Source organism: Paraburkholderia nemoris (assembly GCF_905221015.1).
GTDB lineage: Bacteria > Pseudomonadota > Gammaproteobacteria > Burkholderiales > Burkholderiaceae > Paraburkholderia > Paraburkholderia nemoris.
Genome location: NZ_CAJNBO010000001.1, coordinates 401887 through 517229, shown reverse-complemented (window position 1 = coordinate 517229; position 115343 = coordinate 401887). Strand labels below are relative to the sequence as shown.

Sequence of the window (115343 nt, the reverse complement as noted above, 5' to 3'; positions counted from 1 at the left end):
AGGCGGCGATCGAGCAAAAGATCGAGACCGTGCAGGAGAAAACCGTCGGCCGGGCCGATTCGCTGATGAGCCGTGCCGCCGCTACACTGCAACGCGTCGCGCCGACCAAGCCGAGCCCGCCGCGCCTTACCGGACGTGCAGCGCGCAACGCACCCGCTGTGCCGACGCCCGTCGAAGTGCACGAGCCGTCGCCCACGCCGATGCAACTCGCTCAACGCGCGTTGTCACCGGCCATCGCGCCGATCGAGACCACCTTCATCGTGCTGGTCGTCACAATCTTCATCCTGCTGCAGCGCGAAGATCTGCGCGACCGTTTGATCAGTCTTTTCGGTTCGCGCGACCTGCACCGCACCACCACCGCGATCAACGATGCCGCCGGGCGGCTGAGCCGCTATTTCGTCGCGCAACTGGGCGTGAATCTCAGCGCGGGCGGGATCATCGCTATTGGCCTCGCGATCATCGGCGTGCCAGGTGCGCTGCTGTTCGGCGTGATTGCCGCGTTGCTGCGCTTCGTGCCGTACATCGGCATCTGGATCGCCGCGATTCTGGCGGTGTTTCTCGCTGCCGCCATCCAGCCTCAATGGACCATGGCGGTCTATACGCTGATCCTGTTTATCGTCGTCGATGTAGTAGCTGGGCAGATTGCCGAGCCGCTGCTGTACGGTCATCGCTCGGGGCTGTCGCCGCTGGCCGTGGTCGTGGCGGCGATTTTCTGGAGCTGGCTGTGGGGGCCGATCGGCCTCGTTCTGTCCACGCCGCTCACGCTATGTGTGGTCACGCTGGGCCGCTACGCGGATCGTCTGAACTTTCTCACGGTGCTGCTGGGCGACCAGCCTGCTCTCACGCCTGCGCAGAACTTCTATCAGCGGCTTCTGGCGGACGATCCGCATGAAGCCATCGTGCAGGCCGAGCGCCTGCTGCGCGAGATGTCGCTGATCGATTACTACGACAATGTCGCGCTGGAAGGCCTCAAGCTTGCGCGCAACGATGCGATGCGCGGGGTGCTGATGGCTGAGCAACTGGCGCGAATCAATGACGCACTGGTCGATATCGTCGAAAACCTGGAAATTTCCGACGGCCTGCCGGATCGTTTGTCGCGCACGGAACCGGCTGACTCCGCTGGGGCAATCTCGGCATCCGCGACAGCCGACCTTTCGGAGCGGCACGACAGCCACATTTCGGCCCATCCGCCTATGCACCATGAAACCGACAAGACGTCGGTGCTGTGCGTGCCGGGACGCGGCGCATTCGATGAGGTCACCGCCGCGATCGCCGTGCAATTGCTCGGCCGCCAGGGTCTCGCGCCGATGATGGCCACGCACTCGGGCTATCGCAGCGCGCATGCCGACGAACCGAGCTTCAAGGACGCGCCGATCATCTGCATCATCTCGCTCGACGCGCCGGAATCGCCGCCGTATTTGCGCAATATGCTGCGGCGCACTCGGGAATGGCGGCCGAGAGCGACGCTGGTGGTAGGCGTGGGTGGCGCACCTGAAAGCGGGCCGGAGATGGGCGCGACCGGCGCTTCGCACGCGGCGCCGACGTTCCGCGCGATGATCGAGGAATGCCAGGTAGGAGCGAGCCTCCAGCACTCGCGCCAGACTTCGCATCTGGCCGGGGCCGATTAGGCAAGTCCGCGCGGTCTGCATTGCATTGCAAGAATCAGAAGGGCCGCAGGGGCGTGAGCGGCCTGCGGCCTTTTCTATCGCCGGAACGCCCAGTCCTTGTACCCAAAATGAGGACAGCCACGCGCTACCCCTCCTTCATACTTCACCAATCGATTCGCACCGCCTCCAGAGAGCACTCAAGCCGCGGCGGGCAATCCATCGGCAACGAAGATCCAGGAGACACGCATGAGCCGCAGTTTCAAACCCTATCCGTTCACGCCGCGTTCCTATGCGGGCTTGGTGCCGCCGCTTGTCGACGGGTGCGACCCTCAGCGGCGCGCCGTAGCGATTGCCGGGGGCGGTCCGGTCGGCATGACGCTGGCGCTTGCGCTGGCTCGCCAGGGCGTACGCTCGGTGCTGATCGAAGCCGATGACGGCGTATGCACCGGCAGCCGTGCGATCTGCATTTCACGCCGCAGCCTGGAGATTTTCAAACGCCTCGGCGCCGTGCACGGTTTCCTGAAAAAAGGCTTGCCGTGGACGGGCGGCCGCAGCTTCTACCGCGATGCCGAAGTGTTCCGCTTCGCCATGCATCAGGACGACGAGCAATCGCTGCCGCCGATGATCAACATCGCGCAATACCAGATCGAACAGTTGCTGCTCGACGAAGTGGAACAGCATGCCGATCTGATCGACATCCGCTGGCAAACCCGCGTGACCGGTATTGAACAACACACCGGCAACGGCGCCACTGGTGCAACGCTTGGCCTCAGCACCGGCGATACCGCCTGGAAAATGCGCACGGATTGGGTCGTCGCCTGCGACGGCGGCCGCAGCACGATTCGCGAAGCGCTCGGCCTCAAGCTCACCGGCACCACGTACGAGGGACGCTACGTGATTGTCGATATCGAACTGGAGAGCGAACGCGCCACCGAGCGTCTCGCCTATTTCGATCCGCCCTCCAATCCCGGCTCGACGGTACTGGTGCACAAGCAGCCCGACAACGTCTGGCGCATCGACTACCAGCTTCGCGACGATGAAGATCCCGAGGCTGCGGTCAAACCTGAAAACGTGATGCCACGCGTGCAGAGCGTGCTCGACTCGATGGGCGAAACGGGTGAATGGTCGCCGATCTGGATTACGGTCTACAAGGCCAACGCGTTGACGCTCGAACGGTACCGTCACGGCTCGGTGCTGTTCGCGGGCGATGCTGCGCATCTCGTGCCGATTTTCGGCGTGCGCGGCGCGAATTCCGGCATCGACGACGCCGACAATCTCGGCTGGAAACTTGGTTGCGTGGTCAACGGCATTGCGTCTGACCGCCTGCTCGACAGCTACAGCGACGAGCGCGTGTTCGCGGCGCGTGAAAATCTGAGCTACGGCATGAAGAGCACCGAATTCATGGCGCCGCCCTCGTTCGCGTTCGACCTGATGCGCCAGGCAGTTCTCGGACTTGCCGTTCATCATCCGGCCGTGCGGCCGCTGATCAATCCGCGGCAGACGCATGCTATTGCGTATGCCGAGTCGCCGCTCAATCGGGTCGCAGCTGTTGCATCCGGCGCATTCGCCAAGGGTCCGGCGCCGGGCACCGTACTGCCGGAGTGCCGACTTCAACGCACGTGCGACGGCATACCACTCGATATCCATCTCACCGATCTGCTTGGGCCGTGCTTCACCGCACTTCGCTTCGGCGCGGACACGGCGCAAGACGAAGCATGGCAGCAATTGCACCATGCGCTCGGCGAACATCGCATTCCGTTCAAAGCGATCACGCTGGTCACAGGCGATGCCCTGCGCGTCACCAGCCCGCATGTGGTCGATCCGGCGGGACGCTTGCACGAGATGCTCGATGCCACGCCGGGCACGGTCTATCTGATCAGGCCGGACGGTCATGTGCTCGCCCGCTGGCGCAACGGCAACGCGACGGACGTGCAAAGCGCCGTGACGGCCAGTCTGACGAATTGATGCAAGAGGAACCCACACCATGACCGATAGCGAACTCGACCTCGTCTACACGACGCTCTGCAAGACACTGACCACCGAAGGCGAAGCGCAAGCGCCTTTATATCTGGCTCGTCTTGCGCTGCTGTGCATGACGGAACTCGGCGATACGCAGCGAGCGCTGTCGCTGATTGAAGCGGCAAAGCTGCCGGCCTCTTCGGCCGTGACTGCGTGATGCGGAAAGCCCTCTAAAAAAAACGCGAAACGTAAGACGAAAAAAAACCGCCCCGTAGATCATGCGGGGCGGCTTCTTTTCGGAGGTCGTCGCAACCTTCACTGCCGGGGATACAACCCCAACGTACTCGCATGCAGGCGCGCGAGGCCGAGCAAAGCGTCCGTGTTGGGCGTTGGCACACCGGTAAGCTGCCCCAGTTCACGCACCGCAGCCACCAGCGCGTCGAGTTCGACCGCCTTGCCGGCTTGTACATCCTGCAGCATCGAGGTTTTCATCGCGCCCAGTTTGAGCGTGACCTCGTGACGATCCGCCGGCGCCTGTTCGATCGGAATACCGAAGCGTGCACCGATCTCCTTCGCTTCCAGCATGATGCTCGTGACGAAGTTGCGCACCAGTTCGTCGCTGAGAATCCGGTCGGTGGTCGCGCCGGTGATGGCGCTGATCGGATTCATCGTCATGTTGCCCCACAGCTTGTACCAGACGTCGCGCTGAATCTGCTCCGACATCGACGCATTGAAACCCGCTGCGGCCAGCGTGGCGGTGAGCGTTTTGACGCGTTCACTCGCTTGCCCCGACGCCTCGCCGACGATCAGCCCATTGCCCTGGTGATGCCTGATGACGCCCGGCGACTCGATCAGACAACTGGCATGCACCACGCAGCCCACGGTCTGCGCGGTCGGAATCGCCGCGGCGATCGCGCCGTCAGGATCGATTGACTTCAGCCGCTTGCCGGCGAAATCACGGCCGAGCCCGTCGCAGAACCACCATGGCACACCGTTCATGGCTGTCAGCACAATCGTCTGCGGGTTCAGCAGCGGCGCAATATGCGCGGCCACCGACGCCATCGCCGGACCCTTGACCGCCGCCACGACGAGGTCCTCCACGCCGAGATCCGCCGGCTGTTCACTTGCCGTCACCTTCACCGCGTGCGTCACACCGCCTTCGATCAGACGCAAGCCGTGCTGCTGCAACGCGCTGAGTGTCGCGCCGCGCGCCACCACGCTCACGTCGTGGCCGGCCTGCGCGAGCTTCACCCCCATCCAGCCGCCGATCGCGCCGGCACCGTAGATACCTACTTTCATTGCTTCAATCCTTGCGTTAAGCCTCGGGGCAATCCTTGCCTCAATTTCCGCGTTAATCCTTGTAGCTCGCATCGATGCGATCCACGCGCCGCACCAGCGCGTCGAACACGTCCTGCCCCGCACCATGACGTGGATCGAATTGCAAAGAGTCGCGCGAGCAACGGATCGCGACTTCTTCCGGCACCGGCCGCGCGCGGCCCATCGAAAACGTGGCCATCTGGATTTCGCACGCGCGGTTGAGCGTCCACAGAATAGCGAAAGTCTGCGGCAAGGTGTGGCCCCATGCCAGCAGGCCATGATTGCGCAGGATCACTGCTTGCCTTTTGCCGATATGTTCGAGCAGACGCGGCCCTTCCTCCGCATGCACCGTGATGCCTTCGAAGTCGTGATACGCGATGCGGTCATGCAACTGCGCGCTATAAAAGTTGGTTTGCTCCAGGCCGTTTTCGAGGCAGGCCACCGCGACGCCGGCCGTGGTGTGCGTGTGCATCACGCAGTGCGCATCGGCCAGGCCTTCGTGAATCGCCGCATGCACGACGAAACCCGCAGGGTTCACCGGATACGGCGAGTTGTCGAGCACGCGACCTTGCGCGTCGATCTTCACGAGATTGCTCGCCGTCACCTCGCTGTAGTGCAGGCCGAACGGATTGATCAGGAAATGCCGCTCGCCGCCGCTCACGCTCGCCGGCACGCGCAACGTGATGTGGTTGTAGATCATCTCGGTCCAGCCGAGCATGTCGAAGATGCGATAGCACGCGGCCAGTTGCACGCGCGCCTGCCATTCGTCGGGGTGCATCGCGGCGGCCTTCGCAGGGCTCGCCGCCGGCATTTCAAGAGTCGTCATCCGGGTCTCCGTGTTTATCCTTCGTTGTCGTCAGGCCGTTGCGAGTAGCAGCCGTTATGCACCCGCCACTACCGCCGCGATCGACGACGCCACATAGCCGGCGTTGCGCGCATTCAATCCGGCAACGCACATGCGTCCCGAACGCAGTACGTACACGGCGTATTCGCTGCGCAAACGCTCGACCTGGGCTTCGCTCAAACCCGTGTACGTGAACATGCCGCGCTGCGCGACGTAACGCGCGCGCATCACTTCATCGACACGGCCCGCGAGGCCTTCGTGAATCGTGCCGCGCATGGCGAGAATCCGTTCGCGCATGGTGGCGAGTTCCGCTTCCCACGAGGCACGCAAGGATGCGTCGGACAGCACGTTGGCGACGAGGCGCGCGCCATGCGTCGGCGGATTGCTGTAGTTGGCGCGCACCGTCGACATCAATTGACCGAGCACGCGAGCTGCTTCCTCCTTGCTCTTGCACACCACGCTCAACGCACCGCAGCGCTCGCCATACAGCGAGAAGTTCTTCGAGAACGAATTCGCGGCGATCAAGGGCACGCCCGCATCGGCGAGCAGGCGCACGCAGGCGGCGTCCTCTTCAAGACCTGCGCCGAAACCCTGATACGCCATGTCGACAAACGCAATCAGTTGGCGGCGCTGCAATACCGGCACCAATTCTGCCCATTGCGCCGGACTCAGATCGACGCCGGTCGGGTTGTGGCAGCACGCATGCAGCAGCACGACGCTCTGTTCCGGCAAGCGGCCGATCGTGTCGAGCATGTCAGCGAAACGCAAGCCGCCGGTGTGTTCGTCGTAATACGGATACGTGTTGACCGTGAGGCCCGCGCCTTCGAATACCACGCGATGGTTTTCCCAACTCGGATCGCTAATCCAGATCTGCGAGGCCGGGAAATAACGCTTCAGAAAATCCGCGCCGACTTTCAGCGCGCCCGAACCGCCGATGGTCTGCAAGGTCGCGATCCGACCTGCGGCGCGCGCTTCGTGGTCCGCGCCGAACACCAGCGCCTGTGCTGCGTCGCGGTAGAGCGGCAGGCCCGCCATCGGCAGATAGGAGCGTGGGCCGATCGAATCGAGCAACGCGGTTTCAGCGCGCCGCACAGCGTCCATCACCGGCAGCTTGCCGGCGTCGTCGAAATAGATGCCGATGCTCAGGTTGACCTTGTTGGGTCGCGGATCGAGTTGGAAATCCTCGTTCAGGCTCAGAATCGGGTCGCCCGGATAGGCGGGAATATGGTCGAACATGGCAATTCCTTGAGTGGAGCCCTGCATGCGGCTTGATTGCGGCCTGCGTATACCCTGAGTGCGAACTGTTGCAGGCTAGCCGTAGCAGCGTGGGCGAGACGGAAGTCTAAGCGGGATTCCAGCTTCGCGTCGATGAGGGCAAGTGTCGATCAATGGCACGCTATCTACAATCAATCGATTTTTCACGATTCGTAAGTTTTTCTTTAGAATCGCCTGATGCCACTCACACGCGTCACCATCCGTCAGTTCGAAGCCTTTCTCGCCATCGTCGATTTGCACAGCATCGGCGCGGCGGCGGAACGGCTCGGGCTGACCTCGTCAGCGGTCAGTCAGTTGCTGGCTGAACTGGAAACGGAACTGGGCTTTCGCCTCTTCGACCGGACGACGCGACGCGTCAATCTGTCGAGTGCGGGGCAGGACTTTCTGTCGTCGGCCGAATCCGTGTTGCGCTATGTGCGCGCCGCCGCCCAGTCCGCCGACGACATCCGCAATCGCGCGGCCGGGATCGTGCGAGTCGGCGCGCCGCTGGTGCTCGCGGCGACTGCGCTGCCGGCGGCCATCGCCGAATATGCGCGCGACAAACCGAAGGTGGTCGTGCGCATTTGCGACACCGTGGTCGAACAGTTGGTGGAGCGTGTGGAAAGCGGCGACGTAGATCTCGCGATCGGCCCGGATCGTCAGAGCGGCACGCGGGTGCGTTGCGATCCGGCCTTCGCGAGCCCGTGGGTGATGTGGTGCGCGCCAACGCATCCATTGAACGCGCGGCGCCGGGTGCAGTGGCAGCACCTGCGCGGCGTGCCCATTGTTGCCACCGGCCGCGACCACGAGCGCGCTGTCGAACAGATGCTGGCTAATCTGCCGGCGGAGGCGCGCATCATTCCCGTGGACGTGGTGGACAACGTTACGACAGCGTTCGGTCTGGCGTCGCAAGGGCTCGCCGTGACGCTCGCGCCCGCCTATGTGGCGCCGCTCGCACGAACCTTTGGGTTGGTGATGAAGCGGATCGTCGATCCTGAAACGATCCGTGAAGTGTGCGTGTATCGTTCGACCGAACGTGCGCTGTCACCGCCCGCGGATGGATTCGCGGAATTCATCATGCCGTGGCTGAAGCGTTGGGATCGTGAGACGCAGGTGGATGCGCGGGCAAAGCGCGGGTGACTTCTTGATGCGAGTTCCACGGCACTTCGGCGGTTCTTCTTCGGCCGCCTCGCGGTTAATCTGCGGCTTCGATGCGCCTGCTCAAGACCGCTCAGTCTGCAGACATAGCGCGAACAACTGGCGCTGGCTCGAGATCCCCAGCCGCGCGTAAGCGCGCTTCTGATACGTAATCACGCTGGTGGCTTTGACGCCCATTTGCTCGGCGATCTCGGCGGCACTCGCGCCTTCGAGCGTACCGCGCAGCACGTCGATCTCGCGCGGCGTCAGCGCCGGGCAGGCACGTCTCACGCGTGCCAGCATCGCGGCTGCCGTGCCTTGCTGATGCTGCCCATTGAGCGCGTAGTGGCTTTTTGCAGCATGCGCGAACAGATGCGCCATGCTTTCAACATGTTCCAGTTCACCTGGCTGAAACATGCCGTACGCGCTGTCACGATACAGATTGATCGACAGCCAGACGCTTTCCATGGGTTGCAAAAGCAGCGACAGCCGGTCGGACACGTTGGGCTGCGCATAACAAGCGGCGCGGTAGGCTTCGTTTTCGATTTCTTCGCTTTGCTGCTGGTGCAGCACTAGCGCCTCGCGCGCCTGCTTCGTTTGCGGGCGGCCGACGATGGCGCGGTTTCCATCGAGCGCATAGAAGTGTGTGGTGTAGCGATCAGCGACATCGCGGAGGAAGCGCCCGCCGCGATGGTCGGCGGCGGAGACGGTGCGCGGTCTCGCGTCGAATTCGTACGCGAAAATCGTACACTGCGACACGGGAAGCGTGTCGCCTATCGTCTTCAGAATGCTTGCAGCAAGCGCGTCCGGGTCGTCATGCGAGATCGACATGACGAGGTCGGTAACACGCGAGGTGTTGATGTGCCCGCTGCGGGCCGGTGTGGATATGCGCCAGGAACGCATGATGATGGCGAGGTCACGCTACGTGGAGTTGGTCAGGCAAGCGTAGCACAATGAAGCATTGCACCTGATGCTGCGCTGCCTTCACGGCGAAATCCGCGCACGCCGCCGAACCCTCGCAACCCCTTCCGCGGGCGATAAATCTACAACGCCCCCAACTTGACAGCAAGGAAATCGACCAGCAGCCGTGTCCGCTGTGGCAGCCGCCGCGTCCTTGTCCACATCGCATGCAAGGGCAAAGGTGTCAGCGGAAAATCCGTCAGCAATACCTCAACCTTGCCTGCTTCGATCCACTCCTGAATCTGCCAGAAGGCAGCGATCCCAACCCCCATGCCACCCAGTACGCCCGCATTCACCGCGGCCACCTGATTGCTGTCAAAGCGGCCCGCCACGTTCACCGCAATCTCGTTGCCCTCGGGCGACGTAAACACCCACCGCACGGGATGCCGCGCGCCCGTTCGAACGACACAATCGTGTTTCGCCAGATCCCGTGGATGTGATGGTCTGCCGCGTTCGGCAAGATAAGCCGGCGCTGCGAACACCACCCGCCGAAGCGTGCCGATCCGTCGCGCGACCAGCCGCGAATCAGGTATTTCGCCAATGCGGATCGTCACGTCCGCGCCGGTCTCTGCCGGATCGCGATACTCGTCGCTCAGATCGAGCGACAACGCCAGTTGCGGATGACGCTGCAAAAATTCCGCGGCAAGCGGCGCGACGAATTTTGGTCCGAACAGCGTGGGCGCATTGATGCGCAAACGCCCGGTCAGCCTGTGCAATTCCTCCGCGAGTTCGGTACGCGCCAGTTCGAGTTCCGTCAACGCGCCTTTGACGCGCTCGTAAAAACGCATGCCAGCTTCGCTCGGCTGCGACGTTCGGGTGGTTCTCACGATCAGGGTCGATCCGTGCGCACGTTCGAGCACCTGAAGCGACCGGCTGACAGCCTGCAACGACCGGCCAAGCCGGCGCGCGGCGTTCGTCAGACTGCCCTCCTCGACGACTGCCACCAAAGTTTCCAGATCGCGCAATGCATCCATCGGCGATTCTCCCGTTTATCGTGAGGATGTATCCAGTTCAGTGCGAATTGTGTTTGTCTGACGTGAGAGTAGCATCGATTCACTTCGACTCTACGGGTAGCCCGCCGATGGACTCATCCACGATTCAATGCCCGACGGCCGCCCAAACGGCTACGCCGCCGGCACAGAGCGTTCCGACCGCGCGCTTCGCCGCGATGGTCGCGGTCGCCGTGCTGCCCCTGTATGCGTCACAAACGTTGATCGGCCCGCTCGACGTCTCGCTGCATCTCGGCGCTTGGACCACGCTCGTCACCGCATTGACGCTGTTCGGCTACGCGGTCGGCCTCGTGGGGCTCGTCCCGTTGATCGACCGCCTGCCTAATCGGCCATTGATTGCGGCGACGTTGTTCGCGCAGATCGCGTGTCTTGCGCTGGCCGCCATCGCGCCGCTCGCGCCGGTGTTTCTGGCGGCATCGTTTGCCGTCGGCGTGACGTCGAGTGTCGTGCAGATGCTGGTGCCCGCAGCGGCGTCGCTCGCGCCGCCGGCTTCGCGGGGCAAAGTCGTCGGCAATGTGATGAGCGGTTTGATGCTCGGCATTCTGTTGTCGCGCCCGCTTGCCAGTGTGATTGGCGGTGCACTCGGCTGGCGCGCGTTTTACGCAGCCGATGCTCTGCTGCTCGCCGCTGTCACGCTTGCCGTGGTGCCGCGGTTGCCGGATAGCCGCCCTGTCGGCGCGCCGCCTTATGCCGCGTTATTGGCGTCGATGGTGCGACTGGTGGCGCATGAACCGGTGTTGCGCCGCCGGGCCCTGTATCAAGGGCTGCTCATGGCCGGCTTCAATGCGTTCTGGAGCAGCGTTGCCATTGTCCTGACGCGTGCGCCGCTGGGGTTGAACAGCACCTCCGTCGCGCTGTTCGCGTTAGCCGGTGGCGGTAGCGTGTTCATCGCGCCGTTGGCGGGCCGTGCCGGCGACAGGGGTTGGTCGAGGCCCGCCACGCTGCTCGCTCATGCAGTCGTCATCGTGGCCGCGCTGCTGGCGGCATTGGCATTGACTTCGGGTGTGTCGCGCATTGCATCGATCACCATGCTGGCTGTGGCCGCATTCTTTATCGACGGTGGCGTGATTGCCGATCAGGCGCTTGGCCGGCGCGCAATCAATCTGCTCGCGCCCGAATCGCGTGGCCGGGTGAATGGGCTCTACACGGGGCTCTTTTTCGTCGGCAGCGCAGTAGGCGCCACCATCGCCGGGCCGGCGCTCGCACATTGGGGCTGGCCGGGTGTATGTGTCGCCGCGCTAGGTTTTTTCGCGGCGGCAGCGGGGCTGCATCTGCGCGACAGTTCGCGTGGGTGAGGAAGTTTTGGGAGCGAGCCCGGTTACTCAGCACGCAAACAAACTGGCCGGTTCGCCCCGGCCAGTTCTGCCTGATCAACCCGATTGCTTGACCCTTGCCCCTTGATGCGGCTACGCCGGCACCGTCTCCGCCTGTGCGGCACGCGACCACACGCGATGCTGTTCAGCCACCTTGATGAAGGTCTTCAGCACCTCGGCAGCCTGCTTGTCGTCGCCGGTTGCCACGCCATCGGCATTGGCTGGCAAGTGCGCCGCTGTCAGCACGTCACGCCCCGCGCCGATGGCCGCAATCGCCTTGAGATGCTTGAACGCTTCGAGCACGAAATGCCGCGCGTCACCGGATTGCGCCAGCTTCTTCGCGCCCGCGTCACCACCCACCACGATCACCGCGTCGAACATGATCGACGGTAAGCCGGCAATCGTTGCGTCCGGCGCCATGCCGTCGATGGCGGCAAGGGTCGGTGCGATCAACATCGGCGCCGCGCCCTCGCCTTGCAGCGCCTGTTGCAGCTTTTTGATCGCCGCACCATCGGAACCCGGCGCAGCCAGCAACGCGATCTTGCAGGTCTTGATGCCGGGCTTCACGCGATTGAGCAGACTCAGTGCGGCCGACGCTTTAGTCCCCTTGAGCTTCGCCGTGCCCTTCTTCGGCGCCGGCAAACCGAGACCTTCAGCCACCTTCGCGGCAAGCCCCGCATCGAAATTGGCCAAAATCTCGTTGACCACGCGTGCGCGAATCTCCGGCTTGGTGACCTTGCCGAGTTCGAACTGGTAAGCCGCGGCGATATGGTCTTTCTCCGGCTCCGACATGCTGTTGTAGAACATCGCGGCCTGCGAGAAATGATCGGCGAACGACTCGCTACGCACACGAATCTTGTTGCCTTCCACGCGCTCCGGATAGCTTTCGAAGCCACCGCCCGACGGCGCCGGGTCGGTCTCCTTCGGCCAGCCGCCACTCACCGAATTCGGCTCGTACGAGGCCTGCCCGACGTTGATCGTCTGGCGGTGCATCGCATCGCGCTGATTGTTATGGAACGGACATACCGGCCGGTTGATCGGAATCTCGTGGAAATTCGGTCCGCCGAGGCGACTGATCTGCGTGTCGGTGTACGAGAACAAACGCCCTTGTAATAGCGGATCGTTCGAGAAGTCCAGACCCGGCACGATGTGGCCCGGATGGAACGCAACCTGCTCGGTTTCGGCGAAGAAATTGTCCGGATTGCGATTGAGCGTCATCTTGCCGATGATCTTCACCGGCACCAGTTCTTCCGGAATCAGCTTGGTCGGATCGAGCAGGTCGAAGTCGAACTTGTGCTCATCCTTTTCCTCGACGATCTGCACGCCGAGCTCGAACTCGGGGAAGTCGCCTCTTTCAATCGATTCCCACAAGTCGCGCCTGTGGAAATCCGGATCCTTGCCGGCGAGCTTCTGCGCTTCGTCCCACAGCAGCGAATACGAGCCCAGCACCGGGCGCCAGTGGAATTTGACGAAACGCCCCTTGCCTTGTGCATTCACGAAGCGGAACGTGTGAATGCCGAAGCCTTCCATGGTGCGAAGGCTGCGCGGAATCGCGCGGTCCGACATGGTCCACAGCACCATATGCGCGGACTCAGGTACGAGCGAGACGAAGTCCCAGAAGGTATCGTGCGCCGAGCCGCCAGTCGGCATTTCATTCGGCGCCTCTGGTTTTACCGCGTGCACGAAGTCCGGAAACTTGATGGCGTCCTGAATGAAGAAGACCGGCATGTTGTTGCCGACCAGATCGTAATTACCTTCCTGTGTGTAGAACTTCACCGCGAAGCCGCGTACGTCTCGCACGGTATCGGCCGAACCGCGCGGGCCCTGCACCGTCGAGAAACGCACATAGACCGGCGTCTGCTCGTTCGGGTTCTGCAGGAATGCAGCCTTGGTGAACTCGCTCATCGACTCGTACACCTGGAACACACCATGGGCTGCCGAGCCTCGCGCATGGACGATGCGCTCGGGGATACGTTCGTGGTCGAAGTGCGTGATCTTCTCACGCATGATGAAATCTTCAAGCAGCGAGGGGCCGCGCGGACCGGCGCGCAAGGTGTTCTGATTGTCGGCGATCTTTACGCCCTGATTGGTTCGCAGCGCCTCACCTTCGGGACTGACGCGAAACTGTTCGAGATCCTTCGACTTCGGATCGTTGGCGTGTCCGGGCTTCGCTGCGGGCTTCTGCGTGTTCGTCTTTCCTGCCATGAGATCTGCTCCTTGCGTTCGGGCGCGCCGGGGAATGTCCGGTTTAACGCACCCGAAGAAGGCAGCAAGCGATGTACCCGCGAGCACTCGATGGCGGATTGGATTTGCTGCTGGACCAGACTGATGACTGATGGACGAAAGAAGCGGCGCGCCGGAATCGCGCGCCTGCGTCCATACAGTTAAATAGAGAACCGCTGCATCAGAAGCGATAGTTGATGGAGATGTCGGCTACGCCGGTGGCCCTGGTATGCGTAATCGGACTATTGCCCGCGCTGCCGACCAGTTGTTCGAATGCGCCGTCGGCGGTGGCAAACCAGTGCTTGTCGAACAGCCACACCGCGCTAATGCCGAAACCCACCGACTTGAAACCCGCACTCGCGTGATACTGCGAGTATTGCGAATGCGCCGCCTGGTTCTGATTCACGCCGTACCAGCTGTTCATGTAGGTGGAGTCCGCGAGCGTCACGTTCGGCCCGGCGAACCAGAAGAATTTTTTGGTGCTGCCAGGCATCGGCATGTAGGCGCCCAGATCGCCGATCCAGCCGTTCGAGCCGCCGAAATAGCGTCGAACGTCGGCGCGCAGCACGAGCGGGAAATCCTTCGACACGACATATTCGCCGGAAAGTTTGACGCCCGGTGCCGGATTGATGTTGCCGAGGCCATTCAACTCCTGAGGATCATCGTGCGCACGGCGTCCGAGATCGTAGACGGCCGCGAGACTCGCGCGCCAGTTCTGCCCCTGGGCGAAGTTAACCCCGAGACCTTCGCCGCTCGAAAAGAAGAACAGGTCCTTATAGCGCACGTCGACGCTCGGACCGCCCATCACGTGATATCGGTCGGAGCCCTCGTAACGCGGCTGGAACGACGTTGCCGCGCCGACACGCAGCTGCCAGTCCGGAATCTCGGGCTGCCACATCTTCTGCAGCGGAATGCCCACGGAGTACTGCCATTCGCCCAATGGCGAAGGGGTTTGGGCCAAGGCCGAACCCGGCAGAATACCAATACCGCCGAGGGTCACGGCGAACAGAGATGTTGCCGCGATGCTTGTTGGTTTATTGCGAATCTTGCCGATCCGCTTTCTACGGCTGATCAACACCAGAAGCCTCCGTTTTTCGCGTATCGCGAAGAGGTTTATGTTCTCGCCCGAAGTCCACGACGGATTACACACCATTCGGGCAACGGCCGTATTGCTACGTACGGCATGTAATTTTTTCAGCGAACGACACAGATTGCCCGGCAAAACGCACCATTCGGTCCTGATGCGGCCCCGTCAATGGGGCAATTGTATGAACAGATACGTGCGAAAGATTCGCCGACGCACGCTGCTGTGCAAAATGCGGGCCTGGTCGCTGGGGAGTCGACTCTGATCGGAGAAACGGAAGGACAGACCGACGGACGCTAGCAAGCGTGCCGTGGTAACGATGACAGGCAGAATACAACCACAAAAAAGAGTGGCCGGCGCCGCGCGATGCGGCGCCGACAAGTTCAGCGAGGGAAGATAGCCGCCGGCGTGGCGCTCGCCCTGTTACTGCGCCGCTTCGACCAGCACTGCCTTGTCGCGATAGAGATTCGGAAACAGACGCTTCAGATTGGCGACCTTCGGCATGTCGTTGATGGCGATATACGCCGAGTTTGGATGCAAGGTCAGGTAGTTCTGATGGTAGGACTCGGCGGGATAGAAGCCTTTGAACGGTTCGGTTTTCGTGACGATCGGCGCCGGGAAGGCATGCGCCTTCTCGAGTTGCGCGATGTAGCTTTGCGCGACGTGCCGCTGCGTGTCATTCAACGGGAACACGGCCGAGCGGTATTGCGTGCCGCTGTCCGGCCCCTGGCGATTCAACTCGGTCGGGTCCTGAATCACCGAGAAGTAGACCTGCAGCAACTGTCCATAGGTGACCTTGGTGGGGTCGAACGTGACCTGCACGGATTCCGCGTGGCCGGTTTCGCCGCCACTGACCGTCTCATACTGTGCGGTGTCGCGCTGGCCGCCCGAATAACCCGATACCGCCTTTGTGACGCCTCGCACGTGCTGGAACACGCCCTGCACGCCCCAGAAGCAGCCGCCTGCAAACACGGCGGTTTCTTCGTGCGCGGTCGTGGCGGAGATCGGTTCGTCGACGGCGGGCGGCGCAATGACGACCCCCGCTTCCGACGAGAATGCCATGCGCTGCGCCAGCAGCAGCGCCAGCGCGCCGAGCCCGACCGAAAGCGCGATGGCCGCCCCGCGCGAGCGGGCCGGTTTGCCGGTGATGCGTTTCTCGATGTTCATGATGTCCATCCTGATTCGATCAACTCGTGGCGCGCGCGGCCGGCGTGAAAGTCAACGCGAGGCCGTTCATGCAATAGCGCAGGCCGGTCGGTTTGGGGCCGTCATCGAACACGTGACCCAGATGGCCGCCGCAGCGCCGGCATAGTACTTCGTCGCGCGTCATGCCGAACGACTTGTCGGTATGCGTGATGACCGCGTGATCCATCGGCTGCCAGAAACTGGGCCAGCCGGTGCCGCTATCGAACTTCGTCTTCGACGAAAACAGCGGCAGTGCGCAACCGGCGCACGCGAATGTGCCGACGCGGTGCTCGTCGTTCAGCGGGCTGCTGAATGGGCGCTCCGTGCCCGCTTCGCGCAACACGCGGAATTGCGCGTCCGTGAGCAGCTTGTGCCACTCGGCATCGCTGTGCGCGACCTCGTAGGCAGCCGCTGTGCCCAACTCCGCCGCGCCGGCCGTGCGCCATGCCGCGGTGCTGCCGGCGAGCGACGCCGCGCCGATTAACCTGAAGAATGTCCGTCTGTTGCAAGCCATGATGATCGCCCCGGAAAGTCCGTACCGTCCACCCGTTCAGGCGCTAAGCGCGCCGCCCACGAGTGGTCCCGACACTTAGTCGTCCAGCAAGGGGATTTATGACAGCATGCGCGTCTTTTTGCTGGGCAGCAGCGACTACAGCGGAAATTTGGTGGTCGACAGAATTTCCTTGAGCACCATGAACGAGCGGATTTGCCGGACGCCGGGCAAATAAAGCAACTGTTCCGCGTGCAGACGATTGAAGCTGTCGCTATCGCGCGTGCGGATCGTCATGAAATAGTCGAATTCGCCGGTCACGACGTGGCATTCCATGCAGCCCGCCACCTTCTGCGCCGCTTTCTCGAACTCGGCAAACGACTCCGGCGTAGACCGATCCAGCACCACGCCGATGATGACCAGCATGCCCGCGCCGGCCGCCTTCGGGTCGATCAACGCGACGACACCGCGAATCAGCCCCGACTCCTTCAACCGCTCGACGCGCCGCAGACACGCCGGCGCACTCAGTTTGACTTTGGCCGCGAGCGCGACGTTCGAGATCGACGCATCGGTTTGCAGTTGACGCAGGATCGCCCGGTCGATGCGATCGAGCGCGTGAAGCGGATCGGCTTCGGCAGATGAGGCGGCGGCAACTGCGGCGGCAGTCATAGATGCTCTACGAACTTTTGTTGCACTCATGGGTTCCTGTCCGGATTTTTATTAGGTGATGTTTGATTGCACAGTTTTAAAAGTATGCGGAACGGAATTTATTTGCAAGCTCATTTCTAGCGCTTTTCCCTACCATTTGTTGTAACGCGACTGCTTGCTGCTCGCGTCAAACCTACAAATTCGGAGCTGCCATGAACCTGCAACGTTTCCCTCGCTACCCGCTGACTTTCGGGCCCACGCCGATCCAACCGCTGAAGCGTTTGAGCGTCCACCTGGGCGGCAAGGTGCACCTATATGCGAAGCGCGAAGACTGCAACAGCGGCTTTGCCTTCGGCGGCAACAAGACACGCAAGCTGGAGTATCTGATTCCCGAGGCGTTGGCGCAGGGTTGCGACACGCTGGTGTCGATTGGCGGCATCCAGTCGAACCAGACCCGCCAGGTGGCGGCGGTGGCGGCGCATCTGGGAATGAAGTGCGTGCTGGTGCAGGAGAACTGGGTCAACTATTCGGACGCCGTGTACGACCGGGTTGGCAACATCCAGATGTCGCGCATTCTGGGCGCGGACGTCCGCCTGGTTGCTGACGGCTTCGACATTGGCTTTCGCAAGAGCTGGGAGGATGCACTGGAGAGCGTGCGCGCTGCGGGCGGCAAGCCGTATCCGATCCCGGCCGGCTGTTCCGACCATCCGCTGGGCGGCCTCGGCTTCGTCGGCTTTGCCGAAGAGGTACGCCAACAGGAAGCCGAACTGGGCTTCAAATTCGACTACGTCGTGGTGTGTTCCGTGACGGGCAGCACCCAGGCCGGCATGGTAGTGGGCTTCGCCGCCGACGGCCGCGCCGAGCGCGTAATCGGCATCGACGCATCCGCAAAACCGGCACAGACGCGCGAGCAGATCACCCGAATCGCGAAGCAGACCGCCGAAAAAGTCGGCCTGGAGCGCGACATCACGAGCAAGGACGTGGTCCTGGACGAACGCTACGCCGGCCCCGAATACGGCTTGCCGAACGAAGGAACCCTGGAAGCGATCCGCCTATGTGCGCGCCTCGAGGGCGTGCTGACTGACCCCGTGTACGAGGGCAAATCGATGCACGGCATGATCGACATGGTCCGAAACGGCGAATTCCCGGAAGGCTCACGGGTGCTGTACGCGCACTTGGGCGGCGTGCCGGCGTTGAACGGTTACAGCTTCATTTTCCGGAACGGCTAAGCGGCAATAGGCCCGCGAGCGGCGGCCGGTGGCCGGTGGCCGGTGGCCGGTGGCCGGTGGCCGGTGGTTAGTCTGCCGCGACAAAGTCCGCCGCCGCCCGCTCCGCGAAATATCGCTGGGCGAACGGAACCGAAGCCTGAAACGCAGCGATCGGTTTTATGAATTACTCTTCGGCGCGCGCGGCGCCGCCGGAAGTATGACGCCCTTGTCACTGACGCTTGAACGTGCACGGACACAGATTCCAGATGCACCACTACCCGCAGCAGACCACGGTGCCCACTTAGCATGAGTGGTTTGAGCCGCTTTCTCTTGCTTACTTCTCTTTGCGGCGGCAAAGAGAAGTAAGTGCCGCCCCGCACAGGGGCAACGCCAATAGACCACTAACAAATCAAGGAAAGGCCAACACCCTAAGAACACAGATAACCAAGCGCCGCACAGGCAAAAACATCAACCCATCAACCTCTTCCTCAACCTCTCCCGCAAAAACTCAACAAAAACCCGAATACTGACAGAGCTCTGCCGATGCTGCGGATAAACAGCATAAACAGTCGCTGCCGAAGGCAAAAACTCCTCCAGAACAGTCACAAGCAACCCACTCCCAACGGCATCAGCCACAATAAAATCAGGAAGCCGAACAATCCCCAACCCCGCCACAGCCGCATCGCGAATCAATTCGCCATTATTAGCCCGAAGCGGCCCATTCACCTCAACCCCTTTAGAAACCCCATCAACAACAAAATCCCAACTCACAACCCCACCATGCCCATACAACAGACATGAATGCCGCGCAAGGTCAGCAGGCACAACTGGCGCCCCCCGCCTCCGCACATACCCAGGACTACAGCACACCACCATCCTGACATCCACAAGCTTCTGCGCAATCAAAGTGGAATCCGGCAACGCACCAATCCGAATCGCCATATCGAACCCCTCGCCGACCACATCGACAGTACGATCGCTCAACTCCATATCGAAGCGCACATCTGCATGCTCGCGCAGGAAGCTCGCCACCAATGGCGACAGATGCATCATCCCAAACGACATCGGCGCACTAACCCGCAAGAGCCCCCGCGGCCCGGCGCGCCGCAACGACATCGCCTGCTCGGCGTCTTCCACCTCCCCGAGAATGCGCCGCGCACGCTCATAAAACTCCTGACCGAGTTCGGTCACAGCCAACTTGCGCGTATTGCGAATCAACAGTTGCACGCCGAGCGCCTCTTCCAGCGCCATAACGCGCCGGCTGACGAACTGCTTCGACAGCGCCAGCCGCTTTGCCGCGGCGGTGAAGTTATGGGCGTCGACCGTGGCGACAAAGATCCGCATATCATCGAGTTGCATCGTATTGTCCACCTTACGGAGACAGTGTTTCATATATGCATACGATTATAACCATCCTGATTGACCTAAACTGTCATTCATGGATCGCGGCCAAACATCCGGCCGGATCGCACAACCGGAAACAAGGAGAAATACGATGCTCGAAATCAGACACGCCAATCAACGCGGCCGCGCGGAGCACGGCTGGCTTAGCTCGCGTCATACGTTTTCCTTCGCGAACTATCACGATCCGAAGCAGAACGGCTTTTCCGACCTGCTCGTGATCAACGACGATCGTGTCGCGCCAGCGCAAGGTTTCGGCAAGCACCCGCACCGCGACATGGAGATCTTTTCGTACGTGCTGGAAGGCGCGCTGGAACATAAGGACACCATGGGCACCGGCTCGGTGATCGTGCCCGGCGACATCCAGTTGATGAGCGCGGGAACCGGCGTCGCGCATAGCGAATACAACCATTCGAAGACCGACCCGGTGCACTTCATGCAGATCTGGATTGCGCCGGCGCAGAAAGGCACCACGCCGCGCTATCAGCAACGGCGCTTTGGCGCGGACGAGAAGCGTGGAGTGCTGCGCCTCGTGATGTCACCGGACGGTGCGAACGACTCGCTGGTGCTGCAACAGGACGCGCGGGTCTATGCCGGTCTTTTCGACGGTGACGAAACTGCGCGCCTCGAACTGGCCAGCAATCGCTATGCTTATATTCACGTGGCGCGCGGCAGCGTCACGGTGAACGGCGTCGAGCTTGGCGAAGGCGACGGCGCGCGGGTCCGCGGCGAAGAAGCCCTGACTTTCACGCAAGGTCACGACGCGGAGGTGTTGGTGTTCGATCTGCGTAACATTGAAGTATCGGAGTTGTGGGCTTAAGCGGCTCAATCCTGTCGTTAGATCTGGCCGGCTCAAGCGTGGCTCGCCGCGAAGTTTGCGGCGAACCGCACCGTCCCTTACCTACAGAGAAAAATCATGCGCTATACGCTATTTGAAAACCAGAAAGACACGGTCCTTCTCATCGCCCGCATCCTGTTGATGGTGCTGTTCGTGATGTTCGGCTGGTCGAAGCTGACCGGTTTTTCCGGCACCGTCGCTTATATGACGTCGACCGGCGCGCCTGCGCCTGAGTTGTCGGCGGCCATCGCCGTCGTGATGGAACTAGTGGTGGGCATCGCGCTGCTGGTGGGCTTCTATACGCGGCCGCTTGCGCTGCTGTTGGCGCTCTATACGCTCGGCACGGCGATCATCGGCCACCACTACTGGAACATGACGGGCGCGGTGCAATACGACAACATGATCCACTTCTACAAGAACATCAGCATCATGGGTGGACTGCTGTTGTTGTGTGTGACCGGCGCCGGCAAGTACTCGATCGACCGGCGTTAAAGCCACGCTGCCGCAGTTCGATAAACTCGATAAAAAAAGCCGCCCGGCACTGCCCGGGCGGCTTTTTCTTTGCATGAAGCAATCCACGTTAACCGGCAAACTGCGCCAGCACGCGCTCACGAATGGCCGGCCGGATATTCGACTGCGCCATGTTGCCTTGATAATGCGCGACCACACGCGGGTTCATCACGCGGAACCACAGTGGCGGCACGTACGCGAGCATGATCATCGTCGCGTAACCGGAAGGCAATTGCGGTGCGCCATCGAAATGACGCAGCGCCTGGTACGAGCGCGTCGGATTCGCATGATGATCGGCATGACGCTGCAGCTGATACAGAAACAGATTCGTCACGATACGATTGCTGTTCCATGAGTGCTGCGGCTGGCAGCGCTCGTAACGGCCACTCGCGAGTTGCTTGCGGCCGAGCCCGTAGTGCTCAAGATAGTTGACCACTTCGAGCAGCGAGGCCCCGTACGCAGCCTGGATCAGCAGAAACGGAACCACCGTTTTGCCGAACAGCGCAATCATCGCGCCCCACAGAACGACGGTCATCGCCCACGAGTGCAGGACTTCATTGCGCCATGTCCAGGGCGATTTGTCGAGGCGTTCGAGCCGATGCTTCTCGAGGCGCCACGCCGACGCGATACTTCCGAATACCGTGCGCGGCAGAAACCGCCAGAACGATTCGCCATAGCGCGCGCTCGCCGGATCGGGCGGCGTAGCGACGCGCACGTGGTGTCCACGATTATGTTCGACGAAGAAATGGCCGTAGGCGACCGGCGCCAGTGTGATCTTGGCGAGCCATCGTTCGAAACCATCCGTCTTGTGACCGAGTTCGTGCGCGGTATTGATCGATACGCCAGTCGCCGCGCCCAGCGAGAGCGCAAAACCCAGGTAGTCGTACCACGTCAGAGCGTGCGTGCCGACAATCCATAACGCGCCGAAAAACGACACGTATTCGATGAAGGTCGCGAGATAGACGACGCGACGGTAATAGCGCTCCCGTTCGAGCGTGGGGACGACTTCCTCGGGCGGATTGCTCGGATCGTCACCGATCAGATAGTCAAGCACGGGGATAATGCCGAACACGAAAATCGGCCCGAACCACCAGAAAATATGCCAGCCGGTCTGCAACGCCAGATTGGCCGCATGCAGCGGCAAGGTGATGGTGAGTGCGCCCAGAAGCCACAGATAGCGCTTGCTGTCGACCCACCGAGCGGGGGCCGCCTGCGATGTTGCCATTGTCTCCCTCCTTGTTTTATGTCGCCCGGTCGGCAAGCTGTGCGCTTGCGAGCCAGTGCGCGTGTCGGCGGGACCGTGCCCGACTTCCAGATTTATATGGCCTGAGGGGTGGGATAGCCAAGGAATTTGCCTAGGTGGGAGGCTTCAAACAAGGGGGGCGTGGGTGCGGCGTTCGGGGTGGGCGTCGAGCGGGTGAATGAAACGAGTGTTTGGGTGCGGCAAACGCTGCCTGCGAGTTGCAGCCCGGCGTGGGCCTCCACCTGCTGCAGTGCGTCGCGCCCTCGGCCGCTTGACCGCGGCTGGTCAAATTCATATAGTCAAACCTCAAAACTACGTACGAGCGGGTGTGAAAAACGTAGTGCCGCCCGGGTCACCGGGTTCCACCTGGAGTGGAAATTTCACCGCAAGGTGAATAGAGAGTCCCGCATGCGACGGCTGCCGAAAGGCAGCCGTTGGTTTTTGTGGCTTGCCATCGCATCGTCACAACCAAATCCCGCAGCAGTTTCTTCGACAACTCATAGCGGACCGGATCAAGAACTCGCTGCTCACGACCGTCGTCATAGATCTCGACGCTCGGAATTTCAGCGCGCACTCGTCCATCCCGAGCAAAGCTGCGGGAAAAGCAATGACACGAGAACATCACGAGCACGGTTATCGCGCAACCCAGACCAAGGTCGCATTTGAAGGCAAAAGAATCGAGGTGACTCAGGTCCCACGTCGTCCCAAGGTGAACAACGGGTTGAAAGCAGTGAGTGGCATATTCGGGCGATTCAAACACTTGTACTTCAATCTTCGGCATAGACAATCGACGGCTTTGGATCGGTCAATATTCTACGTCTGTCGAAGTCGTTCGTTTTCCGAAATAACACTGTCAAATGGCATAGGAATCTGAGCTTTTTCAAAGCACACTCAAGACCTCTGAGAAAAGCGATTCCTCCGCAGGGCGGCGGTCAGATTATCCTGACAGACTGCCGTCCCATCCTTCGCTTAGCCAAAAACAAATCCCGCTCAAAAGCGGTCCTGATCTAACCACAAACAAAAACGGCGGCCCGCAGGCCGCCGTCCACTACGCACACAACACCATCAAGCTGTCGCTTCAGTTTCCGCTTCGCTCACCACTTCATCCACATCGCTGCTGCGGATCAAATGATCGAATGCGGAGAGCGATGCCTTCGCGCCCTCGCCCACTGCAATCACGATCTGTTTGAACGGAACGGTGGTTACGTCGCCTGCAGCAAACACGCCCGGCACCGACGTTGCGCCACGTGCATCGACAACGATCTCGCCGTGCTTCGACAACTCAACCGTGCCCTTCAGCCATTCGGTATTCGGCACGAGACCGATCTGCACGAAGACGCCTTCGAGTTCGATGTTCTTCGTTTCGCCCGAACGCAGGTCCTTGTAGACCAGACCGTTGACCTTTTTGCCGTCGCCGGTGATTTCCGTGGTCTGCGCCTGCGTGACGATCGTCACGTTGGCAAGGCTGCGCAACTTGCGTTGCAGCACTTCGTCGGCACGCAATTGCGCGCCGAATTCAAACAACGTCACTTGACGAACGATACCCGCGAGATCGATCGCCGCTTCGACGCCCGAATTACCGCCGCCGATCACCGCAACGCGCTTGCCCTTGAACAACGGACCATCGCAGTGCGGGCAGTAAGCCACGCCGTGGTTACGATACTCGCGCTCGCCCGGCACGTTGATTTCGCGCCAACGGGCACCCGTCGCCAGAATGATCGTCTTCGCCTTCAGCACTGCGCCGTTCGCCAGACGCACTTCGTTGATGCGGCCCGGGATCAGCGCTTCAGCGCGCTGCACGTCCATGATGTCGACTTCGTAGCTCTTCACGTGCTGTTCGAGCGCCGTCGCGAACTTCGGTCCTTCCGTTTCCGTCACGGAGACGAAGTTCTCGATCGCCAGCGTATCGAGCACCTGACCGCCGAAGCGTTCCGCCACGACACCCGTCGCAATACCCTTGCGCGCCGAGTAAATCGCCGCGGCCGCGCCCGCCGGGCCACCGCCCACGATCAGCGTATCGAACACCGGCTTCTTTTCCAGTTCCTTCGCCGCACGCGCACCGGCATTGGTGTCGAGCTTCGCGAGAATTTCCTTCACACCGCTGCGGCCCTGGCCGAACACTTCGCCGTTCATGAACATGGTCGGTACCGCCATGATCTGGCGCGCTTCGACTTCGTTCTGGAACAATGCGCCGTCGATCGCCACGTGGCGGATGCGCGGGTTGATCAGCGCCATCACGTTCAGTGCCTGGACGACTTCCGGGCAGTTCTGGCATGACAGCGAAAAATACGTTTCGAACTGATAGTCGCCGTCGAGACTGCGGATCTGTTCGATCACTGCGTCTTCGAGTTTGACCGGATGGCCGCCGACCTGCAAAAGCGCGAGGACGAGCGACGTGAATTCATGCCCCATCGGAATGCCAGCGAAACGGATACCCGTTTCCTTACCCGGCTCGCCGATCGAAAACGACGGCTTGCGTTCGCTGTCGCCGCGACGTTCGACCACGGTGACGCGCTCCGACAACGTCGCGATATCGCTCAGCAATGCCAGCAGCTCTTGCGATTTCGCGCTGTCGTCGAGCGAGGCGACGATCTCGATAGGCCTGCTAACCTTTTCGAGGTAGGATTTCAACTGAGTCTTGAGATTGGCGTCCAGCATGGCTATTCGATTCCGTGACGAGGGGTGTTGGATCCCGGGCCCCGCACGCATCCGGGTAGGAGGCGTGCAGTCCGGGGACGTGCGAACCGCTGTATCAAGCGGTTCGCACGGCGATGCGCCGTGAAGCGCGTACTGCGAGAGGCTTTTAGACCTTAGATCTTGCCGATCAGGTCGAGCGACGGCGTCAGCGTTTCAGCGCCCGGCGTCCACTTGGCGGGGCAAACTTCACCCGGGTGAGCCGCGATGTATTGCGCAGCTTGCACTTTGCGCAGCAGTTCGCCAGCGTCACGGCCAATGCCGTTGTCGTGAATTTCGGCCAGCTTGATCTCGCCTTCCGGGTTGATCACGAACGTGCCGCGCAGTGCCAGACCTTCTTCTTCGATCAGCACGTCGAAGTTGCGCGAAATTGCCAGGGTCGGGTCAGCGATCATCGGGTACTTGATCTTCTGGATCGTGTCCGACGTGTCGTGCCATGCCTTGTGCGTGAAGTGCGTATCGGTCGAAACGCTGTAGATTTCGACGCCGAGCTTCTTGAATTCAGCGTAACGGTCTGCCAGGTCGCCCAGTTCGGTCGGGCAAACGAACGTGAAGTCAGCCGGGTAGAAAACGAAAACCGACCACTTGCCCTTCAGGCTCTCTTCCGTGACGGTCTGGAAGTCGCCATTGTGATAAGCCTGCGCCTTGAACGGTTTGACTTGACTGTTGATGATCGGCATTTACTGAGTCCTCTTTCGGAGTGGTTGGAAAGTGGAGTCAGTATGTCAGACGTCGCTTAATAGGTAAAGCGGTGTGTTTAAATTATTTCGATAGTTTATTACTATTTGACCGGCTACCCGCGACTATTGCGACGCACCAATCCTGGGATCAGTCTCTCATGAGCCGCCAGAGGGTCGTGCGGCCGATTCCCAGCGCCCGGCTTGCTGCAGCGCGATTGCCACCAGCCTGTTCAAGGGCGCGAAAGACATCTTCGCGGGTGGGTGAGCGACGGGCCGAGGGGTCGCCGGCGGCGTGGGCAGGAGTCACGGCTCCATGCGCGTCCGAGGCTGTCTGCCGCATGCGCCCGAATTCCGGAAACACTGCCTGCAGATCCTGCCAGCCCTCGCCGGCCGAATCGCTCAGATAAATCGCAGCGCGCGCCAGCAAATTTTCCAGCTCCCGGACATTGCCGGGCCACGCATAGTGCTCGAACAACGGTGTGAGGAACGCCAGAACCCGATCGAGCGAGGCGCCCGACAGCCCATATTGGAGCGCGCTGCGGTTCAACAAATGCCGCGCCAGTTGCGCGACATCGCCGCGTCTCTCGCGCAGCGGCGGCAATTCTATCTGAAGCAGATTCAGCCGAAAATACAGGTCCGCGCGGAACGCACCCTGCTCGACCAGCGCGTGCAGATCACGATGGGTGGCGGCAATCACCCGCACGTCGACGGGGGTCGCACGCCCGGAGCCGAGCTTCATGACTTCGCGCTCCTGCAACACCCGCAGCAGCCGGCTTTGCAGCGCCGCCGGCATCTCGCCGATTTCGTCGAGGAAGATCGTCCCGGTGTGGGCGATCTCGAAAAGGCCCGGCTTGCCGCCCCGGCGCGCGCCGGTGAACGCGCCTTCCTCGTGACCGAACAGCTCGCTCTCGATCAGCCCTTCAGGAAGCGCCGCGCAATTGAAGGCGACAAACGGATTGCCGCGCCGCCGGCTGGCATTGTGGATGCCTTGCGCGACCAGCTCCTTGCCGGTGCCGCTTTCGCCGCTCAGCAGCACGGTGGCGTCGTGAGCCGCGCCCGCGCGCGCGAGCCGCCGCACCCGCTCGAGCGCCACTGAACTGCCGATCAGATCGTCCAGATGGTGCCGCGCGACCAGATGCTTCGGCCGCTGGCTGGTACGCAGCGAGCGGTCGATCCGCTGGGCGACCAGCGCATCCTGCACCGTGACCACCGAGCCCGAACACACGCCTTGCTCGAGGATCGGCACACAGTTGACGATCAGCGCACGGCCGCCGATCTGCTCGATTCGCTCCTCGACCGGCATGCCATGCTCAAGCGTCTCGCGCAGTAACGGGCCGACAGCACGCGTCAATTGCGCCGGAAGGTCCTGTTCGCGGTCGAGGCCGAGCAGATCGAGCATGGCCGGATTGACGGCTTCGAGCTGACCAGCATCGTCGAAAGCGGCCACGCCGTCGCGCAGATGGGCGACGATCGTGTTCAGGCGCACCCGCTTCGATTCCTTCTGGCGGCTCACACGCGCCAGCTCGACCGAGCGCTCGAACGCTTCTTCGACCGCGCCGAGCGAATACAGGAAGACGCTCTCAAGACCGGCTTGCTGGGCAAAATCGCAGGCCATGCCGGGGCCGATGATGACGCTGCAGCCCTCTGCTGCGAGGCCCGCAACCGCGAGCCGCACTTCATCGATTGACCGGTAGGCGCGCTGTTTCAGGCCGACATTCAGCCATGCGCTCAGGTCCGCGAGTTCGTGCGAGATGGTTTCGTGCAGGACAAGGCCGATCTTTGCGCCGGGCCAGGTCGTCGTGGCGCGGGTGATCGCGCTCAGCACGTCGAAGCCGTTCACCTTGACCATCACCACCGGCACGCTCAGGTTGTCGCGCAGGTATGCGCCGTTCGATCCGGCTGCCAGCACGACATCGACCGAACCCGCGTCCACATAGGCTTGCAGGGCCGTGACGGCGGCGCCATAACCTTCCCGGACCGAAAAAAATCTGGCCCGCCCGGTATAGCGCGGCGCGACCGTCTCGCAAAGCGATTGCAACCGGCTGATACTGACCAGGGCGACGCCCGGGCGGCCGGAATTGGAATTGGCAAGGGACGACGTGAACGTGGACACTGCGACACTCCGCTCGTAGCTGAAACGTTCCATGAAACGTTTCACGGAACATATCGGCTATTCTGCCACGAACGGCGGCACGCCCCCTTTCCGCCTAAGCTTTTGATTGTCCGGCACAAATCGTGAAACGCGGCAAATGGCATGCTTCCTGCGAATTGCATCTCAGCGTTCTATCACCCACTTCCCATCTGGAGACACACCGTCATGAGCACATCCGCTAATCGCCGCGCCGCGTTCCGCGCCAAAGTCAACCAACGCCAGGGCCTGCTCGTGCCGGGCGCCTTCAATGCGATGAGTGCGCGCGTGATTGAAGACGCCGGCTTCGAAGCGATCTACATCACGGGCGCGGGCGTCACGAATATGTCGCTCGGGCTGCCCGATCTTGGCTTCATCGGTCTCGCCGAAGTCGCCGAGCATTGCGCGCGGATTCGCGACGCGGTCGCGCTGCCGCTGATCGTCGACGCCGACACCGGCTTCGGCAATGCACTGAACGTGCGTCAGACCGTGCGCGTGCTCGAGCGCAGCGGCGCCGACGTGATCCAGTTCGAAGACCAGATCATGCCGAAGAAATGTGGCCACTTCTCCGGCAAGGAAGTCGTCAGCACGAGTGAGATGGTCGGCAAGATCCGCGCCGCCGTCGACGCCCGCGAAGACGGCAATCTGCAGATCATGGCGCGTACCGATGCGGCCGCCGTCCACGGCATCGAAGACGCGATCGAGCGCGGCCATCGTTTCATCGAGGCCGGCGCGGACATTCTGTTTATCGAAGCGACTGAATCGCTCGCCGACATCGAGCGTTTGCCGGCCCTGTTCGACAAGCCGCAATTGATCAACATCGTGATCGGCGGCAAGACGCCGGTGCAATCGCGAGAAGCGCTCGGCAAGCTCGGCTACGGCATCGTGCTGTATGCGAACGCGGCGCTGCAAGGCGCGGTGCTCGGCATGCAGCGCGCGCTCGGCACGTTGCAGAGCAATGGGCGCCTCGATGAAGACGCGACGCTGGTCGCGCCGTTCAGCGAACGCCAGCGCCTTGTCAACAAGCCGCTGTACGACAAGCTCGATCGCGAATACGCCGCGAAGGACTGAGCGGCAAGAGCGCTGTGTTTCCGGCACGGTCTTCGCCATGTTGGCGTGGACCGCCGCTGTCTGCAGCGGCTTGTTGCGTTACGATGCAGAGCTGGCTGACGCCAGACAGGCCGCGACCTCGTTGCCCGTCCATCGAGGAATGCCGGAAACACGTTTTCAAAAGGTTGTCGCAAGAACATGAAGTCAACTCAATCGCGCGGGACACGCCAGCACGCTAAAGACGCCAAAGGCGTCATCGAATCCACCCGCAACGGCAAGGTGTCGAGGACAGCGGCATGACCGGCGACACACGTAATTCACATGTCGGCTGGCTGCCGTACATCGTCGCGGCCACCTTCTTCATGGAGTATCTCGACACCACGGTGATCGCCACTGCCTTGCCGCAGATGGCGCACTCGTTCGGCGTCGGGCCGAACAGCCTGAGCCTCGGCATGACGGCCTACATGCTGGCGCTGGCGATTTTCATCCCGGTGAGCGGCTGGGTCGCCGACCGCTGCGGCTCGCGCACGGTGTTCTTCAGCGCGATCGGCGTCTTCACGCTGGCTTCGGTATTGTGCGGCTTGTCGCAGAACGTGACCGAATTTACGGCCGCGCGGCTGCTGCAAGGCATGGGTGGCGCGATGATGGTGCCGGTGGGCCGTTTGATCGTGGTCCGCAGCACCGAAAAGAGCCGGATGATGCAAGCGATCTCGACCATCACCTGGCCGGCCATTGCAGCTCCCGTCGTCGGACCGCCGGTCGGCGGCTTCATAACCACCTATGCATCCTGGCGCTGGATCTTCCTGCTGAATGTACCCTTCGGTCTGGCAGCGATGGCCGTTGCGCTCGCGCTGGTGCCGAACCTGCGTGGCACCGAGCGCAAGCCGCTCGACGTGGTTGGCCTCGTGCTGAGCGCCACGACGCTGACGGCAATTCTGTATGGCGCTGAACTGGCGAGCCAGCCCGGCGAGAATCCCTGGGTGGCGGGTGCGTTCATCGTCGGCGGATTGCTGGCGGGCGTTGTGGCGTTCCAGCACGCGAAGCGTCATCCGCATCCGCTGATCGACGTCTCCACGCTGAAAATCCCGACCTTCTCCGTGACCGTGGTCACCGGCTCGTTCACCCGGATCGGCATTGGCGCGGTGCCATATCTGATGCCGCTGCTGTTCCAGATTGGTTTCGGGTTGTCGGCGTTCAAGTCGGGCCTGTTGTTGCTCGCGAGCGCGCTCGGCAATCTCGGCATGAAGGCGCTGACCACGCGCATTCTGCAACGCTACGGCTTCCGCATGGTGTCGATTATCGACGTGGTGGTGGCCGGCGTTTTCATCATTGCCTGCGGGCTGTTGACGCCGAACGTGCCGCTCGCGCTGGTGCTGTTCGTCGTGTTCATCTACGGCGTAGCGCGCTCGATGCAATTTTCGACGCTTGCCACCCTCGCCTACGCCGACGTCGCACAGCCGCAGATGAGCGCGGCAAGCACGCTATGGAGCGCCGCCGCGCAGATGACGATCGGTTTGGGCATCGCCTTCGGCGCCGTCTCGCTGCGCGCGGCAGCGTTCTTCAACGGCGAGACGACCGGCCGTGTATTCACCCTGGACGATTTCCGCCTCGCGTTCCTGTTTGCCGGCGTGCTGACGCTGGTGTCCGTGACCGGCTACCTGGGCCTCGCGCGCGACGCCGGACAGAGTATTGGCGGCGGTTCGCGCGGCACCGAAGATCCAGCGAAGGGCTGAGCTCGCAGTGGGCCGGAAGGATGGAAAGGTTTGAAGCGGAGTTGAAGCAGCGGCGCAGTGCCCAACCGGTGCCGCATCCTTTGATTGCTTGATCAGAACCAGCGGGGACGCGCAGTGCAAGCGAACGATTTGACGATTTCGAGCAACAAGGCCGACCTCGACATAGAAATGGTCTACGCGTTTCTATCGCAGGAAACGGCTTGGGCGAAGGGCATGCCGCGCGAGACGTTCGACCGGGCAATGGCGGGGTCCCTATGTTTCGGCGCGTATATCGAAGGCAGGCAGATCGCGTTTGCCCGCCTGATCACGGACCAGGCGACATTCGCCTACCTGTGCGATGTATTCGTGCTGCCGGCGTACCGTGGCAAGGGATACGCGTCGGCGTTGATGAAGCATGTATTCGGCAGCCCGTCGCTGACCGGTTTGCGCAGAATCGTGCTGGTGACGAGCGACGCTCACCACGTCTACGAACCGCACGGCTTCAAGGGGCTGGCGACGCCGGAGCGTTATATGGAAGTGCACAACCCGGATGTGTACAAGACGGCTTAAGCGAAGCACGGGCGGCTGATGACGGAGCCGCCTGTTAGCGCAGCACGTGCAGGCCGGGCGCCCTGTTCGCCTACGTCCGGGCGGACGAACTGCTCCTGATCGCCGGCAGCCGTTGCGGCACTGTCATCTGCGCGCCACGTTCGACGGGTACTTTTCTGCGACAACATAACCCGTCCCGACCCGATGCCACAGCCTTCCGTGCGCGACAGCGATAGCGACAGCCGCACCACTCAAGGCGGCCGCTTTGCTTAAAGCCGCCTCCACCAGTGCGCTGCTCAACGCCTTTCTCATGGCGCTGCAGATTGCCATCGGCCTGACGGCGCATTCGGACGGGCTGGTCGCGGACGGCGTCCACACCTTGAGCGACCTGGCCGCCGACGGCGTCGTGCTCATCGTGCTGTATCTCAGTTCGAAACACCTGAATGCAACGCCGCGCGAAGGGGACGGCAGCACCACGCAAGCCCTGGGATCCCTCTTCATCGCCGCCCTGCTGATTGTTACGGCAGCCCAAATGCTCTGGCACAGCATCGGCCAAACCGCCACGTTGAGCGGCAACACGACGATGCAAGTCGGCGCGCTCGCCGTTAGCGGCTTCGTCACGATCGCCAAGGAAGCGTTGTTCCGTTACCTGCGCGCGGAAGGCCAGCGCACCGGCTCGGCGATTCTGCTGGCAAGTGCCTGGCACGCGCGAATGGATGCAGTGTCGGCGCTGGTTGCGACCTTAGGGGTAGCCGGCAGCATCGCGGGCATGCCGATGCTCGATCACGTGGCAGGCGCGGCGATCGGCCTGATGATCATGCGGATGGGCTGCGTCGGCGCGCGCAGCGCATTGAAGCAACTGTCAGCCGGTGCTCCGGGGAAAACCGCCGCACCGCACGCGGCCGAATAGCGCGCGCCTCAGCCGTACGCGCGTTCGCGCATCCACTTCGTCATGATCCATTTGTCGCCGCCAAGCACCGGCGCGCCGCCGTGCAAGGTCAGAGGATCGAGTTGACGCTGGCCGTTCATATAGCGGAAATACACCGCGCCACCTTTGACCGCCGCGACTGACATGCCCGCATCCGGGAAGATCGTCTCGCCGCCGTCGGGCACGTCGTTCAGATAGATCACCAGAGTCGACACGCGCTGCCCGCCCTGGGCGGTATGCACCGCGCTGCCGGGCTGATCGGGCGGGAAATAATCGAAGTGCGGGCGATATTCGCCGGTCGTGCCGTAATGCAGAATCTGCAGTCCCTCGCCGTTTTCAACCGGCCAGTTCATCAAGCTCGAGATGCGGCGGTCCATCTTTTCGATGAACGCGTCTTCCCCGCGCTGGTACCAGATGCCTTCGCTGGTGCGGTTGCGAATCACGTCTTCCTTGCCGGTGGCGGGATTGACCGTGGTCGAGCGTTTCAGTCGATGACGCGAGCGCTCGATCATCTCGTCGCATTCGTCAGGCGAAAGCACATCGCCGAACACGATCACCTGGGGCCGCTCGCAGCGCATCAACACGCGGACGTCGCGATCCTGCGCCCGGATCACATTGCCGCGCGCAACCGGCGACTCGTCGTATTGGTAGGTTTGCGGCGCGGTTTTGACGAGGGCAGCCTCGGTCGCTACGGCCGCCGGGGCCGCTCCCGCGTCCGCCGGGTTCATGCCGAACGCTTTGCGCACTTCCGCGCGCGCGGCTTCCGTGGCGAAGCCGGCCTGCACCATCGCGTCGATCATCGAGTCGATGCTGCAACCGCGCGCTACGTTACTGCTCAGCCACGCTTCCCATGACGCATCCACTACCGGCATAGAACTCCCCGCTTGTCGATATCACGAAATACTGCATCAACTGGCCGGTTCATAGCAAGACTGGGGGAATGCGCCGGGCCAACCCGGGGCTGACTCCGGGTTGGCCCCGGGCTCAGCCGTTAAGCGCGGCGCTGCCGGCGTCGATAGAGGTCGAGGCCTTTTCTCGCCTGCGCCCTGATCGCGCCCTGCACGAACGGTGTCCAGCCGAGCAGCAGGCCCTTGAACCCCAAAGCCTGACGGGCCCAACGCCAAAGGTCGAAGGTATCGCGGTGTTCGACGATGCGACCGTCGCGAAACACGAAGCGGGCATCGATGCTATTCACTACCGTGCGGCCCGTCTGGCTGAATGTGTAACGGGCGACCCAGTGGGCGCGGCCGTTGAGCGCATCCGCTTCGACGCCGTCGAACGTCAGCGAGAAGTCCTGCGCGCGCGACACCAGCATGCGCCACATGTCGCGGGCCTCTTCGCCGCGCAACTCGCCAAAGGCCGGATCGCTGAAAACTACGTCGTCGGCATAGCAGGCAGCCATCGTTTCGGCGTCGCGCTGCTGGAACGCGGTGTAAAAACGCGCGATCAGTTCGGTGTTGGGATGGCTCATTTTCTTGTGCTTATGCGTTACCCGGTCGACCTGTCGTGGAAACGGCCCGGAAAGGAGCGTGCGCCTGAGCGCGCACGCAGCACACGATATCGGAAAATGGGGCCGCCGTGGTCCAGGTGGTGGCTTCTAAGGTGCAGCGTCAGTCGGCGAACGTCAGAGCGCCGCCAGCAATGAATCGATCAAGCGGACGGCAAGACTGCTCTGCTACCCGTTCGCTGCAATCCCACGGACCCGTGCAGTTTCACCTCTGCGGCCCAGCAGCCAGATCCCCGCCGCAATTGACGCCGCCGCCGCGCCAGCCAGATAGAGCGCCGCGGCAAAACCACTGGCAAAGCTCGCGTGCGCGGCCGACACCACCGTGGCCCCGAGAGCCGGCGGCAGATGCGCGGTGGCCTGCGCCATATCTCCCGCCAGCAGGCGCGACATGAAACCCGCGTCGAGCGCCGCGCGGATATCAGATGTAATTGGCGTGCCCGCCACGAACACCGCGTGAGTGCGGGCCGCGAGTACCGCGCCCAGCACACCCACCGACGTGACGATGGCCGTGAAGCGCGTCGTCGTGCTGATACCGGACGCCATGCCGGTTCGATCCGGCGGCACGCACGCCATGATGGCCTTCTGCGTATCGCCATTCATGATCCCCGCGCCGAGCCCGGTTACGACCATGCCGAACGCCACCAGCGCATAGCGTGCGTCGCCGGCGACCAGCGCCGTCAGCAGATTTCCGGCTGCAATCAGCAACAGCCCGGTCGACAGCAAAGCCATGCCCGACAAGCGCTTCGCGAGCGCCGCGCCGATGTACGGCCCGAGCACCATCGCCAGCGCGAACGGCAACATGCCGACGCCCGCCCTCACCGCTGACAGGCCGAATGCGTTCTGCAGATACAACGGCAAAAACGTCATCATCACCTGAGCACAGGCAGCGTAGCCGAACATCGCGAGCACGGCGGCGACAAAGCGCGGCTGGCGAAACAGCGCAAGATCGACCATCGCATGCGCCCGCGAGCGTTGTACCTGAACGAACGCGCCAAACAGCAGCACGCATGCCACGAGCCTGGCGCCGGTTGTCCAGCTCACAAGCCCGTCGGCCGGCACCTCGATCAACGCCCAGATACCGAGCGCGAGCGCAAGGCCGAACAGGATGCTGCCGGCGGCGTCGAGCGGACCGGGCTCGGGATTGCTCGACTCGCGAATCGAGCGCGACGCGCACCACGCGAGTACGGCGCATACGGGCAGATTGAGCAGGAAGATCCAGCGCCAGCCGAGCCATTGGGTAATGACGCCGCCGACGAGCGGCGCCACCGTCGTGGCAAGGCCCATGCAGGTGCCCCACACGGCCCACGCCCGCACGCGCGCGGGTCCTTCGTGGAAGGTGTTCGCGATCACGGCGAGCGCCGCGGTGAGCAGCATCGCGGCGCCGACACCCTTAACCGCGCGCGCCACGTTCAGCATGGCCGCCGATGGCGCCGCCCCGCAACCGAGCGACGCCAGAAAGAACAGCGCGAGCCCGAGCAGCAGCATCCGCTTTCGGCCGACGCGGTCGGCCAGACCACCCGCGGGCAGCAGACATGACGCGAAAGCGACCATATACGCGCTGACCACCCATTCCACATCGGCAAAATTCGCGTGAAACGAGCGTGCAATCGACGGCAACGAGACGGCGACGACGTTGGTATCGAGCACGATCAGCGCACAGGTTGCCGACGCGGTGGCCAGCACGAACGCGGGGTTGACGGATGTTGAGTCTTTGGAGTCTGACGACTGCGCTGGCAGCGAGGGACTAGTGGACGTGGATGACATACAGGCTGGTGGCGTCGAATCGAAGTCATACGATGGTAGCGACGCTTCTATTGCCTGTCATTGGCATAGAATCACAGAATAATTAGCTCTGATGGAAATACTGAAAACCATGAGAAAGCTCGAGCTCCGTCATATTCACGCATTCGTTTGTGTCGCGAAGCATCTTCACTTCTCCCGCGCCGCGGATGAATTGGGCATCGCCGCCCCAACGCTAACCAAGCTGATCCAGGAAGCGGAACGGTTGCTCGGCGTGCGGCTCTTTCATCGCACCAAGCGCTCGGTGACATTGAGCGCAGCCGGCAGCGCCTACCTCGCCGAAGCGCTCAGCGCGCTTGACCACCTCGCGCGCGGCGAAGAGCGCGCGATTCTCGCCGAGCGCGGCGAGTTGGGCAGGATCGAAGTCGGCTACGTCGCTTCGGCCGCCTACGCGGGCGTATTGCAACGGGCGGTCGGCGGCTTTCGCGCCAGGTACCCGGGCGTCGATGTCTCCATTCGCGAGGTACCGATGGACGGCGCGGCTGAGATGCTGCGCGACGGCCTGCTCGACGCAGCCTATGTGCGCCCGCCGATGCCGCTCGTCGACGGTATTCAGGCAAGCACCGTGCACCGCGATACGTTCGTCCTCGCGCTGCCGGAAAGTTGCGCACTCGCCCATTTACCGGACATCAAACCGGCGCAACTGCACGATCAGTGTTTCGTACTGCCGGAACAGGAAGCCGGTACCTTCGAAGTCGCACGGCGCGGGCGTTTTTCGCCGCGGCTCGGGTCACGTCCCGGCACACTCGCTGCGGTGCTGGCCTGCGTATCGCTAGGCGGCAATGTGGCAGTCGTTCCGCATACCCTCGCGGATTGCATCGCGTTGCCGGGCGTCGTCTACCGATCCATCGCCGGCAAACCAATCGCCTCGGAAATTGCCATTGCCTATCGAAAATTCGAACGGACGCCGGCTGTGCGGGCATTTCTCGAGTTCGCGCAGGGCAGCTAAAACTGCCTGCCGCTACCCTCACGCCGCCTTTCGTTATATTCTGTCGAATATCACGGTATGCTTTTGCGCAGCGCAGCGCAGCGACCCGCCCGCCAATCGCGTACGACCAAGCGAAACAAGCAAGCAGGAGCCAGCAGCAGTGCCTAGTCGATCCCCATCGCGACCCACATTGCGATCCCCGTCGTCCGACCCGGCGGGACGTCGCCCGAAAGGACTTCCGTCGACCATCGTCGCGCTGAAATCGGCGTCCGAACGTGGCCGCGCGGAACTGATCCGCGACGTCGTCGATGCTTACCGGCGCCTTTACGGCAGCGTGCAGCGCTTCGTGCTGATGCTGGCGGGCGACCAGTTGAACTTCGCTTCGGTGGGCACGTCGGGTTCGCACTCCTTGAACCAGTTGCTGTCGATCCTGGCCGAACAGGCCAAGGCGGCTGCTTTTGCCCGTCTGCGCGATCTGAAAGCATCGATCGAAGAAGCGCGCTCGGCCGAGCAACTTCGCGACGCGATCTTTTCGGATGCGCTCAGCAACGACCTGGCCGCGTTACGCAAGGTGGTAGCGGAACTCGAACGGCTCGATACCGCGTTTATCGGCCTGTGCGTTGGGCATGTTCTGGATCAGCATGCACGGGCAGCCGGCGGCGCAGCGCCGGCCGTCACCCGTCGCGTCGCGGGCCGCACTACCGCGGCAGTTCCCGCTACCGGTGCCGCCACTGCTTCTGTCACCGCTTCAGCCACGATCACGCAGCGCAAATCACGCGCAGAGCGGACGCTCGTCCACCCGAACGACTAATTCGTCATTGCCGCATATGAACGTTTTCTTTTGCCCATCGCTATATCTTTTCGAATATATCGCCAGCAGCGCCTGCATGGCGCGGTTGTCCAGCAAGCACGTTCAGTCAGCCTGACGCCAGATCCGGATACGAGGTCCTCATGCACACGCCGCCGTTTCGTCTCGCCCAGCCTTCGCGCCTCAAACTGTCCGGCGACGAGCTTGCCGGCACTGGCTTGCGCGTGGCCGATCCGTGCTGCACGCCCGCCAAGGAGTCGTTCTCGAACCCCAAACGGCGCGCGCGGCTCGCAGAGCTCAATGGCCAGTTGCATTGCTCGATCATCGGCACCTGTCTCAGCACGCATGAACTGCGCAAGCTGGTGCCTAAATTCACCGGCCTTGATCGCCGAGACGCGAGCGATCTGGAAATTCATCACTCGGCAGTCGAACTCGCGATCGATGGCGGCGCGGGCGCCAAAGCCCTGCACAAGTTGCTCGACGAGCACTATGCGGCGGCGATCCGCCGCTTCGACAAAGCCGCCGACGATGTCGAGCTGCTGAAGCTCTGGGACGAAGCGCTGAAAAGCGGCGAGATCCCGCCTGCTTACTGGGCTTTGGTGACGCATCCGTGCGCGACCCTGCATGTGCGCCAGAAAGCGTTCGGCGAATTGCACATGCTGTCGCATCTGGTCGGCGCGGCGAATCGCGCGGACATCCGCAGACTGGTTGCGCTCGAAGCGGAAAACGCCGAGTTGAAAGAGAAAGTCGAGCGGCAGCAAAGCCGCTTGCAGGAACTCAGCACGCAGCGCGACGCGGCCATCGCCGCGCTCAACGAGCAGATCGCGCAACTCACCGCTCTCGCCACACGTCAGACGCCGACGGATCCTTTCGATCTCGAAGCGGAAATATCGAAGCTGCGCGACAAGCTCGCCGACAGCGACCAGCGGGTGGCGCTGCATACGAGCCGCCGTGAGGTCGCCGAACAGCGCGCGCTGCAGGAGCAAGGCGCGGCACTTGCATTGCGCAGGAGCCGCGATGAGGCATTGGCGCAGCTCCTGTTGGTGCAGAACGAATGCGACGCGCTGGAACGCGCGACGGTGAATTCAGTGGAAGGCAGCCATGGCGCGCAGACGCGGCAAGCCAGCCTCGACAGTGTGCGCGGCAAGCGGATTGTCTACGTGGGCGGCCGCCCCGGCTCGAACGCCGCGCTCAAGCGGCTGGTGGAGGCCGCCGGTGGCGATTTCGTGGTGCACGACGGCGGCGTGGAAGATCGCAAAGGTCTGCTTGCAGCCGCGCTGCCGGGTGCGGATATCGTCGTGTTTCCGGTCGACTGCGTCGATCATGATTCGATGAATACGCTCAAGCGCGTGTGCGAGCGTCATCAGATCGACTATCACCCGTTGCGCACGGCAAGCGTGGCGAGCTTTGTCGAATTGGTGGACCGGCTGCGCCCGGAGCATCTTGCCCAGTTGGGCAATCCGCCGCCCTCGGCGTTTTGCCTGCGTCACGGTTGAACGGCGAGTGCGAGGAGGCGCACTCAGGCTCAGGAACGAATCAGCCGGGTCAACTCGGCGATCTGTTTCGCGCAGCTTCGCTGGGCCTCGTCTTCGACATCGCGGTACAGATGAATGATGCGTTCGCCGACCGGCGTCAGTGTACAACCGCCGCCGCTTTGACCGCCCTGCTCCGAGTGCGTGGCCGGCGTTTTGAGCGAGCGGTTCAGCTCGTCGATCAGTAACCAGGCACGCCGGTACGACATGCCGAGGCTGCGCGCCGCAGCCGAGATCGAGCCGTATTCGCGCACGGCTTCCAGCAGTTCGACTTTGCCCGGTCCGAGCGCAACAGCGTCGCCGCTGCGGATGCGCATTCTGAAGCGCACTTCGGGGCGTGGTTTCGCGGATTTTGTCGCGGGGCTTGGTTTGGTTTTCGCGGTATCAGCCATGCGCGAAAGCATACACGAACCGTCTCGCGCTGCCATCCTGGCTGAATGGCCTTCAGGGGTGGTCGGGAAAGCAATGTCCGTAGTCTTCGCAGCCCGGACAACCGGGTGCCGGGCCGGGTTGAAGCCCTAAGGAAAGCGCGCGTTGCTGGGCGAGGAATTTCTTCCAGCGCAGATTCTCGACATTCAGCAGCACGAGCGTCGGGAAATAGCGCGTCAGCATCCATGTGACTTCTTCCCGGCCCGCAAGCCCGAGGTCACGCCACAGGTGATCCGGCCGCAAGCACGCGTGAGCGATGATTGAGGCGAGACAGCGAGCGTCGTTCGTGTCGACGGCGGTACTGGCGTAAGTTAGCAGCAGTGCGTTCAGCGTTTCGACGAATGCTGCGTGTTCGCTGGTGTCGACAAGTGGCAATGCGGGCAAGGACGCAAACATGGGCGCAGGTGCGTGCCCAAAGTGTCGCTCCAATAGCGCGCGCCACGCCGGCTGCGGCAGCCCAAGCAACACAAGTTCGTCGCGGACATCGCGCGCGGCGATCAGCTTGGCGAACAATCCAGTATCGGGCGACGCGGGGTCCGTGGCCACATCTAGCCACTTCGCCGTGCGCTCGGCAACCCGCGCATCGAGGGACGCGAACAGCGATTCAGGGCTGGGCGCAGCAGGTTCCGCAACAGGCGAAAGTGGTTCGTCAGACATGACGGCGGCACGATGAAGAACATCGAACCATATTACGCCCGTCATTCGAATCACCTACGCCAGAGGCTTCAAGACATGCGCCTCGATACGCGCGAGCCGTTTGACGTGGCGTGGCGCGGGCAGAATGTCCGAACCGGAAAACAGAATCGGCGCACCGTCTTCAGCATCGAGCGCGCGGCCATCGCATTCATACGCAACCAGCACGTTCTCGCCGATCGGCGTGTTGAACAGTTCGTGCCACGAGAATGTCACAACGTAGCCATCGTGCCCCACCGCCACGAACACCGTCCGCTTGAACTCGCCCGGCACCTCGTTCGGCAAACCCGCTTCCGAGATCAAGGTCGTCAGACGCACCCCGCGGTAAGGCTCAACGCTGCGGATGAAACGATTTGTCGTGTAGCAACGCAGATCGAATGGTCTGGCTAGCACGCTTTCGTAACTCTTGAGCCGCTCGAGGTCGAAAGACAGCGTCCGCTGGAACCGTCCGCTCAGGACGAGCGCGCTTTCGACGGCAGGCGCGGTAATCACATTCACACTATCCATACGCGGTTATCCCCAGCATTGAAGCCTGACCGGCCTGTTCACTCGTTATTTCCGTGTGTATATTACGCTGCGATGGCCGCCTCGGTGCAAAAGCGTATCGATACGCAATATATCGCCAGGCATATCGGCCACTGCGCCGACGGTGTCCACATCCATAGACCACACAGAGCGCGCAGCATCCCACACCGCAATGCGATGGCGTCGTAATATAGCGCTCTTAATAACGCATCGGGGTTAATCGCATGATTCGCAAGCTGCTTGCATCTTTCGTGGTTGTCGCCGGCGTGGTGACGGCTGTGCCCGCCCTCGCGCAGGACGACACGGTCAACGTGCTGTACGCCGGTTCGCTCGTCAACCTGATGGAGCGCAGTGTGGGGCCGGCCTTCGAAAAGGCCACCGGCCAGCACTTCCGCGGCTACGCGGCGGGCTCGAACAAGATCGCCAACGAGATCAAGGGCAAGCTGCGCCGCGGCGACGTGTTCATCAGCGCGAGCCCGAAGGTGAACACCAGCCTGATGGGCGAGGCGAATGGCGATCACGTCACGTGGTATGTGAACTTCGCCGAATCGCCGTTGATGATCGGCTATAACCCGCAAAGCAAATTCGCAGCGGACTTCAAGAGCAAGCGCTGGGATCAGGTGTTGCAGGAGCCGGGCATCCGCATCGGCCGCACCGATCCGAAGCTCGATCCGAAGGGCGCATTCACCGTCGAGATGATGACGAAGGCTGCGGAGCTTTACCATCAGCCGGACCTCGTCGAGAAGACATTGGGCGACGCGGAAAATCCGGCGCAGGTTTTGCCTGAAGAAACGCTGGTGGGCCGTTTGCAATCCGGCCAGCTCGATGCCGGCTTCTTCTATTCGACCGAAACGTCCGACCTGAAAATTCCCGCGCTCCGTCCGGCGCCCGAATTGCAGGCCAAAGCGAGCTACACGTTGACAATTCTCAGCGACGCACCGAACCGTGCGGGCGCGAGCAGCTTCGTTGACTTCCTGCTGAGCGCACAAGGCCGCGCGTTGCTCAAGCAACACGGCGTGGACGTCATCAAACCGACCATTACCGGCAATGTGCAAACCATGCCGCCTTCGGTGCAAGCCGTGATCGACGCCGCCGCGCAATAAGGCGATGGAACAGGCTGTAGAACAGGCGATGAAGCGATCGGCCGCGCGGCCGCTGCTGTGGCTGGCCGCGCTGCTTGCCGTCTATTTGTGCGCGCCGTTTATCGCGAGCGTGCCGCAACTCGGCGCGGCCGATTGGCCGAATGTCGATTGGCGCGCGGTGTGGTCGGCGGTCGGCATCTCGGCGGCGAGCGCCAGCGTGGCCTCGTTCGTGATTCTGCTCGGCGGCGTGCCGCTCGGCTATTTTCTGGCGCGCTCGAACTCCCGCAAGATGGCGCTGCTCGGCTTCGTCGTGCAGTTGCCGCTCGCCTTGCCGCCACTCACGAGCGGCGTGCTGCTGCTGTTTCTGCTTGGGCCCTATAGCTGGGTCGGCCGCTTCACCAACGGGGCGCTGACGGATTCGTTTGCCGGCATCGTGCTCGCGGAAATCTTCGTGGCCGCGCCTTTCCTGATCATCGCCGCGAAATCGGCGTTCGCCGCCGTCGACCCCGTGCTCGACGACGTGGCCGCGACGCTCGGCCATCATGCAGGCAGCCGATTCTTCCGTGTGATGTTGCCGGTTGCGTGGCCGGCGATTCGCGCGGGACTCGCGCTGGCGTGGTTGCGTGCCTTCGGCGAATTCGGCGCGACGGTGATGGTGGCCTATCACCCGTATTCGCTGCCGGTGTACACGTACGTCGTATTCGGTGGGCAGGGCCTGCCGGCGATGATGCCATTATTGCTGCCGACGCTTGCGATTGCCATTGTCTGCGCGGCATTGTCGATATATAGCCTTCGGCAGAAGGCTTCACTCGAACAAACCGAAAACGGCGACGACGCGCTGGAACCCGGCACGGATCTGACGGCGAGCCGGGGCGAGACTTCCGACCTTCGCCTCGCCTTTCATTTGCAGCGGCGACTGGGCGCGTTCGAACTCGACATCGCTTGGGCGCCGGCCACGCGGCGGCTTGCGATCATCGGCCCTTCGGGCTCCGGCAAATCCCTCGCATTGCGTCTGATTGCAGGGCTTGAATCCAACGCAGCCTGTTCCGTTCGGCTCGGCACCACTGACTTGAGTACACTGCCGCCCGAGCGCCGCCAGATCGGCTACATGCCGCAAGACTACGGCCTGTTCCCGCATATGACGGTGGCACAGCAGCTCGCGTTTCCCGTTGACGCCGACGCCGCCAGCGCGCGTTACTGGCTCGATCATCTCGGCCTCGCGCAGCTGGTTGCGCGCTTGCCGCATCAATTGTCGTTCGGTCAGCGGCAACGCGTGGCGTTGGCGCGAGCGCTCACGCGTCACAGCGAATTGCTGCTGTTCGATGAGCCGTTCGCGGCGCTCGACACGCCCCGGCGACGGCGTTTGCAGCAGTCGCTGCGCGCGTTGCAGCGCGAAATTGCGGCGGTGACCATCATCGTCACACACGATCCGGACGAAGCCGCTCTGCTTGCCGACGAGGTGCTGGTTGTCGAACAGGGGCGCGTGCTGCAGGCGGGTTCCATCGATAAGGTATTCGAACGGCCGGCTTCGATGCGGGTTGCCGAACTGCTCGGCTTGCACAACGTCGGCGAAGGTTTGATGACTGCGCCCGGGCGAGTCGAGATTGGCAATGGGTTGACGATCGCGACCGGCGATAGCGGTTTTGCGATTCCCGCCGGGCAAGGGGTGATGTGGCGTATCTCGTCCCACGCCGTGCTTATTTCACCCGGCGGCGCCTACGCCGGCATGGTCGACGCGGTCGAGTTACGGCGCGGCGAGCGGTATGTCCGCCTGAATATCGCGGGGGTGCGCTTCGACATCGCGAACGAAGATGCCCGCTTGCGCGAAGGCAGCCCTTGCCGGGTTGACGTTGACGCCAGCGGCGTGTCGGTCTGGCATGTGAGCTGACATGCTGGGCCAAACAGCCGGCTAACCCTCAGCCGCGTGAGCCCTCTTCCTGATTTCAGAAAACGTCGCGTCGACGAGCAATTTTCCAGAATCGAAAACCGTGACGAGCGCCTCGTCCCAATCCCCTTCAACCGTGCGGTCATCCCACGCCAACGGCAGCGTCACTGTCCGATACTCGCCTGTGTGACGATTCACCAGCAACGTAAGCCTCCCTTTCATCGAGCGCTTGCCGGCATCCGTGACTGGGTCCTTGCGTACGTCGTGCCATTCATCGTCGAGCCGGATGGCCGAACACTTCATGGCGAAGCGCTGTGTATCGCGGTTGATCTGCTGCAACAACGCGCCGCCCATGCCAAAAACGATGTTGTCGGCCGCAAAGCCGGCCTCATCCATGGCCGCAAGGATCGCTTCGATCGAATCCGGATTCACGCCGTCGCCCTGAATCACGCGCACGTTGTTGAGCACGCGCCGCCCCTTGCCGTTCACCGTCGAGCCGAACGACGCCTCGAGCGCCCGCATGGTCTGCAAGACGATCGTCAGCGGATCGCCGGAATCCGGCCGGATCACCAGTGTGCCGCCGGAGTCGAGCACCGCCTGCTTCAACGTCGTGCCCCATACCTCGAGCGCGGCGAACAGGTCGTAGGAATCGGACACCACTGAAACGATTGCACCAGGCTTGCCGAACTTCGCGATCATGTTGCGGAATGCGTCGGTTTCACGCTCGCGTCCCCATGACGTGATCGTGCTGTGCTCCGCGGCCGGCACGGAAAACGCCGCCATCGGTTCGTTGTAGTAGTGGTTTGCCGCAACCACACCGAGCACCGTATCCGAGCCCATGAAACTGACCAGATGCGCCGAGCCGCCAATCGCCGCCGACTCCGCACTCGACACGCCGCGCGCGCCGAAATCGTGCAGTTTGAATGGCAATTGCGTGAGGTCGTCGCTACTCTTCTCCAGATAAGCGCGGATCGTATTGCGCAGATGCCAGCTTTGCGTCGCGACTGTAATCGGATACCACACCCGCATCAGCATCGTTTCCAGATACGAGGCCAGCCAGAACACCTGGGGATCGTCACATTCGACCGTGACCAGCACGTTGTGCGTGGGCACGACCGAGCCTTCCGGCACCGCGCGAACCCGCACGGGCAGATAGCCCTCATAGTGCTCCACGATGTAGCGCCAGCCGGCTTCGTTGAACGGCTCACCGTGCGCCGTGAAAAATGCCTTCGCCTGGTCGATCATGGCTGGCGTAATGGGCCGGCACAGATACTCCTTGATCAGCATCTGCAGGCCGAAAAACAGCGTACGGTCGTAGCGCCCGCCGCGCGACTCGATATATGAAAACATCGCCGACGCTTCCGGCGGATATTGCAGGTAGTGCGACGCCTTGTACGAATCCGTGTTGAGAATCGGATTGGACAGAATAGACGCCATGTCGTGGAACGGGGTTGTATCGCTTTGCATGGATGATGTGGCGCTCGTGCGCATCTATCAAAGGTAGCCAGGCGGGTTGGGGGTTTGCTGTTTAGCGCCGCTAATTGCAGCTCATTGCAGCTCATTGCGGGTTGCACCGCAAGAAAACTACACGATACACCGTCAAAACACGCCCGGAATCACCCGAAACCGCACCTTACCCCTGTACGTCCGATATCGCTCATCGTCGGACAGGAGCCGCTCCTCCCGCACAATGCGTCCAACCTGCAGCGCAAACTGGCATCCGTAGACAATCACGTTCTGAATCCCGAAGTTCGCCAGCAAAAACCCGACGTCCGTCACGAAATACCCCAGGTACATGGGATGACGCACGAACCGGTAAGCCCCGCGGGAAACAACCCCGCGATTGGCGGGCAAAATGCCGAACGACCTGCGCAGCGACACCTTCGCGAACAGTTGCCAGAAAATCCCCAGCAGTTGCAGCGACGCGCCGGCCGCCTCCGGAATAAGTTGGGTGCCGGGCGAAAGCCGCACAGCAAGAAAATAGAACGTGCCGCCCACCGAGCAGATGAACGCGAAAGGCGTCCAGTCGCGGTGGATGGGTACCCGCGCAAACAGCGACAACCCCAGGGTCATGAACGCGCTCACCACGAGCAGCAGCAAGGTTATCCGTGTGGGCGCGGCGAGCCATTGCTTGACCGCGGCGTATGTGAAGATGCTCAACATGAGCGCTGCGGCGACGCGCGCGAGGATTTCGGTCAACGCCTCGCGCATGCCGCCGGCCGGCATAACCCCGTCTCCACCATCGGCGCGAGGCGCTGCGCTTGCCGGGTCCACAATCGTGGCATCCTCGAGACGGCCCTCATCATCGAATTCCGGCGAAGGTGCGGTCTTTGTCATTGCACACTCGTTTCGATATGCGAATTATTATTCAAGCCTGCCCCATGAAGGCTTCCGGTCCGTCAGCGTCGCAGCGTAGCAGTCACACCGGACGAATGTCCATATCATGCCACGCCCGCCTGAATTCGATTCTGGCGTGCGAGTCTCAGCGATCGGGTGGGTTCAGCGGCTGCACTTGAGTTGCGGCAGCGCATTCGGCCGCCTGGCAAACAGGCGGCCGAGCATGCCTTTGTGAGGCGCGGCGACAACCGGACTGAAGCCATCCGGCCGTCAAGGCCACGTCAACCGCAGTCGCCATTCAGATGTAGTCGTCGGGTCCGGCCGGGTCGACGTCCGCACCGCGCTCGTAGCCTCGTTCGGGCGACGGCGGCATCTCGTGGATCGCGTCGCGCAGCGCCTCGCGCTGAATCTCGGGCTGAGCCTTGCGTTTCATCGCCTCGGCGATCACCAGCGTGAACAGATCGGCCGGCGGCGCGGCGAACAGGCTGCGCGGCCCTGCGACAAGACGCTGATAGGAGAGAACGGCGCCGTGCGCCGTGGTGTGGTGGCCCAGTTGCATTGCGGCCAGCTTGCTGATCGTTTTCATGACAACCCCCGAATCGTGAGCCATTTCAAGGCCGCATCCAGGTAAGCCGTGCCCGCGTAATCGCGCCGGCACGGCGCCCGGTCCAACTCGTAAAGCGTGTCCCTCTATGGAGACTAAGGCCATCCCTCCCCGCATCGTCGCGCCGGCTGGTCCTGACCGTGCGCTGCCCCGCCCCTGTTCTGTGCTGTGCGTCGCGTGCCCGCAATGTGCTCGAGCACGGTACCTGTCGCTATTGCGATCGATTTAATTTCGGCCATCAACGCCAGGTCCGTCCAGTCAGACGGAAAAAATGGCGAGGTCAGCGCTTTACGTCGTCCGGTGAAGAATGACCGATGCGCCGCATCGACCATTCAGCCCACTTTTTTGACGTCCGTTTTTCAGTGGCCCCGCCACACCCTCGTAAGACACATTGGCTTCCCCGGCCGCGCTTACGAAGACGATGTTCACCGCCGGGCTCCGGCTGCTTTCCCCGAGCTACCGGAGCGGGCGGCAATGCATTCGCTTGTAAAGCTCCTATTGCAATGGCTGTGCCATGCGCTCTCAACCCCTTGATGCACGGTGAATTTCGCTGCCGCGCACCGCGCCAGACCATGCCTCTCGGCACGCGTTGATTCGGATTTGACACGCGCTGGGTTCATCCTCCAACGCGTTGCAGAAGGATCTACCTGTCGGCGGGCGTAGACGCGCGCTTCGTCGGCCCCGGCCCGGTCACGCTTTGCGGCGTGCCCCGGTCAAATGTGCCGATGCTTCGGGCCACGAAACAGCTCTCGCAGCCCTTGCCCAAAATGTCGCAAGCTTGAGACACGGTAATTCGACGGCGCGGCAGCCGTTGCACGATGAGAGGCATGCTAATTGCGGCGCTATGTGGGATTTCGCACATAGCCGCGGTTGACCGACCATTTTTGAACCGTAAAAAGGCACGTCAAAGCGGGAAAACGTTTCTGAATCCAGATTTGTTTGTATGGCGCTCGAAAGCACTTTCGCTTATCGTTAAGCAATGCGCCACATAGAGCGCGTCTGCCAGACCACGGAGGTAGAAAACGGCTTGTGATTCGGGGATGAAATAGTCAGGCGGTCTCACCGTTAAATGCTGTCCTGCTATCTGTCCGACGTGCGGCACCTCGCGGTTCATGCCGCCGCTCTATGTCCCCGCCATTGCCGCTACCGTGAATTTGTCATTGCCGGTCTGTCCAGTTCGTCGAAGAGCAGTTCTGAGAGCAGCAACAATCCGGGGGTCACATGAACACGACTTGCACGCCTGTCGACACCGAACGCACCGTTCTATACGTGTCGAACTCGCCCGATCAGGATCTGGCCAGCTTCCTGGCCGCATCCGGCTGGCAAGCTGTGCACGCCAAAAGCACGGCAATCGCCGAACGCATGATCGAGCGCGACAATATCAAGGTCGGCCTCGTCGAATTGCCAGGTAACTGCACGTCCCAGCATTTGTCCGCTCTCGCCTCCTGCATGCGCCGCGTCGAAACCAATTGGGTCGCGCAGATCGCGCCGGGCCAGTCGGACGACGAACTGGTCAGCCGCTTCATCCTCGATTATTGCTTCGATTTCGTAACCCGGCCCTGGCTGAACGAGCGGCTGGTATTCGCGCTCGGCCACGCGCACGGGCTGTCGAGCCTGCGGCACGCGCCGGCCGCCCCCGAGCCTTCGCTCGGTCGGCACGGCATGGTTGGGCAATGCGAGGCGATGCAGCAGCTATACCGGCGCATCGACAAATGCGGCGTGACCGACGCGCCGGTGTTCGTCGCCGGCGAATCGGGCACCGGCAAGGAACTGACCGCCCGTGCGATTCATGAGCGCTCGCCGCGCGCCGGCCGGGCCTTCGTCGCGATCAATTGCGCGGCCATTCCGCCGAGCCTGCTGCAAGCCGAATTGTTCGGCCACGAGCGCGGCGCCTTTACCGGCGCGTTGCAACGCAAGATCGGCCGGATCGAAAGTGCCAACGAAGGCACCCTGTTTCTGGATGAAATCGGCGACATGCCGCACGAATGCCAGGCGGTGCTGCTGCGCTTCCTGCAGGAAGGCACCATCGAACGGCTGGGCGGCAATGGGCCGATCAACGTCGACGTACGGGTGATTTCAGCGACCCACGTCGATCTGGACAAAGCCGTCGAAGACGGCCGCTTCCGCTCCGACCTGTATCACCGCCTGTGCGTGCTGCGGCTTGTCGAGCCGCCGTTGCGCGAACGCGGCGGCGACATCAAGCTGCTCGCCAATTATGCGCTCAGCATGTACCGGCAGGATGGCGCGCGTAAATTGCGCGGGCTGTCGAGCGACGCGATCGTCGCCATGTCGAACTATCCGTGGCCGGGCAATGTGCGCGAGCTGATCAACTGCGTGCGCCGGGCCGTGGTGATGAGCGAGGGCCGCTTTATCACGGCAAGCGACCTCGGCCTGCCGCAAACCGACAACGGGCCGGCCGTGACGCTGGCGGAGATCCGCAGCAAGGCCGAAAAGGACGCCATCGAGCACGCTTTGCAGCGGCACGGCTATAAATTGTCCGAGGCCGCGGCCGAGCTCGGCATTTCGCGAGCCACGCTGTATCGCCTGATGCATGCGAGCCGGCTGCATCAGGACCCGGCGGCTGGACGCGCGTCGAACGCCAACGGCGCTGCGGATGCCGACGACGAGGCGGAGCGGCAGGCGCCTTCGCTGGTTTGACCTCGCTGGTTTGACCTAAGACCGCCCGAACGGGCAACCGTCCGCAAATAGTGCCGCGACCGCGCCGCCTGGCTCGGTCGGCCAGGCGCCGTAACTGGCTATCGGTTCTCCCTTGGCGTTGCTATGCTGAAAGCCGTTCATCCACCCTGGAGTGGACGTGGCCGATCAGCACGCCCCGGCGCTCGCGCGCCGCCCTTCCTCCACGCTCCCCGCCCAGGCGAGCCCGTGCGACGCGCTCGCCATCCACGCTCAGCCCCTCAGCTTCGATCACCCATGCCGGCGCAAAAAGCTCGCACTCGCCGCAACCATCCTGGGTTCGAGCATGGCGTTCATCGACGGCTCCGTGGTCAATGTCGCGCTGCCGTCGATCCAGACCGAGTTGGGCGCGAGCGTCGCGGCGATCCAATGGGTGGTCAATGCGTATCTGCTGTTTCTCGGCGCGCTGGTGCTGGTGGGCGGTTCGCTCGGCGACAAGCTCGGCCGGCGCACCGTGTTCATCGCGGGAATCGGCTTGTTCACGCTGGCCTCGATCGGCTGCGGCCTCGCGCCTGGCGTCGGCGCCCTGATCGCGGCGCGCGCCGTGCAAGGCATCGGCGCGGCGTTGCTGGTGCCGAGCAGTCTCTCCATCATCGGCTCGGTATTCGACGACAAGGAACGCGGCAAAGCGATCGGCACTTGGGCCGCCGTCGGCGCGATCACGTCGGCGGTCGGGCCGGTGGCGGGTGGCTGGCTCGTTGATGCGTTTTCCTGGCGAGCGATTTTCTTTCTGAACGTACCGATTGCGTGCGCAACCATCGCGCTGGCGGTCGTCGCCGTGCCGGACAGCCGGCAGGAAGGTGATCCATCAGATCCGGACCCCGTGCACAAAGGGCAAGCGCTGCCGAGGCTCGACTTGCCGGGCGCCGTCACGGCGGCCGCCGGGCTCGCCGCGCTGACCTACGGCCTGACCATCGCCTCGGCGCGCGGCTTCGGCGACCGCTGGGTGCTGGCGTTGATCCTCGGCGGCCTCGTCGTGCTGTCCGGCTTCGTCGTGCTCGAAGCAAAGACCCGCAATCCGATGATGCCGCTCGACGTGTTCCGTTCGCGTGATTTCGTCGGCGCGAATCTCGTCACGCTGCTGCTCTATTTCGGGCTGGGCGGCGCGCTGTTCTTCCTGCCGTTCACGCTGATCCGCGCGTATGGCTATAGCGCGACCGAGGCAGGCGCCGCTCTGCTGCCGGTGCCGGTCACGATCGGCCTGTTGTCGCGTTTCACCGGCGGCCTGACGAGCCGTTACGGCGCACGGGCCCTGCTGGGCATCGGGCCGGTGATCGCGGCGATCGGCTTTGCGATGCTCGCGCTGCCGTGGGTCCGCGGCGACTATTGGCGCGGCTTCTTTCCGGCGCTCGTCGTGCTCGGGCTTGGGATGACGATCACCGTCGCACCGTTGACGACGACGGTGATGACGTCCGTATCCGCCGCCCGCACGGGGGTCGCCTCGGGCATCAATAATGCCGTCGCCCGGGTGGCGAGTCTGTTGGCGATCGCGGTGCTCGGGATCGTATTTGTGTGGTCGCACGACGCAGCACTCGACGCGCGGCTCGATGCGTCGAACGTGCCGCAAGCGGCGCGTGCGTCGGCACGGTTGACACAGGACACGATGAGTACGAGTTCGGCGGCGCCAGGTGCAACGGACGCCGCGACTCGAGCCGAAGTGGCGCGCGCGCAAGCCGAGGCACTCGGGGCGGCCTTGCGAGCGGTGGCGCTGGTGTCGGCGATGTGCGCACTGGCCGGCGCGACGCTCGCGGTGTTGACGATCCACGAGGCTAGTGGAAAAACAGCTGCGCCAAGTTAAGGGGTAGGTCCCGGGACACGGCGCCGCTTGCGATCTGCGCGGGCCTTGATACCGCCATTGAACGCCGCCATTAAATGCCGCCGGCCCGCTCAACGACAGTTCAGAACGCAGTGAAACGTCGCAGTCGAGCAGTCTTCATACTGATACTCACCTGCTTCAAACCACCCCCACCTGATCGGGAGCTTGCACATGACGATTACCTGCTTCATCCGCTATCAGATCGACCCGTTCCAACGCGAAGCCTTCAACGACTACGCTCGCAACTGGGGCCGCATTATTCCGCGCTGCGGCGGTCATCTGATCGGCTACTTTCTGCCGCACGAAGGGACTAACGACGTCGCCTGGGGATTGATCGCGTTCGACAGCCTCGCCGCGTACGAAACGTATCGGGCACGGCTGCGCTCCGACGCCGAAGCACGGGAAAATTTCCTGTTTGCGCAGACGAAGCGCTTCATTCTGCGCGAGGAGCGCACCTTCACCGAAGTGGTTGAGGGCACGCTCGGGGTGGCTGCGACGGATTCGGTGGAAGCAACAGAATAGGCATTGCCGGGCCTGAGCGCCCCTATCGTACGGAGCCCAACGGGCTTTCGCGCCAGCCCTTTTGCCGATGCAGCCCCGCGCGTGGCTGCGTCGGCGCATGGCCGCCTGTCACGCTGCGCCTGCCGCCTCAGTGGATCTCAAGCCGCGCGATCTTACGCGCTACGCCGTGGACGGCGCCTCTACCAGACAAGCTTTCTGCCACCTGACGTTACAATTCGGACCAACTGGCCGAACCTCCGCGTGAACGCCGATAGCCGCCGCGGATGGAACTTGTACGACTAAACACGTGTCGGTCCAAGGTCACGCCGCCGAATCGACCCTTGCGTCGACCCACGCGTCCCGGCACCGCCGTCCGCACCTGGTACCCCGCCTTACACCCTATGCGCAAAAAACTCCACGCCTGGCTTGTCATTTTTCTCCTCCTGAGCGCCTCGCCGGTCTTTGCCGCCGTGGCGCAACCCGCCGCCTCCGCGGCATCCGGCGCCGCGCCCACCCTGACGCCCGAGCAGGCCCGCCAGGCCCTCAGCGTCCTCAATGACCCCACCCGCCGCGCACAAGTCAGCGACACGCTACAGGCGATCGCCGCAGCGGGCGCACTCAGCGCTCCGCATGCCTCGTCGGCCTCGGCGGCCGCGGCTGCGTCGGCGCCCGCCGCGGCCAGCAGCGCCAGCGCGCTCGTCCCAGCCGCCTTCCAGTCCAATGGCCTCGCCTCGCAACTGGCGCGTCAAGGCGCGCATTGGGCCGTGCATCTCGGCAAGTCATTGCGCGGTTCGGTCGCCGCGCTGCTCGACGTCGCTTCGGTACGTGCCTGGTGGCATTGGCAATCGACCAACCCGCAAGCGCGCGGCGTGCTCGGCCAGGTCGCATGGTCGCTGCTGGCGGCCCTGCTGCCCGCGCTCGCGCTCGAATGGCTCGCGCGCCGCCTGCTGCGCCGCGCGTACACGGCCCTCGCCGCGCGCCGCGAACGTGACGATGAAGACAGTGCAGCGCAAGCCGACCTGCCCGTTGACGTCCAGCCGCAACCGGCCGATACGCCGAATGCCGCGCCGCCGCTGCCGGTTTCCCCGGTTTCGTCCGATGCAACGGCCCCGGCAGCAAAGCCCGGCGCCTCCATAACAACGGCCACGTCCACCACCGGCAAAACCACCGAGGCCAAAGGCGAGCAGAAGGCCGTGCATCACCTGACGCTGCTGCAGCGCCTGCCGCGCGCGCTCCTGACGATGGTGCTGCGCCTGTTGCCGCTGGCGGTGTTCGTCGGCGCGGCGAGCGCGCTGATGTCGATCTTCACCGAAGACGGCACGCCGCAAGACCGCGCGCTCGATTCGCTGATCGACATCTACGTGCTATGCCGCCTGATTGTGATCGTCAGCGGCTTCTTCCTGCAGCCGAGCGCGCCCCGCCTGCGCCTGTTGCGCATGAGCGATGCGTGGGCCGCTTTCGTGCAGCGCTGGATCGTACGGATCGTCGCCGTGGTCGGCGCCGGTTCGGCTTTCGCGGAGATCGCGCAAGCGCTCGGCCTGAACGACGCCGCGCATCTCGCGCTGATGAAAGTGGTCGCGCTCGCCGGCCACATCATGATCTCGATTCTGATTCTGAAATGCAGGAAGCCGGTTGGCGAATTGATCCGCAGGCGCTTTGCCGCGAGCGAATCGCTGGAAATGTTCGGCAACGCGCTCGCCGATGCGTGGGCCGGATTCGCGGCGTTCGTGGTGATGGCGCTGTGGTTCATCTGGGCGCTCGACGTGCAGAACGGCTACCGCACCTTGCTGCATCTCGGCGGCATTACGCTGGCGATCCTGGTGGGTGCGCGGGTCGTCGCCATCGTGATTTTCGGCGCCATGGCGCGGCTATTCAACGTACAGGGCGACGCGGAGAAGTCGCTCGTGCAACAGCATGCCTATCGCTATTACCCGCTGCTGCGGCGGGTCGTCGCGTGGCTCATCGGCGTTGTCACGGCGCTCGCGCTGCTGCAGGTTTGGGGCGTCGATGTGGGCGAGATGTTCCGGGCCGGTTCGATCGGCCATCGGCTGGCTTCGGCGCTGGTCACGATCGGTGTCGCCGCAGTGATCGCTCTGGTGGTGTGGGAAGGCGCCAACGTGTCGATCGAACGGCGGCTGGATCAGTGGACCACCAGCGGCGACCTCGTGCGCGCCGCACGTCTGCGTACCCTGCTGCCGATGCTGCGCAGCGCGCTCTTCTGCGTGATCGCACTGGTCGTGGTGCTCACTGGCCTGAGCGAACTCGGGGTGAACATCGGGCCGCTGCTGGCGGGCGCGAGTATTTTCGGCGTGGCGCTCGGCTTCGGCTCGCAAAAGCTGGTGCAGGATTTCATCACCGGCATGTTCCTGCTGATGGAAAACGCCATGCAGGTCGGCGACTGGGTCACGCTCGCGGGCGTATCCGGTACGGTTGAATATCTGTCGATCCGCACCGTACGCTTGCGCGGCAGCGACGGTTCGCTCTTCACCGTGCCGTTCAGTTCGGTCACGACGGTGAACAACACCAATCGCGGACTCGGCAATGCAGCGGTGAAAGTGAATATCGTGTTCGGCCAGGACGTCGATCTGGCGATCGCCACGTTGAAGGAAATCGGCGCCGCGCTGCGTGAAGACGAGAAGTTCAAGGACGGCATCCTGTCCGACTTCAGCTTCTGGGGCGTGGATGGCGTGGATGGTTCAGCGGTCACGCTGGCCGGCCAGATCCAATGCCGCGACACCGCGCGCTGGGGCGTGCAGCGCGAATTCAACCGGCGCATTCTCGACCAGTTCAGCGCGCGCGGCATCGAAATCGCGAACCCACAGCGGCATCTGCTGACGTGGGACCCGGAGAGCGTACCGGCCAAGGTCGAATCGAACGGCGCGCTGGACGTTGGCCCCAACGCTGCTGCGAAGGGCGAACCGCCTTCAACGCCGCCTGCCGACGCCTCGCTGAAAGCGGCAGCCGGCAAGGCCGATGCGCCGGTGGAAGATCAAGTGCCGGTCGACCCTAAACCGGCCGGTGGCCCAGGAACGCCAGCAAATCCTGGTTCAACTTCTCCGCATGAGTGAAGTACAGGCCGTGGCCGGCGCCTTCGTAGACGTTCAGTGACGCGCCTTCAATCAGCGCCGCGGTCGGCCGTCCGGTCAGCTCGAGCGGCGCGGAGGCGTCCCGGTCGCCTTGCACGACCAGCGACGGCACCCGGATGCGGGCCAGCTCCGCGCGGAAATCGGTGATGGTCTGGACGCGGGCGAGTTCGAGCATGGCCTGATGCGAGGTTTGCAGCATCATGCGGATCGTCCAGTCGAGCGGCGCGCGCGACACACCCGTGCCGAAGTACGGTGCGGCATTCGCCTCGATCCAGTCAGGGAAGGAACGGCTCAGCGCGAGGCGGCCCTGCTCGAATAGTGCAGCGTCGATCCCGTTCGGGTTGTCTTCGGTTTTCAGCAGATATGGCGTCGCCGCGGGCGCGATGAACGCAATCCGCGCCACGCGTTCCGAACCGTGCCGCGTCAGATAACGCACCGCTTCGCCGCTCGCGATCGAATGCGCGACCAGTGTCACATTGCTCAAATCGAGTGTGCTGAGCACGCTGTCGAGATCGTCGGCGAGCGTGTCGAAGTCGTAGCCGCGCCCGGGATCGCTCGAACGGCCGTGGCCGCGGCGGTCATACGCGATGCAACGGCAGCCGAGGCGCGACAGCGGCTCCATCTGATAGGACCACATGTCGGAATTCAGCGTCCAGCCGGACAGGAACACGAGCGGCGTGCCTTGCCCCCAATCGCGATAGAAAAGACGCGTGTGGTCGGCGGTGCGGATCGTGTTGGGATCGTCGGTGAGATACGGTGCGGTCGCGTTCATGGAAGCCTCCTTACCTTGGGTCGGAATCGTTGTGCCGTGCCGCCACTTTGCCTGGCGGGTGTAGGCAGGTCGATTACCTGGGAGGTAAAGAGATGGGCTTGCGAGCCAACGATGAGCCGCTTATTGCAGCGGCTTATTGCAGCGGCTTATTGCACGGGCTACTGCACCTGCCACCAGCGCGGCAACAAGCGCCGCACTTCCGGCCGCCGATACCGGTCATCGATCAGATGCACCACACCCTGATCCTGCTCGGTACGAATCACGCGGCCGGCGGCCTGCACGACCTTCTGCAAGCCGGGATACAAATACATGTAGTCGTAGCCGTTGCCGAACTTCGCGTCCATCGTGCGGCGCATCTGCTCGTTGACGTCGTTCATCTGCGGCAGGCCGAGCGTCGCGATGAAAGCGCCAATCAGCTGCGGACCAACCAGATCGATACCCTCGGAGAACGCGCCCCCTAGCACCGCGAAGCCGACGCCCTGGTTTGTGGTGCGAAAGCGTGCGAGGAACGCGTCGCGCGCCGCCTCGTCCATGCCCTGTTCCTGTGCCCATACCGGCAGTTCCGGATGACGCGAGCGCATCAAGCCCATCACCTGTTGCAGATACTCGAAGCTGCTCAGGAACCCGAGATAATTGCCCGGCTGCGCGGCGTACTGCTTGGCAATCAGATCGACGATGGGAATAAGCGAACGTTCGCGATCACGCCAACGCGTGGATACGTTGCCGGCCACCCGCACCTGCAACTGCTCGGCGCGAAACGGCCCTTCAACCTCGAGCCAGTTCGTCTGCTCCGGCAGACCCAGCGTGTCGCGATAGAAATGATGCGGGTTGAGTGTGCCTGAAAACATCACCGTGGTACGCGCGGCAGCGTAACGTCCTGCGAGGAACGGCGCCGGGATCACGTTGCGCACGCACAGCGTGCTGCTGCTTTTGTCGCGCGGCGCGTAGCGATCCGTGCTGAGGGTGATGTCGAAAATCGAATGCTCGCCGAATTGCTCCGCCAGCGCGACGAAATGCATGGCGTCGAAGAAAAATCGCAACGACGCTTCGTCGATGGAAAGCGGGGCTTCGGCGAGTTGATCCGTCACCGCGCCGATCAGATTCTGTGCAGCCGAAAGCAGTTTGCCGGGCACATCATCGTAGACCTGATACGTGTCGGTCTGGGCGCGCTTGACGGCGTTCCACTCGCGCTGAAGCCGTTCAAGCGGTTTCTTCAACGTCGCGGGCGCGCTTTTGCGGGCGAGCCGGAACGCTGCCTGATCAAGCGTCGCGCTATACATGCGCCGGGCCCGTTCGAGCAGGTTGTGCGCCTCGTCGACCAGCACGCCGACGCGCCATTGATTGATCTGCGTGAGCGCGTACAGCATCGCGCTGCTGTCGTAGTAGTAGTTGTAGTCGCCGACTACCACGTCAGACCAGCGCGCCAGTTCCTGCGCCAAATAGTACGGGCAGACATCGTGCCCGAGCGCCGCTTCGCGCACCGACGCGCGGTCGAGCCTCGGCCCGGCCAACGCCGCGCTGCGCGCCGCATCGAGCCGGTCGAAGAAGCCGCGTGCGAGCGGACAGGACTCGCCATTGCAAGCCTTGTCGGGATGCTCGCAGGCCTTGTCGCGCGCGACCAGTTCCAGGGTTCTCAGCGGCAGGCGTGCAGAAGTTGCATCGGCGCTTCGATGGAGCGTTTCGATGGCATCGAGGGCAAGCGCGCGGCCCGGCGTCTTCGCGGTCAGAAAGAACACGCGGTCGATCTGATCCGACGCACATGCCTTGAGCAGCGGAAAAATCGTCGCCAGCGTTTTGCCGATGCCAGTCGGCGCCTGCGCCATCAAGGGCTTGCCGTCACGCGCCGCGCGATACACCGACACCGCCAGCTCGCGCTGACCACTGCGGAACTGGCCATGCGGAAACTGCAACGCGCTGAGCGCGGCATTGCGCGCGGCGCGGTGGGCCTCTTCCTGCACGGCCCAATCGAGAAAGCGTTCGCATTGCTCGACGAAAAAAATCTCCAGCTCACGCGCAGTGTGCGTTTCGCTCAGCAAGGTTTCCTTCTGACTGCCGACATCGAAGTACACCAGCGCGACCGTCAATCCGGCGAGCCCGCGAGCCTGGCACAACAGATGGCCGTACACCAGCGCCTGCGCCCAATGCAGCGTGCGGTGATTGTCAGGCATCCGTTCGAGCGCGCCACGATAAGTCTTGATCTCTTCCAGCCGGTTCGACACCGGGTCGTAACCGTCGGCGCGCCCACGCACGGTCAAACCGCGATGCGTGCCGGTCAGCGTGACCTCGGCCTCATAGCCGCTCGAGCGCCGCCCGGCGACCGTCACATGGCCGGCCATGCCCTCCAGCGACGTGGGCGCGGGCGTGAAGCGCAGATCCAGATCGCCGCGTCGCGCGGTAAATTCGCACATCGCCCGGACGGCGACGATGTAGGTCACGTGCGAACCTCGGTGGCGGCTTCTTTTGTGGTCACTGGGGTGAGCTCTGCGGTGACCGCTGCCTCTACCCCCGTCGCGACTTCGGACACGGAGACGTCTTCATCGGCCCATCGCACGTCGAGCACGCGCACCGGCATGCCGTGCTGCGCGCAGTACGCGAGCCAGCGGATCTGGTTGTCCTGCAAGCGGTCGCCGGGGCCTTTCACTTCGATCAACTCATAACGGCGCTCGGCCGGCCAGAACCGGATCAGGTCCGGCAGGCCTGAGCGGTTGCCGCGGATATCACGCAGCAAGCGCTCGAACCATAGTTTCAGATGCGCGGCAGGCAGGCAATCGAGCGCCAGCTCGACCAGTTCCGGCGTCAGCAAACCCCAGAATACAAACGGCGATTGCAGACCCGCCTTGCTTTGCAGATGCCGCAGAATTGTCTCGCGATAGGCACTGCTGTCGAGTTGCGCGAGACACGCGGCGAATTGATCCGCGCGGCGCGCATGAAAATCCGGCGCATGCAGATCGGCCGGTCCGCGCTGGAACGGATGGAAAAACGCTCCGGGCAACGCCGCGAACACCGGCTCCCAGCACAGCAAGCCGAACAACGAGTTGATCAGCGCGTTTTCGACGTAATGAACCGGTGCCGAGTCGCAAGTCAAATGGTCGCGTGCGACGTATTCGACCGGGTGCGGGGCCTCTGGCCTCGGCAGCACCAGCGTGCTGCGCTCGACCGGGCGTGCGGCAGCCACACGCGCCACCCGCTCGCCGCGCTTGCGCTGCAAACGAGGCAACATGCGCTCGATGCGCTGCGCCTCCTCTTCGCTTTCAGGTTCGGCGGCGGCTTGCGAAGCGAGGGCGAAGGCTTCGTCGAATCGTTCGCTGCGTTCCAGCACGCGCAAGCGCCGATGGCGCGCGCCGGGCCACGCGCAACGCTCATAGACAGCGAGCGCGGCGGGCCAGTTCTGTTGACGCTCGCAATGCTGGCCGATACGAAACAACAGTTTCGCGCGACGTGTTTCGAGCCAGGGATTCGAGGTTTCGATGGCGGCAATTGCGGCGACGAGCTCGTCGATCGCCTCTGACTCCGCGTCACCCGTGGGCAGCCATTCCAACGCTTCACGGCATGCATGCAACGCAAGATAGACGTCGACGTCCGCGCGTTGCCGGAAGGCGCGCGACGACGGCGCGAACGCGACCTTCTCGTACTGGAACACGCCGAGATCGGCGAGCACGAACTCCGACCAGTCCTGCTGCAGATTGCCGAAGAACATCAGGCGCAGACGATCGCAAAGGGGCGCGATGGCGACGTGGAAGACGCGGTCGGTGGTTTGGGCGTGCCATGTGGACAAAGGATGCGCGGTAGCACCTCGTTCGTCGGCCTCTCCTTCGCTTTCGTAAAACGGCCGCAGCGTTTCCAGCAGATCGGGTTTGCGCAAGCCTTTCGCGCCGGGAGTCAAGGCGATGGCGTCCGCAAAGATCAGCAGTAATTCGGGGCGCGTGGTGAGCGCGAACAGATCGTCGAGCGTCAGGTCCGGTTCAGTGTCGACCCAACCGAGCACTGCCAGGGGCGCAACTGCCTGCAAAGGGCAACCTATCTCGTCATAAGAAAGGCGGCTCGCACGGAACAGCGTGCCCTTGCGCATCAGCATGCGAACCAGCAACGCACGCGAGGGCTGCGGCAAAGCGGCGAAATCGCGCAGGAACCCATGTTCGTGCGCGTCCAGCAGATCGTCGTAACGCCCGGCGAGCCACGCCAGCGCACGCTCGAAGTTCAGCAGGTAATAAGGGACGTCAGAACGGAGGTCTGACGGAGCATCTGTCGCCACGGGGTCTTCATGAAACCTGTATGTTTATACAGTGATGATATCAAAATCCGTGGGAAAGCCGGCTGACAATGCGGCAGCGGAGCTAGGTTCCCTGCTGTGCCGCCACCCACACCACCGTCAACGACCGTACCCTCTGCGCACCGCGAATCAGCACGCCTTCGATATCCGCCGTGGCCGAAGGACCGGTGACGAGCGCCGCATAGCGCGCATCGCGGAAGTCGTCGCGACGGTACACGTCCTGCAAGCCGTCGAGCAGTTGCGCCGGATCGAGCAGCACCACCAGATGCTGCACGATGTACCCCAGCGAGTTGACCACATACTCGCGCTCGCTGAACCACACCGAGCCGGTTTCAGCCACGCCGAAGCGCCCCCGCACCACACCTACATCGATATCCTGCAGCGAAGCCGGTTCGGTTTCGGCCGTAATCACACGCGTGCCGAGCACTTCGGGCGTAGCCGACGCCACCGACGCCGCATCGCCGAAGCGCGCACGGATCATCGCAAGCACGTCGCCCGCAGCCGACGCTTCGACACACGTGCCGCCCATCGCCTGCAATGCCGTCGTAAAGCGCGCCCGCAAGTCCCCGCCCGCCGAAGCGAACGGTGGCACATCGGGCCGCGGACGCGCCGGCGGCTGCGCCTCACGCACCTTCGCCAGAAAAGCTTCACGCGTTGCCATCGCCACCTCCACGATTCTTCTTGTACCAGGCGTGGAAGGTCAGCTTCGGCGCCTCCGGCAACTCACGCTGCCGCCCCCAGATATTGAGCGGGTTATACAGCACGAAATTCGGCAAGCGTCGCAGCGCGCCGCCCATCGACGACACCGTCGCCCGATACAGTGTCGGACTCGCGAGCAGGCGCCCCGCCATCTTCAACACTTCCTGCTTCACGAACGGCACCTCGTGACGCTCGGCGATCACCGTGCGCCATTTGTAGATCTGCTCGTGAATATTGATCTTCACCGGACACACATTCGTGCAACTGCCGTTCAGCGTCGACGCGAACGGCAACGCGCTATAACGCTTCAGGTCGAAGGTCGGATTGATGATTGCGCCGATCGGCCCCGAATACGTGCCGCCATACGACAAACCACCACTGCGCCGGTACACAGGGCACGTATTCATACAGGCGCCGCAGCGAATGCATTTGAGCGAATACCAGAAGTCCTCCATCGCGAGCCGCTCCGAACGGCCATGATCGACGAGGATGAAATGCATCTCGGCGCCCGGACGCGGCGCACGAAAATGCGAGGTGTACTGCGTAATCGGAGAACCGAGCGCGCTGCGCGACAGCATGCGGATAAATACGCCGAGGTCCGACACCCTCGGAATCAGCTTCTCGATCCCGATCGATGCGATATGCAGCGGCGGCACATTCGCCGACAGGTCGGCATTGCCTTCGTTCGTACACACCACCACCGTGCCCGTCTCCGCCACCGCGAAATTACAGCCCGTCATGCCCGCCGTTTTCTCGCGCACGAAGTACGGCCGCGTGTTCATCCGCTGGCTTTCCGCGAGGTAGTGAATATCGCTGTTTTGCGGATCGGTGCCGATGGTGCGGCCGAACAGTTCGGCCACATCGGCGCGCAGTTTATGAACCGCGGGCACCACCATATGGCTCGGGTCCTGATGATCGAGCTGCTGGATGCGCTCGCCGAGATCGGTTTCCATCACCGTGATGCCGCGTGGTTCGAGATACTCGCGCATCTTGCATTCGTCGGTGAGCATCGACTTGCTTTTGACGAGCGTGGTCATGCCGCGCTCGGACATGATCTGGTGGACCAGCGCATTGTGCTCTTCGGCGGTCGCGGCCCAATGCACCACGACGCCATTTGCTTCGGCCGCAGCGGCGAACTGTTCGAGGTAGTCGGACAGATGCGACAGCGTGTGTTCCTTGATGCCCGATGCCAGTTCTCGCAGCGTCTCCCATTCCGGGATGCCGTGCGCCTGCGCATCGCGCTTCTCACGCAAATCCCACAGACGTTTGTCGTGAAACGCGACGTGCTCCGTCTTCCTGATGAAAGCGCCCGCGGCTTTCGCGTGATCGATCCGGCTCATGCGCGTGCTCCGTTGAGAACCTGCGCGATATGGATGAAGCGCGCGTCGGCTTTCATGCGTTCCGCGCAGCCTTGCTGATGCATCAGGCACGACATGTCGCCCGATACGATGTACTCCGCGCCCGCGTTGAGATGATCGCGAACCTTATCCTGCCCCATGCGCACCGACACCGGCTCTTCGGTCACTGAGAAGGTGCCGCCGAAACCGCAGCATTCGTCGGGCCGCGACGGTTTGACGAATTCGATGCCTCTCACGCCTTCGAGCAAGGTCCGCGGCTTCGAAAATGGCGGCGCGGCAATCTCCGAGACCGACGCTTCCTTCAGATGCCGCAGCGCGCTGCAACTGTTATGCAGGCCGACGCGATGCGGAAACTCGGCCCACGGAAACTCACGCGCGCCGACCACGTCATGCAGAAACTCGACAAGTTCATAGGCGTTGGCGCGGACCTTTCTGACTTCATCGGTCTGCTCGAGCGCGGTCAAATGCTCGCGCACGTGATGGATGCAGCTCGCCGACGGTCCGACGATGTAGTCGTAGCCGGCGAAGTTGCGCGCAAACACACGCTCGGCGCCGGCTGCTTCGGTGTGCGCGCCGCTGTTGGCCATCGGCTGCCCGCAGCAGGTTTGCTCCTGCGGATAGTCGACCTCGATGCCGAAGCGTTCAAGCAGCTCGAGCGTGGCGATCCCCACTTCAGGGTAGAACGCGTCGATGAAGCACGGGATAAACAGGGCGACTTTCATAGGCTCGTTGAAAGATAAGCGGCGGCCGCTGATTTACCTACTTTAGTGCGGAATCGTGGCGGCGCAGGCGTTTCCTGCCGACAGCAGGTTCGCGGTCGGTCAGTAAGACTGGTCTTGTTGGTCTGACCACGAAATATAAGGAAGTCACCGGGCGGTGTCAACCGGGAACACGTTGCTGAAGCAGGCTGCGCAGGCCTCCGCGCGGCAATGGGCGCGCGCGGGCCGCCGCCCGCGCGTGGGCGCAAGCGGTGATCAGGAGGTCAGCGATTCAGAAAGTCAGGCGTTGGCCAGAGACCAGCAACTCAGGAAATCACGCTCGGCGAAGGTCTCGCCGCGTCTTCCCTGTACATCTCGCGCACATAGGTCAGATGACGCTCGGCGGCCTTGCGCGCCTTTTGCGCGTCGCGGGCCATGACGGCGTCGTAGATGGCCTGATGCTGGCTCATCAACTGCTTTTCCATCGCTTCGTCGTAGTCGATCAAGCGATGGTACTGGCGCATGCCTTCGCGAATCAGCGTATGGATGCCGTGCATCACATGCGCGAGCGCGATGTTGTGCGTGGAATCCGCAATGGCGAGGTGAAACGCGGCATCCAGTTCCGCGAGGTTCACGCGATCTTGCGACTGCGAACCGGCCTTCAATGCTTCGAACGCCTCGGTGATCTTCTGCAGATCGGCTGGCGTGGCGCGCTCGGCCGCGTACACCGTCGAAATCGATTCGAGACCCTGGCGCAGTTCGAGAATATCGGCACTGGTGCGCGGATTTTGCAGCAGCAGTTCGGCGAGCGGCTTGGAGATGATCGGCGCGGTGACGTCGACGACCGTGAAGCCGCCCCGCCCCGACGTTTCGATATAACCGTCCGCTTCCAGCCTGATCAGCGCTTCCCGCAACGACGGCCGCGACACCCCGAGCTGCGTGGCCAGATCGCGTTCGGCCGGCAAGCGGTCGCCGGGCATCAGCACGCCGTCCGAGATCAGTTGCTTGATCTGGTCGGACACCACGTCGGAAAGTCGTTTGCGCGTGAAGGACTGGATCGGGAGAAATGGCATGGGCGGCGCGGGCGAATCCTGGTTGATGAAGCCGGGTTGATGAAGCCGGGTTGATGAACTCTGGTTGGCGAAGCCGTGGACAACGGCATGGACGCACCTTCGAACGGGCGCGTCAAAGTGCAGGAATTATACCGTTCAACGACTTGCCGCCGCCTGCCAGGCTAGCCCGCGCCCGCCGCATAGAAACTCGCCAGGTCACGCTTGAGCGCGTGCAACGCGGCATCGTCGAGATAGATCATGTGGCCGGTCGGGTAGTACGCGATGCGCACATTGGCGCGCAGCGGCGCATCGATGCCCAGATGCGCGAGCGCGTACTCGGTCGCATAGAACGGCGTGGCGAGGTCGAAATAGCCGTTCACCGACATCACGCGCAGCTGCGGATTCTGCCGCATCGCTTCGGCGAGATCGCCCGCCGCATACGGCACGGACAAGTGTTCGCCCCACCACTCACGGTGCTTCCAGTCCCACTGCGTCAACGCGTCGTCGTTGAAGACGCGATAGCGGTCGGCAGGCGTGAAGTGCAGGTCCTGCGCAAAATGCTGATGAAGCGCGGCATCGAAAGCGCTCGCCACACTGCTCACCGATGCGTCGTAATCGGGACGCTCGGACACGCCGTCGTACTCGAGTCCTTTAAAGCGCGCATCGAAACGGCCAATGCTGCGCGATTGATCGCGCAGCAACTGATCGCGAAAACGCGAGGGATAGAGACGCAGGCGGCTTCGCTTCACGTAGTCGACGTCAAGCCCGGTGAACTGCGCGACGCGTGCGGCGATTTCGTCGCGCTGCGCGTCGGGCAACGCGTCGCCCTGCGCGAGCGCTTGCGCATAAGGCCCGCGGGCGAACGCGCGGGCCTCGTCGAGAAAGGCCGGCAGGCTGGCCGGCTTCGGCACGATCTTGTCGTGATACCACGCGATGGCCGCGAAGCTCGGCAAGTAGCTTTCGCTCTTGAAATCGGATCCCGGTGAAAACGCCGAGGAATCGAGCACCGACGACATCAGGATCACGCCATTCAGCGCGATATTGTTTTGCCCCAGCTGATACGCGAGCATCGCGGCGCGCGCGGTGCCGTACGATTCGCCGAGCAGGTACTTCGGCGAATTCCAGCGCTGGTTGACCGTCAGATAGCGGTCGATGAATTGCGAGAACGCGTCAAGGTCCTTGTCGACACCCCAGAACTCCTTCCCCGTGCCATGGCCGACGACCCTCGACAGGCCCGCGCCGACAGCATCGATAAAGACCAGATCGGTGGTGTCGAGCAGGCTATCGGGGTTGTCGTCCAGCACATACGGCGCGGGCGGTGTGATCGCGGGACTCGCCGTGCGCACCCGCTTCGGCCCGAACGAGCCGATCATCAGGAACACGCTGCCCGCACCCGGTCCGCCGTTGAAAAGGAACGTGACGGGGCGTGTCGAGGGCGACTTGGTGGCGACGGTGTAGGCGGTATAGAAAACACTCGCATTGGCCTGCCCGGTTCTGTCACGCAGCAGCAGGTTGCCCGCCGTCGCGGTGTAGTCGATCTTGCGGCCGTCGAGCCGGATCGAATGCTGCGTCACGGCTGTGCTTTCCGGCGGCACAGGGATCGGCGCGGTCTCGGGTTTGACGGTGTGCTGCGGGTTGCCTTGCGTATCGTTCTGGGCGGCCGCGGAAACCCTTGGCGGATGGCCGGTACGCGATGGATTCGCGCGCGGCTCCTTGACTGGCTGGCCGTTCGCATCGACGGTCTGCCCGGAAGTCTCTGCCTGAGCGCCGGGCGTGCCGGGCGCATTTGGCACGTTGGGCACGCTCACCGCGCTAGCCGGCGCCGTGGCTGTTTCCGTGCTGGCAGGTTCGGCGGACGAGTCGTCCAGTTCCGCCGCCGCGCACATCTGACTGAACGTGGCGATGACGGCAAGGACCAGCGCCATCGCCACCAGCGCGGCCGCCATGGATCCGGCCATCAGTGATCGGCGCAACGAGAGGTAGAAGCGAATGGCCATGGAGTATCCGGCTGCGAGTCGATAGGCGTCGATGTCCCGATTGTCCAGCTTAAGACGAATCAGGCGACCGATTCTTGACGCAAGCATCGAAGACGTCAATCGAAAACGGGCTCTAACTCGCGCCTCTCCCAAGCAGCATCGTTTCCTCGGGGAAAACGAAAGCAATACGAAATACTTAAGAAAGCCGCTTCGCTTTCGCGACGCCACGAGAACCTCTTCTGGCGTTCACGGTTCAGGCGGCTTTCCTTGTTCCCGGCCTACGCCTTCATACGCACTGGCAATCCGCCGACGAAAGCAGCAATCCGTTCGCACGCATCGATCAGGCTTGCCTCGTCGACCACGAAACCCAGCCGCACAAAACCATTCGCGGTCTCGCCGAAGGCGCTGGCGTCGAGCAGCGACACGCCTTGTGCGCGAAACAGTTGCCAGGTGAAATCGACCGTGTCGAGACCCGTGCCGCTGACGTCGACCATCATGAACATGCCCGCTTCCGGCAACAGGCAACGCAAGCCCGGCACGCGATGCAGGCGCTCGAACACGACGTCGCGCCGGCGCCGGTAAATCTCGCGCATCTCGGCGACGACCGGCGCCTTGTTCTGCAGCGCCGTCAACGCAGCCTGCTGGATGAAGCCGGGCAAGCCATACAGCATCGCCAACGCGAGCCGCCCCATATGCTCGATCAGCGTGGCAGGCCCGATCGCCCAGCCCACACGCCACCCCGCCATGCCATGCGATTTCGACAGGCTGCCGAGCGTCACCGTCCGTTCCGCCATGCCCGGCAATGCGGCGATGCTCACGTGCTCACGCTCGAACGTGAGATCCGCATAGACCTCGTCGGAGAGCACCCACAGATCGTGTTCGCACGCGATCCGCGCGATGCGTTCCAGATCGGCGCGCGGCATCACCACGCCGGTCGGGTTGCAGGGGGTCGCAAAGAAAATGGCCTGAGTGCGCGGCGTGATAGCCGCTTCGAGCGCATCGCAGTCGAGGTGAAACGCCCGCGCCGGATCGACCGGCACCGGCACGAGGGTGGCGCCCGCGGCGCGCACACAGGCCTCGTATGTGAGGTACATCGGCTCGGGGACGATTACTTCGTCGCCCGCTTCCAGCAGGCACAGCGAAGTGGCGAACACGCCGTTCTGCGCCCCCGCCGTCAGGATCACGTTGGCCGCGCTTACGGCACAACCGGTGGTGCGCGCATGGTCTTCGGCAATCGCCGCGCGCACCGGCTCGCGCCCGGACACGGCGCTGTAATGCGTATCGCCGCTACGCAACGCCTCAATGGCGCGCTCGACGATCGGCGCGGGCGTCGCGAAGTCAGGGTCGCCGACGCTCAGCACGATCACGTCTTCGCCATTGGCGAGCGCCTGCTGAGCAACGCGATGGATTTCCCACGCCGACGTACGCTTGCCCTGCAAACGCTCAACCAGATTCGAATACTTCATGGAACTCACCCCGTTTCGACTTGAGCCGCCAATGTAATGGGGCGCGTGCGAAACGTCCAGATACGAAAAAGCGCCACGCGAGCACTGAGTCTCGCGTGGCGCTTCGCTGAAGCCCTGGCCCCGAAGGCCAACGCGTTTAAACCTGGCGGCGCAATTCCGCCGGCGGCACTTTCATCAAGTGACGATATTTCGCCACGGTACGCCGTGCCACCAGCACGCCCTGATCGGCGAGCATCTTCGCAAGCGCCACGTCCGAGAGCGGATCGTGGGTGTTCTCCGCGGCGATCATTTCCTTGAGCAGCGCGCGCACCGCTGCAGCCGAACAGGTGCCGCCGCTTTCCGTGCCGAGCTCACGCGGGAAGAAGTGCTTGAACTCGAAAATGCCGCGCGGCGTGGCCATATATTTGTTGCCGGTCGCACGCGAGATAGTGGACTCGTGCAGACCGAGTTCCTCGGCCACATCGCGCAGCACCATCGGCTTAAGCGCGATTTCACCGTACTGGAAGAAGGCTCGTTGATGCGCGACGATGCACTCGGCCACACGTTGAATCGTATCGAAGCGCTGCTGCGCATTGCGGATCAGCCAGCGCGCTTCCTGCAATTGCTGCGCGAGCGGCGAGCGGCTTGCACCGGCCGACTGCGCGAACAGCTCGGCATACATGCGATGGATGCGGGCGCGCGGCTGCACAGCCGGGTTAATCGTCACCGCCCATTTGTTGCGCACCTGACGCACGATCACGTCCGGCACCACGTAGTTGTCTTCGGTACGGCCGTAGTTGTTGCCCGGCTTCGGATCGAGCTTGCGCACCAGCGCGCAGGCCACCCGCAGTTCCTCGGCGCTGCAGCCGATCTGCTTTTGCAGTTCAGCCTGTTCGCGGCGTGCGAGTCGCTCCAGATGATGGTCGACGATTTGCCGCGCCACATCGCGCCCCGGCGTGTCAGCGGGCAAGGCGTTGACTTGCAGCGACAGACACTCGGACAGCGAACGGGCGCCAAGGCCGGGACGATCGAGCGATTGCACGAGGCGCAGCGCCACCAGCAATTCTTCTTCGGTCAGTTCGGGTTCGAGGTCGACGCTATCGGCGAGCTCGGAGAGTTCCTGACGCAGATAGCCGTCGTCGTCGAGCGCCTCGATGATGAAGCGGGCCACCGCGCGGTCACGGTCGTCGAGTCGATAGAGACGCAGCGAGTCGTGCAACTGCTCGCGCAAGGTCGGTTGGGAACGCGCCCATTCGGCGGGATCGCTACTGTCGGAGTCGCCGTTCTGGCGCGTCGAACTGCGGCTGCTGTAGTCGCCCGAAAAGTCGCCGGGTATGTCGTCCTGCCCAGCGCTTTCCATGGTGTCGCCAGCGCTGTTGTCAACCGGTGACGATTCAGGTTCGGCCGCGGCGACCGTATCCGTGGCGGGCGTCATGCCGGCGTCATCGCCTGGCGTTGCGGTGGCGAGCGCGACGTCTTCCGTGTCGGTCGAGTCGTACTCGAGGAACGGATTGGTGTCGAGCGCCGTGCGCAACTCCTGCTGGAACTCCAGCGACGACAACTGCAATAGACGCACTGATTGCTGCAGACGCGGCGTCAGTGCGAGGGACTGCCTTGCGCGTAGTTCGATTGACGGCATTGTAGTGAGGTCCCGTTAATAGCTGAGAAAAGGTATCTGGCCTCAATAGAGCAACTGTCATACCAGCTCGCCCAACACACTGTTTTTTCTAAGTTTTGCCTTTTCAGGCCCGCCAATTGCGCAGCGGGCGCGCGCCCTTTTTACAAGGACCCGGCAATTTCCGGTCGCCGGCCTTACGGACAGCGGGACAGCCCGCCGCACGTGGCCGCCCCTCTATTCCTCAGCCTAAACGCATGTGCAGCAACGGCTTGTCCTGACATCGGGCATTCGTGCGGTGTACCGGGCACACAGCTTGCGAATCAACACGGTGTGGACGGACGTGGGTCTTTGCACGCGAGTCGATCGCGAGGTAGCGCAAGCAGCAACTTAGCCACGCAAACGAAACGCATGCATAGGCCGTCGTCCGGTGTCGATAACGGGCCCTGACGGAACCGTAGCGGCAACGACCCCACGCGAGTCATCAACGGTTTCAGCCGCGATCGACCGCAGGTAACAAGACCGCATTTTTTATCAACACCCGAAGGAGAAACCATGAAGACCATCCAACTTCTGAAGACCGCAGGCAGCATCGCTTGTGTCGCATTCGCACTGAACGCTACGGCGCAAACCAGCGGCTCGGCCCCGTCGGCCGCATCCGAAACCATTGGCCAGCACGTTGACGACGGCACCATCACCACCAAGGCCAAGGCCGAACTGCTCAGCGCGAAGAACGTCAAATCGACCCATATCCACGTGAAGACCCGCAAGGGCGTGGTGTGGCTCACGGGTTCAGTGCCTTCGTCTGACGACAAGGCCGCAGCAGGAGAAGTCGTGAAAGGCGTCGATGGCGTCTCGAGCGTGAGGAACCATCTGAAGGTCGTTGCGGAATAACGTGTTGGAATAACTGAGCGGATTAACAGCAGCGTCTTCGCTGCAGTTGCTGTCCCGCTTCAGGGAATCGGCGCTCGTATGAGCGCCGGTTTCCTTTTCTACCTGCAGTTTTCTACCTGCAATTACGGCCTGGCCGCAGCGTACTGGTCGCGCAAGTCACGCACGCGGTCGTGGTTTTGCAGTACGCCCTGGTACTGACGCTCAACCAGCGTCCTCACGTCCAGCGGCAGCTCTTTTTCGAGCGCGTCGTGATAACGCTTTTTCGCAACGTCTTCGCCCTTTTCGCATTCGGCGAGGATCTCGTGATCACTGCGATCCGACACGGCCGACTTCACGTCGACCCAGCCACGATGCAGCGCACCGCTCATACTGCCGCCTGTTTCGGGCTTGCCGCCCAACGTTTGAACCGCATCCTGCAATTCACGCGCACCACGCGAGCAGTCTTCGGCGCGCGACAGAAACAGCGATTTCAGCTGCGCGTCATGCGCGTCTTCTGCCGCCTTGCGAAAGCCCTTCTCGCCGTCCTTCGACGTTTCGACCAGATCGTTCAACACGGAAACAACGTTCGTAGCCATTCAATACCTCCAGGGGTTTCGTTAATCGAGGAATCCGCCGCTACGCACTTCCAAGTAGCCACGGGCTTCGCATGTCTATGCGCATGAGGCGTGCCCGGGGCGCGAATAGTCCGGCATGAATGCAAAACGGCCCGACATTTGCCGGGCCGTTCTGTTGTCTGCGACGTCTCCACTCAAACGAAAGCCATCACCTCACGCATTGCCTCACTCAGGCATGCCGCTCGCTGAATTCGCCGAATTCGTTGAGCGGTTCGGGCGTTTTGAGCGGATCGAAGTCGGCCCAGCGCCCTTGCTGCCAGCGCCCGCTCGCGCGTTCGATCGCGAGGCCCCCTGCTTCTCGCAATACACGAGCCGCGTCGAACTGATTGTCGGGCGATACGTGCACCGCAACCAGCACGCCGGAATCACGCATTTCCTGATGGAAGCGCAAATGGTGATGGCCGGCCTCGCCGCCTTCGCGCGTGCGCGCCATCGCCCCGGCGAGGGAGCCTATGTATGCGCCGACGCCGGCCGCGATCAGCGAGACGAGAATCGGCGCCGAAAACGCAGCGAATATCCCGACACCGACTACGGCCCCCACTACCGCGCCGATCGTCACGCCCATGCCGGCGCCCTTAGGCGCTTCCCGCGCGCCCGGATCGGTGCCGGTATCGCCGCCGATCGGATAACGTGCGTGCTGACCACGCGGATTAACAAAAAACAGCGTGACGTCTTCTTCGACGAAACCTGCGTTGAAGAGCTTTTGCGCCGCGTCTTCGGCGGCGGGGAAAGTCGTAAACCGTGCTGCGACGATGAGTGACATAAGGCCTCCTTACATCGTTGAAACGCGTTTTGCGGACCCTGCCGCCACACGGCATCGCGCTGCGCTGCAAAATACACGCGGGTGGTAGGCGTGCGCCCGGACTATGCGGCGGTGCCGCGATCGGGCTCCATGCCTTCCACTCTGAACAGTCCACTATGCAACACTACGCCTTCCCCGGCGTTCTGGTCGAGTGCTTCCGCGCAAACCGAGCGGATGCGATTGCGCCCCTTGTCGAAGGCGGCCATCAGGGTGGATTCGAGCGCTGAATCGGCGCCGAAATGATCTTCCAGCGCCTCGGCCGTGATCGCGCACACAACCGCTTCGCCGTCGACGCGCGCCATGAAACGCACAGTCAGATTCGCTCCGTCAAAGAGCGGCTTGTCGTCGGGAAAAGTAATCTGCATAAGAGAGTCCTCATAGGCCGGCCGGGGCAGGATCGCGTTCATGACGCACCCTTCATTGAACCGGCCAGTTGCTGCGCCATCGCGAGGTGATGTTTGATCGTCGGCAACGCGTGCGCGGCGGCCGCCTTCAGTTGTGAATCGGTGCCGCTCTGGCTCTCCTGCTGGAACAGATCGACCGCTCGCTGATGCGCTTCTACGCCGATCTGCTCGACGTAGGCCTGATCGAATTCGTTGCCCTTGAGCGTCTGCAGTTTTCCGACCAGCGCCGAATCGGCGGACGGCGTCGTGGCAAGCCCCTTCTTCGCGACGATTGCGGCCATGCCGTGCGAGAGTTTCGTATGGTCGGCGATCATTTGCTGCGCGAATTTCTTGACGTGCGGATCGCTCGAATTCTTGAGTGCGACTCTGCTTGCCGCGATTTCAGTGGCGTCGGCCTGTGAGGCATCCTGCACGAACTGCTGGTCTGCAGGCGAGAGCTTTGTGCCGCTCACCGGCGCAGCGCTAGCGGGGGCGTCACTGGCTTGTGCGTATGCAGCCCCGATCGACGCTGCGCCAAGCCCCAGCGCAACAGTCATCACTTGTACGGAATATCGGAATTTCATACGTTTTCTCCCTGGTCGACCTGTCTACCGAAGCGTGCTGAGCGATGAGATAGCGGCATTTCAGAACCGCTTCTGCGTCCCTTGTCTCTGTCCGTTCGTTACGTCCCTAGCCAGCAAAAGACGTGCCCATGCCTGACCGCCGCCTTCAGCACCGGTAGCAAGGTGCGTAACGACTGTTCCGCCCACGCACGCCACCATGCGCAAAGCGCGCTGCGGGCATCGCTTTTGCTCGCGGCCAGTCATCGGCGCATACGCGCTTCATGCTTGAAACTTCTACCTGCACCATGGCTGCCACGACCCACTCGATGCAACGCCGCACGGAACGCCCTGGACGCGCGGACGAAACCGCCGCGCAACAAGCGGCTCCTGCCGACATGCCGCCGGGCTTGCGCCACGCCGACGACACCAAACCCGGCTACACACGCAAGCGTGAAAAAGACGGCTTCATCTACATCGACCTAAGCGGCAAGCGCATCGACGACGAAGCGGAAATCAAGCGCATCAATGCCCTCGCCATTCCACCCGCTTACGAAGACGTCTGGATCTGTCCCGACGCGCGCGGCCATATCCAGGCGACGGGTCGCGACGCACGCGGCCGCAAGCAATACCGCTATCACCCACGCTGGCGCGAGACACGCGACACCGACAAGTACGAACGCATGGCCGAGTTCGGCCGCGCGTTACCGAAAATCCGCGCACGCGTCGCTCGCGACCTGAAACTGCCGGGCATGCCGTGTGACAAAGTTATCGCGGCGATCGTGCAGTTGCTCGACACGACGCTGATCCGCATCGGCAGTGTGGAATACGCGCGCGAGAATCAGTCGTACGGTTTGACGACGCTGCGCAAGAAGCATGTGAAGATCGAAGCGGGCCAATTGCGCTTCAAATTTCGCGGCAAAAGCGGCGTCGAGCACGACGTAACCGTGGACAACCCCCGCATCAAACGCATCGTGCGCCGCTGCGCCGAACTGCCGGGCCACGACCTGTTTCAGTACCTCGACGAGGACGGCACGCGCCGCACGATAGGGTCGGCCGACATCAACGACTACCTGCGCCGCGCATGCGATGCCAACTTCACCGCGAAGGACTATCGAACGTGGGCCGGCAGCGTCTATGCCTTGGCCGCGCTACGGCGGCTGGCGTGCAGCAGCGCTACGGAGGCGCGCCGCCATATCGTTGCGACGGTCAAGGAAGTGGCGGCGCTATTGCGCAATACGCCCGCGGTTTGTCGGCGCTGCTACATCCACCCTGTGGTGATCAGTGCGTTCGAGGCGGCCGAGTTGCAGAGCTTGCCACCCGGCCAGGCACGCCGTGGATTGAGAGTGGACGAAGTGGCATTTGCCGCGCTGCTTGCCCATGCGGAGAAACGCGCAGCGAAGCTGGCACGCACGGCCGGCGCCAAGGGCCGCAAGATGCGGGAGACGGCGGTGACGGACAGCATCAACGGCTCCTTGACCAGCCTGTTGAAAAAATCTCGCGTGGTGGCGCGTAAAAACGCCGAGGCGAATACCCGCACGCAAACCGCACGGCGGTCGGCTGCGTCACGAGAGATCGCGGCATCGCGTGACGCCAAGCAGGCGACTCGCTGAGCAAAACTGAGGTTCGGATCTCCGACCAACCTCTTATTGACTGGCGCCGGAGGCCGCTGAGGCTGCGCCCGGCGTACTCGCCGCTTCGGTGGCGGCAGCGGCCGCCGCGCCGCTGCTCGTATCTGCAGTGCTGCCGGTGGCCGCGTTGCCGTTCATGACGCCGCTGCTGGCCAGCGCGGAACTGGCGGCAGTGGACGTATCCGCGCTACCGCTGTCGGAACGTTTGCAGCCTGCGGCGGCCGTCAATAACACGATCGCTGCCACGATCAGCACCTGCTTGCCCGCGCTTTGTCTGGATAGCTGTTTCATCTTTCTCCTCCGTCATCGGTCAGGTGAATCCGCGACTGCATGATGGGAGCGCGGATTCGCCTGCCATCGTTGATGTTCATCGCCTGCGTTATTGGCCGTTCGTGCCGCTGCCCGCGTCCGCACCCGGCGTATTGGTCGAATCGCTCATCGGCTTCTTCGTCTTCGCCTTCGACTTCGACATGTGATGCGTTTTCGAGCCGCTGGCACTCATTGCCCCCGAAGTCGACCCTGCGGATGCCGCATCATGTGCAGCGTTGTTGCCCGAGCCAGCGGATCCCCCTCCGCCCGCGCCGCCGTTACCGTTGCCGCCCGCTTGCGCGAAAGCGACGCTCGACATCGCGACCAATGCCGACACTAACAATGCCTTTGAATATTTCATTGAAATCTCCCTGAGTGAATGGACGGCGTTTGCCGCTTGCAGCGCGAGCTTGTCCAATCCGTGCTTCTGCCGCTCGAGCTGGGCACTGGCACTCATGCTGTTGGCGAAAGGCGCAGCAAGGGCTATGCCGCGCTGCTGCGAATCGAAGGAACGCCGATTGCTCAGTTCTCTCCACACATCAAACCGGTAAGGAGAAACATCATGCTCAACCAGACACAAACCCAAGGCGGCATGCGGCAGGGCCAAGGCGCGCGTATCGTCGGCAAAGGCAGCGCGAGCGCCGACGGTCCCGGCCCGGACGTCATGGCTGCGGCCACCCTCGATGGCAACAAAGTGATCAGCAGCGATGGCGAAGACATCGGCAAGATCAAGGACATCATGCTCGACGTCGGCTCGGGCCGTATCGCCTACGCGGTGCTGTCGAGCGGTGGCTTTCTCGGCATTGGCGACAAACTGCTGGCGATTCCGTGGAGCGCCCTTACGCTCGATACACAAGAGAAGTGCTTCGTGCTCGACATGACGGCCGAGCGCGTGAAAAACGCACCGGGGTTCGACAAGGACCACTGGCCTGCCATGGCGGACCAGACATGGGCGACGTCGGTACATCAGTACTACGGCAGCGAGCCCTACTGGGGACGCGATCCGTATGACCGGCGCGACGACCTGGGTGTCGGCGACATTCCGGCAGGGTCGTCGGATGCACCCGAAGCCGGCGGGCTGAAGCTGTAGATCCAGCCTGTAGTTCGCACACAGGTTGCAGGCAGATGCGGCTCGTTGCTTCGAACCGCCTCTGCCGTGATGTGCCGGCCGCGCATGCGCCACCTGCATGCCGGCCCCAACCGGATCCTCATGCACGAAACACTGTGGTTTCTCATCGTCGGCGCCGTGCTCGTTTTTATGGGCGTGGCGGCGACGGCGCTGCGGCGCCTGCCCGTTAGCGCCGCCATGTTCTACCTCGCGATCGGCTACGCCCTCGGGCCGTCCGGCATCGACCTATTGCGCCTCGATATCGTCGCCGATGCGCATTTGCTGCGAACCGTCACCGAAGTCGCGCTGCTGGTGTCGCTGTTCGCCATCGGGCTGCGTTTGCGGCTCGGCGTATTCGAGAAGCTCTGGACCGTACCGCTGCGCCTCGGCTTCCTCGCCATGCTGGCGACCATTCCGCTGCTCACGCTGTTCGGCGTCTACGTACTGCATCTTGGCTGGGGGCCGTCGCTGCTGCTCGCGGCAATCCTCGCCCCGACCGATCCGGTACTCGCTCACGATGTCCAGGTGCACAATCCCGGCGACCACGACCTGCTGCGCTTCGCACTCTCCGGCGAAGGCGGCCTGAACGACGGCGTCGCGCTCCCCTTCGTCATGCTCGGCCTCGCGATATGCGCGGCGCCTGCCGCTCCAGTCGGCGACGTACTGAGTTTCCAGCTCGCCGGCAGCATCGTGTGGGGCGTGGCCGGCGCAATCGCGATCGGCGGCCTGCTCGGCTGGGTCACCACGCATGCGGTCACCTAGCTGCGTACGCGCCATGCGCAGGCACTCGGTCTGGAGGGCTTCTTCGCATTGGGCCTGATCGAACTCTCGTTCGGCGCCGCGCAACTCGTGCATACGTATGGCTTTCTGGCGGTGTTTGCCGCGGGCGTCGCGATGCGCCGCGCCGAGCATCGCGCGAGCGGCGCCGCTTCACCGCGCGAGGCAATCGGCACGGTCGATTCTGAAGACGTCGAAGCAACCGCGGCGAACCCAAGCAAAGCCCACGCGTATATGACGGAGTCGGTGATGTGCTTCACGATCGAACTCGAACGCATCGCCGAGGTGGCGGTGATGGCGATGGTCGGCAATGTGCTCGCCACGCTGCAAGCACCGCTTTTCACCTGGCAGACGATCGCGCTCACGGTTGCGCTGTTCGTGCTCGTCCGGCCGGTGTCGGTGGAATTGTCGCTGCTGGGGTCGAGCGCGACGTCCGCGCAGCGGCGTTTGATGAGCTGGTTCGGCATCCGCGGCATCGGTTCGTTTTACTACCTGGCGTATGCACTCGAACACGGCGCGGCGTCCGACGTCGCGCCGCTGGTGCCTCTCGTGCTGGCGGTCGTTGCGGCTTCGGTCGTGATTCACGGCGTCTCGGCTACGCCTCTGATGAGCTGGTACCACAGCCTGCGCAGCAGCGAAAACCAGGATGTCCGCCGTTGACCTCGCTAGAATACGAGTCCCTCGTGCTGCGACAAGCTCCTCCCCATTCGATGACCGCTCCCGACGAATCAAGACGTGAAGCGCGGACGAACGCCGCCAATTCGCTGTTCGCTTTTCTCAAGGCGCTGCCGCTGGGCGACCGGCTGGCCGAGGGCAGTGTCATGGCCGCGCAGGCGGTGGCGGGAGCCAGCCTCGCCTTCGTAATCGGCCGTTGGCTGCATACGGAGCAAGCTTTCTGGGCCGCGATTACGGCGATTGCGGTCAGCCAGCACAGTTATATCGATACCCGCAATCTGTCGCGCGATCAGTTCATCGGCGCGATGGTCGGGGCCATTTGCGGGCTCGTCGGCGCAACCCTCGGCGGTGGCTATCTCGCCGCTTACGCGGCCACCGTTGGCGCGGCAATCGTGATTTGCTGGGTCGTGAACGTGGGCAGCGCAGCGCGTCTGGGCGGCATTACGGCGACGATCATGTTGCTGGTGCCTGGCGTCGGTTCGCCGTGGGACAGGGCCTTGTTGCGCCTCGGTGAAGTCACGTTAGGCACCGTCTGCGCGCTGCTCGTGACTTTGATCATGTCGAGGATAGAGAAGCACTGGTTCGGCCGACCCGACAAAGCCTAGCCGGATTTCTGATCGTTCTCTTGCGGTTGACGCCGGTAACGTCCCGGCGTCGCGCCGACGCTCTGCTGAAACGCCTTGCCGAAGGCGGCTTCCGATTGATACCCCACTGCTTCACCGATCTCCGCGGCGCTGCGCTGCGTGCGTAGCAGCAGATCGCATGCGATCGTCATGCGAATCTGCGTGAGGAAATCCATCACCGTCATACCGGCACGCTCGTTGAAATGGCGTGCGTAAGTCGCGCGGGACATTGCCGCGCGTTCGCCGAGCTCGGCAATCGTCCACGGCCGTTCGGGGGCGCTCAGCATGCCCTGTACGGACGCACCCAGACGCGCATCGGCCAGCAGTGCCAGCACGCCTGCGCCCGATGCATTCTGTTCGCCATGCACGCGCAAGGCCATTGCGAAGAGCGCGTGGCTCAATGCGGTGACGATCGCGAGCGCGCCGGGCTGACGTTGCTCGGCTTCGGTTCGCATTAGCGCGATCACTGTCTGCAACGCGCCGAGCGTTCGCACGCCCCCGAGCGATACATGAAATGGGTCCGGCAGCGCGTTAAGCAGCAACGCCGAGGAACCGGGCGCATAGACGAATCGCCCGCATAGAAGATCCAGATGGGCGTGCGCCTCACCCTCGTCGTTGCGCCCGTCATTGCGGCGCAACGGCAGCATGCCGTTATGACTCAACGTCAGCGGCGCGGTGGCAGTTGCGCGCCCGATATCGCGCACCCGATGCGCGGCGCCACGCGGGAACAGCATGAAATCGCCCGCCTGCAGCGCAACCTGCGCGCCACCCGCAGTCTCGATGACGCATTCGCCGTCCAGCACCAGATGAAACGGTGCAATGCCCGCCTCCATCGGCGCATGATCGATATCGAAGCCCCCGGTGAGCAGGCAACGCAGATCGAGGCTGGCTTGCGGCCGGGCGAGGTCGATCAGTCGGCTGAGCGTATCCATGAGACGGTCGCGCTAAAAGTTGAGCGAATCGAGTATTCAGGATATCGCGGCACAGCGCAATACTTTGCCTAACGACACCGGCACCCGCCGGGGCGTGGCAAACCAAGGAGCACTGTCATGTTGAACTGGATCGATTACCGCAAGGAACTGTTCGGCCGCATCGGCGAGATCGCCAAACTGTCGCCGGACACGGTGAAGGCCTATCAAACGATGTCGAACGCGGGTCAGAAGGCCGACCTTCTCGGCGCGAAGACGCGCGAACTGATTTCGCTCGCGGTGGCCGTGAGCGTGCGATGCGACGGCTGTATCACCGTGCATACGGCCGAAGCGCTGAAACACGGCGCGACACGTGAAGAGATCGCCGAAGCGCTCGGCGTGGCGGTCGCGGTGAACGCGGGCGCCGCCATGGTGTACTCGGCACGCACGATGGACGCGGTCGCGGCTTATCAGGCGGACAGTAAGCCGGCAGCGTGAGGCAGGCGGTGTGAAAGCGATGTGACGGCATGCGGCGCCCACTACGCGCCGCCAGGCCGTTTAACGGCTGGGCCATCAAGCCGCCGCACCGTTGCCCCATTCCCTGCTGCCCGTGGCCCACGATCCATAGCCCGTGACCGCACGGCGCAACCGCTTCACGCAGCGCCTGCCACGTAGCGTTACGCCGGATGACGCGCCTCTTCAAGCTGTTTGCGGCGCACCTCGCCTTGGCGTTCCAGCATCCAGCCCGGGTACTCAGCGGGCAGCGTGCTGACCTTATCGAGTTTCGCAAGCTCATCGGCGGTCAGCGTGACCTCCGTGGCAGCGATGTTGTCGTCGAGTTGCTCGATTTTCTTCGCCCCGACGATCACCGAGCTCACCACGCGTTGATGCAGCAGCCACGCAAGCGCGATCTGCGCCACCGACACTTTCTTCGTCTCCGCGATATCGCGCATCACGTCGATACAGTCATAAGCGCGCTCGCGATTGACCGGCGGGAAATCGAATGTCGTGCGACGGCTGCCCGCCTCGCCCTGCTGTTCGCGCCCATATTTGCCGCTCAGCAAGCCGCCCGCGAGTGGACTCCACACCATCAGTCCAAGCCCTTCGCTGTGCAGCATCGGCACGAGTTCGCGTTCGAGGTCGCGGCCCGCCAGCGTGTAATACGCCTGTAGCGATTCAAAGCGCGCGAGGCCGAGGCGCTCCGCAATGCCCAGCGCCTTCACGATCTGCCATGCGGCCCAGTTCGACACGCCGACATAGCGCACATGGCCATGCTGAACCAGCGTATCGAGCGCACGCACGGTTTCTTCGATCGGCGTGGCCGGATCGAAACCGTGGATCTGATACAGGTCGACGTGATCGAGTTGCAGCCGCTTCAGGCTCGCCTTGATCCCGTCGATGATGTGATAACGCGAGGCGCCACGCGCATTCGGGAACTCCGCCGTCTGGCCGAACACTTTGGTTGCGACCACAACCTTGTCGCGCGGCACTCTCAGATTCTTCAACGCCTGACCGGTGATCTCTTCGGACAGGCCATCGGCGTAGACGTCGGCCGTGTCGATGAAATTGATGCCCGCATCGAGCGCCCGGCCGACCAGCCGCTCCGCGTCCCCCTGCTGCAGATCGCCGATCTGCTTCCAGATGCCCTCGCCACCGCCGAAGGTCATCGTACCCAGGCACAGCTCTGAAACAAACACACCGGTACGGCCTAACTGGTTGTATCGCATCGTCAAGACTCCATCGTGGATTCGTGGATTCGTGGATCGGTGAGCCGTACAGAGTACTGCACCTCGCAAATTTCGGCAGGACCCGGTGCGAGTCCTGATCAGCCACCCGGCGAACGTATGTTTCAAACCACTTACGGTTCGCGCAGTAGTTACCGCAGCTCTTTTCTCGGTCCGGAAAAATTGCCTTCCCCTGCCCAAGAGCAAGGCGTCATGCGGGTCTCCGCCAGGCGTCGGAGATTCGCAACATATTCGTAATGTTATGCCGGGCCGATTTGGAAAGTTTTGGTAAGGCGTGTATAAGTCGGACCATTCCGCTCGTATGGTGCAGTGCCTTTAACAAGGACCGTGCGTATGAAGAAGAAGAAAACGTTTGGAATCGGCCTCGGCAGCGTGGTGCTGCTATCGAGGGCACTCACCCCTTCAGCGATGGCCGCGTGCAGCAATACCGCGCCGCCGAGCAACACCACAGTCACCTGCACAGGCAGCGGCATCGCCGCCGTCGTTGCGCAAACCGGCAGCACCGGTGTGACGATCAATGCCGACAGCACCGCCTCGGGCAGCTTCGTGCACAGCACCAATGCAGTTGTATTCAGCGTCGATACCAACAGCACGATCAATAGCAGCGGCAACTTGTCACTGACAGGCGGCGGTGGTACGGGCACCGCACGCGGCGCGGTGTTGCTCGGCGTGGGCAACGGCAATCAGCTCACCAACGCGAGCGGCGCGGTCATCACCACGACCGGCGCCTTCAACGACGGCATGGCCGCCAACGGCAGCGGCAACACGCTGACCAATCGCGGCTCGATCACCACCAGCGGTCCCAACGCTTACGGCATGACGGCCGCGTGGGGACAAACGAACGTCGGCCAGTTGAACAACACGCTGATCAACAGCGGCAGCGTGACGACCTCGGGCAGCAACGCGCGCGCCGCATCGATCCTGGGCGGCAGCGGCACCATCAACAACAGCGGCACGTTGACTACTACGGGTTCGGCCAGTCCAACCGCTTATCTGCAAGGCAATAACGACCAGTTGATCAACAGCGGCACGATCAGCGCGAGCGGCAGCGGTTCGGATGCGGTGTTTTCCAACACCGCGGGATCGAGTTTCGTGGCGACGATCCAGAACCTCGCGGGCGGCAGCATCATCAGCCAGAACGGCTCCGGCATCCGCACGCTCAACGGCAACAGCACCATCATCAATGCGGGGCTTGTGCAAAGCGGTATCGGCACGGCCATTACGATGGGCAACGGCAACGATTCGCTGATTCTGCAAACCGGTTCGGTGATCAACGGTGCGGCCGATGGGGGCGCAGGAACGAACACGGTGACCTTGCAAGGTTCGGGCACGGCGTCGAATGCGTTCACCAACTTCCAGACCTTGCTGATGCAAGGCACGCTGTGGAACTGGACTGGTAGCGGGACCTTCACGCTCGCACATGTGCAGACGGGCACGCTCAATCTCACCGGCACACTAGGCGCGAGCGCAACCGCGCTCGTCGATAGCGGCGCGACCTTGCAGGCGAACGCGCAGAACCTGCCCTCCAACGTCACCGACAATGGCCTCGTGCGGTTTGCCCAGGACAGCGCAGGCACCTACACGGGATCGATCAGCGGCACAGGCGCAGTCGATAAAACCGGGGCCGGCGTGTTGACGCTTGCGCCGGCTGCGGCGAGCGGCAACACATACTCGGGTGGCACGACGATCGATCAGGGCACGATCGCCGTCGGTGCGGACAATGCGCTCGGCGCGAACACGGGCGGCCTCACGTTCAACAGCGGCACGCTGCAATTGACGACGAGCTTCGACCTCGCCGGCACGCGCGCCATCACGTTGGCCGCAGGCGGCGGCACGATCGATACGCAATCCTTCGATACCACGCTCTCCCAAGCGGTGAGCGGAACCGGCGCGTTGACGAAAGCCGGCAGCGGCAGCTTGCTGATGACCGGCGTGAGCACCTATAGCGGCGCAACCACGGTCGCGGCGGGCACCCTCGCAATCGGCGATGCCACCCATGCCAGCGCCGCGCTGACGGGCGGCGGCGCCACCACGGTGGCCTCAGGCGCGACGCTCGGCGGCTATGGCAGCGTGACGGGCGCGGTCACGAACAACGGCACGCTCGCGGTGGCGAATGCAGTGCCGTCGTTTGCGAGCGAAGGCAACGGCGCGTTCTCGATCAACGGTTCGCTGGTGAATGCCGGACTCGTGCAGATCGGCGGCCCTGCCGCCGGCGGTGTGGGCAACCGCTTGAACGTGACGGGCAACTACTCCGGCCAGGACGGCACCATCGGACTAAACACCGTCGTCGCCGGCGACGGCGCGGCGTCCGATCGCCTCGTGCTCAGCGGCGGAACGGCCACTGGTTCGACGCACCTGCAAGTCACGAACGTCGGCGGCCAGGGCGCACAAACGGTAGCGGACGGCATTCAGGTGATTCAGGCGACCAATGGCGCCACTACCGCCTCGAGCGCTTTTACGCTGGCCACACCGGTGAAGGCCGGTGCGTATTCCTACTATCTCGCCAAAGGCGGTGTGAGCAGCGGCACGACGGACAACTGGTATTTGCGCAATACGGTTGCGCCGCTGCCGCCCGCAACGACACCCGGCCAGCCGCCGGTCACGACGCCGGGCGCCCCTGGCGAGCCACCCGTTGTCGAGACCGGCGTGCCGATTGCGGCCGAGGGCACGCCGCCCTTGCCGCCCGCGCCACCCGCCGGCTCGGCCGCCACGCCGCTGTATCGCGTCGAGGTGCCGGTCTACGCCGCAGCGCCCGGTGTCGCGCGTGAACTCGGCCTGATGCAGATCGATACGTTTCATGACCGGCAAGGCGATCAGGCCTTGTTGAGCGAAAGCGGAAAATTGCCTGCCGCGTGGGGGCGCGTGTGGGGCGGCCATAGCGTGCTGAGCCAGAACGGCACGGCAAGTCCGCAATTCGACGGCTCCGTGTATGGCATCCAGGCCGGGCAGGATCTTTACGCGGATCGCAGCGCGAGCGGCCAGCGCAATCACTACGGTTTGTTCGTCGGTTTCGCGCGGGCCACCGGCGACGTCGACGGCTTCGCGCTCGGCATGCCCAATCTCGCGGTAGGCCACCTTGCGATCAACGCGTACAGCCTCGGCGGCTACTGGACGCATATCGGCCCAAGCGGCTGGTACACGGACGCCGTGCTGATGGGAAGTTCGTTGACCGTCGATCCGGATTCGCGCGACGGCCTCAATACGACGACGCACGGCAACGCAGTGACCGGCTCGCTCGAAGGCGGTCTGCCGATTCCGCTCGGCGCGGGGCTCACGCTCGAACCGCAAGCGCAACTCGTGTGGCAGCACCTCTCGCTGCCCGATTTCAACGATGGCGTATCGAGCGTCGGCTTCAACAGCGGCAATACTTTCGTCGGACGAATCGGCGCGCGCCTGCAAGCTCAGTTCGATGCCTTCGCAATCGCCTGGCGGCCCTATCTGCGTGTCAGCTTCCTACGAGAATTCGGCTCCGACGACAAAGTCACCTTCGGCGGCGGGACCGTGATTCCCGGCACTGTCGGGCAAACCGCGGCGCAACTCGGCGCGGGCGTGGTCGGCAGATTCAGCACATCGGGCAGCGTGTTCGCGACGCTCGGCTGGGTGACGAATCTGGGTGGCGCACACCAGAGAACGGTGACGGGCGACGCAGGCGTACGCTGGGTCTGGTAGTTTTACGCCGGACTGTGCTGCAGGTGCGGTGCGGTCCGCACCTGCGGTTTTTGCCGCCTTATTCAGCGCGATTGCCGCCACCCAGGCATCGGCAAAGCCGCCGAAAACCTGCCAGACTGATTGTTGATCCTCGAAACAGGCCAGCGCTTGCCGCCCTCTGGATATGGCACACCGCGTCCCCATCTATGCCAGCATGACTTCGGCCTCGACATCCACCGCCGCGTTGGACGAGCGCTCTGATTCTTCGGGCGTCGATCCGGTAGTGCAGCCAACTTCAAACGCTGCTTCGGGCCCTTTCACGCCTGGCGCGCTGGATGATTTCCATCCGGCAGTCGCCAGCTGGTTCCTGAAGACCTTCCCCGCCCCCACCGATGCCCAGGCCGCCGCCTGGCCGCAGATTCGCAGCGGACGCTCGACGCTGGTGGCCGCGCCCACCGGTTCGGGCAAAACTCTCACCGCCTTCCTGTCCGCGCTCGACGAACTCGTCCAGCAAGGCCTCGCCAACGGCGGCGCGTTGCCCGACGAAACCCTGGTGGTCTACGTCTCGCCGTTAAAAGCGCTCTCCAACGACATCCGCATCAACCTGGAAGTGCCTTTGCAGGGCATCGCAGCGGAACTCGAGGCGCGCGGCCTGCCGCCGCTCGACATCCGCACCGCCGTACGCACAGGCGACACCACGCAACAGGAACGCAACGCGCTAAAAAAACGCGCGCCGCATATTCTCGTAACCACGCCGGAATCGCTCTACGTCCTGCTCGGTTCGGATTCCGGCCGACGCATGCTATCGACGGTGCGTACAGTAATCGTCGACGAAATTCATGCGCTCGCCGGCAGCAAGCGCGGCAGTCATCTGGCGCTTAGCCTCGAACGGCTCGACGCGTTGTGCCAGCGGCGCCTGCCACGAATCGGCCTGTCGGCGACGCAAAAACCGGTCAGCGCCGTCGCGCGCTTTCTGGTGGGCGGCGCGAGCATCGAAAGCGATATTCCGGCGGACTGCGCGATCATCGACGTGGGCCACATTCGCGAGCGCGATCTCGCGCTGGAAATTCCGCCCGTGCCGCTCGAAGCGGTGATGCCGAACGAAGTGTGGGAACGCGTCTACGACCGCCTCGCCGAACTGATCGCGATGCATCGCGCCACGCTGATTTTCGTCAACACCCGACGCATGGCTGAACGCGCGGCACGTCATCTGACCGAGCGACTCGGCAAGGACGCAGTCGCCGCGCACCACGGCAGTCTCGCCAAGGAACATCGTTTTGACGCCGAACAACGCCTGAAACGCGGCGAGTTGCGGGTGCTGATCGCGACCGCTTCACTGGAACTCGGCATCGACATCGGCGATGTCGATCTGGTCTGCCAGATGGGTTCGCCGCGCGCGATCGCGCCGTTCCTGCAACGTGTGGGGCGCTCGGGCCACCATGTGGGCGGCATGCCGAAGGGCCGGCTCTTTCCGGCTTCGCGCGACGATCTGATCGAATGTGCGGCCCTGCTCGATTGCGTGCGGCGTGGCGAACTCGACGCGTTGCGGATTCCGCGCGCGCCGCTCGATGTGCTGGCGCAGCAGATCGTCGCCGAGGTGTCGAGCGCCGAATGGAGCGAAGACGCACTGTTCGAGATGCTGCGGCGCGCGGCTCCCTACGCGGACCTCGAACGCGAGCAATACGACGCCGTCCTGCGCATGCTGGCCGAAGGCTATACCAGCCGTCACGGCCCGCGCGGCGCCTATATTCATCGCGACGTGGTGGGCGGCACCTTGCGCGGCCGGCGCGGCGGCAAACTGGTCGCCGTGACCTCAGGTGGCACGATTCCCGAGAACGCCGACTATGCGGTCGTGCTCGAACCGCAGGCGATCAATATCGGCACCGTCAACGAGGATTTCGCCGTCGAGAGTCTGGCCGGCGACGTGTTTCAACTGGGCAATGCGTCGTACCGGATTCTTCGGATCGAGAGCGGCCGCGTGCGGGTCGAGGACGCGCAGGGCCAGCCGCCGAATATTCCGTTCTGGCTCGGCGAGGCGCCAGGGCGCAGCGATGAACTGTCGTTTGGCGTCGCGCGCCTGCGTGAGCAGATTGGGCGCCTGCTCGATGGGGAAGAGCCGATGACGGCGCGCATCCAACGCGCAATTGACTGGCTCGTCGATGCCCTCAGTCTCGACGAAGCCGCCGCCCGCCAGATCGTCGACTATCTCGCCCGTGCACGCGCCGCACTCGGTGTGCTGCCGACGCAAAACACGCTCGTGATGGAGCGCTTCTTCGACGAATCCGGCGGCACGCAACTCGTGATCCATGCGCCGTTCGGCAGTCGCGTGAACCGCGCGTGGGGTCTCGCATTGCGCAAGCGTTTTTGCCGGACCTTCAACTTCGAACTGCAGGCCGCTGCCACCGAAGACGCGATCATCCTCTCGCTGACCGGCAGCCATTCCTTCGTACTCGACGAAGTATGGCGATATCTTCATTCGAACAGTGCCGAGCATCTGCTGATCCAGGCGCTGCTCGACGCGCCACTCTTCGGCGTGCGCTGGCGCTGGAACGCGACCACCTCGCTCGGCCTGCCGCGTTATACCGGCGGACGCAAGACCCCGCCGCAATTGCAGCGCATGCGCAGCGAAGATCTGCTGGCGAGCGTGTTTCCCGAACAGGCCGCATGTCTGGAGAACATCGTCGGCGAGCGCGAACTACCGCATCATCCCTTAGTGGACCAAACGGTCGACGATTGTCTGCACGACGCAATGGACACCGAAAGCTGGATCGCCTTGCTGCGTCGTATCGAACAGGGCGAGGTGCAACTGATCGCCCGCGATCTGCCGGCGCCCTCGCCGCTTGCCGCCGAAATCCTCACGGCCAAGCCCTACGCCTATCTCGACGATGCACCGATCGAAGAGCGCCGCACGCAAGCTGTGCAGAACCGCCGCTGGACCGATCCGTCCAGCGCCGACGACCTCGGCGCACTCGATGCCGACGCGATCGACAGCGTGCGCGACGAGGCATGGCCGCAGGCGCGCACCGCCGACGAGATGCATGAAGCGCTGACCGGTCTCGCCTGCATCACCGAGGCCGAAGCGCGCAATGTCGAAGGCTGGCCGGCATGGCTCGCCTCGCTTGCCGAATCGGGCCGCGCGACCCGTCTGCGGATTAGCGCCGACGATGCGCTGTGGCTGCCCGCCGAGCGCCTGACATGTTTCCAGGCGCTCTACCCTGACGCCCGGTTTGAACCGCCGCTCACCGCACCGAAGGGCTACGCCGATACCTGGAACGCCGACGACGCCCTGCTCGACGTGCTGCGCGCCCGGCTCACCGGCTTTGGCCCACTGCCTGTGCGTACGATCGCGCAGGCACTGAACTTGCCCACGGCGTCAATCGAACACACGCTGACGCGTCTCGAAGCAGAAGGCTACGTGATGCGCGGCCGCTTCTCGCCGGGCGCAACCGAGGAAGAATGGTGCGAACGCCATCTGCTCGCGCGGATCCACCGTTACACCGTCAAACGCTTGCGGCGAGAAATCGAGCCCGTGGAACGGCACGACTTCATGCGTTTTCTGTTCGAGTGGCAGCATTTGACGCCGGACACCCGCAGCGAGGGACGCGACGCTTTAGCCGCCGTTCTCGACCAGATGGAAGGTTTTCAGGCCGCGGCGGGCGCATGGGAAGAAGATATTCTGCCGGTGCGCGTGAAGGCGTACGCGAACATTTCGCTCGACGAACTATGCCGTGCCGGCAAGATCGTGTGGACCCGCCTGACCGAGCGGGCACGCGGCGCGACAGGACCGATCCGCAGCACGCCGATCGTGCTTTTGCCGCGCGCACAGGTGCGTGTCTGGCGCGCACTGATCGACCCGTCGAAACAGCCGGAGCTATCGGCGCGCGCGCAGAGCGTCCATGACACGTTATCGCAGCATGGCGCGATGTTCTTCGACGAATTGCTGGCCGAGGTACACGGCTTGCGCATGGAACTGGAAAACGCGCTGGGCGAGCTGGTTGCCGCTGGCCTCGTGAATTCCGACAGTTTCGCCGGCTTGCGGGCGTTGTTGAAACCCGTCGCGAAACGCAGTGCTTATTCCAGTAGCCGGCGTGTCAGGTCGAGTGCATTGATCGGAGGAATGGACGACGCGGGACGCTGGGCGCTGGTCAGCCGGCAACCCGTTGTTGCTGCACCAGAAGCCTCGTCAACGCGCCGCCAGCAGTTCGCCCCCGAAGTACTCGAACATGTCGCCATGACGTTGCTGCGCCGCTACGGTGTGGTGTTCTGGCGTTTGCTCGAACGCGAGGCCGAATGGCTACCGCCGTGGCGGGACCTGTTGCGCGTGTTTCAGCGGCTCGAAGCACGCGGTGTCATTCGCGGCGGGCGGTTTGTGAATGGCCTCGCCGGCGAACAGTTTGCTTTACCAGAAGCGATTCCAATCCTGCGCGAAGTTCGACGGCATGCGAACGATGGTGCTTTTGTGTGTGTCGCCGGAACCGATCCTTTGAATCTTGCCGGTACGCTGCTGGTGGGCGAACGCGTGCCTGCCGTTGCCGGGAATCGGGTTTTGTATCGCGATGGAATCGTTATCGCGACGCTGGTGGCGGGGGCTTTCTGGTTTGACCCCACGGTGGAAACGATTCCCACAGAGCGGGAACACGCCCGAAGCGCGTTGGCCCGGCGGTTTTGAGGCAGTCCTGAGCTAATTCCGCGGCGGTTTAATGCGGTTTCAACGCGATTTCGCGGCTTCATGCCAGTGCAAACACCGAAACAAAAGCCTTAAGACGAAGGCCATCACGACCGTTAATGTTTATAGGCCCGAAGGCCAGCCGCTTCGCTACAATGGGGTCAGTCTTTAAGTATGATGAAGACTGTTTGCCGCCACCCCACCTTTATGGTTGGCTCATCGGCACACCGCCCGGGGATCTCATGAACGACGACCAACACGATCAGGTGCTGTTTGCCCAGTTCGGCACAAGCAGCCCTTGCTGGCGTCTGTCGAACGACAGCAACGCGCTGGAGCTCACGCCCGTCACCGGGGACGTGCCGGCTAATGTCGCCATTCCGCTCAATCCCCAACAGGCCTCGCAGATCCGCTGCCTCACCGGCATCACCTCGCACCTCGTCCTCGACGTACGGCTGTTCGGCGAACCGCTGCGCCTGCATCTCGTCGGTAAAAAACTCGCCAGCAATACGTGGGCAGGCACCGCCTCGGCCTACGACGATACGGAGTCCGTCGCACGCGACCTCGTCCACGGTCTCTCGTTCGCCGAACAGGTCGTCTCCGAAGTCAATTCGGTCGTGGTCATCGTCGACAGGCACGGTCGTATACAGCGCTTCAACCGTCTCGCCGAGGAACTCACCGGCGTCAAGGAAGAAGACATCGTCGGCCGCAATGTGTGGGCGCTGTTCATGAGCACCGAGTCCGGCGCGGCGTCGAGCCAGAACATCACGGGGTTCTTCAATCGCGGCGTCTCGTACGAAGTCGAGCGGCGCGTGAAAACCCTTCGCGGCGAACGGCTATTCCTGTTTCGCAACAAGTTCGTTCACAGCGGCAGCGGCGTCGAAGAACAGTTTCTGATCTGCTCGGGCACCGACATCACGGAAGAACGGCTCGCGCAGGAACGGCTCACCGAACTGGCGAACACCGATTCGCTCACCGGCCTCGCCAATCGCAACGCAATCCAGGACAAGATCAGTGCCGCGATCGAAGCGGCTGCCCCAGGCGAATCGGTCGGCGTGCTGTTCCTCGATCTAGACAACTTCAAGAAGGTCAACGACCACTACGGCCATGTCTTCGGCGACCGGTTGATCCGCGATGTGTCGTCGGCGATCAGCACCTGCCTGAACGAAGGCGACGTGCTCGCGCGCCTCGGCGGCGACGAGTTCATCGTGCTCGCCGCCCAGGGCACCGCCCACGATCTCGAAGCTACCGCGCAGTGCATTCTCGAACGCCTGCGCACGCCGTTCAGCCTGGGGCTCGTCGAGGTCTACACCGGCTGCTCGATCGGCATCGCGCGCTATCCGGAACACGGCAACGACCTCGAATCGCTGATCCGTTCGGCGGACACGGCCATGTACGTCGCCAAAGACGAAGGCAAGCGCACCTATCGCGTCTTCTCGCCCGACATGAACCGCAAGGTCGCCGAGTACATGTGGCTCGACACCAACCTGCGGCGCGGTCTCGAAGAGGGCCAGCTGACGCTGCACTATCAACCCAAGCTCGTACTCGCCACCGGCGCGGTGCAGGGCGTGGAGGCGCTGGTCCGCTGGAACTCGCCGGAGCGCGGCCAGATCATGCCGGTGGAATTCATTCGCTATGCGGAAGAATCCGGGCTGATCGGCGTGCTCGGCCGCTGGGTCATGGAAACGGCCGCGAAGCAGGCGGCCAAATGGAAGGCGGACGGCTACAACCTGCGCATCGCGATCAACGTGTCGGCACGGCAACTCGTGGATACCGCCGTGGTGCGGCATTTCAGCGAAGCGCTGCAGCGCGCGAATCTCGATCCGTGTCTGATCGACCTGGAACTCACCGAGAGTTGCCTGATCGAGGACGAAGCGGCGGCAATCGATCTGATCAAGCAGTTCCGCCAGCTCGGCGCGCAGGTTCACCTGGACGACTTCGGCACCGGCTATTCGTCGCTCTCGCAGTTGGGGCGCATTCCGCTCGACGTCATCAAGCTCGATCGCAGTTTCGTCCGCTCGATCAATGCCGACACCAAAGCACAAGCACTCGTGCGCTCCATGGTGGTGGTCGCGCAGGAGCTGAATTTCAAGGTGGTCGCCGAAGGCATCGAAACCGAATCGGAAGAGGTGTTCATGAGGGGGCTGGGCGTCGACTACGTACAGGGCTTCCTGTACGGCCAGGCCATGCCGGTCGCGGAATTCGAACGCTGGTTGCAGGATAGGCAGAAGCTCAGACTGATTGCCTGAGCTTCCGCGCGCCCGGAGCACACGTCCCCTGGGGGATTGAGGGACCCGCCCGCTGCCGCTCGATAGGGTCGAGACCCGGAGCGATTCAGGCGAAATTGGCCGCGCTGGAGGCCGTCTGGCGCAGGTTCGAAGTACGGCGGTTCTGCAGCATCACCAGCCGCTCCATAAAGACGAGGTCCTTCTCCTCGATCGTGAACGCGGCATCCACCCAGTCCTCGGTAATCTCCATCAGCTCGGCGCGCGAGAGTTGCAGCACCCGCTGACGCGCCCGCAGCATCGCGCGGATCCCGTTCATCTTCGGCCGCAGCGTATCGATGAAGGTGCGCGTCGCCATATAGGCGTCGCCAGGTTCGAACAGTTGATCGACCAGTCCCTTGCCGTGGTGCCACTCAGCCGTGTGCGATTCGCCCATGCCGATCAGTTCCTCAGCCAGACGCATCCCCACCTTGCGCGCGACCAGCGAATAGCCGCCCATGCCCGGGAACAGATTGAATGCGATCTCCGGAAAGCCCATGCGGGCATCGTTCTGCGCCAGCAGGAAATGATGCGCGAGCGCCGCCTCGAACCCTCCTCCGAGCGCCGTGCCCTCCACCATCGCGATCGAAATTGCCCCCGTATCGAAGCCGCGCGCGGCAGCGTGCACACAATCGACGCAGGCGCGCGCGTACGCCATCAGCGCCTGGCGCTTGCCGGAGCGAATCGTGTCGGCGAAGAAATCAAGGTCGCCCCCAACGTTGAACATGGTCGGAATCAACGAACCAGTCACCCAGAAGTCGATCGGCAAACCGGATTCTCGTGCTGCCTGCGCGAGGCCCAGAATGTCATGCACCAGATCGAGATTGAAACATGGACGCGGCTGCGCCCGCAGCATCATCCACATGATGTTGCGGCCTTCTTCGTAGTAGGCGGAGACTTGCGACAAATTGCCGGCTTCAAGGAACGGGCGGCAGGCGTGATGGTTATGCAGATTCATTTTGAACGGTCCTTTTAAGGTTAAACACTGGCATTGCAATGCGAGCCTAAAGCAGACCGGAATCGGATGGGAGCGGGGTAACCAACAGATGAATGCAACACGCGCGTGAAGCCCCGCCAGCCGGAGCTCTGCGGGGCGGCGAACGGATGGGGAAACAATCCTGCGGACGCAAACGCTTGCGCACCGAAGAAGGGCGAAATTTGCCCGCAAATGAGCACCCGGCCGCAATAAATTAGCGAACGAACAAAGTGTGGATTTCTTGCCGGATTTGAAAGAAAAACAAATAGTCGTCGATTAGGTAATGCAATCGAAAATATGGCTTGCGAAGGTTTGTTTTTTTATTTGTGGACTAACAGACGGACTATTCAATTCGCATATTTAAACGCGGGCGCTGCGGAGCGCCCGCTGATTTGCCCGCAACGTTGTTGCAGGCAAGCTCAAGGCAAAACGCTCGTCAAGGCGCGGCCGCGATCACCTGAGCAACGGCTGCCGTCAGTTTCTTGCCATACGGCACGTGCAGGAACTCGTTCGGTCCGTGCGCGTTCGACTTCGGCCCGAGCACGCCGCACACCATGAACTGCGACTTCGGGAAGCCCGCCTTCAATACGTTCATCAACGGGATCGTGCCGCCCTGCCCCATGTAGGCAACGTCCGCGCCGTAGTGCGTGCGCGACGCGTCGTTAAGCGCGGTGGCGAGCCACGGTGCGAGATCGGGCGCGCTCCAGCCGCTCGCCGCGCCAGCATCCGGCTTGAAGGTGACCTTGGCGTTGTACGGCGGATCGAATTCGAGCAGCGCCTTCAGTTCGGCGACGGCCTTCTCCGCTTCGATCAGCGGCGGCAGGCGCAGCGACAATTTGAACGCCGTGCGTGGGCGCAGCACGTTGCCGGCATCGGCAAGCGCGGGCAAGCCGGCCGCGCCGGTCACCGACAGCGACGGACGCCACGTCGAATTGAGCAAGGCCTCCTGCGGATCGGTAGTGGTGGGCAGCACCTGACGGCCGTCCTGGCCGCAGGCCCACGGCAGCTTCTTCCAGACGTCGTCGCCAAGAATCTGCGCGGTCGCTTCCGCTTCGCGCAGACGGTCCGCCGGAATCTGAACGTGGAAACCCTTCGGCAACAAAGTGCCGTTGGCGGAGTCTTCGAGACGGTCGAACAGTTGCCGCATGATGCGAAAGCTCGACGGCGCGATGCCGCCGTAACCGCCCGAGTGAATACCTTCATCGAGCACCTGCACTTCGAGGTCGCCGGCAACCAGACCGCGCAACGACGTAGTGAGCCACAGTTGATCGTAGTTGCCCGCACCCGAGTCGAGACACACCACGAGCCCGACTTTGCCGAGCCGTTCACGCAACGCGTCGACGTACGGCAGCAGATCGTAGCTGCCCGATTCCTCGCAGGTTTCGATCAGGCCGACACAGCGCGGACGCTCGATGCCTTGCGCGTCCAGCGCGGCCAGTGCCGTGATGCTCGCGTAGATCGCGTAGCCGTCGTCGGCGCCGCCGCGGCCGTACAGCTTGTCGTTTTCGAGCTTCGGCGTCCAGGGGCCGAGGTCGTTGCGCCAGCCGTCGAATTCAGGCTGCTTGTCGAGGTGGCCGTAGAGCACGATGGTTTCTTCGCTGCCCGATCGGGTCGCGGCCGTTTCAAAGAAAATCACCGGCGTGCGGCCCGGCAAGCGGATCACTTCGAGTTTCAGGCCGCGCACGGGTTGCTGTTCGGCCCATTGCGCCGCGTCGGTAATCACGCGCTCGAGATAGCCGTGCTTGACCCACTCGGGATCGAACGCCGGACTCTTGGCCGGCACGGCAATGTAGTCCGTGAGCGCAGGAACAATCTCGTCATTCCATTTACGGTCTACGAATTCGCGTAGCGTGTCCTGGTTGATGCGCTGGGTCTGCTGGGTCGTATCGTCGGAGATCATGGTGGCGGTCCGTGGCGGATCTGTTCAGTCGAAACGTCCATGATAGTCCTGATGCGCGATGCGCTGAACCCCCTCGCCTTGCATGCAGGTTTCGGAACGACGCAGCGCAAAGAAAACAATCGCGCGACAATCGGGGGATACATCGCGTCCTGAGGAGCCAGGCTATGGGTGGCAACATCGTGGTACAGGCTGTCGCCGCGGTGCTCGCGCTGGCGCTGTATTTTCTGCCGAGCATTCTCGCGGACCGGCGCAAGCGTCATGACGTGCTGACGCTCGCGCTCTTCAACGCATGCCTCGGCTGGACCGGCTTTGGCTGGCTGCTCGCCCTCTACTGGTCGCTCCAGCCCAACCCGCCGAAGAACGTGGCCGGCGAAGTGGTAGAGACACGGAAGATCGTGCGGATGCGGGCGTTTTCGTCAGCGCTTCTGGTGCGCGTACAGAGGCGGGCCGCGGGGCGTGATCGTCCGGAAAACAAACAGCCTTGATTCAACCAGATCGTACGCAGCAATCGCGGGCAGCCGGCTAGCGGTGCGTTTGCGGCCGCGCTCGGCAGCGTGTTTTTACTGACGCTGATGCTGGCAATGAAGCATTTGCCGGCCGGTACGGCCTACGTGGTATGGACAGGTATCGGATCGTTTGGCATCACGGTGCTGGGCGTGATGCTGTTCAACGATCCGGTTTCGGCACCCCGCGTGCTCTGCATGACCTTGATCGTGCTGTCAGTAGCGGGGTTGAAACTGATCGATGGATAAACCGGTTCGCGAGGGCTAGTACGTGCGTCGGGCCGCTTCTCTCAGGCTGCCCGGCCCATTCTGCCCCACATCACCGAGCCGGCGGGAATCGAGCGCGGCTCAGCCCGCACGCTCTCGTGCGCGAACATTTCGCGGCGCAGTTCGCCATGTTCGTCGAACCACTCGCAAATCAGCCAGTCGCCCGGATTGAGTGCTACCGGTCCCGCATACGTCACCGTCATGCGCGGACCACCTTCCTTCAGCGTGACGACATCGCCGACATTGAAGCGTGCGGCTGCCGGTGTTTCGAATACGTCAATGGTAGCGGTCAGCATATTCAATCCCCTACGGAACCCGTTGAGCGGAATAAAGTCATCGCACCGTGCTTTGCAACATAGAACCCTGCCGAATGAAAACTCTAAAAAGTTGGCCAAGATTAACAATCGAAATTAACTACGGCAAGCGCTTTTTATTGATACCGTTTTCATTGGGACTGGATTAGGTTTCGCGCCCCGGCAGTCGATGGGTAAAGCCGGGGAAAACCCTTTATAACGACGCCAGGCCACCACCCGTGCGGCATTGCACGATCGCAAAACTTACGGCGGCATACCCGGTCTGCCAGTAGAAAATGCGCACTGGATTTGTCATATCTAAACTGCCACCGACAAACCCCATTCGGGTTTATTCCAATCACCTACAATCGAAATTACCTATGAACGGGAAACTCATCGGTAAATGCACCCACTCCAAAACCGGTTTTGTTTAAAGTGCATAATAGTTTTTAGCGACCACCGTTGAAAACGATCTCCTGTCCGCTATTTTCAAACCGGCTGCGCTGCGCGGCGCAATGCGAGTTGCTGATGCCGCACGAGCAGCACGCTCAAACCGATACACACGAACATCAGACACGCGTTGATCGCGAGGCTGTACTGGAACGCGTGTGCATAAGCAGCGGGTGTCTCGCGGCCGCCTATCACACCGAAAAACGCGCCGCTGATAGCCGCCGTGCCGAACGCCGAGCCGATCTGCAAAGTCGACGACACCACGCCCGAGGCAAGCCCTGCTTTCTCCGGCGCGACTTCCAGCAGCACGATGCGCATGATCGACGGCAGGAGCAGACCGTGACCGACGCCCGCGCACACCAGTCCGCAGTAGAACAGCAGATCGGGCGTAGCGGCATGGGTCGCGGACCAGCCGGTGACCGTGAAGCCGATGGTCATCATCGAGAAACCGAGCGCCAGCACATGACCGCCGATGCGCTTGACCACCGCCGGCGACGTCAACGGTCCGATCACGAAACCGATCGCGAACGGCATGATGGCCATGCCCGAAGCGAGCGGCGTCCAGTGCAAACCGGTTTGCAGGAAGATCCCGTAGGTCAGGAAAAACGCGCTGTTGCAATAGAACAGGAACGCGAGCACGAGGCCCAGTGCGAAGGCCGGGTTGCGGAACAATTGCAGATCCACCAGAGGATGGCCGCCGCCGCGCTCGACGCGCCGCTCGGTCGCCACGAATAGCGCGAAGACAGGGACGGCCAGCGCGAACATCACGAAGGTCCACGCCGGCCAGCCGGCTTCACGGCCGTGCGTCATCGGATAGATGACCAGCAGCAACACCATCGAGAGCAGCGCGACGCCCTTCAGGTCGATACCGGTGTTGGTGGCCGGCTGATTTTCCGGCACGAATTTCCACGTACCGATGAAGGCAACGATGCCGATCGGAATGTTGATCAGAAAAATGATGCGCCAGTCGAGCCCGAACGGGTGATAGGTGATCAGCGCGCCGCCGCCCAACTGGCCGACAATCGACGACAACCCGAAGACGAAACCATAGAGGCTCATGACCTTGGTCTGCCGATGCAGCGGCACGACCGCGCGGATGGTCGCGAGCACTTGCGGCGCCATGACCGCGGCGGCGATGCCCTGCACGATCCGCGAGATCACCAGCATGTGGCCGCTGGTTGCGAAGCCGCACAGTGCGGAGGCGACGACGAAGGCTGCCATGCCCGTCATGAACATGCGACGCCGGCCGAACAGGTCGCCGAGACGCCCGCCCGTGATCAACAGCACGGCATAAGCGGATGCATAGGCGGATACCACGAGTTGCAATTGCGCGTCGGTGGCGTTCAGGCCGGTGTGAATCGACGGAAGCGCGAGGTTCACAATGAAATAGTCGAGCGGCGCGAGGAAGGCGCCGACGAACAGCACAGCGAGCGCAAGCCCCTGGCGCTCGAAGCCGGACGCAGCCTTTCCGGCGCTGGCGGCCTTCGTACCGGTGGCAATCCCGCTGGCGGCCACCGCACCCACACCAGGACAAACGGCGGCGGCGGCTCCGCCTGCCGGACCACCAAATGCCGCCGGAGCGGGCTTGATCGGGTCTATATTCATGACCGTTCGTTCAAAAATTAGGTAAAAAAATTAGACGAGCGCACGCATGGCGACGTCCACGATTCCGATCAGCGCATCTTCCTTGTGGGCGACTCGCCCCAATACGCGCAGTCCTTGCATCACGCACAGGAGGAAATCGCCAACGGCTTTTTCGTCGAGCGTGGAATTGAAGGCGCCGCTCGCCTGGCCGCGAATCACCGAGGCCGCCAGCAGCGTAGCCATGCGGCGTTGAATCGCCGCGACGCGGGTGCGCAGTTCCTCGTCCCCGGGTTGCATCTCCAGCGTGGTGTTGGTGATGAAACAGCTGCGCTCGCCGGTCAGCGCGCACGCGACCCGGGCGTAATGCAGCAAAGCGTTGCGCAGTGCCTCTTCCGCCGGCACCGGCGCGTTCAGCCGTTCGGCCAGCCGCGCGACCGAACCCTCCGCGTAGTGATCGAGCGCGGCGAGCATGATGCCGTGCTTGTCGCCAAATACCCCGTACAGACTGCCCCGCAACAGGCCGGTGGCCTTGCAGAGGTCGTCGATCGAGGTGGCGTGATAGCCGTGGTTCCAGAAAACCTGGCTCGCGCTGGTTAAGACGGTGTCCGTGTCGAACTCGCGCGGCCGCCCCCGAGGGCAGGCCTCACCGTCTTTTTTCGCGAATTGCTTCGAATTTCCAGATTGCTTCATGTGACGGATATTATGACTAACCGTTCAAGAAAGCAAGGCGAGATTCGAAACGGGCACGGCCGTCTATTTGCCCCACTTCTGCTCGGCGCTCGTGAAGAGCTGGTTGATCTCGTTGCCGCTAGCGGCTTCTTTCGTGTAGTTGAAGGTGCCGTGATCGCGCATCTCGTGCGCGGCGCGGATAAACGCGCCCAATGCCGCGCGCGCCAGCGAGCCGCCCACGCTGACACGCCGCACACCCAGCGCCTGCAGGTCTTCGAAACTGAGCAGCACGCCCTGCAAGCCCATCAGCACATTGACCGGCCGGTCGAGCGAGCTGACCACGGCGGCGATCTCTTCGCGCGTCTTCAGTCCTGGCGCATAGAGCACGTCTGCCCCGGCCTCCTGGTAGGCCTGCAGACGCCGGATCGTATCGTCGAGATCGGGTCGGCCCACCAGGTAATTCTCGGCACGCGCCGTCAGTGTGAAGGGAAACGGCAGAGCACGCGCCGCCTCAACCGCCGCGCGCACGCGCTCCACGGCAGCCTCGAACGGGTAGATCGGATCGTCCGCACGACCCGTTGCATCCTCGATCGAACCGCCGACCACGCCCGCAGCCGCGGCCTGCCTGATCGTCTCGGCGCAGTCTTCCGGGGCGTCGCCGAAACCGTTTTCCAGATCGGCGCTGACTGGCAAATCGGTCGCACCCGCGATTTCGGCGAGGTGAACCATCATCTGCGCGCGGCCGATGGCGTTATCCGGCAGGCCCCGCGAAAACGCATAGCCTGCGCTGCTCGTGGCGAGCGCCTTGAAGCCGGTCAGCGCGAGCAGCCGCGCGGTACCGATGTCCCAGGGGTTCGGGATGATAAAGGCATCGCCCGCTGCGTGATATGACTGGAATTGCCGTGCTTTTTCGGTTTGCGTTGTCATCGACGGTCCCATTGAAAACGGCGACCGGCGTTCGCGCCCACGCGCTACCGGATCGTCATTGTGTGTTCGTTAAATGGCAAAACAAGCAGCAAATGAACGGAGAGTGGCAGCTGGCGGTCTGGCTACCGCCGCCAGCCAGCCCTTCATCTGTCCGCAATGCACAAACCGCGCGCTCAGGTTTCGAGCTTCGCGTCCATCGTGATAGTGGCGTTCAGCACCTTGGAAACCGGGCAACCTGCCTTGGCGTCCGCGGTAGCCTTCTCGAACGCGGCTTTATCGCCACCGGGGATCTTCACGGCCACATCCAGATGCACCGCGGTAATCGAAAAACCGCCGCCGTCCTTGTCGAGCGTGACAGTTGCCGTGGTGCCGATACGTTCAGGCTTGATGCCGGCCTTGCTCAATTCGGCCGATAGCGCCATCGAGAAACAACCCGCATGCGCAGCCGCAATCAGCTCTTCCGGATTCGTGCCGATGCCGTCCGCGAAGCGCGTGGCAAACGAGTATTGGGTGTCCTTGAGGACGCCGCTGTCGGTGGAAATCGAGCCCTTGCCGTCTTGCAGGCCGCCTTGCCAGACTGCTGATGCCTTGCGCTTCATTGCTCTCTCCTGTTTGCCCTGCTTCGCACCGCTCCTCAACCCTACGTGATGCCGCCCACAACGGTCCAGCCCGGGTATTCGTAGTATCGGCATCGGTCGCGAGTGCCCCAAGGGGACTTCCTTCAGGGCGTGCCGCGCGGCGCAAGAGGTGCGGGCGTGGACCGAACTTCATCATAGGCGCTTCCGTGTACCAGTGTCGTGACGACGCCGGGATACGGTTCGCTGATGCGCGTTGCAGTCCGTGTAGCAGACTCAGGGCGCAGTCGCTACTCGGCGAACGGCAGGCTCTCCTGCCCCACTGCGCGCATGTCGAACACGTTCAGTGTCATCGCCACCAGGGCGTAGTAGCCGAGCAAGCCCACCAGGTTGATCACCACCTGGTGGCCGAAGCGCTCGACCGCCTTTCTATAGGTGACATCCGACACGCGTTTGGTGTCGTACAGTTCGCTCGCGAAGTCATGGATCAAGGCGTCGTCAGCATCCGCGAATGAAGGCCGATGCCCCTGGCGGATCGCTTCGGCATCCGCTTCGGCCACCCCGGCATCGAGGGCAATCGGATAGTGGATATACCACTCGGCCTGCGCCTGCCAGCGCGCCGCGGTCACCAGAATCGCCAGCTCGGACAGGCGCAGCGGCAAGCCGGTGCGATAGCGACAGAACGCGCCGAGTCGCTGCGCCTGCTGCGCCAGCTCCGGACTATGAATCCAGCCCAGAAACGGCCCGTTCAGATTGCCGCGTGGACCGGACAGAATCTCGTCGAGTACGGCCTTTTGTTCGGCTGTGGCGTCAGATAGTTCGAAGTGAGGCAAACGCTCGGTCATCACATATCTCGCAGAGATGGAAAGGGTGTCAGATGGCGGTCAACGCGCCTTCGATCGCATCGCTCAAGCGGCCGACGATCTCGTCGATGTCGCGCGCGGTGCAGATAAACGGCGGCGCCAGCAGCACATGATCGCCGATCTTGCCGTCGACCGTGCCGCCCATCGGATACACCATCAAGCCACGCGCGAACGCTTCGCGCCGGATCGCCGCGTGCAGTTTCAGCTTCGCGTCGAACGGCGTTTTAGTGACGCGGTCCTGTACGAGTTCGACGCCGACAAAGAGCCCTCGCCCGCGCACGTCGCCGATATGCGGATGCTGCGCGTAGTGTTCACGCAGCCGGCCACGCAGCTGTTCGCCGCGCGCCTGCACGTTTGTCAGCAGCTTGTCTTCGGCAATCACGCGTTGCACTTCGAGCGCCGCGGCGCAGGCCGTGGCGTGCCCGATATAGGTATGCCCGTGCTGAAAGAAACCCGAGCCGCCGACGATCGTCTGGTAGATCCGGTCGCTGACCAGCGTCGCGCCGATCGGCTGATAGCCGGCCCCGAGCCCCTTGGCGATCGTGAGGATGTCCGGCGCGATACCGTCTTCTTCACAGGCATACAGGTAGCCTGTACGGCCCATGCCCGACATGATCTCGTCGAGGATCAGCAACACGCCGTAGCGATCGCACACCGCGCGGATCTTGCGGAAGTATTCGCGCACCGGCGGCACGGCGCCGGCCGTTGCGCCCACTACTGTTTCCGCAACGAATGCGGCCACCTTGTCAGCGCCGAGTTCGACAATCTTCTGTTCGAGTTCATCCGCGAGACGCTGCGCGAACTGCTCTTCGGTTTCGTCGGCGTGCTGCTCGCGATACGCGTAACACGGACTCACGTGATGCGCTTCGATCAGGATCGGCAGAAACGGCTCGCGCCGCCACGCATTGCCGCCGATCGCTAGCGCCCCCAGCGTGTTGCCGTGATAGCTCTGCCGACGCGCGATGAAATGACGGCGCTGCAACTCGCCCTTCTCGACAAAATACTGCCGCGCCAGTTTCAACGCCGCCTCGATCGCTTCCGAGCCGCCCGACACGAAGTACACATGTTCGAGCCCTTGCGGCGCGCTCGCCACCAGGCGGTCGGCGAGTTCCTCGGCGACCTGGGTGGTGAAGAACGACGTGTGGGCATACGGCAATTGCTGAGATTGCCGCTTGATCGCGTCGATCACACGCTGGTTGCTGTGACCAAGGCATGAGACGGCTGCGCCGCCCGAGGCATCGATATAGCGCTTGCCGGTGGAATCGATGATCTCGATGCCGTCGCCGGCGATAGCCACCGGCAGCGACTGCTTCGGCGAACGATGGAATACGGTGGACATGGTTTTCCCTTTCCTTTTTATCTGCGACGACTAATCAGACGCCGGGCGGCACGCATGGGATGACGGTGTCGAACGCGCATTGCCCCTGTCGATAGACTTTCATCGAGACATCGACGCTGCCGATTTCGAAGAGCGCCGTGGCGAGCGTGTTTTCGTCGTCGGGATCGAGCGGGTCGTCGCGGTAGATCGGCAGGCCTGCAGGCGCGCGATCATGCAACACGTCGAGCAAGGCGGCGGGGGTAATTGGACCGGCAAGCCTGGGGAGCAAATGTTCGACGCGGGCCTGCCTGTCATGCGAAGAATCCGTGACGATTTGCGCCTCGGCTTCGCTGCCTGGATGGATCAGATGGTTCGCATGACCGGCGATAGTCGACACCGTTTGCACGGAGCATCGCTGCGCACTGGCTTCGACGCTCAGGAGACGCTCGTCTCCCGCACAAGCGAGTGTGTGATGAAAGCCGCTCGCAGCCGGTGTGTCGCGCAGGATGCGCAGCGCCTCGTCAAGCGAGCCTGCATCGAGCACCGCGCGCGCAAGGATCATCCGCGGCACGCCCGCTGCAGGTACGCGGATACGTAGATTGTTGATGGCCTGCACGAGACCGACATGGTTAGCGGCGAAGGTGTGACCCGGCAGCGACCCTGGGTAATAGAAACTCACGAAGCCGGGTTTGCCGGCAGGTTGAACCTCGACCAGCGAGCAACGCTCGCGCAGAAAGGGATCGCCGTCTTCATTGTGTGCAATGAAACGCGCATGGCCGGCGACGGCGGCCAACGTCGTGCAACCGTCCGGCGCGTTGTGAATCAACTCGCCGCGGCAATTCCACAAAAAGAGATCTTCCGCCGACCAACCCAGTCCTGCCGCCATGCCGTCGAGTTCGGCCAGCAGCGCCGGAAAATGGGCCTGGGCCGCGTCGCGCAGTTGCTGCACGAACGGATCGCCGTGCCAGCGTCGAACCGCCTGCCATGCAATGCTTTGCTCCATGTATTCGGTGAACACCGGCCTGGCGAGTTCGCCGAGCCGGTAGCCGATGTCGTACGGCTCACCGCCCACCGGAAAGAGACTTAAATCCTGCTTCGACGCCACGGCTCGCACCTATTCAACAATCGGTACGCATTTATACTTCTAAACAACATTTGTTGTCAAACGATGTGATGACGAAGTAAACGGAGCATCTGCGCTCCGTGACACGCTGCGGCATGCTTCAGAGGAAAAACCTCAGGGTACGTACGCGCCCTTTTCATGCAACGACTGCTCGGCGATGCCGAGTTGCTCGACAGCACCCGCCCCTTCCAGCGCGAGCAGATGCGCGACCAGCGATTCGGCGATCGCCGTGGCCGCCACCAACGATGGAAAGAACGACGGGCTTTCGTGCGAAAAAATCAGCACCTTGTCGGCATTCAGCGCGATCGGCGAAACCGCGCTATCCGTGATCGCAATCAGCTTGCTGCCTTTTTCCAACGCGGCTTCCGCCACGCGCGCGGCTTCGACTGAATAGGGCGCGAAACTGATGACGATGGTGGCGCTGTCACGCGCCACCGTGCGCAGCTGCATCTCGAGCGTGCCGGCTTCACCGTTGAGCAGCGACACCGACGAGCGAAACAGCCGGTAGCCGTAGACCAGCCCGAACGCCACCGCATAACAGGAGCGAAAGCCTGCGACATGCACATGCGGCGCGCGGCGCAACAGACGCGCGGCTTCCACGATCACGCGGCCGTTATGCGCGGCGGTGACCTCGAGGTTGTGTTGTTGCGCGACCAGCAGGTCGCTGGCCAGCGCATCTTTCGATTTGACGAGCGAACGGGCGCGGCTCGTGAGCGGCTCTGGCCGCGTGCGCACGCGCGCGACGAACAGGTTGCGCAACTCGTTCCAGCCGGGGAAACCCAGTTGCTGCGACAGGCGCACGAGCGAGGCCGGTTGCACTTGCGCCCGCTCGGCCACTTTGCGCATGGACGAGACCGCGACTTCGTCGGGATGATCGAGCAGAAACCCCGCTCCCATCTGGAACTGCGGACTCAGTTCGGAGAAGCGCGCCCGGATCAGGGCGGCGAGCTGGTCAAAACTGTCTGGCATGCGATATACCGGGCGAACGGTCGATAAGGATGACAACAAATGTTACCACCCGGTGCATCGCATCCAACAGAACTTCCAGCGTGCGCTTCGTGCCTCGCGAAGAGGCGGTTCTACAGCAGCGCGACCACCCGCACATCGCCCTGCTCGGCCGCTGATGCGACCACCTTGTCGCCGATCCGCCGGAACGTGATCGACACCGACGAATCGCCAACCCGCAGATCGCCGACTTCGAGCCAGTCGATGCCCTCGGGCAGCATCGGCTGTTCGATCACGACTTCGCGCCGCTCCGCATCGACCGTGATACCCAGACAGGCTTCGAGCATCATGAACGGCGAGCCCGCCGCCCAGGCTTGCGGCAGACAGGCGACCGGATAGGCGGTAGGCGGCTCGCCCCGCCGCCGCGGGAAACCGCAGAACAGCTCAGGTAAGCGCATGTCGAAATTGACCGCCGCCTGGAACAGCGCCTGCAACAGCCGCACGGCCGCCGCCTTGCCGCCGTAGCGTGACAGGCCGCGTGCGCAGAGCGCGTTGTCATGCGGCCAGACCGAGCCGTTGTGGTACGCCATCGGATTGAAGCGCGCCTGGCTTGCGGCCAGCGTACGCACGCCCCAGCCGGTATGAAACAGCGTGGAGTCGAGCGCGTGCACCACCGCTTCGCCGCGCTCGCGCGAAGGCAGACCGAAAGCCAGCAAGTGACCCGCATTCGACGCCATCACGCGGCACAGTTCGCCGTGGCCATCGAGCGCGATGCCGTAGAAGCCGGACTCTTCCATCCAGTACTTTTCTTCGACGCACTGACGGATTTTCTTCGCGCGCTCGCTGTATTGCTTCGCCTGATCGTGCAGGCCGCGCAGCTTCGCGAAGTGAGCCATCGTATCGAAGGCGGCACTCGCGTATGCCTGCACTTCGACGAGTGCAATCGGGCCGTCGGGGAAACGGCCATCTGCGTGGAAGACCGAATCGTGGCTGTCCTTCCAGCCTTGATTGGCGAGACCGCCGTCGGACTCGCGCTGATAGTCCAGCAAACCGTAACGGTTCTTGTCGCAGACGCCCGAGACCCACTGTGCCGCGCGCTCCAGCGCCGGCCACAGTTCGTCTACCAGTGCGAGATCACCCGTGCGTGCCGCATAGGCGCCGGCCAGCACGATGAAGAGCGGCGTGCTGTCGACGCCGCCGTAGTACAACGCGAACGGCACTTCGCCGGTGGCGGCCATTTCGCCCTTGCGCATCTCGTGCATGATCTTGCCGGGTGCTGCGTCACGAAACGGCGAATTCTCGCGCGCCTGGTGTTCGGCGAGAAAACGCAGCACGCCTGCGGCCAGATTCGGTTGCAGCCACAGCGTCTGCAACGACGTGATGATCGCATCGCGGCCGAACGGCGTTGAAAACCACGGGATGCCGGCGTAGGGATACGGACCGGTAGCGAGATCGGTCGTCAGCAAGCCGAGATCGGCAAGCGAGCGGTCGATCCACGCGTTGAAGAGCGGATTGCTCGAACGCACGCGAGCGGTGACGCGGCGGCGCTCACGCATGACCAGATGGGCATCGACCAGTGCGGCGCGCACAGCAGCGCGGCCGACGCGCGGGCGCTCCGCATCGATTTGCGACAGATGGGCTTCGCTCACCGCGTGCACGGGTTGCGCAACGCCCGCGGCCGGTTTGTCGGTTTGCGCGACCACTTGCACCGAGACGGACAGATAGATCGACACGCACGCTTGCGCCGGCAGCTTGACGGTGTAGTCCGCGCGATCGGCGAAGAGCTTGTCCGGTTCCGGCGAGAAGGCGATCTGCACATTGCGCGCCACGTCGTCGAGGCCGACATAGCCGAGCAGCACTTCGCGGTTCTCGACGCGCGCCGGTTCGACACGGCCCTGTTTGTCGCGCCTGAGGCCGCGCACTTCGAACATGTCGCGAAAATCGCTGGCGAAGGAGATGGACAGCGGCACGACTGCATCGCTCGTGCCGTAGTTGGTGAGTTCGATTGCTTCGTTGAGCACGGTGCCCGAGAGCACGCGCACGCGTTCGACGTGGATCACGCCTTCCGGGGTGCTGTCGCCGCCGAGCGGCGGCAGGGGGCGGTTGGTCAGGTGCGCGGTGAACGAGGTGTTGTCGCTGCTGACGCTGCCTGACAGCAACGAGGGCGCACGGCCACCGAAAGTGAGGCGCAGGTTTGACAGGACGCGGGTGTCGTTGACGAACAGGCCGTCGTCGTGGCCGGTGATATCACCGAGGGGATCGTTGACGATAAAGGTGTCGCCAGACTTCAGCACGTGCTGGGTGGCGCTTGCGACGTTGAGGTTTTCCGTCGGGATGAATGCGCCGTCCGGCTCGGGTTCGCGGTGGTCGATTCCGCCCGAGTGGGACAGGCCGCCGAGGGCTTCTGGCTGCTGCATCAGGGTCGCTCCTATGGTGTTCGCTTTCGGGTTTGCTTTCGCGGACTTTCGCTTTCGCGTTGACTTTCGGGTTCGGATGCTGTTGAGGGCTGGCTAGTCGCTTCCGATTGTAGAGGGTCTGTCCGCGTCAGACGAACTTATCACAGGGGAGTTTCTTGCTTTTTGGTTTGGCATGGGATGTGCAGGCAGTTTTTTGCACCAAGTGCAGGGGGTTTGCCTGCGCGGCGCTTTTTTGTCAGTGTTCTTGGGGCTTTGGACTTTCCTTGTTCTGGCTTTGGTGCCTTTCCTTGATTTGTTAGTGGTCTATTAGTGTTGCCCCTGTGCGGGGCGGCACTTACTTCTCTTTGCCGCCGCAAAGAGAAGTAAGCAAGAGAAAGCGGCTCAAACCGCTCATGCTAAGTGGGCACCGTGGTCCGCAACGGGTAGTGGTGCGACTGGAATCCGTGTTCTCTCACATTCCGCGTTAGCGACAAAGGAGTCATCAGCTCCCACTCCGCACTACGTGCGTCGCGGACGGGTCTGCATGGGAAACCACGGGCTTTGGTTGAGGTTTGTGGGAGCCGTCGGCTTCGCCTCGGCGACGCGCCCCCGCACTCACCCGGAAACCCCAACTTCAAATGATTTGTCGATGCGCTTCAATCACGGTCACGATCACAGTTGCGGTTGCAATCACAATCACAATCACAATCACAATCACAATCGCGGAGGCGGAGGCGGAGGCGGAGGCGGAGGCGGAGGCGGAGGCGGAGGCGGAGCAATGATGGGCCGCGGCCGGTGGCGAGACGCGAGCACCAAAACGTAGCGAGTGGTTTTATGAACTGCTCTTCGGCGCGCGCAGCGTCGCCGGAAGTATGACGCCCTTGTCACAGGCGCGTGCACGGGCACGAACACAGATTCCAGATGCACCACTACCCCAAGCAAACCACGGTGCCCACTTAGAATTAGCGGTTTGAGCTGCTTTCTCTTGCCTACTTCTCTTTGCAGCAGCAAAGAGAAGTAGGTGCCGCCCCGCACAGGGGCAACGCTAATAAACCACTAACAATTCAAGGAAAGGCCAAAGCCCCAGGAACACTGACAATCAAGCGCCGCAAAGGCAAAAAACAACAAAACCTTTACCGCTTGGAAAGCGCCCGAGCCTCGCGCTGAGTCTCCCCGACAAACAACTGCCGCGGCCTCCCAATCTTCTGCTCCGGATCAGCAATCATCTCATTCCACTGCGCAATCCACCCCACCGTCCGCGCCATCGCGAAGATACAAGTAAACATCGCAGTAGGAATCCCCAGCGCACGCTGCACAATCCCCGAATAAAAATCGACATTCGGATAAAGCTTCCGCGAAACGAAGTATTCATCTTCAAGCGCGATCTTCTCGAGCGCCATTGCGAGCTTGAACAACGGGTCATCATGCAGACCCAGCTCTTCCAGCACTTCGTGACAGGTCTCACGCATCAGCTTCGCGCGCGGATCATAGTTCTTGTAGACACGATGACCGAACCCCATCAACTTCACGCCGGAGTTCTTATCCTTCACCTTCTCAATGAACTCGGGAATGTTGTCGACCGAGCCGATCTCCTCCAGCATGTTCAGCGCGGCTTCATTCGCGCCGCCATGCGCCGGGCCCCACAAACAAGCAATGCCTGCCGCGATACAAGCGAACGGATTCGCGCCCGACGAACCCGCCAATCGCACCGTCGACGTCGACGCGTTCTGCTCGTGATCCGCATGCAAAATCAGAATGCGATCCAGCGCGCGCACCAGCACGTCGTTGACCTCGTACTCTTCCGCCGGATTGGCGAACATCATCCGCATGAAATTCGCGCTATACGACAAGTCGTTCTTCGGATAAACGAAAGGCTGGCCCACGGTGTACTTGTACGCCATCGCCACCAGAGTCGGCAGCTTCGCGATCATGCGGATCGCGGATACGTCACGGTGCTGCTGATTGTTGATGTCGAGCGAGTCGTGATAGAACGCCGACAGCGCTCCCACTGCGGCGACCAGAATCGCCATCGGGTGCGCGTCGCGGCGGAAACCGCGGAAAAAGAAATGCATCTGCTCATGCACCATCGTGTGCTGCGTAACCGTGGTGACGAACTCTTCCTTCTGCTCCGCATTCGGAAGTTCGCCCTTCAGCAGCAGGTAGCAGGTTTCGAGGAAGTCGGCGTTTTGCGCCAGATTCTCGATCGGATAACCGCGGTACAGCAGCTCGCCTTTGTCTCCGTCGATATACGTGATTTCGGAATTGCATGCCGCCGTGGACATGAAACCCGGGTCGTACGTGAACTTGCCAGTCTGGCCATACAGCTTGCGAATGTCGATGACATCCGGCCCGAGCGTGCCCTGATAAATCGGCAAATCAATCGTCTGATCGCTGTCGGAAAAGCTCAGCGTTGCGTGTGTCTTCGAATTCATCTACACGTTCCTTTTACTTTCACATCGCACACATGCCGGCATGCTCGATCGTCGGATCGCCGCGTGGCATGCTCAGGCTCCGCTTCGCATTCTACGGTCCGAAGGTGCTTTGATTGCGGCGATTGACAGCAACAATCCATCTCGGCTAGCGCAACATTCGTTGCCTGAAAGATGGCCGTAATCGCCGGAAACGCGCGGAAATAAGCGGAAGTACGCAGCGCGGAAACGCGTTGAATCCGCCGGGCGGCGTTGCCAGCCAAATGAAAGTTAGTACGCTTGCTGCAACAATGTTTTGCGGCTGCCAGGCTGCACAAGCGACGCTGCTCTGCGATACTGAATCCGTGTTTTGCTTCCCCTGCGAACACATCGCTGTCTTTGGCCCGCCGTTCTACGGCGGGCCTTTTTAATCAGCCAGAAGAACAAGGAAGGACCAGATGAACGCCTCACTCGAAACGCTGTTTCCGGATCACGTCCATACAGAAGACAACATCGTCACCGCGCTGAATCATCAGGATATCGTCGTGGCATTGTCAGCGGCGTTGACGACGCAGGACGTGGCGGTGCTGCATATGCTTTACCCACGTACCGACGCGCGCACCCATCGCAGCCTCGATACGCTGGTGGATGTTTTGCATGGCCATGGCCTGCATGAAGTCGCGGATCTGATCGCCGAGGAAGCGCACTATCTACTCTTCAAAGACCCGGTGAAGGCATGGAAAGCCTTCCACGAAATTCGCAACGACTCGCTCGCGATCGGCGTGCATCTGTATTACCACGGCCTCGTCGGCGAAGCGGCGGAACTCGCGCTCGACAAAGACGCGCATCGCAAAGCCTGAACTGCACCGGTAATTCAAACGTCCACTGAGCGAATGAACTCGTCGACGTAACGATTGAAAGCTGCCGGATGCGCGAGATTCATCCCGTGCGAGGCGCCGCGCACCGTTTCGCGGCGCGTATCCGGCAGCCATGTTTGCAGCGCCGTCGCCGTGCGGCGGAACATGTCAGGACTCTTTTCTCCGTCGATCAGCAGCACCGGGCAGCGCACCTCAGCTGCGTGCTCGGGCACATAAGCCGGCAACGGGTCGCGGAATTGCCGCGCGAGCGTGTGGGCATTGTCGGTCGTCATCTTGCGAAAACCCGGCGTGCTCATCGCCCAGAAACCAGGGCGGCTCACCGAATCGACGAACAGCTGCAGGCCCGCTTCCACCTCACCTGTTTCGATCAGTTGCGCGGCTTTTGCGCGCAATGCGTTCACGGTCTCCGGCAAAGTCGCGGGCGGTCGCCCGGCAATCTGCAACGGTCCGCCCGGGTCGGCGAGCGTCAACGTGCGCACGTACTGCGGATGGCGCCTCGCGAAATGAAAGGCCACGCACCCGCCGCGCGAATGACCCACCACGTGCGCCGGTCCGGCGCCGAAACGATCGATGAATTCGGCCACATCATCCGCATGTTCGCTCCAACTGAACGGCTGATCGGGCTCGGTATCCGTCACCGGCCAGTAATGCGTGAGACTCACCGTGACGCAGCGGTATTGCTTCGACAGACCCGCGATTTGCGGCTGCCAATAGCGGTAATCGCACAGCGAGCCATGCACGAACAGCAGCAGTTCACCCTCCCCGGCTTCCACATAGGGCATGCGCAAGCCGCTATGCAGTTCGATAAACGGCGGGGATGCGGGAGAGGACGAAGCGGAAACGGATTGATTCACAGGTGGTTCACGGACGGCGCGGCAACGGCTGAAACCATCAGCGGTGCCGGCTAGAAATGGATTCGAAGAAGAAAGCGTGTTCGCGTCCCTGAAATTGGGACGAGGGGCGTATTGTCACACAGCCATTCAATATCCGCCGAGGCTCGTTCGGCATGGGTGTCGCGCCCTATGCCGGCCACCTGCAACGCGGGACGTCCCGCATCAAATCATTCGTAGGCGCTGTCGTCGAGCAAACCGGCCGCCGCCGCCGCGCCCGCGCCACGCACCGCGCAAGTGAGCGGTTCATCGGCGACGCGGACTTCGAGCCCGAGTTCGTTGGTCAGACGGCGACCCAGATTGCCAAGCAGCGCACCGCCGCCGGTCAGCACGATGCCGCTGTGCGCGATATCCGTCACCAGTTCCGCGGGCGCCGTTTCAAGCGCACGTTTCACCGCGCCGATCACCTGACGCAGCGGACCCTCGATCGCATCGGCGATATCGTGATTGCTCAGTTGCACCGTGCGCGGCAAACCATCGTCGACGCTGCGCCCGGTCGCGTTCATATGTTCGACCGGCACCTCGCGCAAGGCCGTACCGATGCCCTTCTTGACGTGTTCCGCGGTTTGTTCGCCGAGCAGCACGCCGTACAGATTGCGTACGTAGCTGACGATCGCCATATCGAAACTGTCGCCGCCCACGCGAATCGAGCCGCTATACGCGAGGCCGCCGAGCGAGATCACGCCGACTTCGGTCGTGCCGCCGCCGATGTCGACCACCATCGAACCAGTCGCCTCCGAAACCGGCAGGCCCGCGCCGACCGCCGACGCCAGCGATTCGCCGATCAGACTGACCTTCCACGCGCCGGCCGCCACCGCGGCTTCCTTGATCGCGCGGCGCTCGACCTGGGTCGCGCCCGCCGGCACGCACAAGGTGAATGCGGCGCGCCGGCTGAACAGCGGCCGCGGTCGGGCCATGTCGACGAATTGCCGGATCATCTGTTCAGCGGCGGAAAAGTTGGCGATCACGCCGTGCCGCATCGGCCGTATGGCTTCGACGTTGCCCGGCGCGCGGCCGAGCAACTGGCGCGCTTCGGTGCCCACGGCCGTCACGCGTTTTTGCCCGGCGGTGGACTCTTTCTGGAACGCCACGACGGACGGCTCGTTCAGCACGATGCCGCCGTTGTCGGTATAGATAAGGGTATTGGCCGTGCCGAGGTCCACCGCCACGGAATGACGGAACAGTCGATCGAAAAGCGGGTAATGCGGCGTCGGTCTGGCCATAGGAAGGCTCTGATGTGTCGTTATCCGCCCTTGCAGGGCAATATGGAAAATGCGCCCCCGGTCACCCGAACCGCTTGGCACGCCCAGAAGGGCGTTGCGCGATCCGCGCGGCGGGAGTGATTTTCATGCTAATGACCAGTTAACGGCAAGCAGATCAGAATCTTTAGGGCCACTTTTCAATTGGGACCGTGTCAGTCGCGCGACAAAGTGCCGAGCGCATGCTCCAGCGCCTGTTTGCCGAGTTCGACGCCGTCCGCGTTGATCGTGTGGCCGATGCCGGGCAAGGCGTAGGCGTCGACCGTGTAGCCGGCGTTGCTGAAGGCGTCCGCGGCGTATTCCAGTTCCTCTACCGGGATCACTTCGTCGTCTTCGCCGTGCACGAGCGTGAGCGGCGTACCGTTCTGCGCGACGATCGCCGAGGCGAGCCGCCCCGAATACGCGACGACGGCAGCAGCGCCTTCCGCGCTGGTCGCCACGTGATGCATCGCCATGATCGAGCCTTGCGAGAAACCGACCAATGCAAGGCGATCGAAAGAAAGCTGCCAGTGCGCCAGCTCCGCCTCGAGCATCTGCCGCAATGCCGGATAGGCGGCGGCCACACGCGCCTCGCGATTGCCCTCGTTGACATCGCGCAGGCTGAACCATTGGCGCCCGCCAAAGCCGCCGTCGAAAGCGTCAGTACCGTCGAGCGAGACAAACGCCACATCCGGCAGGCTCTCGCTCCAGATGTCCGCGAGCGGCATCAGATCACGCGCATTGCTGCCCACGCCATGCATGAGCACCACGAGCGCCTTGGCCGGCGTGATCGCCGGCGCGCGCCGCCAGCCGTGTTCGAATTGCTCCCAAGCCATATTCAATTCCTCTCTCTGTACCCGCTGTATTTTCGGTTTCACCGCGCGTGGTGCCGCTCCATGCGGCCTCAGGCGGGAGCATACGCTGCCGGATTCGGTTCTGTCGTCCGATCTGCATGGCTCGACGACGCTAAAACGCGAATACAGGTATGCTTTTTTGCGAGCATTCGATGGACTGCCCGGCTCATTGCCGGGTGGTGAATAGAACGCCGTGCAGAACGTCCGTCGCATCGCCATCCGGAGAATCGTTTGAGCCAGCCCTCTTCCCCGCCCGCCGCTGCCCCGCCTGCACCACCCACGCCGCCGCCGCTGCAAGGCGGCAAACTGGTTCTGGCGACCATCGCCGTTGCGCTCGCAACCTTCATGAACGTGCTCGACACGTCCATTGCGAACGTCGCGATTCCCACCATTTCGGGCAACCTCGGTGTCTCGGTCGATGAAGGCACATGGGTCATCACCGTGTTCGCCGCGGCCAATGCCGTCTCGATTCCGCTGACCGGCTGGCTCACGCAACGCATCGGCCAGGTCAAGCTGTTCGTCGGCGCGATTCTGATGTTCGTGCTGGCTTCGTGGTTGTGCGGTATTGCACCCACGCTGCCGATCCTGCTAGTCGCCCGGGTCTTCCAGGGCGCGGTGGCCGGCCCGCTGATTCCACTCTCACAAGCGATTCTGCTCGGCTCGTATCCCAAGGAGAAATCGTCGACCGCGCTCGCGCTATGGGCCATGACGGCCACCGTCGGCCCGATTGCCGGCCCCGCGCTCGGCGGCTGGATCACGGATAGCTACAGTTGGTCGTGGATCTTCTACATCAACATTCCGGTCGGCATTTTCGCGGCCGGCGTGACGTGGATGATCTATCGCACCCGCGAGTCGGCAACCCGCAAGCCGCCAATCGACGTGGTCGGGCTCGGCCTGCTGGTTACGTGGGTCGCGTCGCTGCAGATCATGCTCGACAAGGGCAAGGACCTCGACTGGTTTTCGTCACCGGTGATCGTGATTCTCGGCATCACCGCGGTGATCAGCTTCGCGTTCTTCCTCGTGTGGGAATTGACTGAAGAAAACCCGATCGTCGATTTACGGCTGTTCCAGCAGCGCAATTTTCTCGGCGGCACGATTGCGATTTCGGTGGCGTACGGCGTGTTCTTCGGCAACCTGGTGCTGCTGCCGCAATGGATGCAGGAGTATCTGAACTACCGTTCCGTGGATGCCGGCCTCGTCACCGCACCGCTCGGCATCTTCGCCGTTCTGCTCGCGCCGGTAATGGGCCGCGTGCTGCCGCGCTCGGATGCGCGCATCATCGCCACGCTCGCATTTATCGGCTTTGCGATCGTGTTTTATATGCGCTCGAAGTACGTGATCGAAATCGACACGTGGCACCTGGTGCTCCCCACGTTGCTGCAAGGCATTCCGATGGCGCTGTTCTTCGTGCCGCTGACGGCGATCATTCTGTCCGGCCAGCCGCCGAACAAGATTCCGGCGGCCGCCGGCCTGTCGAATTTCGCGCGGGTGTTTTGCGGCGCGGTGGGCACCTCGATCGCCGGCAACGAGTGGAACAACCGCACGGTGCTGCACCACGAACGGCTCACCGAGCAGGCTACCGTGAACAATCCGTTGTTCAACCAGCAGATCGATTCAACCCAGTCGTTGCTGCATCTGAATACGCAATCGGCGCACGCGCTGTTCGATTTCACGGTGAACACTCAGGCCGCGATGATGGGGCTGAACGATATCTTCTTTGTGTCGGCGATCATTTTCATTCTGATCATTCCGCTGATCTGGATTACGAAGCCGGCCAAGGGCGGTGGCGGAGCGGCTGCGTCGGGCGCGCACTGATTACGGTGTTTTTCCGGCGCTGCATTAACGGAGTCTGCGGAGTCTGTGGAGTCAGCGGAAATAGCGGGCGGGCGTGTCGCCGAAGGCATCGCGGAACACCGCGATAAACGACGACACGTCGTTGTACCCGACCCCGAGCGCCACCTGCGTGACGCTCTCTCCGGCGCCGAGATGCTCCAGTGCAACCAGCAAGCGCAGTTGCTGCCGCCACTGGCCGAAGGTCTGCCCGGTTTCCTTGACGAAAAGGCGCGCCGCCGTGCGAGCGGTTACGCCCGCAGCCCGGGCCAGGTCCTCGAGCACAGCCGGTTCCGCCGGGTTGGCGCTCAGCGCCTCCACGATCCGCTGGATCCGTGGATCTTGCGGCCAGTGCAGCGCCAGAGGGGCTGTGGGCAAGCCCGACAGGCGGTCCAGTAAAACTTGCAGAAGACGCTCGGCCGGCTCGTCGAGCGGTTTGTCGTGCGGCAGATCAGCTGCGGCACTCAGCAAAGCTTCCCCCAGAGGGTCGAGCGCCAGGGCAACGCCTTGCGCGGGTAGCGGCGCAGCGTCCGCATCGGCATACAGCGAATGGAGTTGCACCGGCTCGGCGGCCGACAGGTAATGCTGCACGTTCGCCATCAGCCAGAGCGCGTGCCCCGGCGGCACGACCCATCGTGCGGTTTCGGTGCGCACGGTCAGTACGCCAGCGCTTACGTGGATCAGCCGCGCGCGGCGGTAGGCGCGCCACGGTTCGTCCAGCACGTTGTAACGCTCATCGACCACGAATACCGGACGCTCGACGCCATCCGGATCGAAGGCTTGCGTCATGAAATGTCTGTTTTCCCCGGTTACTGTAAGAAACACAGTAAGACTAGCATAGCCTTCGCGAAACGCCGTTCGAACCCGGCAGCGCCTCGCCGCACGAACAATTCGCGCCAGGTTGCCAGTAGAATCGCGGCTTCAAACGGTCCGAGCCCAATGAACTACGCATCCATCCTCGAACAGATTCAACGCGATCTCCAGCCGTATCTGGGTACCGGCAAGGTCGCCGATTACATTCCCGAACTGGCCAAAGTCCCGGCCGACAGCTTTGGCATGGCGATCGTCACGCCGGCCGGCGAGGTCTTCCGCATCGGCCAGGCCGATACGCGCTTCTCGATTCAGAGTATCTCCAAGCTATTCGCCTGCACCATGGCGTTCCGGCTGCTCGGCGACGAACTGTGGCAGCGCGTCGGCCGCGAGCCATCGGGCACGCCGTTCAATTCACTGGTGCAGCTTGAGACGGAGCAAGGCAAGCCGCGCAACCCGTTTATCAACGCTGGGGCGCTGGTTGTCACCGATGTACTGTGCCGCCGCTTCGTACGTGCCGAGACAGCGCTGGTGGAGTTTATGCGGCGGCTGACCGGCGAGATCACGATCGACTACGATTCGCGCGTCGCGCAGTCAGAGCTTCAACATGCAGACCGCAACCAGGCGATGGCGCATTTCATCGCGAGCTTCGGCAACATGGACATGCCCGTCCACGCGGTGGTCGAGGCGTATTGCCGGCAGTGCGCGATCTCGATGAGCTGTGTCGAGCTGGCGCAGGCGGCGTTGTTTCTGAGCAATGGGGGCGTTGTGCCTTCGACCGGGGAACGCATCCTCGATAGCAGTTCGACCAAGCGTTTGTCGGCCCTGATGCTGACCTGCGGCACCTACGACGCTGCGGGTGACTTCGTCTTTCGTGTCGGCTTGCCGGCAAAAAGCGGCGTGGGCGGTGGGATCGTCGCGGTACTGCCGGGTGAGATGGCGGTCTGCGTGTGGTCGCCCGGGCTCGACGCGAACGGCAACTCACTTGCCGGCGCGAAGGCACTGGAATTGTTGACCACGATTACTGGGCGGTCGATTTTTTGATTTTGTTGAGCGGGCGTTTCGACGACGTATGCGATCCAGACGGTCGATCTCGGTCGCAGCGAGGTGCCTTTCCTTTGCCGGTCAAGCCACTCCGATCAGCACATCAGCAGGAATGTGCAATCCCGCGTGAAGGCGGCGAATCATCGTCAGGCTGAGGGCACGCTTGCGGTTCAAAACCTCATAGACCCGGTTCGCGTTACCGATGTACGGCTGCATATCCGGGACTGACAAGCCGGCCTGCTCCATCCGGAATTTGATGGCCTCAACAGGATCCGGGCTTTGCAGCGCAAAGGTCTCGGCTTCGTAGCGCTCCACCAGGATCGACAGAATATCAAGGCGATCACCATCCGGCGTGCCAGGCGCCGGGTCGGCATCGACGAGTTCGGATACGGTCGCGAGCGCGGCCTTGTAATCATCCTCAGTATGCAGGGGGCGGATATCCATGTTCATTACTCCAATTCCACGGTTTCAGCGTCGATCTTGTCATACTCGGCGTGAGTGCCAACAAATTTGACATAGATCACACCGATTCGATACGCGATCGCGACTATCAATCGAAAATCGTTGCCCTTGATGTTGAACACCACTCTGTTTTTCCCAATGAAACTTGCCGAGCCATATTGATCCTTGATGTCCTGTGGCGTTTTCCAGTTCGCTTTAGAAGCTTCCGCGTGCCACGCCAACAGAGGTTGCTCGGCTTGAGCGTGCCCTTCGACGAAGGAAAGAATGGTTTTTTTGGCAACGATTCGCATGCAGGACATTTTAGTCCCAAATTGGGACTAACGCAACCAGCGCGTTGAGAAACAGACCCGACGACCCGCCCCTATTGCCCGACTCCCTAGCCATCCCGCTCAACCAACTCCGCCAACACCGCCTGATACCCAGTGCGGCCAATCACCCGCTCGTGCACGCCG

The 115343-nt window shown here is 62.8% G+C and carries 97 protein-coding genes and 1 pseudogene (2 of these 98 only partly in view); 35 read left to right on the top strand and 63 right to left on the bottom strand.

Features of this window, described 5'->3' with window-relative positions; genetic code table 11:
* The 3 genes from KHO33_RS02275 to KHO33_RS02265 form a co-directional block, all read left to right on the top strand.
* A protein-coding gene (locus tag KHO33_RS02275) for an AI-2E family transporter (protein ID WP_200561779.1) crosses the window boundary here: on the top strand, positions 1-1628 show its 3' portion. 325 nt of this gene lie to the left of the window's left edge; the window shows 1628 of its 1953 coding nt (coding positions 326-1953); its start codon lies off the left edge, out of view; its stop codon occupies positions 1626-1628.
* A gap of 225 nt (positions 1629-1853) precedes the next feature.
* Positions 1854-3572, top strand: coding sequence for an FAD-dependent oxidoreductase (locus KHO33_RS02270; protein ID WP_200561781.1), 1719 nt, complete (start codon positions 1854-1856; stop codon positions 3570-3572).
* Between the two features lie 19 nt (positions 3573-3591).
* Positions 3592-3783, top strand: coding sequence for a hypothetical protein (locus KHO33_RS02265; protein WP_200561782.1), 192 nt, complete (start codon positions 3592-3594; stop codon positions 3781-3783).
* A 98-nt stretch (positions 3784-3881) separates the two neighbouring features.
* Here the strand turns inward: KHO33_RS02265 and KHO33_RS02260 are convergent, their stop codons facing one another.
* The 3 genes from KHO33_RS02260 to KHO33_RS02250 are packed head-to-tail and all read right to left on the bottom strand — an operon-like array spanning position 3882 to position 6963.
* Positions 3882-4865, bottom strand: coding sequence for a 2-dehydropantoate 2-reductase (locus tag KHO33_RS02260; RefSeq protein ID WP_200561784.1), 984 nt, complete (start codon positions 4863-4865; stop codon positions 3882-3884).
* A gap of 52 nt (positions 4866-4917) precedes the next feature.
* Positions 4918-5709, bottom strand: a complete 792-nt coding sequence (locus tag KHO33_RS02255; RefSeq protein ID WP_200561786.1) for a class II aldolase/adducin family protein — start codon at positions 5707-5709, stop codon at positions 4918-4920.
* 54 nt (positions 5710-5763) lie between these two features.
* Positions 5764-6963, bottom strand: a complete 1200-nt coding sequence (locus KHO33_RS02250) for an amino acid aminotransferase (RefSeq protein ID WP_200561788.1) — start codon at positions 6961-6963, stop codon at positions 5764-5766.
* Between the two features lie 216 nt (positions 6964-7179).
* Between KHO33_RS02250 and KHO33_RS02245 the strand changes: the two genes are divergently transcribed.
* Positions 7180-8121, top strand: a complete 942-nt coding sequence (locus tag KHO33_RS02245; protein ID WP_200561790.1) for a LysR family transcriptional regulator — start codon at positions 7180-7182, stop codon at positions 8119-8121.
* A gap of 81 nt (positions 8122-8202) precedes the next feature.
* On the opposite strand, the gene KHO33_RS02240 is transcribed toward KHO33_RS02245, so the two are convergent.
* Positions 8203-9021 carry a helix-turn-helix transcriptional regulator gene (locus tag KHO33_RS02240; protein ID WP_200561792.1) on the bottom strand — a complete coding sequence of 273 codons (819 nt, stop codon included), beginning with the start codon at positions 9019-9021 and terminating at the stop codon, positions 8203-8205.
* A 140-nt stretch (positions 9022-9161) separates the two neighbouring features.
* Positions 9162-10052, bottom strand: coding sequence for a LysR family transcriptional regulator (locus KHO33_RS02235; protein ID WP_054035382.1), 891 nt, complete (start codon positions 10050-10052; stop codon positions 9162-9164).
* A 107-nt stretch (positions 10053-10159) separates the two neighbouring features.
* On the opposite strand from KHO33_RS02235, the gene KHO33_RS02230 reads away from it, so the two are divergent.
* Positions 10160-11383, top strand: coding sequence for an MFS transporter (locus tag KHO33_RS02230; RefSeq protein ID WP_200561794.1), 1224 nt, complete (start codon positions 10160-10162; stop codon positions 11381-11383).
* 111 nt (positions 11384-11494) lie between these two features.
* Here the strand turns inward: KHO33_RS02230 and katE are convergent, their stop codons facing one another.
* From katE to KHO33_RS02205, 5 genes are all read right to left on the bottom strand, one after another.
* The gene (gene katE / locus KHO33_RS02225) at positions 11495-13606 is read right to left on the bottom strand and encodes a catalase HPII (RefSeq protein ID WP_200561795.1); all 2112 of its coding nucleotides are present in this window, start codon (positions 13604-13606) and stop codon (positions 11495-11497) included.
* A gap of 199 nt (positions 13607-13805) precedes the next feature.
* Positions 13806-14702: a MipA/OmpV family protein gene (locus KHO33_RS02220; RefSeq protein WP_054035380.1), complete on the bottom strand. Its 897-nt coding sequence runs from the start codon at positions 14700-14702 to the stop codon at positions 13806-13808.
* Between the two features lie 429 nt (positions 14703-15131).
* The gene (gene msrA / locus KHO33_RS02215) at positions 15132-15875 is read right to left on the bottom strand and encodes a peptide-methionine (S)-S-oxide reductase MsrA (protein WP_054035476.1); all 744 of its coding nucleotides are present in this window, start codon (positions 15873-15875) and stop codon (positions 15132-15134) included.
* Between the two features lie 19 nt (positions 15876-15894).
* Entirely contained in the window at positions 15895-16407 is a 513-nt protein-coding gene (gene msrB / locus KHO33_RS02210; RefSeq protein WP_200561797.1) for a peptide-methionine (R)-S-oxide reductase MsrB, read from the bottom strand.
* Positions 16408-16542: 135 nt separating this feature from the next.
* Entirely contained in the window at positions 16543-17082 is a 540-nt protein-coding gene (locus KHO33_RS02205) for an Lrp/AsnC family transcriptional regulator (protein ID WP_054035379.1), read from the bottom strand.
* Between the two features lie 161 nt (positions 17083-17243).
* On the opposite strand from KHO33_RS02205, the gene KHO33_RS02200 reads away from it, so the two are divergent.
* A complete protein-coding gene (locus KHO33_RS02200) occupies positions 17244-18260 on the top strand; it encodes a 1-aminocyclopropane-1-carboxylate deaminase (protein WP_200561799.1) in 1017 nt (338 codons plus the stop codon).
* A gap of 447 nt (positions 18261-18707) precedes the next feature.
* Here the strand turns inward: KHO33_RS02200 and KHO33_RS02195 are convergent, their stop codons facing one another.
* Positions 18708-19598 carry a LysR family transcriptional regulator gene (locus KHO33_RS02195; RefSeq protein WP_054035475.1) on the bottom strand — a complete coding sequence of 297 codons (891 nt, stop codon included), beginning with the start codon at positions 19596-19598 and terminating at the stop codon, positions 18708-18710.
* Between the two features lie 136 nt (positions 19599-19734).
* Here KHO33_RS02195 and KHO33_RS02190 point away from each other — a divergent pair, with 136 nt between their 5' ends.
* Both KHO33_RS02190 and KHO33_RS02185 read left to right on the top strand, forming a co-directional pair.
* Positions 19735-20460, top strand: a complete 726-nt coding sequence (locus tag KHO33_RS02190; RefSeq protein ID WP_093635779.1) for a pirin family protein — start codon at positions 19735-19737, stop codon at positions 20458-20460.
* Between the two features lie 96 nt (positions 20461-20556).
* Entirely contained in the window at positions 20557-20970 is a 414-nt protein-coding gene (locus KHO33_RS02185) for a DoxX family protein (protein ID WP_054035376.1), read from the top strand.
* 88 nt (positions 20971-21058) lie between these two features.
* Here KHO33_RS02185 and KHO33_RS02180 read toward each other — a convergent pair whose 3' ends face one another.
* The 5 genes from KHO33_RS02180 to prpR form a co-directional block, all read right to left on the bottom strand.
* Positions 21059-22213: an alkane 1-monooxygenase gene (locus tag KHO33_RS02180; RefSeq protein ID WP_200561801.1), complete on the bottom strand. Its 1155-nt coding sequence runs from the start codon at positions 22211-22213 to the stop codon at positions 21059-21061.
* A 370-nt stretch (positions 22214-22583) separates the two neighbouring features.
* The gene (locus tag KHO33_RS02175) at positions 22584-23012 is read right to left on the bottom strand and encodes a hypothetical protein (protein ID WP_200561803.1); all 429 of its coding nucleotides are present in this window, start codon (positions 23010-23012) and stop codon (positions 22584-22586) included.
* Between the two features lie 284 nt (positions 23013-23296).
* Positions 23297-24889 (bottom strand): alkyl hydroperoxide reductase subunit F, encoded by a 1593-nt coding sequence (gene ahpF, locus KHO33_RS02170; protein ID WP_200561805.1) that lies wholly within the window; start codon positions 24887-24889, stop codon positions 23297-23299.
* A 152-nt stretch (positions 24890-25041) separates the two neighbouring features.
* Positions 25042-25605, bottom strand: a complete 564-nt coding sequence (ahpC, locus tag KHO33_RS02165) for an alkyl hydroperoxide reductase subunit C (RefSeq protein WP_054035375.1) — start codon at positions 25603-25605, stop codon at positions 25042-25044.
* Positions 25606-25753: 148 nt separating this feature from the next.
* A complete protein-coding gene (prpR, locus tag KHO33_RS02160; protein ID WP_407946153.1) occupies positions 25754-27718 on the bottom strand; it encodes a propionate catabolism operon regulatory protein PrpR in 1965 nt (654 codons plus the stop codon).
* Positions 27719-27922: 204 nt separating this feature from the next.
* Between prpR and KHO33_RS02155 the strand changes: the two genes are divergently transcribed.
* The 4 genes from KHO33_RS02155 (at position 27923) to KHO33_RS02140 (ending at position 31954) form a co-directional block, all read left to right on the top strand.
* Positions 27923-28804, top strand: a complete 882-nt coding sequence (locus KHO33_RS02155; protein WP_200561809.1) for an isocitrate lyase/PEP mutase family protein — start codon at positions 27923-27925, stop codon at positions 28802-28804.
* Positions 28805-29079: 275 nt separating this feature from the next.
* Positions 29080-30516: an MFS transporter gene (locus KHO33_RS02150; RefSeq protein WP_200561811.1), complete on the top strand. Its 1437-nt coding sequence runs from the start codon at positions 29080-29082 to the stop codon at positions 30514-30516.
* A gap of 114 nt (positions 30517-30630) precedes the next feature.
* Positions 30631-31065, top strand: coding sequence for a GNAT family N-acetyltransferase (locus KHO33_RS02145; protein ID WP_054035373.1), 435 nt, complete (start codon positions 30631-30633; stop codon positions 31063-31065).
* A 244-nt stretch (positions 31066-31309) separates the two neighbouring features.
* Positions 31310-31954 carry a cation diffusion facilitator family transporter gene (locus tag KHO33_RS02140; RefSeq protein ID WP_200561813.1) on the top strand — a complete coding sequence of 215 codons (645 nt, stop codon included), beginning with the start codon at positions 31310-31312 and terminating at the stop codon, positions 31952-31954.
* An 8-nt stretch (positions 31955-31962) separates the two neighbouring features.
* Here the strand turns inward: KHO33_RS02140 and KHO33_RS02135 are convergent, their stop codons facing one another.
* The 3 genes from KHO33_RS02135 to KHO33_RS02125 all read right to left on the bottom strand — a co-directional run bounded on the left by KHO33_RS02135 (position 31963) and on the right by KHO33_RS02125 (position 35243).
* Positions 31963-32844, bottom strand: coding sequence for a 2OG-Fe(II) oxygenase (locus KHO33_RS02135; protein ID WP_200561815.1), 882 nt, complete (start codon positions 32842-32844; stop codon positions 31963-31965).
* Positions 32845-32963: 119 nt separating this feature from the next.
* On the bottom strand, positions 32964-33443 hold the full coding sequence (locus KHO33_RS02130) for a nuclear transport factor 2 family protein (protein ID WP_054035370.1): 480 nt from the start codon (positions 33441-33443) through the stop codon (positions 32964-32966).
* 204 nt (positions 33444-33647) lie between these two features.
* Entirely contained in the window at positions 33648-35243 is a 1596-nt protein-coding gene (locus KHO33_RS02125) for an MFS transporter (RefSeq protein ID WP_200561817.1), read from the bottom strand.
* 109 nt (positions 35244-35352) lie between these two features.
* Between KHO33_RS02125 and KHO33_RS02120 the strand changes: the two genes are divergently transcribed.
* The 3 genes from KHO33_RS02120 to KHO33_RS02110 all read left to right on the top strand — a co-directional run bounded on the left by KHO33_RS02120 (position 35353) and on the right by KHO33_RS02110 (position 38511).
* Positions 35353-36228, top strand: a complete 876-nt coding sequence (locus KHO33_RS02120) for a LysR family transcriptional regulator (RefSeq protein ID WP_200561819.1) — start codon at positions 35353-35355, stop codon at positions 36226-36228.
* A gap of 169 nt (positions 36229-36397) precedes the next feature.
* Complete coding sequence (locus KHO33_RS02115; RefSeq protein WP_234480407.1) at positions 36398-37018, top strand: hypothetical protein; 621 nt, start codon at positions 36398-36400, stop codon at positions 37016-37018.
* Between the two features lie 140 nt (positions 37019-37158).
* Positions 37159-38511, top strand: coding sequence for a DUF2325 domain-containing protein (locus tag KHO33_RS02110; protein ID WP_200561821.1), 1353 nt, complete (start codon positions 37159-37161; stop codon positions 38509-38511).
* Positions 38512-38540: 29 nt separating this feature from the next.
* Here KHO33_RS02110 and KHO33_RS02105 read toward each other — a convergent pair whose 3' ends face one another.
* The 3 genes from KHO33_RS02105 to KHO33_RS02095 form a co-directional block, all read right to left on the bottom strand.
* Complete coding sequence (locus tag KHO33_RS02105; RefSeq protein ID WP_093636141.1) at positions 38541-38864, bottom strand: winged helix-turn-helix domain-containing protein; 324 nt, start codon at positions 38862-38864, stop codon at positions 38541-38543.
* A 127-nt stretch (positions 38865-38991) separates the two neighbouring features.
* Positions 38992-39633, bottom strand: coding sequence for a nitrogen fixation protein NifQ (locus KHO33_RS02100; RefSeq protein WP_200561823.1), 642 nt, complete (start codon positions 39631-39633; stop codon positions 38992-38994).
* Positions 39634-39687: 54 nt separating this feature from the next.
* On the bottom strand, positions 39688-40176 hold the full coding sequence (locus KHO33_RS02095) for a molybdopterin-dependent oxidoreductase (protein WP_200561825.1): 489 nt from the start codon (positions 40174-40176) through the stop codon (positions 39688-39690).
* A gap of 242 nt (positions 40177-40418) precedes the next feature.
* Here KHO33_RS02095 and KHO33_RS02090 point away from each other — a divergent pair, with 242 nt between their 5' ends.
* Both KHO33_RS02090 and KHO33_RS02085 read left to right on the top strand, forming a co-directional pair.
* Entirely contained in the window at positions 40419-41297 is an 879-nt protein-coding gene (locus KHO33_RS02090) for an extracellular solute-binding protein (RefSeq protein WP_200561827.1), read from the top strand.
* 28 nt (positions 41298-41325) lie between these two features.
* Positions 41326-43164, top strand: a complete 1839-nt coding sequence (locus KHO33_RS02085; protein WP_200562284.1) for an ABC transporter ATP-binding protein/permease — start codon at positions 41326-41328, stop codon at positions 43162-43164.
* A gap of 21 nt (positions 43165-43185) precedes the next feature.
* Here KHO33_RS02085 and KHO33_RS02080 read toward each other — a convergent pair whose 3' ends face one another.
* From KHO33_RS02080 to KHO33_RS02070, 3 genes are all read right to left on the bottom strand, one after another.
* A complete protein-coding gene (locus tag KHO33_RS02080; protein ID WP_200561829.1) occupies positions 43186-44628 on the bottom strand; it encodes a nicotinate phosphoribosyltransferase in 1443 nt (480 codons plus the stop codon).
* Positions 44629-44760: 132 nt separating this feature from the next.
* The gene (locus tag KHO33_RS02075) at positions 44761-45387 is read right to left on the bottom strand and encodes a methyltransferase family protein (RefSeq protein WP_200562286.1); all 627 of its coding nucleotides are present in this window, start codon (positions 45385-45387) and stop codon (positions 44761-44763) included.
* Positions 45388-45796: 409 nt separating this feature from the next.
* The gene (locus KHO33_RS02070) at positions 45797-46084 is read right to left on the bottom strand and encodes a hypothetical protein (RefSeq protein WP_234475370.1); all 288 of its coding nucleotides are present in this window, start codon (positions 46082-46084) and stop codon (positions 45797-45799) included.
* Between the two features lie 1239 nt (positions 46085-47323).
* Between KHO33_RS02070 and KHO33_RS02065 the strand changes: the two genes are divergently transcribed.
* The 4 genes from KHO33_RS02065 (at position 47324) to KHO33_RS02050 (ending at position 54181) form a co-directional block, all read left to right on the top strand.
* Positions 47324-48760 carry a sigma-54-dependent transcriptional regulator gene (locus KHO33_RS02065; RefSeq protein ID WP_200561831.1) on the top strand — a complete coding sequence of 479 codons (1437 nt, stop codon included), beginning with the start codon at positions 47324-47326 and terminating at the stop codon, positions 48758-48760.
* 157 nt (positions 48761-48917) lie between these two features.
* On the top strand, positions 48918-50594 hold the full coding sequence (locus KHO33_RS02060) for an MFS transporter (protein WP_200561833.1): 1677 nt from the start codon (positions 48918-48920) through the stop codon (positions 50592-50594).
* A gap of 189 nt (positions 50595-50783) precedes the next feature.
* On the top strand, positions 50784-51134 hold the full coding sequence (locus KHO33_RS02055; RefSeq protein ID WP_200561835.1) for an NIPSNAP family protein: 351 nt from the start codon (positions 50784-50786) through the stop codon (positions 51132-51134).
* 380 nt (positions 51135-51514) lie between these two features.
* The gene (locus tag KHO33_RS02050) at positions 51515-54181 is read left to right on the top strand and encodes a mechanosensitive ion channel family protein (RefSeq protein WP_200561837.1); all 2667 of its coding nucleotides are present in this window, start codon (positions 51515-51517) and stop codon (positions 54179-54181) included.
* Here the strand turns inward: KHO33_RS02050 and KHO33_RS02045 are convergent.
* The 10 genes from KHO33_RS02045 to KHO33_RS02000 form a co-directional block, all read right to left on the bottom strand.
* On the bottom strand, positions 54120-54971 hold the full coding sequence (locus KHO33_RS02045) for an alpha/beta fold hydrolase (protein WP_200561839.1): 852 nt from the start codon (positions 54969-54971) through the stop codon (positions 54120-54122). The genes KHO33_RS02050 and KHO33_RS02045 overlap by 62 nt on opposite strands.
* A 158-nt stretch (positions 54972-55129) precedes the next feature.
* Complete coding sequence (locus KHO33_RS02040) at positions 55130-57406, bottom strand: ATP-dependent DNA helicase (protein ID WP_200561841.1); 2277 nt, start codon at positions 57404-57406, stop codon at positions 55130-55132.
* Positions 57403-59223, bottom strand: a complete 1821-nt coding sequence (locus tag KHO33_RS02035) for a VRR-NUC domain-containing protein (RefSeq protein ID WP_200561843.1) — start codon at positions 59221-59223, stop codon at positions 57403-57405. The genes KHO33_RS02040 and KHO33_RS02035 overlap by 4 nt, the downstream gene beginning before the upstream one ends.
* An 82-nt stretch (positions 59224-59305) precedes the next feature.
* Positions 59306-59902: a LutC/YkgG family protein gene (locus KHO33_RS02030; RefSeq protein ID WP_200561845.1), complete on the bottom strand. Its 597-nt coding sequence runs from the start codon at positions 59900-59902 to the stop codon at positions 59306-59308.
* Positions 59889-61280, bottom strand: coding sequence for a lactate utilization protein B (locus KHO33_RS02025; RefSeq protein ID WP_200561847.1), 1392 nt, complete (start codon positions 61278-61280; stop codon positions 59889-59891). Before KHO33_RS02025 ends, KHO33_RS02030 begins: the two co-directional genes overlap by 14 nt.
* Positions 61277-62020: a (Fe-S)-binding protein gene (locus tag KHO33_RS02020; RefSeq protein WP_200561849.1), complete on the bottom strand. Its 744-nt coding sequence runs from the start codon at positions 62018-62020 to the stop codon at positions 61277-61279. Before KHO33_RS02020 ends, KHO33_RS02025 begins: the two co-directional genes overlap by 4 nt.
* 302 nt (positions 62021-62322) lie before the next feature.
* The gene (locus KHO33_RS02015) at positions 62323-63069 is read right to left on the bottom strand and encodes a FadR/GntR family transcriptional regulator (protein ID WP_200561850.1); all 747 of its coding nucleotides are present in this window, start codon (positions 63067-63069) and stop codon (positions 62323-62325) included.
* Positions 63070-63230: 161 nt separating this feature from the next.
* Positions 63231-65045 (bottom strand): S10 family serine carboxypeptidase-like protein, encoded by a 1815-nt coding sequence (locus KHO33_RS02010; RefSeq protein WP_200561851.1) that lies wholly within the window; start codon positions 65043-65045, stop codon positions 63231-63233.
* 257 nt (positions 65046-65302) lie between these two features.
* The gene (locus tag KHO33_RS02005; protein WP_200561852.1) at positions 65303-66490 is read right to left on the bottom strand and encodes a pyridoxal phosphate-dependent aminotransferase; all 1188 of its coding nucleotides are present in this window, start codon (positions 66488-66490) and stop codon (positions 65303-65305) included.
* A 136-nt stretch (positions 66491-66626) separates the two neighbouring features.
* On the bottom strand, positions 66627-68108 hold the full coding sequence (locus tag KHO33_RS02000; RefSeq protein WP_200561853.1) for an RNA polymerase factor sigma-54: 1482 nt from the start codon (positions 68106-68108) through the stop codon (positions 66627-66629).
* Between the two features lie 531 nt (positions 68109-68639).
* On the opposite strand from KHO33_RS02000, the gene KHO33_RS01995 reads away from it, so the two are divergent.
* The gene (locus KHO33_RS01995; protein ID WP_054035360.1) at positions 68640-68978 is read left to right on the top strand and encodes a BON domain-containing protein; all 339 of its coding nucleotides are present in this window, start codon (positions 68640-68642) and stop codon (positions 68976-68978) included.
* 122 nt (positions 68979-69100) lie between these two features.
* On the opposite strand, the gene KHO33_RS01990 is transcribed toward KHO33_RS01995, so the two are convergent.
* From KHO33_RS01990 to KHO33_RS01975, 4 genes are all read right to left on the bottom strand, one after another.
* On the bottom strand, positions 69101-69553 hold the full coding sequence (locus tag KHO33_RS01990) for a ferritin-like domain-containing protein (RefSeq protein WP_054035359.1): 453 nt from the start codon (positions 69551-69553) through the stop codon (positions 69101-69103).
* A 208-nt stretch (positions 69554-69761) separates the two neighbouring features.
* Positions 69762-70355, bottom strand: a complete 594-nt coding sequence (locus KHO33_RS01985) for a hypothetical protein (protein ID WP_200561854.1) — start codon at positions 70353-70355, stop codon at positions 69762-69764.
* A gap of 101 nt (positions 70356-70456) precedes the next feature.
* Positions 70457-70801, bottom strand: a complete 345-nt coding sequence (locus tag KHO33_RS01980; protein ID WP_200561855.1) for a DUF1488 family protein — start codon at positions 70799-70801, stop codon at positions 70457-70459.
* Positions 70798-71361 (bottom strand): DUF4142 domain-containing protein, encoded by a 564-nt coding sequence (locus KHO33_RS01975; protein WP_200561856.1) that lies wholly within the window; start codon positions 71359-71361, stop codon positions 70798-70800. The genes KHO33_RS01980 and KHO33_RS01975 overlap by 4 nt, the downstream gene beginning before the upstream one ends.
* A 305-nt stretch (positions 71362-71666) precedes the next feature.
* Between KHO33_RS01975 and KHO33_RS01970 the strand changes: the two genes are divergently transcribed.
* Positions 71667-72950 carry a DNA topoisomerase IB gene (locus tag KHO33_RS01970; protein ID WP_234480408.1) on the top strand — a complete coding sequence of 428 codons (1284 nt, stop codon included), beginning with the start codon at positions 71667-71669 and terminating at the stop codon, positions 72948-72950.
* 33 nt (positions 72951-72983) lie between these two features.
* On the opposite strand, the gene KHO33_RS01965 is transcribed toward KHO33_RS01970, so the two are convergent.
* Together KHO33_RS01965 and KHO33_RS01960 are read right to left on the bottom strand one after the other, a co-directional pair.
* Complete coding sequence (locus tag KHO33_RS01965; RefSeq protein WP_054035356.1) at positions 72984-73259, bottom strand: hypothetical protein; 276 nt, start codon at positions 73257-73259, stop codon at positions 72984-72986.
* Between the two features lie 88 nt (positions 73260-73347).
* Entirely contained in the window at positions 73348-73638 is a 291-nt protein-coding gene (locus KHO33_RS01960) for a hypothetical protein (protein WP_200561857.1), read from the bottom strand.
* Between the two features lie 201 nt (positions 73639-73839).
* Between KHO33_RS01960 and KHO33_RS01955 the strand changes: the two genes are divergently transcribed.
* The 3 genes and pseudogenes from KHO33_RS01955 to KHO33_RS01945 all read left to right on the top strand — a co-directional run bounded on the left by KHO33_RS01955 (position 73840) and on the right by KHO33_RS01945 (position 76442).
* Positions 73840-74367, top strand: coding sequence for a PRC-barrel domain-containing protein (locus KHO33_RS01955; protein WP_054035466.1), 528 nt, complete (start codon positions 73840-73842; stop codon positions 74365-74367).
* A gap of 120 nt (positions 74368-74487) precedes the next feature.
* Positions 74488-75822 (top strand): annotated as a pseudogene (locus KHO33_RS01950) (cation:proton antiporter).
* Between the two features lie 50 nt (positions 75823-75872).
* Positions 75873-76442 carry an FUSC family protein gene (locus tag KHO33_RS01945; RefSeq protein WP_200562290.1) on the top strand — a complete coding sequence of 190 codons (570 nt, stop codon included), beginning with the start codon at positions 75873-75875 and terminating at the stop codon, positions 76440-76442.
* On the opposite strand, the gene KHO33_RS01940 is transcribed toward KHO33_RS01945, so the two are convergent.
* Positions 76439-77392 carry a cupin domain-containing protein gene (locus KHO33_RS01940; RefSeq protein ID WP_200561858.1) on the bottom strand — a complete coding sequence of 318 codons (954 nt, stop codon included), beginning with the start codon at positions 77390-77392 and terminating at the stop codon, positions 76439-76441. The two genes, KHO33_RS01945 and KHO33_RS01940, sit on opposite strands and share 4 nt — an antisense overlap.
* A 117-nt stretch (positions 77393-77509) precedes the next feature.
* Here KHO33_RS01940 and KHO33_RS01935 point away from each other — a divergent pair, with 117 nt between their 5' ends.
* Positions 77510-77866 carry a carboxymuconolactone decarboxylase family protein gene (locus KHO33_RS01935; RefSeq protein WP_054035355.1) on the top strand — a complete coding sequence of 119 codons (357 nt, stop codon included), beginning with the start codon at positions 77510-77512 and terminating at the stop codon, positions 77864-77866.
* A gap of 179 nt (positions 77867-78045) precedes the next feature.
* Here the strand turns inward: KHO33_RS01935 and KHO33_RS01930 are convergent, their stop codons facing one another.
* The gene (locus KHO33_RS01930) at positions 78046-79095 is read right to left on the bottom strand and encodes an aldo/keto reductase (RefSeq protein ID WP_200561859.1); all 1050 of its coding nucleotides are present in this window, start codon (positions 79093-79095) and stop codon (positions 78046-78048) included.
* Between the two features lie 351 nt (positions 79096-79446).
* Between KHO33_RS01930 and KHO33_RS01925 the strand changes: the two genes are divergently transcribed.
* From KHO33_RS01925 to pdeR, 3 genes are all read left to right on the top strand, one after another.
* A complete protein-coding gene (locus tag KHO33_RS01925) occupies positions 79447-82782 on the top strand; it encodes an autotransporter family protein (RefSeq protein ID WP_234480409.1) in 3336 nt (1111 codons plus the stop codon).
* A gap of 193 nt (positions 82783-82975) precedes the next feature.
* Positions 82976-87430 carry a DEAD/DEAH box helicase gene (locus KHO33_RS01920; protein ID WP_407946152.1) on the top strand — a complete coding sequence of 1485 codons (4455 nt, stop codon included), beginning with the start codon at positions 82976-82978 and terminating at the stop codon, positions 87428-87430.
* Between the two features lie 239 nt (positions 87431-87669).
* A complete protein-coding gene (gene pdeR / locus KHO33_RS01915) occupies positions 87670-89673 on the top strand; it encodes a cyclic di-GMP phosphodiesterase (protein ID WP_200561863.1) in 2004 nt (667 codons plus the stop codon).
* A gap of 85 nt (positions 89674-89758) precedes the next feature.
* Here pdeR and KHO33_RS01910 read toward each other — a convergent pair whose 3' ends face one another.
* Positions 89759-90646, bottom strand: coding sequence for a crotonase/enoyl-CoA hydratase family protein (locus tag KHO33_RS01910; protein ID WP_093635875.1), 888 nt, complete (start codon positions 90644-90646; stop codon positions 89759-89761).
* 454 nt (positions 90647-91100) lie between these two features.
* Entirely contained in the window at positions 91101-92564 is a 1464-nt protein-coding gene (locus KHO33_RS01905) for a M20 family metallopeptidase (RefSeq protein WP_200561864.1), read from the bottom strand.
* Between the two features lie 164 nt (positions 92565-92728).
* Here KHO33_RS01905 and KHO33_RS01900 point away from each other — a divergent pair, with 164 nt between their 5' ends.
* Both KHO33_RS01900 and KHO33_RS01895 read left to right on the top strand, forming a co-directional pair.
* Positions 92729-93049: a superinfection immunity protein gene (locus tag KHO33_RS01900; RefSeq protein ID WP_054035353.1), complete on the top strand. Its 321-nt coding sequence runs from the start codon at positions 92729-92731 to the stop codon at positions 93047-93049.
* 69 nt (positions 93050-93118) lie between these two features.
* Positions 93119-93316: a DMT family transporter gene (locus tag KHO33_RS01895; protein ID WP_236074648.1), complete on the top strand. Its 198-nt coding sequence runs from the start codon at positions 93119-93121 to the stop codon at positions 93314-93316.
* 41 nt (positions 93317-93357) lie between these two features.
* Here the strand turns inward: KHO33_RS01895 and KHO33_RS01890 are convergent, their stop codons facing one another.
* From KHO33_RS01890 to gltA, 11 genes are all read right to left on the bottom strand, one after another.
* Positions 93358-93630: a YodC family protein gene (locus tag KHO33_RS01890; RefSeq protein WP_054035352.1), complete on the bottom strand. Its 273-nt coding sequence runs from the start codon at positions 93628-93630 to the stop codon at positions 93358-93360.
* Positions 93631-94116: 486 nt separating this feature from the next.
* A complete protein-coding gene (locus tag KHO33_RS01885) occupies positions 94117-95682 on the bottom strand; it encodes an MFS transporter (protein ID WP_200561865.1) in 1566 nt (521 codons plus the stop codon).
* 30 nt (positions 95683-95712) lie between these two features.
* A complete protein-coding gene (locus KHO33_RS01880; RefSeq protein ID WP_093635891.1) occupies positions 95713-96351 on the bottom strand; it encodes a TetR/AcrR family transcriptional regulator in 639 nt (212 codons plus the stop codon).
* A gap of 63 nt (positions 96352-96414) precedes the next feature.
* Positions 96415-97257, bottom strand: a complete 843-nt coding sequence (locus KHO33_RS01875) for an isocitrate lyase/PEP mutase family protein (protein ID WP_200561866.1) — start codon at positions 97255-97257, stop codon at positions 96415-96417.
* A 173-nt stretch (positions 97258-97430) separates the two neighbouring features.
* The gene (locus KHO33_RS01870; RefSeq protein WP_054035350.1) at positions 97431-97856 is read right to left on the bottom strand and encodes an OsmC family protein; all 426 of its coding nucleotides are present in this window, start codon (positions 97854-97856) and stop codon (positions 97431-97433) included.
* Between the two features lie 266 nt (positions 97857-98122).
* On the bottom strand, positions 98123-98677 hold the full coding sequence (locus KHO33_RS01865) for a carboxymuconolactone decarboxylase family protein (protein WP_200561867.1): 555 nt from the start codon (positions 98675-98677) through the stop codon (positions 98123-98125).
* Positions 98678-98705: 28 nt separating this feature from the next.
* Complete coding sequence (locus KHO33_RS01860) at positions 98706-100034, bottom strand: aspartate aminotransferase family protein (RefSeq protein WP_200561868.1); 1329 nt, start codon at positions 100032-100034, stop codon at positions 98706-98708.
* Between the two features lie 34 nt (positions 100035-100068).
* Positions 100069-101118 carry a C45 family autoproteolytic acyltransferase/hydolase gene (locus KHO33_RS01855; RefSeq protein ID WP_200561869.1) on the bottom strand — a complete coding sequence of 350 codons (1050 nt, stop codon included), beginning with the start codon at positions 101116-101118 and terminating at the stop codon, positions 100069-100071.
* Between the two features lie 132 nt (positions 101119-101250).
* Complete coding sequence (locus KHO33_RS01850) at positions 101251-102105, bottom strand: MurR/RpiR family transcriptional regulator (RefSeq protein ID WP_093635902.1); 855 nt, start codon at positions 102103-102105, stop codon at positions 101251-101253.
* A gap of 110 nt (positions 102106-102215) precedes the next feature.
* The gene (locus tag KHO33_RS01845) at positions 102216-104498 is read right to left on the bottom strand and encodes an amylo-alpha-1,6-glucosidase (RefSeq protein WP_200561870.1); all 2283 of its coding nucleotides are present in this window, start codon (positions 104496-104498) and stop codon (positions 102216-102218) included.
* 1112 nt (positions 104499-105610) lie between these two features.
* Positions 105611-106909: a citrate synthase gene (gene gltA, locus KHO33_RS01840; RefSeq protein WP_054036055.1), complete on the bottom strand. Its 1299-nt coding sequence runs from the start codon at positions 106907-106909 to the stop codon at positions 105611-105613.
* A 434-nt stretch (positions 106910-107343) separates the two neighbouring features.
* On the opposite strand from gltA, the gene KHO33_RS01835 reads away from it, so the two are divergent.
* Positions 107344-107745, top strand: a complete 402-nt coding sequence (locus tag KHO33_RS01835; protein ID WP_054036053.1) for a hypothetical protein — start codon at positions 107344-107346, stop codon at positions 107743-107745.
* A 14-nt stretch (positions 107746-107759) separates the two neighbouring features.
* On the opposite strand, the gene KHO33_RS01830 is transcribed toward KHO33_RS01835, so the two are convergent.
* The 3 genes from KHO33_RS01830 to KHO33_RS01820 all read right to left on the bottom strand — a co-directional run bounded on the left by KHO33_RS01830 (position 107760) and on the right by KHO33_RS01820 (position 110727).
* Entirely contained in the window at positions 107760-108545 is a 786-nt protein-coding gene (locus KHO33_RS01830; protein WP_200562297.1) for an alpha/beta fold hydrolase, read from the bottom strand.
* 278 nt (positions 108546-108823) lie between these two features.
* Entirely contained in the window at positions 108824-109876 is a 1053-nt protein-coding gene (gene mreB, locus KHO33_RS01825) for a rod shape-determining protein (RefSeq protein WP_054036049.1), read from the bottom strand.
* Between the two features lie 191 nt (positions 109877-110067).
* Positions 110068-110727 carry an alpha/beta hydrolase gene (locus tag KHO33_RS01820; RefSeq protein WP_200561871.1) on the bottom strand — a complete coding sequence of 220 codons (660 nt, stop codon included), beginning with the start codon at positions 110725-110727 and terminating at the stop codon, positions 110068-110070.
* A gap of 249 nt (positions 110728-110976) precedes the next feature.
* On the opposite strand from KHO33_RS01820, the gene KHO33_RS01815 reads away from it, so the two are divergent.
* Entirely contained in the window at positions 110977-112560 is a 1584-nt protein-coding gene (locus KHO33_RS01815; RefSeq protein ID WP_054036047.1) for a DHA2 family efflux MFS transporter permease subunit, read from the top strand.
* Between the two features lie 51 nt (positions 112561-112611).
* On the opposite strand, the gene KHO33_RS01810 is transcribed toward KHO33_RS01815, so the two are convergent.
* Complete coding sequence (locus KHO33_RS01810) at positions 112612-113364, bottom strand: AraC family transcriptional regulator (protein ID WP_200561872.1); 753 nt, start codon at positions 113362-113364, stop codon at positions 112612-112614.
* Between the two features lie 150 nt (positions 113365-113514).
* Between KHO33_RS01810 and KHO33_RS01805 the strand changes: the two genes are divergently transcribed.
* Positions 113515-114429, top strand: coding sequence for a glutaminase (locus tag KHO33_RS01805; protein ID WP_200561873.1), 915 nt, complete (start codon positions 113515-113517; stop codon positions 114427-114429).
* Between the two features lie 81 nt (positions 114430-114510).
* Here the strand turns inward: KHO33_RS01805 and KHO33_RS01800 are convergent, their stop codons facing one another.
* The 3 genes from KHO33_RS01800 to KHO33_RS01790 all read right to left on the bottom strand — a co-directional run.
* The gene (locus KHO33_RS01800) at positions 114511-114873 is read right to left on the bottom strand and encodes a helix-turn-helix domain-containing protein (protein WP_054036109.1); all 363 of its coding nucleotides are present in this window, start codon (positions 114871-114873) and stop codon (positions 114511-114513) included.
* A gap of 5 nt (positions 114874-114878) precedes the next feature.
* Positions 114879-115181, bottom strand: coding sequence for a type II toxin-antitoxin system HigB family toxin (locus KHO33_RS01795; protein ID WP_200561874.1), 303 nt, complete (start codon positions 115179-115181; stop codon positions 114879-114881).
* An 86-nt stretch (positions 115182-115267) separates the two neighbouring features.
* On the bottom strand, positions 115268-115343 hold the 3' end of the coding sequence (locus KHO33_RS01790; protein WP_200561875.1) for an NmrA family NAD(P)-binding protein. The gene runs 794 nt beyond the window's last position; the window shows 76 of its 870 coding nt (coding positions 795-870); its start codon lies beyond the right edge, outside the window; it ends in the stop codon at positions 115268-115270.

What these genes read in the sequence shown, in the direction of transcription:
- KHO33_RS02270 (WP_200561781.1), top strand. Translation starts at nt 1,854, where the DNA reads ATGAGCCGCAGTTTCAAACCCTATCCGTTCACGCCGCGTTCCTATGCG.
- KHO33_RS02265 (WP_200561782.1), top strand. Translation starts at nt 3,592, where the DNA reads ATGACCGATAGCGAACTCGACCTCGTCTACACGACGCTCTGCAAGACA.
- KHO33_RS02260 (WP_200561784.1), bottom strand. Translation starts at nt 4,865, where the DNA reads ATGAAAGTAGGTATCTACGGTGCCGGCGCGATCGGCGGCTGGATGGGG.
- KHO33_RS02255 (WP_200561786.1), bottom strand. Translation starts at nt 5,709, where the DNA reads ATGACGACTCTTGAAATGCCGGCGGCGAGCCCTGCGAAGGCCGCCGCG.
- KHO33_RS02250 (WP_200561788.1), bottom strand. Translation starts at nt 6,963, where the DNA reads ATGTTCGACCATATTCCCGCCTATCCGGGCGACCCGATTCTGAGCCTG.
- KHO33_RS02245 (WP_200561790.1), top strand. Translation starts at nt 7,180, where the DNA reads ATGCCACTCACACGCGTCACCATCCGTCAGTTCGAAGCCTTTCTCGCC.
- KHO33_RS02240 (WP_200561792.1), bottom strand. Translation starts at nt 9,021, where the DNA reads ATGCGTTCCTGGCGCATATCCACACCGGCCCGCAGCGGGCACATCAAC.
- KHO33_RS02235 (WP_054035382.1), bottom strand. Translation starts at nt 10,052, where the DNA reads ATGGATGCATTGCGCGATCTGGAAACTTTGGTGGCAGTCGTCGAGGAG.
- KHO33_RS02230 (WP_200561794.1), top strand. Translation starts at nt 10,160, where the DNA reads ATGGACTCATCCACGATTCAATGCCCGACGGCCGCCCAAACGGCTACG.
- katE (WP_200561795.1), bottom strand. Translation starts at nt 13,606, where the DNA reads ATGGCAGGAAAGACGAACACGCAGAAGCCCGCAGCGAAGCCCGGACAC.
- msrA (WP_054035476.1), bottom strand. Translation starts at nt 15,875, where the DNA reads ATGAACATCGAGAAACGCATCACCGGCAAACCGGCCCGCTCGCGCGGG.
- msrB (WP_200561797.1), bottom strand. Translation starts at nt 16,407, where the DNA reads ATGGCTTGCAACAGACGGACATTCTTCAGGTTAATCGGCGCGGCGTCG.
- KHO33_RS02205 (WP_054035379.1), bottom strand. Translation starts at nt 17,082, where the DNA reads ATGAGTGCAACAAAAGTTCGTAGAGCATCTATGACTGCCGCCGCAGTT.
- KHO33_RS02200 (WP_200561799.1), top strand. Translation starts at nt 17,244, where the DNA reads ATGAACCTGCAACGTTTCCCTCGCTACCCGCTGACTTTCGGGCCCACG.
- KHO33_RS02195 (WP_054035475.1), bottom strand. Translation starts at nt 19,598, where the DNA reads ATGCAACTCGATGATATGCGGATCTTTGTCGCCACGGTCGACGCCCAT.
- KHO33_RS02190 (WP_093635779.1), top strand. Translation starts at nt 19,735, where the DNA reads ATGCTCGAAATCAGACACGCCAATCAACGCGGCCGCGCGGAGCACGGC.
- KHO33_RS02185 (WP_054035376.1), top strand. Translation starts at nt 20,557, where the DNA reads ATGCGCTATACGCTATTTGAAAACCAGAAAGACACGGTCCTTCTCATC.
- KHO33_RS02180 (WP_200561801.1), bottom strand. Translation starts at nt 22,213, where the DNA reads ATGGCAACATCGCAGGCGGCCCCCGCTCGGTGGGTCGACAGCAAGCGC.
- KHO33_RS02175 (WP_200561803.1), bottom strand. Translation starts at nt 23,012, where the DNA reads ATGCCGAAGATTGAAGTACAAGTGTTTGAATCGCCCGAATATGCCACT.
- ahpF (WP_200561805.1), bottom strand. Translation starts at nt 24,889, where the DNA reads ATGCTGGACGCCAATCTCAAGACTCAGTTGAAATCCTACCTCGAAAAG.
- ahpC (WP_054035375.1), bottom strand. Translation starts at nt 25,605, where the DNA reads ATGCCGATCATCAACAGTCAAGTCAAACCGTTCAAGGCGCAGGCTTAT.
- KHO33_RS02155 (WP_200561809.1), top strand. Translation starts at nt 27,923, where the DNA reads ATGAGCACATCCGCTAATCGCCGCGCCGCGTTCCGCGCCAAAGTCAAC.
- KHO33_RS02150 (WP_200561811.1), top strand. Translation starts at nt 29,080, where the DNA reads ATGACCGGCGACACACGTAATTCACATGTCGGCTGGCTGCCGTACATC.
- KHO33_RS02135 (WP_200561815.1), bottom strand. Translation starts at nt 32,844, where the DNA reads ATGCCGGTAGTGGATGCGTCATGGGAAGCGTGGCTGAGCAGTAACGTA.
- KHO33_RS02130 (WP_054035370.1), bottom strand. Translation starts at nt 33,443, where the DNA reads ATGAGCCATCCCAACACCGAACTGATCGCGCGTTTTTACACCGCGTTC.
- KHO33_RS02125 (WP_200561817.1), bottom strand. Translation starts at nt 35,243, where the DNA reads ATGTCATCCACGTCCACTAGTCCCTCGCTGCCAGCGCAGTCGTCAGAC.
- KHO33_RS02120 (WP_200561819.1), top strand. Translation starts at nt 35,353, where the DNA reads ATGAGAAAGCTCGAGCTCCGTCATATTCACGCATTCGTTTGTGTCGCG.
- KHO33_RS02110 (WP_200561821.1), top strand. Translation starts at nt 37,159, where the DNA reads ATGCACACGCCGCCGTTTCGTCTCGCCCAGCCTTCGCGCCTCAAACTG.
- KHO33_RS02105 (WP_093636141.1), bottom strand. Translation starts at nt 38,864, where the DNA reads ATGCGCATCCGCAGCGGCGACGCTGTTGCGCTCGGACCGGGCAAAGTC.
- KHO33_RS02100 (WP_200561823.1), bottom strand. Translation starts at nt 39,633, where the DNA reads ATGTCTGACGAACCACTTTCGCCTGTTGCGGAACCTGCTGCGCCCAGC.
- KHO33_RS02095 (WP_200561825.1), bottom strand. Translation starts at nt 40,176, where the DNA reads ATGGATAGTGTGAATGTGATTACCGCGCCTGCCGTCGAAAGCGCGCTC.
- KHO33_RS02090 (WP_200561827.1), top strand. Translation starts at nt 40,419, where the DNA reads ATGATTCGCAAGCTGCTTGCATCTTTCGTGGTTGTCGCCGGCGTGGTG.
- KHO33_RS02085 (WP_200562284.1), top strand. Translation starts at nt 41,326, where the DNA reads ATGAAGCGATCGGCCGCGCGGCCGCTGCTGTGGCTGGCCGCGCTGCTT.
- KHO33_RS02080 (WP_200561829.1), bottom strand. Translation starts at nt 44,628, where the DNA reads ATGCAAAGCGATACAACCCCGTTCCACGACATGGCGTCTATTCTGTCC.
- KHO33_RS02075 (WP_200562286.1), bottom strand. Translation starts at nt 45,387, where the DNA reads ATGCCGGCCGGCGGCATGCGCGAGGCGTTGACCGAAATCCTCGCGCGC.
- KHO33_RS02070 (WP_234475370.1), bottom strand. Translation starts at nt 46,084, where the DNA reads ATGAAAACGATCAGCAAGCTGGCCGCAATGCAACTGGGCCACCACACC.
- KHO33_RS02065 (WP_200561831.1), top strand. Translation starts at nt 47,324, where the DNA reads ATGAACACGACTTGCACGCCTGTCGACACCGAACGCACCGTTCTATAC.
- KHO33_RS02055 (WP_200561835.1), top strand. Translation starts at nt 50,784, where the DNA reads ATGACGATTACCTGCTTCATCCGCTATCAGATCGACCCGTTCCAACGC.
- KHO33_RS02050 (WP_200561837.1), top strand. Translation starts at nt 51,515, where the DNA reads ATGCGCAAAAAACTCCACGCCTGGCTTGTCATTTTTCTCCTCCTGAGC.
- KHO33_RS02045 (WP_200561839.1), bottom strand. Translation starts at nt 54,971, where the DNA reads ATGAACGCGACCGCACCGTATCTCACCGACGATCCCAACACGATCCGC.
- KHO33_RS02030 (WP_200561845.1), bottom strand. Translation starts at nt 59,902, where the DNA reads ATGGCAACGCGTGAAGCTTTTCTGGCGAAGGTGCGTGAGGCGCAGCCG.
- KHO33_RS02025 (WP_200561847.1), bottom strand. Translation starts at nt 61,280, where the DNA reads ATGAGCCGGATCGATCACGCGAAAGCCGCGGGCGCTTTCATCAGGAAG.
- KHO33_RS02020 (WP_200561849.1), bottom strand. Translation starts at nt 62,020, where the DNA reads ATGAAAGTCGCCCTGTTTATCCCGTGCTTCATCGACGCGTTCTACCCT.
- KHO33_RS02015 (WP_200561850.1), bottom strand. Translation starts at nt 63,069, where the DNA reads ATGCCATTTCTCCCGATCCAGTCCTTCACGCGCAAACGACTTTCCGAC.
- KHO33_RS02010 (WP_200561851.1), bottom strand. Translation starts at nt 65,045, where the DNA reads ATGGCCATTCGCTTCTACCTCTCGTTGCGCCGATCACTGATGGCCGGA.
- KHO33_RS02005 (WP_200561852.1), bottom strand. Translation starts at nt 66,490, where the DNA reads ATGAAGTATTCGAATCTGGTTGAGCGTTTGCAGGGCAAGCGTACGTCG.
- KHO33_RS02000 (WP_200561853.1), bottom strand. Translation starts at nt 68,108, where the DNA reads ATGCCGTCAATCGAACTACGCGCAAGGCAGTCCCTCGCACTGACGCCG.
- KHO33_RS01995 (WP_054035360.1), top strand. Translation starts at nt 68,640, where the DNA reads ATGAAGACCATCCAACTTCTGAAGACCGCAGGCAGCATCGCTTGTGTC.
- KHO33_RS01990 (WP_054035359.1), bottom strand. Translation starts at nt 69,553, where the DNA reads ATGGCTACGAACGTTGTTTCCGTGTTGAACGATCTGGTCGAAACGTCG.
- KHO33_RS01985 (WP_200561854.1), bottom strand. Translation starts at nt 70,355, where the DNA reads ATGTCACTCATCGTCGCAGCACGGTTTACGACTTTCCCCGCCGCCGAA.
- KHO33_RS01980 (WP_200561855.1), bottom strand. Translation starts at nt 70,801, where the DNA reads ATGAACGCGATCCTGCCCCGGCCGGCCTATGAGGACTCTCTTATGCAG.
- KHO33_RS01975 (WP_200561856.1), bottom strand. Translation starts at nt 71,361, where the DNA reads ATGAAATTCCGATATTCCGTACAAGTGATGACTGTTGCGCTGGGGCTT.
- KHO33_RS01970 (WP_234480408.1), top strand. Translation starts at nt 71,667, where the DNA reads ATGCAACGCCGCACGGAACGCCCTGGACGCGCGGACGAAACCGCCGCG.
- KHO33_RS01965 (WP_054035356.1), bottom strand. Translation starts at nt 73,259, where the DNA reads ATGAAACAGCTATCCAGACAAAGCGCGGGCAAGCAGGTGCTGATCGTG.
- KHO33_RS01960 (WP_200561857.1), bottom strand. Translation starts at nt 73,638, where the DNA reads ATGAAATATTCAAAGGCATTGTTAGTGTCGGCATTGGTCGCGATGTCG.
- KHO33_RS01955 (WP_054035466.1), top strand. Translation starts at nt 73,840, where the DNA reads ATGCTCAACCAGACACAAACCCAAGGCGGCATGCGGCAGGGCCAAGGC.
- KHO33_RS01945 (WP_200562290.1), top strand. Translation starts at nt 75,873, where the DNA reads ATGACCGCTCCCGACGAATCAAGACGTGAAGCGCGGACGAACGCCGCC.
- KHO33_RS01940 (WP_200561858.1), bottom strand. Translation starts at nt 77,392, where the DNA reads ATGGATACGCTCAGCCGACTGATCGACCTCGCCCGGCCGCAAGCCAGC.
- KHO33_RS01935 (WP_054035355.1), top strand. Translation starts at nt 77,510, where the DNA reads ATGTTGAACTGGATCGATTACCGCAAGGAACTGTTCGGCCGCATCGGC.
- KHO33_RS01930 (WP_200561859.1), bottom strand. Translation starts at nt 79,095, where the DNA reads ATGCGATACAACCAGTTAGGCCGTACCGGTGTGTTTGTTTCAGAGCTG.
- KHO33_RS01925 (WP_234480409.1), top strand. Translation starts at nt 79,447, where the DNA reads ATGAAGAAGAAGAAAACGTTTGGAATCGGCCTCGGCAGCGTGGTGCTG.
- KHO33_RS01920 (WP_407946152.1), top strand. Translation starts at nt 82,976, where the DNA reads ATGACTTCGGCCTCGACATCCACCGCCGCGTTGGACGAGCGCTCTGAT.
- pdeR (WP_200561863.1), top strand. Translation starts at nt 87,670, where the DNA reads ATGAACGACGACCAACACGATCAGGTGCTGTTTGCCCAGTTCGGCACA.
- KHO33_RS01910 (WP_093635875.1), bottom strand. Translation starts at nt 90,646, where the DNA reads ATGAATCTGCATAACCATCACGCCTGCCGCCCGTTCCTTGAAGCCGGC.
- KHO33_RS01905 (WP_200561864.1), bottom strand. Translation starts at nt 92,564, where the DNA reads ATGATCTCCGACGATACGACCCAGCAGACCCAGCGCATCAACCAGGAC.
- KHO33_RS01900 (WP_054035353.1), top strand. Translation starts at nt 92,729, where the DNA reads ATGGGTGGCAACATCGTGGTACAGGCTGTCGCCGCGGTGCTCGCGCTG.
- KHO33_RS01890 (WP_054035352.1), bottom strand. Translation starts at nt 93,630, where the DNA reads ATGCTGACCGCTACCATTGACGTATTCGAAACACCGGCAGCCGCACGC.
- KHO33_RS01885 (WP_200561865.1), bottom strand. Translation starts at nt 95,682, where the DNA reads ATGAATATAGACCCGATCAAGCCCGCTCCGGCGGCATTTGGTGGTCCG.
- KHO33_RS01880 (WP_093635891.1), bottom strand. Translation starts at nt 96,351, where the DNA reads ATGAAGCAATCTGGAAATTCGAAGCAATTCGCGAAAAAAGACGGTGAG.
- KHO33_RS01875 (WP_200561866.1), bottom strand. Translation starts at nt 97,257, where the DNA reads ATGACAACGCAAACCGAAAAAGCACGGCAATTCCAGTCATATCACGCA.
- KHO33_RS01870 (WP_054035350.1), bottom strand. Translation starts at nt 97,856, where the DNA reads ATGAAGCGCAAGGCATCAGCAGTCTGGCAAGGCGGCCTGCAAGACGGC.
- KHO33_RS01865 (WP_200561867.1), bottom strand. Translation starts at nt 98,677, where the DNA reads ATGACCGAGCGTTTGCCTCACTTCGAACTATCTGACGCCACAGCCGAA.
- KHO33_RS01860 (WP_200561868.1), bottom strand. Translation starts at nt 100,034, where the DNA reads ATGTCCACCGTATTCCATCGTTCGCCGAAGCAGTCGCTGCCGGTGGCT.
- KHO33_RS01850 (WP_093635902.1), bottom strand. Translation starts at nt 102,105, where the DNA reads ATGCCAGACAGTTTTGACCAGCTCGCCGCCCTGATCCGGGCGCGCTTC.
- KHO33_RS01845 (WP_200561870.1), bottom strand. Translation starts at nt 104,498, where the DNA reads ATGCAGCAGCCAGAAGCCCTCGGCGGCCTGTCCCACTCGGGCGGAATC.
- gltA (WP_054036055.1), bottom strand. Translation starts at nt 106,909, where the DNA reads ATGAATTCGAAGACACACGCAACGCTGAGCTTTTCCGACAGCGATCAG.
- KHO33_RS01835 (WP_054036053.1), top strand. Translation starts at nt 107,344, where the DNA reads ATGAACGCCTCACTCGAAACGCTGTTTCCGGATCACGTCCATACAGAA.
- KHO33_RS01830 (WP_200562297.1), bottom strand. Translation starts at nt 108,545, where the DNA reads ATGCCCTATGTGGAAGCCGGGGAGGGTGAACTGCTGCTGTTCGTGCAT.
- mreB (WP_054036049.1), bottom strand. Translation starts at nt 109,876, where the DNA reads ATGGCCAGACCGACGCCGCATTACCCGCTTTTCGATCGACTGTTCCGT.
- KHO33_RS01820 (WP_200561871.1), bottom strand. Translation starts at nt 110,727, where the DNA reads ATGGCTTGGGAGCAATTCGAACACGGCTGGCGGCGCGCGCCGGCGATC.
- KHO33_RS01810 (WP_200561872.1), bottom strand. Translation starts at nt 113,364, where the DNA reads ATGACGCAAGCCTTCGATCCGGATGGCGTCGAGCGTCCGGTATTCGTG.
- KHO33_RS01805 (WP_200561873.1), top strand. Translation starts at nt 113,515, where the DNA reads ATGAACTACGCATCCATCCTCGAACAGATTCAACGCGATCTCCAGCCG.
- KHO33_RS01800 (WP_054036109.1), bottom strand. Translation starts at nt 114,873, where the DNA reads ATGGATATCCGCCCCCTGCATACTGAGGATGATTACAAGGCCGCGCTC.
- KHO33_RS01795 (WP_200561874.1), bottom strand. Translation starts at nt 115,181, where the DNA reads ATGCGAATCGTTGCCAAAAAAACCATTCTTTCCTTCGTCGAAGGGCAC.